The organism is Enhygromyxa salina (assembly GCF_000737335.2).
GTDB classification, from domain to species: domain Bacteria; phylum Myxococcota_A; class Polyangia; order Nannocystales; family Nannocystaceae; genus Plesiocystis; species Plesiocystis salina_C.
In genome coordinates, this window is sequence record NZ_JMCC02000031.1 from 1 (window position 1) to 115343 (window position 115343).

At 67.9% G+C, this 115343-nt stretch carries 87 protein-coding genes and 1 pseudogene (1 of these 88 running past the window's edge); 45 read left to right on the forward strand and 43 right to left on the reverse strand.

The window, feature by feature from the left end:
* Positions 1-15: 15 nt before the first annotated feature.
* Positions 16-351 (reverse strand): helix-turn-helix domain-containing protein, encoded by a 336-nt coding sequence (locus DB30_RS43085; RefSeq protein ID WP_420870664.1) that lies wholly within the window; start codon positions 349-351, stop codon positions 16-18.
* 241 nt (positions 352-592) lie between these two features.
* On the opposite strand from DB30_RS43085, the gene DB30_RS13415 reads away from it, so the two are divergent.
* Positions 593-2032, forward strand: coding sequence for a hypothetical protein (locus tag DB30_RS13415; protein ID WP_165703749.1), 1440 nt, complete (start codon positions 593-595; stop codon positions 2030-2032).
* On the opposite strand, the gene DB30_RS13420 is transcribed toward DB30_RS13415, so the two are convergent.
* Positions 2019-4328: a hypothetical protein gene (locus DB30_RS13420; protein WP_240480225.1), complete on the reverse strand. Its 2310-nt coding sequence runs from the start codon at positions 4326-4328 to the stop codon at positions 2019-2021. The genes DB30_RS13415 and DB30_RS13420 overlap by 14 nt on opposite strands.
* A gap of 273 nt (positions 4329-4601) precedes the next feature.
* A pseudogene (locus DB30_RS43090) lies at positions 4602-5501 on the reverse strand (CHAT domain-containing protein); the annotation flags it as partial.
* Here DB30_RS43090 and DB30_RS13425 point away from each other — a divergent pair.
* Together DB30_RS13425 and DB30_RS13430 are read left to right on the forward strand one after the other, a co-directional pair.
* A complete protein-coding gene (locus tag DB30_RS13425) occupies positions 5440-6903 on the forward strand; it encodes a hypothetical protein (RefSeq protein ID WP_165703747.1) in 1464 nt (487 codons plus the stop codon). The pseudogene DB30_RS43090 and the gene DB30_RS13425 sit on opposite strands and share 62 nt — an antisense overlap.
* Positions 6900-8195 (forward strand): CHAT domain-containing protein, encoded by a 1296-nt coding sequence (locus DB30_RS13430; protein WP_052548823.1) that lies wholly within the window; start codon positions 6900-6902, stop codon positions 8193-8195. The genes DB30_RS13425 and DB30_RS13430 overlap by 4 nt, the downstream gene beginning before the upstream one ends.
* Positions 8196-8256: 61 nt before the next feature.
* On the opposite strand, the gene DB30_RS13435 is transcribed toward DB30_RS13430, so the two are convergent.
* Positions 8257-9150 (reverse strand): hypothetical protein, encoded by an 894-nt coding sequence (locus DB30_RS13435; protein WP_052548824.1) that lies wholly within the window; start codon positions 9148-9150, stop codon positions 8257-8259.
* Positions 9151-9307: 157 nt separating this feature from the next.
* On the opposite strand from DB30_RS13435, the gene DB30_RS41400 reads away from it, so the two are divergent.
* Positions 9308-9937: a hypothetical protein gene (locus DB30_RS41400; RefSeq protein ID WP_205632973.1), complete on the forward strand. Its 630-nt coding sequence runs from the start codon at positions 9308-9310 to the stop codon at positions 9935-9937.
* Between the two features lie 51 nt (positions 9938-9988).
* Entirely contained in the window at positions 9989-10822 is an 834-nt protein-coding gene (locus DB30_RS41405; protein WP_205632974.1) for a hypothetical protein, read from the forward strand.
* 202 nt (positions 10823-11024) lie between these two features.
* Here the strand turns inward: DB30_RS41405 and DB30_RS13445 are convergent, their stop codons facing one another.
* Positions 11025-11279: a hypothetical protein gene (locus DB30_RS13445; protein WP_052548825.1), complete on the reverse strand. Its 255-nt coding sequence runs from the start codon at positions 11277-11279 to the stop codon at positions 11025-11027.
* A 710-nt stretch (positions 11280-11989) separates the two neighbouring features.
* The gene (locus DB30_RS13450; RefSeq protein ID WP_052548826.1) at positions 11990-13402 is read right to left on the reverse strand and encodes a T6SS phospholipase effector Tle1-like catalytic domain-containing protein; all 1413 of its coding nucleotides are present in this window, start codon (positions 13400-13402) and stop codon (positions 11990-11992) included.
* A 115-nt stretch (positions 13403-13517) separates the two neighbouring features.
* On the opposite strand from DB30_RS13450, the gene DB30_RS13455 reads away from it, so the two are divergent.
* On the forward strand, positions 13518-13973 hold the full coding sequence (locus DB30_RS13455) for a DUF4385 domain-containing protein (RefSeq protein WP_052548931.1): 456 nt from the start codon (positions 13518-13520) through the stop codon (positions 13971-13973).
* 26 nt (positions 13974-13999) lie between these two features.
* Here DB30_RS13455 and DB30_RS13460 read toward each other — a convergent pair whose 3' ends face one another.
* Complete coding sequence (locus DB30_RS13460; protein ID WP_052548827.1) at positions 14000-14956, reverse strand: restriction endonuclease; 957 nt, start codon at positions 14954-14956, stop codon at positions 14000-14002.
* 332 nt (positions 14957-15288) lie between these two features.
* On the opposite strand from DB30_RS13460, the gene DB30_RS13465 reads away from it, so the two are divergent.
* The 10 genes from DB30_RS13465 to DB30_RS13510 all read left to right on the forward strand — a co-directional run bounded on the left by DB30_RS13465 (position 15289) and on the right by DB30_RS13510 (position 22883).
* Positions 15289-16314, forward strand: coding sequence for a 2-hydroxyacid dehydrogenase (locus DB30_RS13465; protein WP_052548828.1), 1026 nt, complete (start codon positions 15289-15291; stop codon positions 16312-16314).
* 72 nt (positions 16315-16386) lie between these two features.
* A complete protein-coding gene (gene atpD, locus DB30_RS13470; protein ID WP_205632975.1) occupies positions 16387-17772 on the forward strand; it encodes a F0F1 ATP synthase subunit beta in 1386 nt (461 codons plus the stop codon).
* Positions 17769-18182, forward strand: a complete 414-nt coding sequence (locus tag DB30_RS13475) for a F0F1 ATP synthase subunit delta/epsilon (protein ID WP_052548830.1) — start codon at positions 17769-17771, stop codon at positions 18180-18182. Before atpD ends, DB30_RS13475 begins: the two co-directional genes overlap by 4 nt.
* Positions 18179-18520: an AtpZ/AtpI family protein gene (locus tag DB30_RS13480; protein ID WP_052548831.1), complete on the forward strand. Its 342-nt coding sequence runs from the start codon at positions 18179-18181 to the stop codon at positions 18518-18520. The genes DB30_RS13475 and DB30_RS13480 overlap by 4 nt, the downstream gene beginning before the upstream one ends.
* Positions 18517-18801, forward strand: coding sequence for an N-ATPase subunit AtpR (locus DB30_RS13485; RefSeq protein ID WP_052548832.1), 285 nt, complete (start codon positions 18517-18519; stop codon positions 18799-18801). Before DB30_RS13480 ends, DB30_RS13485 begins: the two co-directional genes overlap by 4 nt.
* On the forward strand, positions 18798-19481 hold the full coding sequence (gene atpB, locus DB30_RS13490; protein WP_052548833.1) for a F0F1 ATP synthase subunit A: 684 nt from the start codon (positions 18798-18800) through the stop codon (positions 19479-19481). The genes DB30_RS13485 and atpB overlap by 4 nt, the downstream gene beginning before the upstream one ends.
* A complete protein-coding gene (locus DB30_RS13495) occupies positions 19478-19732 on the forward strand; it encodes a F0F1 ATP synthase subunit C (RefSeq protein ID WP_052548834.1) in 255 nt (84 codons plus the stop codon). Before atpB ends, DB30_RS13495 begins: the two co-directional genes overlap by 4 nt.
* Before the next feature lie 6 nt (positions 19733-19738).
* Entirely contained in the window at positions 19739-20503 is a 765-nt protein-coding gene (locus DB30_RS13500) for an ATP synthase F0 subunit B (RefSeq protein WP_052548835.1), read from the forward strand.
* Positions 20500-22074, forward strand: coding sequence for a F0F1 ATP synthase subunit alpha (locus DB30_RS13505; protein ID WP_052548836.1), 1575 nt, complete (start codon positions 20500-20502; stop codon positions 22072-22074). The genes DB30_RS13500 and DB30_RS13505 overlap by 4 nt, the downstream gene beginning before the upstream one ends.
* Positions 22071-22883 (forward strand): F0F1 ATP synthase subunit gamma, encoded by an 813-nt coding sequence (locus tag DB30_RS13510; protein ID WP_052548837.1) that lies wholly within the window; start codon positions 22071-22073, stop codon positions 22881-22883. Before DB30_RS13505 ends, DB30_RS13510 begins: the two co-directional genes overlap by 4 nt.
* 43 nt (positions 22884-22926) lie before the next feature.
* On the opposite strand, the gene DB30_RS13515 is transcribed toward DB30_RS13510, so the two are convergent.
* The 5 genes from DB30_RS13515 to DB30_RS13535 form a co-directional block, all read right to left on the reverse strand.
* The gene (locus DB30_RS13515) at positions 22927-24054 is read right to left on the reverse strand and encodes a TolB family protein (RefSeq protein WP_146658723.1); all 1128 of its coding nucleotides are present in this window, start codon (positions 24052-24054) and stop codon (positions 22927-22929) included.
* 54 nt (positions 24055-24108) lie between these two features.
* Positions 24109-24369: a hypothetical protein gene (locus tag DB30_RS13520; protein ID WP_052548838.1), complete on the reverse strand. Its 261-nt coding sequence runs from the start codon at positions 24367-24369 to the stop codon at positions 24109-24111.
* 44 nt (positions 24370-24413) lie between these two features.
* On the reverse strand, positions 24414-26333 hold the full coding sequence (locus DB30_RS13525; protein WP_052548839.1) for a CASTOR/POLLUX-related putative ion channel: 1920 nt from the start codon (positions 26331-26333) through the stop codon (positions 24414-24416).
* Between the two features lie 42 nt (positions 26334-26375).
* Positions 26376-26525: a hypothetical protein gene (locus tag DB30_RS13530; protein ID WP_153258314.1), complete on the reverse strand. Its 150-nt coding sequence runs from the start codon at positions 26523-26525 to the stop codon at positions 26376-26378.
* Positions 26526-27252: 727 nt separating this feature from the next.
* On the reverse strand, positions 27253-30189 hold the full coding sequence (locus tag DB30_RS13535; RefSeq protein WP_052548841.1) for a PEP/pyruvate-binding domain-containing protein: 2937 nt from the start codon (positions 30187-30189) through the stop codon (positions 27253-27255).
* A 58-nt stretch (positions 30190-30247) separates the two neighbouring features.
* On the opposite strand from DB30_RS13535, the gene DB30_RS13540 reads away from it, so the two are divergent.
* The gene (locus DB30_RS13540; protein WP_165703750.1) at positions 30248-32236 is read left to right on the forward strand and encodes a tetratricopeptide repeat protein; all 1989 of its coding nucleotides are present in this window, start codon (positions 30248-30250) and stop codon (positions 32234-32236) included.
* On the opposite strand, the gene DB30_RS13545 is transcribed toward DB30_RS13540, so the two are convergent.
* From DB30_RS13545 to DB30_RS13565, 5 genes are all read right to left on the reverse strand, one after another.
* Complete coding sequence (locus tag DB30_RS13545) at positions 32224-32817, reverse strand: DUF2203 domain-containing protein (protein WP_052548843.1); 594 nt, start codon at positions 32815-32817, stop codon at positions 32224-32226. The genes DB30_RS13540 and DB30_RS13545 overlap by 13 nt on opposite strands.
* Positions 32818-33123: 306 nt before the next feature.
* The gene (locus tag DB30_RS13550) at positions 33124-34674 is read right to left on the reverse strand and encodes a hypothetical protein (RefSeq protein WP_052548844.1); all 1551 of its coding nucleotides are present in this window, start codon (positions 34672-34674) and stop codon (positions 33124-33126) included.
* Positions 34675-34735: 61 nt separating this feature from the next.
* Positions 34736-36280: a hypothetical protein gene (locus tag DB30_RS13555; protein WP_052548845.1), complete on the reverse strand. Its 1545-nt coding sequence runs from the start codon at positions 36278-36280 to the stop codon at positions 34736-34738.
* 102 nt (positions 36281-36382) lie between these two features.
* Complete coding sequence (locus DB30_RS13560; protein ID WP_052548846.1) at positions 36383-37156, reverse strand: carbon-nitrogen family hydrolase; 774 nt, start codon at positions 37154-37156, stop codon at positions 36383-36385.
* Positions 37157-37185: 29 nt separating this feature from the next.
* Positions 37186-38355, reverse strand: a complete 1170-nt coding sequence (locus DB30_RS13565; protein WP_052548847.1) for a pyridoxal phosphate-dependent aminotransferase — start codon at positions 38353-38355, stop codon at positions 37186-37188.
* Between the two features lie 91 nt (positions 38356-38446).
* On the opposite strand from DB30_RS13565, the gene DB30_RS13570 reads away from it, so the two are divergent.
* The 5 genes from DB30_RS13570 (at position 38447) to DB30_RS13590 (ending at position 42899) form a co-directional block, all read left to right on the forward strand.
* The gene (locus DB30_RS13570) at positions 38447-39766 is read left to right on the forward strand and encodes a pyridoxal phosphate-dependent aminotransferase (RefSeq protein WP_052548848.1); all 1320 of its coding nucleotides are present in this window, start codon (positions 38447-38449) and stop codon (positions 39764-39766) included.
* A gap of 41 nt (positions 39767-39807) precedes the next feature.
* Positions 39808-40227, forward strand: a complete 420-nt coding sequence (locus DB30_RS13575) for a hypothetical protein (protein WP_146658740.1) — start codon at positions 39808-39810, stop codon at positions 40225-40227.
* A 9-nt stretch (positions 40228-40236) separates the two neighbouring features.
* A complete protein-coding gene (locus DB30_RS13580) occupies positions 40237-40596 on the forward strand; it encodes a hypothetical protein (RefSeq protein ID WP_146658742.1) in 360 nt (119 codons plus the stop codon).
* Between the two features lie 70 nt (positions 40597-40666).
* Positions 40667-42001 (forward strand): AAA family ATPase, encoded by a 1335-nt coding sequence (locus DB30_RS13585; RefSeq protein ID WP_052548851.1) that lies wholly within the window; start codon positions 40667-40669, stop codon positions 41999-42001.
* Positions 41994-42899, forward strand: a complete 906-nt coding sequence (locus DB30_RS13590; protein WP_052548852.1) for a hypothetical protein — start codon at positions 41994-41996, stop codon at positions 42897-42899. The genes DB30_RS13585 and DB30_RS13590 overlap by 8 nt, the downstream gene beginning before the upstream one ends.
* Before the next feature lie 15 nt (positions 42900-42914).
* On the opposite strand, the gene DB30_RS13595 is transcribed toward DB30_RS13590, so the two are convergent.
* Complete coding sequence (locus DB30_RS13595) at positions 42915-45236, reverse strand: radical SAM protein (protein WP_052548853.1); 2322 nt, start codon at positions 45234-45236, stop codon at positions 42915-42917.
* Positions 45237-45466: 230 nt separating this feature from the next.
* Between DB30_RS13595 and DB30_RS13600 the strand changes: the two genes are divergently transcribed.
* The 3 genes from DB30_RS13600 (at position 45467) to DB30_RS13610 (ending at position 48853) form a co-directional block, all read left to right on the forward strand.
* The gene (locus tag DB30_RS13600) at positions 45467-46138 is read left to right on the forward strand and encodes a 2-hydroxychromene-2-carboxylate isomerase (RefSeq protein ID WP_052548854.1); all 672 of its coding nucleotides are present in this window, start codon (positions 45467-45469) and stop codon (positions 46136-46138) included.
* 6 nt (positions 46139-46144) lie between these two features.
* A complete protein-coding gene (locus tag DB30_RS13605) occupies positions 46145-46906 on the forward strand; it encodes an SDR family NAD(P)-dependent oxidoreductase (protein ID WP_052548855.1) in 762 nt (253 codons plus the stop codon).
* 159 nt (positions 46907-47065) lie between these two features.
* Positions 47066-48853, forward strand: coding sequence for an RCC1 domain-containing protein (locus DB30_RS13610; protein ID WP_052548856.1), 1788 nt, complete (start codon positions 47066-47068; stop codon positions 48851-48853).
* 304 nt (positions 48854-49157) lie between these two features.
* Here the strand turns inward: DB30_RS13610 and DB30_RS13615 are convergent, their stop codons facing one another.
* From DB30_RS13615 to DB30_RS13645, 7 genes are all read right to left on the reverse strand, one after another.
* Positions 49158-50153 carry a hypothetical protein gene (locus DB30_RS13615; protein ID WP_146658748.1) on the reverse strand — a complete coding sequence of 332 codons (996 nt, stop codon included), beginning with the start codon at positions 50151-50153 and terminating at the stop codon, positions 49158-49160.
* Positions 50154-50318: 165 nt separating this feature from the next.
* The gene (locus DB30_RS13620; protein ID WP_052548858.1) at positions 50319-50600 is read right to left on the reverse strand and encodes a hypothetical protein; all 282 of its coding nucleotides are present in this window, start codon (positions 50598-50600) and stop codon (positions 50319-50321) included.
* 37 nt (positions 50601-50637) lie between these two features.
* The gene (locus DB30_RS13625; RefSeq protein WP_052548859.1) at positions 50638-51324 is read right to left on the reverse strand and encodes a DUF4336 domain-containing protein; all 687 of its coding nucleotides are present in this window, start codon (positions 51322-51324) and stop codon (positions 50638-50640) included.
* 26 nt (positions 51325-51350) lie between these two features.
* Positions 51351-52958: a hypothetical protein gene (locus DB30_RS13630; RefSeq protein ID WP_052548860.1), complete on the reverse strand. Its 1608-nt coding sequence runs from the start codon at positions 52956-52958 to the stop codon at positions 51351-51353.
* A gap of 127 nt (positions 52959-53085) precedes the next feature.
* Complete coding sequence (locus DB30_RS13635; protein WP_052548861.1) at positions 53086-53523, reverse strand: hypothetical protein; 438 nt, start codon at positions 53521-53523, stop codon at positions 53086-53088.
* 72 nt (positions 53524-53595) lie between these two features.
* Positions 53596-54126 carry a YceI family protein gene (locus tag DB30_RS13640; protein WP_052548862.1) on the reverse strand — a complete coding sequence of 177 codons (531 nt, stop codon included), beginning with the start codon at positions 54124-54126 and terminating at the stop codon, positions 53596-53598.
* Complete coding sequence (locus DB30_RS13645; RefSeq protein WP_052548863.1) at positions 54123-73400, reverse strand: tetratricopeptide repeat protein; 19278 nt, start codon at positions 73398-73400, stop codon at positions 54123-54125. Before DB30_RS13645 ends, DB30_RS13640 begins: the two co-directional genes overlap by 4 nt.
* A 270-nt stretch (positions 73401-73670) precedes the next feature.
* Between DB30_RS13645 and DB30_RS13650 the strand changes: the two genes are divergently transcribed.
* On the forward strand, positions 73671-73829 hold the full coding sequence (locus DB30_RS13650; RefSeq protein WP_153258317.1) for a hypothetical protein: 159 nt from the start codon (positions 73671-73673) through the stop codon (positions 73827-73829).
* Between the two features lie 199 nt (positions 73830-74028).
* Here the strand turns inward: DB30_RS13650 and DB30_RS13655 are convergent, their stop codons facing one another.
* Both DB30_RS13655 and DB30_RS13660 read right to left on the reverse strand, forming a co-directional pair.
* On the reverse strand, positions 74029-75315 hold the full coding sequence (locus DB30_RS13655) for a CotH kinase family protein (RefSeq protein ID WP_052548865.1): 1287 nt from the start codon (positions 75313-75315) through the stop codon (positions 74029-74031).
* A gap of 373 nt (positions 75316-75688) precedes the next feature.
* Positions 75689-75979, reverse strand: coding sequence for a hypothetical protein (locus DB30_RS13660; RefSeq protein ID WP_146658752.1), 291 nt, complete (start codon positions 75977-75979; stop codon positions 75689-75691).
* Between the two features lie 147 nt (positions 75980-76126).
* On the opposite strand from DB30_RS13660, the gene DB30_RS13665 reads away from it, so the two are divergent.
* Together DB30_RS13665 and DB30_RS13670 are read left to right on the forward strand one after the other, a co-directional pair.
* Positions 76127-77233, forward strand: coding sequence for an NAD-dependent epimerase/dehydratase family protein (locus DB30_RS13665; protein ID WP_052548866.1), 1107 nt, complete (start codon positions 76127-76129; stop codon positions 77231-77233).
* 5 nt (positions 77234-77238) lie between these two features.
* Positions 77239-78357: an aromatic ring-hydroxylating oxygenase subunit alpha gene (locus DB30_RS13670; protein ID WP_052548867.1), complete on the forward strand. Its 1119-nt coding sequence runs from the start codon at positions 77239-77241 to the stop codon at positions 78355-78357.
* Positions 78358-78430: 73 nt separating this feature from the next.
* Here DB30_RS13670 and rimK read toward each other — a convergent pair whose 3' ends face one another.
* The 4 genes from rimK to DB30_RS13690 form a co-directional block, all read right to left on the reverse strand.
* Entirely contained in the window at positions 78431-79339 is a 909-nt protein-coding gene (gene rimK / locus DB30_RS13675; protein WP_052548868.1) for a 30S ribosomal protein S6--L-glutamate ligase, read from the reverse strand.
* A gap of 228 nt (positions 79340-79567) precedes the next feature.
* Positions 79568-79963, reverse strand: a complete 396-nt coding sequence (locus DB30_RS13680) for a hypothetical protein (RefSeq protein WP_146658754.1) — start codon at positions 79961-79963, stop codon at positions 79568-79570.
* A 70-nt stretch (positions 79964-80033) separates the two neighbouring features.
* Positions 80034-80585 (reverse strand): RNA polymerase sigma factor, encoded by a 552-nt coding sequence (locus DB30_RS13685; protein WP_052548870.1) that lies wholly within the window; start codon positions 80583-80585, stop codon positions 80034-80036.
* Between the two features lie 198 nt (positions 80586-80783).
* Entirely contained in the window at positions 80784-82322 is a 1539-nt protein-coding gene (locus DB30_RS13690) for a sigma-54 dependent transcriptional regulator (RefSeq protein ID WP_052548871.1), read from the reverse strand.
* Between the two features lie 61 nt (positions 82323-82383).
* On the opposite strand from DB30_RS13690, the gene DB30_RS13695 reads away from it, so the two are divergent.
* On the forward strand, positions 82384-83031 hold the full coding sequence (locus DB30_RS13695; RefSeq protein WP_146658757.1) for a hypothetical protein: 648 nt from the start codon (positions 82384-82386) through the stop codon (positions 83029-83031).
* Positions 83032-83203: 172 nt separating this feature from the next.
* Here the strand turns inward: DB30_RS13695 and DB30_RS13700 are convergent, their stop codons facing one another.
* Positions 83204-83893: a ChrR family anti-sigma-E factor gene (locus tag DB30_RS13700; protein WP_052548873.1), complete on the reverse strand. Its 690-nt coding sequence runs from the start codon at positions 83891-83893 to the stop codon at positions 83204-83206.
* On the reverse strand, positions 83886-84440 hold the full coding sequence (locus DB30_RS13705; protein WP_052548874.1) for an RNA polymerase sigma factor: 555 nt from the start codon (positions 84438-84440) through the stop codon (positions 83886-83888). Before DB30_RS13705 ends, DB30_RS13700 begins: the two co-directional genes overlap by 8 nt.
* 293 nt (positions 84441-84733) lie before the next feature.
* Here DB30_RS13705 and DB30_RS13710 point away from each other — a divergent pair, with 293 nt between their 5' ends.
* The 4 genes from DB30_RS13710 to DB30_RS13725 all read left to right on the forward strand — a co-directional run bounded on the left by DB30_RS13710 (position 84734) and on the right by DB30_RS13725 (position 88799).
* The gene (locus tag DB30_RS13710; protein ID WP_052548875.1) at positions 84734-85348 is read left to right on the forward strand and encodes a DUF4331 family protein; all 615 of its coding nucleotides are present in this window, start codon (positions 84734-84736) and stop codon (positions 85346-85348) included.
* A 5-nt stretch (positions 85349-85353) separates the two neighbouring features.
* On the forward strand, positions 85354-86043 hold the full coding sequence (locus DB30_RS13715) for a DUF4331 family protein (RefSeq protein WP_165703752.1): 690 nt from the start codon (positions 85354-85356) through the stop codon (positions 86041-86043).
* Between the two features lie 587 nt (positions 86044-86630).
* Positions 86631-87776, forward strand: a complete 1146-nt coding sequence (locus DB30_RS13720; RefSeq protein ID WP_052548877.1) for a tetratricopeptide repeat protein — start codon at positions 86631-86633, stop codon at positions 87774-87776.
* Positions 87777-87932: 156 nt separating this feature from the next.
* Positions 87933-88799: a hypothetical protein gene (locus tag DB30_RS13725; RefSeq protein WP_052548878.1), complete on the forward strand. Its 867-nt coding sequence runs from the start codon at positions 87933-87935 to the stop codon at positions 88797-88799.
* A gap of 88 nt (positions 88800-88887) precedes the next feature.
* On the opposite strand, the gene DB30_RS13730 is transcribed toward DB30_RS13725, so the two are convergent.
* Complete coding sequence (locus DB30_RS13730; RefSeq protein WP_052548879.1) at positions 88888-90015, reverse strand: S-(hydroxymethyl)glutathione dehydrogenase/class III alcohol dehydrogenase; 1128 nt, start codon at positions 90013-90015, stop codon at positions 88888-88890.
* A 438-nt stretch (positions 90016-90453) separates the two neighbouring features.
* Positions 90454-93252, reverse strand: coding sequence for an aconitate hydratase (gene acnA, locus DB30_RS13735; protein WP_052548880.1), 2799 nt, complete (start codon positions 93250-93252; stop codon positions 90454-90456).
* Between the two features lie 261 nt (positions 93253-93513).
* Here acnA and DB30_RS13740 point away from each other — a divergent pair, with 261 nt between their 5' ends.
* The 5 genes from DB30_RS13740 (at position 93514) to DB30_RS13760 (ending at position 97594) form a co-directional block, all read left to right on the forward strand.
* Complete coding sequence (locus tag DB30_RS13740) at positions 93514-93840, forward strand: hypothetical protein (protein WP_146658763.1); 327 nt, start codon at positions 93514-93516, stop codon at positions 93838-93840.
* Positions 93841-93909: 69 nt separating this feature from the next.
* Positions 93910-94278 carry an HPr family phosphocarrier protein gene (locus DB30_RS13745; protein WP_165703753.1) on the forward strand — a complete coding sequence of 123 codons (369 nt, stop codon included), beginning with the start codon at positions 93910-93912 and terminating at the stop codon, positions 94276-94278.
* Complete coding sequence (locus tag DB30_RS13750; RefSeq protein WP_052548883.1) at positions 94275-94589, forward strand: hypothetical protein; 315 nt, start codon at positions 94275-94277, stop codon at positions 94587-94589. The genes DB30_RS13745 and DB30_RS13750 overlap by 4 nt, the downstream gene beginning before the upstream one ends.
* Positions 94590-94595: 6 nt before the next feature.
* On the forward strand, positions 94596-96407 hold the full coding sequence (locus tag DB30_RS13755) for a cation:proton antiporter domain-containing protein (RefSeq protein WP_052548884.1): 1812 nt from the start codon (positions 94596-94598) through the stop codon (positions 96405-96407).
* Between the two features lie 542 nt (positions 96408-96949).
* Positions 96950-97594 carry a DUF4291 domain-containing protein gene (locus DB30_RS13760; RefSeq protein ID WP_052548885.1) on the forward strand — a complete coding sequence of 215 codons (645 nt, stop codon included), beginning with the start codon at positions 96950-96952 and terminating at the stop codon, positions 97592-97594.
* On the opposite strand, the gene DB30_RS13765 is transcribed toward DB30_RS13760, so the two are convergent.
* From DB30_RS13765 to DB30_RS13780, 4 genes are all read right to left on the reverse strand, one after another.
* A complete protein-coding gene (locus DB30_RS13765) occupies positions 97591-98247 on the reverse strand; it encodes a hypothetical protein (protein ID WP_146658768.1) in 657 nt (218 codons plus the stop codon). The genes DB30_RS13760 and DB30_RS13765 overlap by 4 nt on opposite strands.
* A gap of 98 nt (positions 98248-98345) precedes the next feature.
* Complete coding sequence (locus tag DB30_RS13770) at positions 98346-99380, reverse strand: succinylglutamate desuccinylase/aspartoacylase family protein (RefSeq protein WP_146658770.1); 1035 nt, start codon at positions 99378-99380, stop codon at positions 98346-98348.
* A gap of 8 nt (positions 99381-99388) precedes the next feature.
* Positions 99389-100324 carry an ATP-grasp domain-containing protein gene (locus DB30_RS13775; protein ID WP_052548887.1) on the reverse strand — a complete coding sequence of 312 codons (936 nt, stop codon included), beginning with the start codon at positions 100322-100324 and terminating at the stop codon, positions 99389-99391.
* Between the two features lie 242 nt (positions 100325-100566).
* A complete protein-coding gene (locus DB30_RS13780; protein WP_146658772.1) occupies positions 100567-100848 on the reverse strand; it encodes a hypothetical protein in 282 nt (93 codons plus the stop codon).
* 161 nt (positions 100849-101009) lie between these two features.
* Between DB30_RS13780 and DB30_RS41410 the strand changes: the two genes are divergently transcribed.
* From DB30_RS41410 to DB30_RS13810, 6 genes are all read left to right on the forward strand, one after another.
* Positions 101010-102830 carry a DUF11 domain-containing protein gene (locus DB30_RS41410; RefSeq protein ID WP_146658774.1) on the forward strand — a complete coding sequence of 607 codons (1821 nt, stop codon included), beginning with the start codon at positions 101010-101012 and terminating at the stop codon, positions 102828-102830.
* Positions 102827-103870: a hypothetical protein gene (locus DB30_RS13790; RefSeq protein ID WP_052548890.1), complete on the forward strand. Its 1044-nt coding sequence runs from the start codon at positions 102827-102829 to the stop codon at positions 103868-103870. The genes DB30_RS41410 and DB30_RS13790 overlap by 4 nt, the downstream gene beginning before the upstream one ends.
* Positions 103871-103886: 16 nt before the next feature.
* Positions 103887-105050 carry a choice-of-anchor L domain-containing protein gene (locus tag DB30_RS13795; protein ID WP_146658776.1) on the forward strand — a complete coding sequence of 388 codons (1164 nt, stop codon included), beginning with the start codon at positions 103887-103889 and terminating at the stop codon, positions 105048-105050.
* Between the two features lie 243 nt (positions 105051-105293).
* Positions 105294-106970, forward strand: a complete 1677-nt coding sequence (locus DB30_RS13800) for a protein kinase domain-containing protein (RefSeq protein ID WP_052548892.1) — start codon at positions 105294-105296, stop codon at positions 106968-106970.
* Positions 106971-107099: 129 nt separating this feature from the next.
* A complete protein-coding gene (locus DB30_RS13805) occupies positions 107100-108119 on the forward strand; it encodes a hemolysin family protein (protein ID WP_052548937.1) in 1020 nt (339 codons plus the stop codon).
* A 153-nt stretch (positions 108120-108272) separates the two neighbouring features.
* Positions 108273-109631 (forward strand): Vgb family protein, encoded by a 1359-nt coding sequence (locus tag DB30_RS13810; RefSeq protein WP_146658778.1) that lies wholly within the window; start codon positions 108273-108275, stop codon positions 109629-109631.
* A 249-nt stretch (positions 109632-109880) separates the two neighbouring features.
* Here the strand turns inward: DB30_RS13810 and DB30_RS13815 are convergent, their stop codons facing one another.
* Positions 109881-110642, reverse strand: coding sequence for a type 1 glutamine amidotransferase domain-containing protein (locus DB30_RS13815; protein WP_052548895.1), 762 nt, complete (start codon positions 110640-110642; stop codon positions 109881-109883).
* A 158-nt stretch (positions 110643-110800) separates the two neighbouring features.
* Between DB30_RS13815 and DB30_RS13820 the strand changes: the two genes are divergently transcribed.
* Positions 110801-112720, forward strand: coding sequence for a D-arabinono-1,4-lactone oxidase (locus DB30_RS13820; RefSeq protein WP_052548896.1), 1920 nt, complete (start codon positions 110801-110803; stop codon positions 112718-112720).
* Between the two features lie 219 nt (positions 112721-112939).
* On the opposite strand, the gene DB30_RS13825 is transcribed toward DB30_RS13820, so the two are convergent.
* The 3 genes from DB30_RS13825 to DB30_RS13835 form a co-directional block, all read right to left on the reverse strand.
* Entirely contained in the window at positions 112940-113812 is an 873-nt protein-coding gene (locus DB30_RS13825; RefSeq protein ID WP_052548897.1) for an MYG1 family protein, read from the reverse strand.
* 41 nt (positions 113813-113853) lie between these two features.
* Positions 113854-115176 carry an aspartate kinase gene (locus DB30_RS13830; protein ID WP_052548898.1) on the reverse strand — a complete coding sequence of 441 codons (1323 nt, stop codon included), beginning with the start codon at positions 115174-115176 and terminating at the stop codon, positions 113854-113856.
* A 121-nt stretch (positions 115177-115297) separates the two neighbouring features.
* Positions 115298-115343, reverse strand: the end of a protein-coding gene (locus DB30_RS13835; protein ID WP_146658780.1) for a hypothetical protein. Its footprint extends 365 nt past the window's final position; 46 of the gene's 411 nt are visible here — the last part of the coding sequence; the start codon falls outside the window, past its right edge — the gene reads right to left on this strand; the stop codon is at positions 115298-115300.

Consider the following 115343-nt stretch of genomic DNA (forward strand, 5'->3'; position numbering starts at 1 on the left):
CCTGCACCGGCAGTTTTAGTTGTCGTCGACCGGCAAAAATAAATGTCGTCGATCAAGACGGCATCGTATTTCGGTCTTGATCAAATTAGGTCGCCCTGAGCGCTCTCGATCCTCGAGGTTGTCCATGTGGACATCGTCCGCGAACCGTGCCTTCCATTTTCGGACGGTCCGTGAGCTGACACTCAGTCGTCGCGCTATCTCTTCGGTCCCCACGCCCTGGCTGGCCAGCAGCACGATCCTCGCGCGTACGATGATCACGTACGGCGCTCGTTGCCGACGCGCGAGCAACTTGAGGTCTCGGCGAGTCCGGCGCTGGATCGAGAGCTTCCTGACTGTCGGCCCACGGGTCACGCGGATCTAGTTTCCCGACGACGTCGCCGTGGATCAGGTGATGGACGACTCCTCTGCATCCCGCCAGGCGTCTCGCCCGCCCGAGCGGAGGCCCGCTTGGGTCTCAGTGCCGCGCGAAACTCGGATCGGACTTCAGACCTGATGCACTAGCCTGCGCCTAGAGTCGGCATCGCCACCAACGAGTCGCTTACTCGACAGGCGAACAGAGCTACCATGCACGGGGGGAGTCGGCCCGGACATCATGAATTGGCCAGCCAAGCTGAGTATCAACGCGTGGGGAGGCAGGACCGACCCCTGCGAGTCGACGCTCGACGTGGATTGGCGACGCTGGGTACTTGGCGACGGCATCCCGGTTCCCCCGCGTCGGTTCATGGCGCTGTCGAAGCCGCCCGAACGCGGAGATTGGCGGGACCCAGACGTCGGCTGGGGACTAATCCTGCCCTACGGCGAGGACCTCGACGAGGCCGCCGCCGGCCGAGTCGAAGACGCCCCAGAGCCCATCCAACGATTGTTCGAACACCGCAGCCAACCAAACAATGGCCGCGTCCAGACGCCGCCACTGTTTCGTTGGCATCCGAGCTTCACCGGCCGATATCATCGCCTTCGCCGGTACTATCCCGACGGTCGTCATGAGGACCTGTCGATCGTTGGTTCCTCGCGCGGCGTCGGAATTGGTAAAATCCCCGAGTACCTGTTGATCTGTGCCTCGCCGAAGCGGATCCCGTGGTCGCTGCAGTTCGTGCTGAACGGAGCGATGCTTGTGGGCCGCCTCGATTTGAGCAATGCCGGGATTGACAACTATGTGTCAGCGCTGATCGACGACTGGTCCGACGCCAAGGCTCGACCGGACGCTTCGCTGGTGTGGAGCGCGTTCAACGGTTCGACGGATCTTGGCCGACTCGCGCGGGACACGATCGCCGTGCCGGTGGTCGAGGGCCTGCGCACTGGCCCAGAGCTCGGTGCGGGTCTGTGTTTCATGGATGGCCGCGACGACACCGCCGATGTCGCGGCCCTGATGTCCACGCTCGCCATGCTCGCCCCAGGTCTTATCGTGACCACGAGTCACGGGTACACCAACCCAGCAGATAACCATGAGCTCACCGGCGCGAGCCTGGGAACGCTCGTGGATGCCAACAGGGAAAAGCTCGAGACGGCAGCCCTGCTCACCGCTTGGTCGCCCGAAGGCGCGATTTGGTACGCGCATGCGTGTTGCTCGGCTGGCAGCGAAGGCCGCAACCGCTATGCGGGACTGGTCGCAAAAGATCGGCAACTCGATCGGATGCTCGAGGGGATAGCCGCCCTCGGAGACCACTGCGCACCGCTACCGCGAGCGCTGCTCGCCGCCGAACGTCCCCTGCGGGCGTTTGTCGGCCACGTTCAGCCGACCTTCGATTGGAGCTTGCGCGAGCGCGAGACCAGTCAGCCGCTCACAGGTGCATTGACGCACGCCCTGACCGACGAACTCTACCGACTCCGGCCAGTAGCGATGGCCTTCAGGCGCTCCTTTCACGATGCGCTGATTCTGCACACATTGTACGAGCAAACTCTGAGGGACTACAACAACGGAAACGGTGACTTGGGACTCGCGCTTGCGCTGCGCCTGACTGCCATCGATCGATCGAGCATGGTCGTTCTTGGTGATCCGACCGTCACGTTGGCGCCCGAAGTCAGCCCAGAGTGAAAAAGTCCTGGATCTCACGCGCTCGGGCCTCCTGTCGAGCTGCGATTCGATTGAATCCAAGCCGGCGATTGAGCCTGGCGAGCAGCTCGAGCGGCCAAGCGGCCTCGGGCGCCTGCACGTCTTCGCCAAGTTCGACGGCTCGGTTGAGCTGCTTTCGAACACCAGCGAGGGCCGCTTCATCAGCATCCGCGTCGCCCCCGTCGACGGACTCCATCAGCAGGTCGGCGACGAAGCACCGCGTTCGGATCTCATCCCGCACGCGACCGCACTCGTGGAACTGGGCCTGCGCCCACGCGTAGAGCAGCAACGCGTCAGTCCAACGCTTCTCGATACGCGCGATCGCGGCCAAGCCCAGTCCACACAGACCCGCGTTGCCGATGTCACAAAGTTCGATGAAGCTGGCCATGGCGTCGGTCAGACAACGCTGCGCTTGATCGAGAGCCGCGGGGTTCCTCGTCTCGCGCGCGGCCTCGATGAGGCTTCCGCCCAGTTCGCGGTTGATGTTGGCCCGTGTGCGATCGTCGGGGAGGCCCCGCGCGGACGCGAGCATACCAAGCTGCTCGGGGTCTCCGAACCTGAGCCTCATCGACGCCCCCTGAGCCGTCACGACTGCGCGTTGTTCGTGGGATGGACAGTCTCGTGCTGCGCGCTCGGCATGCTCGAGCGCGTCGTCAATCTGGCTGCGCGCTCGGCCGAGAAAACCGAGCGCCTGAGCACGGCTCCCCAACAGGCACGCACGAAGGTCTGCGACCCGCTCATCGTTCGCCTGATCGAGCCGGGCAGCGGTCGCCAAGCCACGCTCGATCACCTCGAGCCCGTCGAGGAAGCGACCGCGGTGACCGAGGGCCATCGACAACAACGCACAAGCGCTCACCAGCAACACGATCGATCGAGGTGCACCGTCGGCTGTGCGCAACTCGAGCGACGACACGAGGCTGCGCAGGTCATCGATGACTTCGGGTTGGCAGCCGTTGTCGGCCCGCCACTCGAGCGCGAGCAGCAGCGCTCCAGCCTCTTCCTCCGCCCACGCCAGAGCAGCGCGATCGCGGATCTGGGCAAAGATAGGCGCACACAGCTCGCTAGCCCACCGTCGCTCTTGCGCGAGGCCATATTCGTACTCGGCGCTGCTGCGTCGAGCATACCTGTCGACGAGAATGTAGAGCGGGCACAACGGAAACTCGAGACCGTAGCGGACGGCGCACCACAGCGCACGACGGGCATTGAGACGCGTGGCCAGTCGCATGTGCTGTCCGACGGTCTCGCGCAGGTGGTTCGAGGTCTCGCCCGGGAGCACCGGATCGTAGAGCACCAGCGCCGCACGTGCGGTCCCGCGGACGTGCGCGCTCGCGGTCTGGAACAACGCTGCCGCCGAGAGCCGACGGCGGGCCAGGAAGGTCAACCCTGGATGAACGCGAACGGGTATCCACAGCGTATTCGGCACGCCCGCCATGGACTCCTCCTCCTGTTCATCTAGATCGACGAGGTTTGGGCCAGTCAACACCCGGAGCAGGCCGGTCAGCTCAAGCACGAAGGCGAGGGAAGCGAGAGACTCCAACGCCTGTTTCGTGGGCCCGAGCGCCGAGCCCCCGAGTAGCTGCAGTGGATGACCGCGGTGCTCGTGCCTGGCCAGCGCGACCAGCAGCCCTCGCCGCCGCAAGATGGGTTCGAGGTAGGTGGCGAAATCTACAGCCATGAGCTTGTCCACGGCAGCTTGCATGGGCGCGCTCAAGCTCCAGCTCGCGCGCAGGACCTCGTCGTGTGGGTCGGCCTGAAGGTCTAGCTGCTCGACGAGCGTCGGGCCGAGGTGAACGAGTGTCGCGGCATGGAACCCCAGCGCCTCGGCGACCAACTCACAGGTCTCGGTCGTCAGGTCGGTCGCACACAATGCGCGGACCAAAGTCACCGCGTCCGCACGTGAGAGCGGATGGATCGGCCAGACTGGGGTCTCGGGGATCGTCGGGGCAAACACCTCCGCCAAATCGGTCCACCAACTCGTGATGATCGCCAAGTGTCCTCGGTCCGCGACCAACAGCCGAGCAAGATCGTTCAGCGCCCGCTTGGCTGGGCTGGCTTCTTCGTCGTCGCCAAAGATCATCGTCGGCTGAAGGTCACCGATCAAGAACAAGATCCGGGACCCCGAGTGCCCCGAGCGATCGTCGACGCGCCGTAATAGCGCAGCCAAGCGCTCGGGCTCGAGGTGCTCGCGCAGGAGCGGTATCACGAAGTCGACGCGCCCAAGCCGGCGAAGCCACAATGCCAACTCGCTAGCGATCGCCTTTTTGCCCTCGCCGATCATGCCCGAGAGCGCGACCAGAGGTGCAAAACCCAGGACTCGCTCGAGGTTCCAGAGATCATGGGCGCGCCCGCAGAACGCAAGGTCCTCAGTCCTGGCGTTCGTCGTCGATGGCCGCGCATGGCCACACAACGCGCGATCTGGCCCTCGTTGGTAGAGGACCGGAAGAAACCAGTCCTTCAATTCGAAAGGCTCGCGCGTCTCGGTTGGATCGTCCACGTACGTAGACGACTCCCGCATCTGTGCGCGTGCGGTTTTGGTCGCGGAGGCAATCGTCTGCTCCGAGAACAGCGCATGATAGAAGCTGTGAAAAAACCGACGGGTCGTTGCGGGCGATGCGGCCCAGGGCATTCCAAGGACGGCGGCGACATCGAGGCCCGATAACTCAGTGGTCGGATCCCCAGTTGGACGCAACGTCGAGCAGGCTTCGAACACGACGAGCATATCTCGGCTCGTCAACAACTGCGCGAGCGCATGTGTGTCGATGCGGTCGGATTTACCGCTGTAGTCCTCGAGCACGATGTGCCCCCGATCCGTATTATCGTCCCACTGCCCGTGACCATCGAAATGCAGGATCTGGACTGGTGGCGCGGCCCCGTCCGCAAGGCGGCGTTTGAGTTCGTCGTAGCTCGGCTCAGCGAGAACCTCTACCGCGAATCCGGTGCCCTCGGCCTGGTCGAGCAGCGTCCGCACGCTCTCGCGGTGGTCGAAGAACTCCATATCGCGTGGGCGAGCAACAACGACGAGCACACACCCTCCCGGCGCGAGATCCGGGCAGCGAGGACGCGAGGCAAGGGCACGAGGGCGGCGGCGCACCATGACGCCAAATTGCTCGGCGAGCTCCCAGGGAAAGCTTCTGATCAGCGGATCGTTGCTCGCTATGGTCAGTACGCCTTCGCCCGGAGCGCCAAGCTCAGCCTGAACCGCGGCGAGCCGCTCCGCCAACCACGTGGACACGTCCTGGAGCCGTGCCTCGAACAGCCTCGCTCGAGCGTTCAGACCGTGGGGACACAACGGATATAGCTCGAAATACCAGCTCAGATCTGTGACCAGCCGGAGGAGCCCACCGTCGATGGGAGGATGGCGATCAAGGACTTCGCCGTCGCGGCCGCGGATGAGCAACAGCGAGCCCCCGTCATCGTCGAGCAGGATCTCTTGGTCAAACACGCCGATCATCTTGCCCGATCTTTACACGTTTGTGCAGCAGAATCTTGCGGGCCGAGTCGGTGGCGGGCTATCCTCGAAGATCTCCAGGGTCGCACCCAAACACGCGGCGATGTCAGAACACGGCGAGCAAACCGAGGCAGCTCCACCACGACTCGAACTCGAACTCGGATACGAGCAAGGCTCCGAGGGGCAAATTCGGTTCGCGCTTCGGCGCGGCCAGCAGCCTCTGTTCGCGCATCTGGCTTCCGAAGCGACGATCACCGCGGGCACAGATCCAGCGACCACCCAGCTCGGGGAACGCTGCATCAGTCACCGCCTGTGGTACGACGAACCGATCTGGCTGTCGTTCTCGAGCGAGACGCTCGCCGCCCACGCTTGGGAAGGGCTGTTCGCCATCAAGGGCCCGGTGCTTCGTAAAGCCAGGGTCGACATCGGTCCGCGGTTTGCCACGCACACACCGACCATCGCATTGTGCGTCAGCGCGCAGCGGGACCAGGGACCTCGCTCTGTCGTCCGCATGGTGAACGATCTACTAGCGATTCTCACCCAGGTCGGCGGGTGCAAGGTCCACGTTTTCGTCAGCTCCGAAGCATTCGAGATGCTCGAGGATTCACGCCCGCGCGCGTCGACGATCGTCGTGCATGATCCTCGATCCATGTCGACAGATGAATCGTCGATGCCCGGGCGGCGAAACATCTGGCTGCGGTGGATGCACGAGCGCCTATCTGGCGAGTTGATCCATCTCGTGCACTTCATCTGCTCGGGGTGGTCACTCTACGATCGAGGCTCGCTCGCGCTCGAACCACTTTCGAGCGATGGGCATGAAGCGGCGTCGCTCGTCGGCGGTGAAGAACTATCGGTATTCTTGCGGGGGCTCGGCTCATTGGGGTTGGGGTTGGGGCGCGTCGGTCCCGATGCCGTCAACGGGTTGAGGCAACTCGCTCACGAAATGAGCCGAATTTGGCCGGGCCCGGTATTTTCCTACGATGCCCCGACACGTCCGCGTTCGCTCGAGGCGGCATTCGAATTCTTGCTCTCGCCGGGACCGGCGGAGGCGCCATCACGCACCGATCTATCGCTCTACTGCAGCCCCGCCCGGGTGCTCGGTTTCGCGGCGCTGCGCACACCGCTGGCATTTGGGGGTGATTTCTCGTACTTGACCGATAGGTCGCTGCATCGGGCAATCACGCGCGCGCCCTCATCGATATTTGACAGGTTCGACACTGCTGGTTCAGCAAGCCAGAGTCAGGTCGTGGGGCAAGCCAATCAGCTCGCCCTCGATCATGCCCGAGTTCGGCTCGCGGACCTTCACGCGCGCGGTGACATCGCGCGAGCCGCAGGAGTGGAGGCCGCGATTGAGTTTGTCGACGGCCTGCTTCGTGACGCGGGACCTGCAGAGGGCGAGCGATGAGGGAGAGCCGACGCATACACATCATCGTTCGTGACTCCTTCGGGGACGAACACCCGCGCTTTTTCTGGCTCGAGGCGCCCAACGCGAGTGGTGGTAATAAGCTCCGCGAGCTCGAACTCGACGAGCAAAAGGCGCCACTCGCCGCGTTCGCACGACTCGAGCAACATGAGTCATCCGAGGCCGGGATCGTTCAGGCCACCGGCGAGTGCCTCTACGGAGCCCTCACCGCTCATGAGACCGTGGCAACGCAGATATCGAATGCGCTCGAACGAATTGAATCCGACTGTTTTCTACATTTGCAGTTCGACAGCGTGACCGCTGACAAGCTCCCCTGGGAGACCATCTGCGCCCCCCACGAGCGATTTTTGGCCCTCGATCCGCGCTGGCAGATCGCACGCGTCCTTCACGGCACGAACGACAAGATCGTCCGCGAGTATGACGGAAGGCTCCGTGTTGCGATCATCCTCGGCGCTGCCAATCGTACCATCGAGCAGCAATGGGCGAAGATTCGAGGCGCCCTCGAGACAACGACGATCCCACTCGATGTGCAGTTGTGGTGTTGCGATCCAGCGCTTGGTATAGTGGCCGAGACCGAGACCTTTCGTCGTGTAGCTGTCACAACCCACGCGATGCCGATGACCGCCGGAGAACTCCTCGCTGGACTTCAACGCCATCAACCGCAGCTTTTGCATGTGTTCGCTCATGGCACACGCCGATTTTTGAGCATCGACAACCGACTTTCGAGCACGAGCGACCGCGCGCCACTTTGCGTCACGACGGAGCAGCTGTATCCCCTGGTCGACACATTGTGGCTGGCATCCTTCAACAGTTGCCACAGCGCGGAAGCAGCCACAGGCGTCGCGGCCATGGCGCAGTCCCTCGTCGTTCGCGGCGTGCCGGCCGTCATCGGGATGCGCGAGGCCGTCGAAGAACGTCACGCCCATGCCTACGCCGGAGGACTATTTTCGGCGGCCCTCGAGATCGTCGCCTCTGGCCTCACCGACAAGGAACTGTGTTTCGAGGCTGTCGCGCGCGGGTCGCGAGAACGCATGCTCGACGCTGTGTCTGGTTCTCACACTGGACGCTGGAAACACTGGACGCTGCCAGTTTTGTACCGACGCGTAGGTCCGACACGTGTGATCAAATCCACAAATCCGCGGACGTTCGCCGAACTCGAAACTCTCCGATCACTTCGAGCTGCTCTGCACGACGGCACCGATACGCGGGTACGTGCGCGACTCGACGCACGCATCAACGAACTCTCGATGCACCGATCTCGCCCGCCAACGTGAACATCGATTCGCCGGGTCGCTCGTGGGTCAGGGCGCACGACGCCTGGCTCAGCTTTGGAAGTCAGCCGCACCCCGTAACCACCATGCCACGAGCAATAGCCCTTCCATGATCCAGCGCATGTGCTGCTTGGGGAGTGGGTTCCGTCTTACAGACGAACGAGCCGGCCAACGCGCCCCCGTCTGCGTCGACATCGTCACCCGGCGGGGCACGCGTCGTCATGGTCACTTCGGCGCGACCGGGCACGGCCGCGCCCGCGTGCACGTTGACGCTACCGACTTCGGCGAGCGCCTCGTTGGGCACGGCCGCGCCCGCGTGCACGTTGACGCCACCGACTTCGGCGAGCGCCTCGTTGGGTTTGGCGAGCCGTCGGACAGGATGCACGAGCTTGCGGGTCTGCTGCCCCGGTGCATCTCCCAACCGCTTCCGGTCGGCGACCGAGGCCCGGTAACATGAGGCCAGGGCCGGCTGCTCCTGCGCGAGCAGCTCGGGCGCATCCTCGCAAGCGAGCTCGTCGAATGAGCGGCCGTGACGTTCGAGCACACGACCGAGTCGCTCGGGGGTCCACTTCGCAACTTCGGTGAGCTGTCGGCTGGTGGGGGCGCCGAGGGAGTGGAAACGCAGTTCGCCCTCGTCGTCCCTCACGTACACGCCATAGAGCACCAGGAAATGAATGTGCACGCTCAGCCGCAGCGAGGAGTCGGCGCGCTGAAGCGCTGGATGAAGGTGATCGCACCGAACAGCGCGTCCTCGACCGAGCACAGGCCAAGTTGCGGCTTCGCTCGGCGACGAAGCGACGCAACGAGAGGAGACGATGAACGCGTCGAGCACGTCAGCGCACAGCTTTCGGTCGTAGCCCATCGCGTAGCGGAGCCACCGCGGCAGCGAGCAGACCCACTGACGAACGGGGACCGCCGGGAACACCTCGTCGCCGAGGTGGGCCGCGACGTCAGCCATGCGCCGGCCCGTGCATGACGGGCAGAATCCGCGTTTTTTGCAAGGGTGTTCGACGTCAATTAAATTTTCCGGTCGCATTGACTCACGAAAATTGTTACCGGGCGGGCCTCCGTTGCCTCACCAAAATTGTTACCGAGCACCAAGTGGAGCACGGACGATGAGCAAACGGATCACCACCGACACCAGGGACGAGCTGCTCGAGAGTCTCGTGACCCGCTACGAAGCGGCGGACCGGGACAAGAAGGGCCGGATCTTGGACGAGTTCGTCCAGTTGACCGGGCATCACCGTAAGCACGCAACGCGTGTCTTGAACCGGTGGCAGCCGAAGACCAACAACCCGAAGCGGGGCCGCCGAGTCTATGACGACGCGGTGCGAGCGGTGCTTCTCGTGCTCTGGGAGGCGTCGGACCGAGTCTGTGGTAGGCGACTCCGCGCGGCGATCCCCGAGCTGCTCACCGCGATGGAGCATCACGGACACATCGATCTCGCCGACGACATCCGCGAACAACTGCTCGGCATGAGCGCAGCGACGATCGACCGTGCCCTCATACCGGCGAGGGCCGGGCGAAAAAAACTTGGCCACCGCAAGCGCGTGTCCTCGGCGGCGTCGGTCAAGGCGAGCGTGCCCGTGCGGACCTTCGCGGACTGGAGCGATCCGCCGCCAGGGTTCTTCGAGATCGATTTCGTCGTGCATGGCGGGGGCTCGGCGGCGGGCCGCTTCATCCACTCGCTCGTCCTGACCGACATCGCTTCAGGCTGGACCGAGGCCGTCCCACTCCTTGCCTGAGATCAGGAGCTGGTCGTCGAGGCCCTCGAGCAGGTCCGCGCTCATCTGCCGATGCCGATGCTGGTGATCGACACCGACAACGACAGCGCGTTCATCAACGACGTCGTGATCCAGTACTGCGCGCGCACGGGGATCGAGTTCACCCGAGGACGGCCTCGCAAGAAGAATGATCAGGCTTGGATCGAGCAGAAGAACGGCGCGGTGGTCAGGCACCTCGTTGGCTACGAGCGTTTCGAGGGTGTCGCCCACGCCAAGATTCTCGCCCGTCTGTACGCGGCTGCCCGGCTCTACGTCAACATCTTCCAGCCGTCGTTCAAGCTGAAGTCGAAGGAGCGCGTCGGCTCGAAGATCAAAAAGGTCTACTACCCGCCTACCTCGCCTGCTCAGCGACTCCGAGCGCATTCACAGATCGATGATCAGGTCACCGCTCGACTCGAACAACTCGTGACCGAGCTCGACCCGGTTCGTCTGCTGATGATCATCCGAGACGCCCAGTCGCAACTCGCCGGCGAGGCGACGACTCGAGCCGCGAGTGACGAGCATGAGCTCGACGTGTTCCTCGGATCGCTTTCTCAACTGTGGAAGCTCGGAGAGATCCGAGCCACTCACAAGCAAGAGCCGCGACCACCACGGACATGGAGGACACGCAAGGATCCGTTCGAACACGTCTGGTCCGAAGTCAAGGCGTGGCTCGAGCTCGAACCGGATCTCACCGCAAAGCTGGCGTTCGAGAGGCTTCGAGCGCAACGCCCGAACGACTTCAAATCGGGGCAGCTGCGAACCCTCCGGCGGCGCGTCCAGAAGTGGCGACGCCAAGTCGCGCGAGAGCTCGTCCTCGTGCCGGCTGAGCAGCTCGCGCTTCACCGCATCAACCTCGCCAGCTGAGTTGGGTGATCGGCTTCGCGGGGTTTGCTCGAGCCACGCCTCGCCGACGTCACTCGAGATCGGCTTCGCTGAAGTCACTCGCTTTTGGTTGGCCGGGGCCTGGTTGCTCACCGCGGCCGTCGGGATGGGTGCGCCGCCCCGCGGCGATGTGGTTCGACGAGCATCTACGCTACGCTGGCTTCCGTCATGGTTTCCATGAAATTCAAGGTTGTGCGTCAATTACCCTCGGGTAACATTTTTGGATGAGGCAACACGACCGGCAAAAATATATGTCGTCGGTCAGGTACGCCTCGAACTCCTCGACGATGAAGTCAGGCAAGCCGCCGGATTGCTCGGCCCGCTCGAGGAAGGTCGGCCAGTGTTCCTCGATGAGGTGGTACAGCAGCGTCTCGTCGGGCCGGCAGCGCTCGTAGTCATCTCGACGCGGAGTCGCCGGGCACGGTGAGGGAGCAGCCACGACCAGCTACTCGGCCGTCGTGGTCTGGCTTTGCAGACCTCATGCGTGAGCCGTGAGTCAGCGAGGCGTCCGGGACCTGGGCCACCTTCTCTTGTGGGATTGCGGGATTGCGGATGGTGGCTGACCTCCCGCTGGCCTCTCGGCCGCATGTGCTGCGAGCGTGCTGTGACCCTGCACGCCGGGGCTCCTCTGACCGGAACGAGACGGGACAGCACGGGATCAACGAAACCCCAATCATTCCGACGGGATGCGGGCCAAAGCCGCGCCATCATTGCGGTTCTCCGCACCCCGTCGGAGCTCCCAGCCCTAGCAGTACGCCCGGTACAGCGTCGTCGCCGCTCCTCGCCCTTGGGCCTCAGCTCCGCACCTAACCCGGAACGAACTTAGGGTGTGCGGCATTAGCGAGGCTCCGCCTCAGACCGTCGAGCATGTAGACCTCGGCATGCACGCAGACCCCTAAAACCACGACCCAATCGGTGTCTCGCTGTGACGAGACACTCGGCTCCCGATTCGTGCGGGACCACGGCTCCTCCACGCCACCAGTCGTCGGCGGACTGACGTTCACGGCCTCTGTCGCTCATCCGAAGCGACCTCAATTGCGGGGAGGGAGAACTATGTTGTTTCGGGTGCGCTCCCTTTGAGCGGGCGGAAACTTGACTCGTTTGTCCACGAAAATCGCCCTCAAGGGCACTAGCGACCAAGCGGGACCGTCAGCACGCGCGGCTGGGCTGATTGTAGTGAATGATGCGTCGCCAATGCGGCGCCGGCTCGTGCGGGTAAATATCGACGTGAAAGTTGGGGATCCGCTGCATGGCCGCGCGCGCGCTGCCGTCTTCGCGCCCGTAGTGGCACGACCAGTGGATGAAGTTCATGCGCAGCATCGCGAGATCCGCCACGTCCAGCTGTGGGCCGGCTTGCAGCCGGCTGTGGATACCTTGCAGGATCGAAGGGATCGCGTAGTCCGAGTTGTTCGGGATGCTCCGAAACGGGACGCCGTGCCCTCGCGCCTGCCTGTGCATGAGCTCGAGGTAGATCTTCTCGAGCCCGGGGTCGATCGAGGATCGGACCCACGCGACCCGGCCAAAGTAGGCGTAGCGGGTGGTGGGGAGGCCGTCCGGGTCCTCGCGCATGTCGTCGTAGCTGAGCGAGAACTCCGGCGGCTGGGTGCCCGCGTAGTGCTCGTGGATCATGCGCTGGGCGAACTCCGAGTAGCGCTGCATCAGCTCCTCGCGACAGGCCAGCGCCCCGGCGCGGGTCGTGAAGTGGCCCGAGGCGGGCTGGACCGGCACCACGGTCTCGCCGCGGGCTCGGTAGCCGCCGCCGATGTCGGAGTGGGCGCCCGGATACACGATCTCGACGCCGCCGCTTGGCAGCGCGCCCGAGCGCGAGCGGATCGAGTTGGACGCGAAGTTCTTGCGGTACTCGTTGCCAGCCACGAAGTGGCAGATCGCCTGGGCCGAGCTGTCGTCGAGGTGGACGTTGACGTCGGCGTTGTCGGCGTCCGAGGTGTCGCCGCCGTCGCGGGGCGTGCCGATCGCGGCGACGGTGTCGAACAAGCCCAGGAACCGAACGGTGGCCTCGGGCAGCTGAACCCGGCCGAGATCGGTTGGCTCGTCGTCGAGCAAGAACCCGGTCTGGACCGGCTCGAACGAGCGCCGATTGACGCAATTGACGAAGTAGCGGGCCGCCGCGGCGCCGCGGCTGAAGCCGAAGGCGTCGACGAGGATCTGCGCATAGTTGCGGCCTCGCGCCTCTTGCTCGAGGCGGCGGCAGGCGGCGTGGACCCGGGCCGAGACGCCGGTGTTGCCGGTCCCGAGCGCCGTGTCGATCATGTCGTCGGAGCCGTTGGTGTTGGTGCCGATGCCCTCGAGGTACACGGCCCGGCGACGTCGCTCGCTGCCGTCGTCGTTGCGGGCCGAGTTGTTCGGGTACAGCCGGGACAGCAGCGCGACGTTGGACATCGCGTTGGCGTAGCTGCCCTCGCGGCTGCCGCCCGCGTTCTCGAGGTTGTTGAGGGTGCCGTCAAAGAAAAACCCGATCTCGAGGGTGCGAGACGAGCTCGAGCTCGACCCGCCAGAGCTCGACCCGCCCGCCTGCGTGACTGCCTCGCCTTGTTCGACCATGCGCGGGACCCAGGGTACCGCGTGCCGGGTGTGTGGGGCTACGCTGCGTGAGGACGCCGAGCCGCTGCGGCCGGGTGCGGGGCCTCGCGCGTGCTATTGCAAGTGCGAGGTCGCGATGCCCAAAAAGCCGTTCGACTATTCGCAGGACTTCGAGCAGACGGACTTTCGGCGGCACCCGGACCGCTATCAGGTTGGAAAGGGTGAACAGGGCGTGTTGCTGGTACAGCCGTATAAGTCGGAGATCCTACCCCATTGGCGGTTCAGGACGCCGGAGATCGCGCGCGAGTCGTCGGAGAAGATCTACGCGATGTTCCTCGATTACAAAGCGGCCGACGACTTCGTGGGGATGGACATGGCGCGCAAATTCCTACAGATGGGCTGGACCCGCGCGCGCCGTTACGCCAACCACAAGAGCGGCGTCAAGTACGACGCGAACGGAGACGTGCTGCCGCGAGAGCAGGACTTGGTGAAGGCGGAGGCGGCGCGAATCTTTTATGAGAAGTACACGGCGGCGCGTGAAGACCCCGAATATGCGCGGCTCAAACAGGCGCACCAGCAGCAATTCGGATAGGCCCAAGCTGTTCGGGTGATCTGTCTTTAGCTTGGGCAGCCAAGTGTCTCGTGATCTGGACCCGCGGGTCGAGCAGCGCGCTGTGTCGATAGGTAGTCGGGTACCACGCCCGCGCGGCCGCGATCGGGATCGAGATCAACCAGCTCACCGTGGCGGCCCAGCCCAACGATCACATCGTGGGCAGCCATCAGCTCGACCAGCTGCGCGCCGTTGACCAGGCGCAGCCGCGGCTCGGCGGCGCCGGCCTCACGCGCGGCCTTGGAGAAGTCCGAGGTGGTGATCAAGATCGCCTGACCCAGGCGCCCGCGCACGAGCACGCCGATCATCTCGTCGACCACGCGGCGGCCCAGCGACCGCGACCAACGCTTGGCCTGAGCCGCGACCGCGAGCTGGTGGCCCCATCGATCGCGGTGCAGCGCGAGCACGTCGACGCCCCCGTCGCCGCTGCCCCCGACCACGCGGACCTCGGTGTAGCCCATCGCGCACAGCAGCTCGGCGCAGATCCCCTCGAAGCGCGCGGGCGTGGCCCGATGCAACCAGTTCAGGGTCCGCTGCTTGGCGACGGCGTTGTGGAGGGCGACCATGCGCTCGAGCTGCTCGCCGAGCTTGGGGATCGATAGCTCGGTCGTCGGCGATGGCGCGGGGCCGATCAGGTAGTCCCGCCAGCGCGCCAATGTTCGCGCGCGCCGCTGCGCGGTCGAGGTTGATAGCTTGGTGAGCGACTGAATCCGTCGCGCCAGCTGGGCGCTCGTCACCGACTCACCGGCGAAGTACCCGGCGAAGGGCGCGAGCGTGGGCGCGCCAGCGATCGCCTGCCGAAACACGCTGCGCTCGTCGAGCGAGCCCTCCGCCGTCTCGAGCAGGCGCTCGCCCAAGGTCGTGACTTGCAGGCCCTGCTCGCGGCGCTCCGCCAACGCGAGCAGCTCGGCGCCGTGCCGGTAATAGTTGAAGTGCCGCGCGTCGACGCCCAAGTATTCCTGCAAGGTCGCGGGGTGACTGACCCCGTCGCGGATCGCAAGCGCGAGACGGCGCAGGTGCGAGAGGCGATCTGCTTGGGGAATGTCGATGTTTTGCGAGGTCGCAGGATTTGGTCGACGACGCTTCGTGACAGTTGTCCGAACTTGCCGAAGACGACCCACGAGTCGCAGCGTGCCACGACCACGGGTTTGGGGCTACCCATTCGGAGCCGCTCGCGCCGATCCCCACCCGCGGGTGGGGCCTCGGCCAGACCGGTGCGTACATACGAGCATTTGCGTCACTCGCTCGATGGACCTTTGGTAAGCTAGTAATCAGTCACCCTCTCTGGATCTACACCGTGCGCGTTGCGATCTTCTCCTCCAGGCGCTACGAGCGGCCGTTCCTCGATGACGCGATCGCGGCTGTCCCCGCGCGGCTTCGCCCCACCGTCACTCACTTCGACACCCGCCTCTCGCTCGCGACGGCCGGCCTCGCCAAGGGCTACCCGGTGGTCAGCATCTTCGTTGGCGACGACGGGTCTGAACCCACGCTGAGCGCTCTTCATGCGGGGGGGACCCGCGCGCTGGCGCTTCGCTGTGCCGGGTTCAACCATGTCGACCTGGCACACGCCGCCGCGCTCGGCCTCACGGTGTTGCGCGTGCCCGCCTATTCCCCCTACGCCGTCGCCGAGCACACGGTGGGGCTGATCCTGACTCTCAACCGCAAGCTGCACCGTGCGTACAATCGGGTGCGCGAGCAGAACTTCGCCCTCGACGGGCTCATGGGCTTCGACATGCACGGGCGCAGCGTGGGCGTCGTGGGAACCGGCAGGATCGGGCAGGTCCTGTGCCGCATCCTCGCCGGGTTTGGCTGCACGGTCCTCGCGGCCGATCCCAACCCCGCGCCCGCGTGCATCGACATGGGGGTGACCTACCTTCCCCTCGACGACCTGCTGCGCCAGAGCGACATCGTTTCTCTACAGTGCCCGCTGACGCCCGCCACCCACCACCTCATCAACGGTCGCACGCTGGCGCTCATGAAGCCCGGCGCCATGCTCATCAACACGAGTCGCGGCGGGGTCATCGACACGCGTGCGCTCATCGTCGCCCTCAAGTCTGGGCACCTGGGCGCGGTCGGGCTCGACGTCTACGAGGAGGAGGCCGACCTGTTCTTCAATGATCTCTCCGATCGCGTGATCCAAGACGACGTGTTCGCTCGCCTGATGACCTTCCCCAACGTGCTGATCACGGCGCACCAAGGGTTCTTCACCCGCCAGGCGATGGAGGCCATCGCCGCGACCACCGCCGCCAACATCACGGGCTTCTCACAGGGCTCGCCCCCGACCGCCAACCTCGTCACCAGCGAGCTCGTCGTCCCGAAGTAGTTGCGGCCTCGTTGGCTCGGCAGGTCTCGCACACGGACCTAAGCTGGGCTCGTGCGTGCGACGGTGGCGGTCGTGAACGGCCCAGTTGTGGAGGTCCGGCTGTGGGCGGACGGTGGTGATCGCTTGCCTGCGATCGGCGATGTGCTCCGGGCCCCCCGCGAGGGCGCGGAGCCCCTGTTGTTGGAGGTCGTCACCCATGTCGCGCTGGATCGGCTGCGTGCGATCGGGCTCGGTGACACGCGGGGGCTGGCGGTCGGTGCTCCGCTCGAGATCACCCACGCGCCGCTGTGTGTGCCCGTTGGCGCCGGTGTGAAGGGCAGGGTGCTCGACATGCTCGGGCGCCCCCTCGATGGCGGCCCACCCGTGGAAGGACCGACGCGCCCGGTGTTGCGACCCACCAAGACCACGCTCGAGCGTCGGCCCGCGACCGAGATCTTCGAGACGGGTCTCAAGGTCATCGACCTGCTCTCGCCGCTGCCGCGCGGTGGCAACGCTGGCTTGTTTGGCGGCGCGGGGGTCGGCAAGACGGTGTTGATGATGGAGCTGATCCACAACACGGTGCAGCACCATGACGGCGTCAGCGTGTTCGCGGGGATCGGCGAGCGCTCGCGCGAGGCCAGGGAGCTGTGGCTCGAGATGCAGCAGTCGGGCGTGCTCGACGACGTGGTCTTGATCCTCGGCCAGATGGGCGAGACCCCCGGCGTCCGGTTCCGAACCGGGCTGTCGGCGATCACCGTGGCCGAGTACTTCCGCGACGACGTCGGCCAGGATGTGCTGCTGTTCATCGACAACGTGTTTCGCTTTGTTCAGGCCGGCAACGAGGTGTCCGGGACCTTGGGTCGGCCGCCGTCGCGGATCGGCTACCAGCCAACCCTCGCGGCCGAGGTCGCGCAGCTCGAAGAGCGGATCTCGTCGACGGACAAGGGCACCCTGACCAGCGTGCAGGCCGTGTACGTGCCGGCGGACGACATCACGGATCCGGCCGTCGCAGAGATCTTCAACCACCTCGACAGCTTCTTGGTCCTGTCGCGCGAGGCCGCGGCCGAGGGCCTGTACCCCGCGGTTGATCCGCTGCGCAGCAGCTCGAGCCTGTTGGTCAGCGAGTTCGTGGGTGAGCGCCATGCCAGCGTCGCCGCGCGCGTGCGGGCGACGCTGGCCAAGTATGAAGAGCTGCGCGACATCATCGCGCTGATGGGCATCGACGAGCTGAGCCCCGACGATCGCCGGGCGGTGGTCCGGGCCCGCAGGCTGCGTCGCTTCCTCACCCAGCCCTTCTTCGTCACCGAGCAGTTCACCGGGACTGCAGGCGTCCACGTGGCGCTGGTCGACACCCTGAGCGGTTGCGAGGCGATCCTGTCGGGCGCTCACGACGACCTGCCCGAACAGGCCTTCTACATGGGCGGACGCCTCGACGATCTGCTCGCGGTCGCCCGGCGCGACACGGAGGCGGCCGCATGAGCGCGCTGCGTCTGCGCGTGATCACGCCAACCCGCGAGCTCGGGCTCGACGAGGTCCTGCACCTGCGCTTCGAAGCGGGCGACGGCGCCCGCGGTGTGATGTTTGGCCACGAGCGCGCGACCGAGCGACTGCGCGCAGGTGCCATCCATGTCCAGACTCGCGCTGGCGTGGGACAGCGCGAGCAGTTTGTGGCGACCGAGGGTGGGATCGCGGTGATCGGACCGCAGGAGGTCGTGCTGGTCAGCTCGTGGGCCGAGCGCGCCGACGACATGTCCGTGCTCGCCGAGCTCGTTCGCGCCCGCGAGACCCAGCGCGAGACGATCGACCGCGCCGCCCGGGCGCTCGGACAGCAGACAGAGACCGCCCTGCGCCGCGCGCTCGTCAGGCTGAAGCGAAAGGTCAGCTGGTGAGCTCGAACGCCGCCGACCCCGGGCCTGAGTCGGCGCCGGGCGCCGATCTGTCGGGGCCGGCACGCCTCGCGCAGCACATCGAGCAGCAGGCCCGGCAGCACCAGCGCAGCGGTGCGCGCGTGGGCAACCTGTGGCAGCAGGTCGCTCGGGTGGGGACCTTGGGTTGGATGATCGTGCTGCCGATCGTCGCCGGAGCCGTGGTCGGACACCTGCTCGATCTCAGGTTCGACAGCGGGGTCCGCTGGGCGCTGGCGCTGATGTTCGTGGGCGTGATCTCGGGCGGCTACGCGCTGTACCGCGCGATGCAAGAGGGCATGAGCGTCGGGGGTGAACGATGACGGCCGAACAGCTCGCGCGGGTCCTCGCGGGGTTCTCGATCGGGGTGGCCGCGGGCGCGGTCTACCTGCTGCTCCTCCGGCGATCAGTCCGCGCGCTGGTTCAGCGGCGCGAGGCGGCCAGCATGCTCCGCAGCGCGCCCGCCCGCGTGGCCGCGCCCGTGCTCGTGCTCGTGCTCATGGCTCGCTGGGATCCGCTGGCGCTGCTCGGGAGCGTCGTCGGCCTGCTGCTCACCCAGATCGCGGCGCAGCTGTCGGCGCGAACCAGGAGCTTCGAACCGTGAACCCGCTGTTCAGCTTCGACCTGCTCGGTCTGACGATCACAGACACGGTCATCGTCAGCTTCGCGCTCACCTTGGTGCTGAGCCTGGTGGCGATCGGCACGTCCCGCGCGCTGCACCCGACCCAATTCGGGGTCTGGCAGATCACCGTAGAAGCCTACGTGGGCTGGATCCGCGAGCTCGTCGGCGGGATCGTCGAAGAGGACCCCGACCCCTACACGCCCCTGATCGGCACGCTGATCTTGTTCGTTGGCGCCTGCAACATGCTCAGCTTGATCCCGGTCGTGCGCCCGCCGACCGCGGACCTCTCGACCACCGTCGCGCTCTCGCTGGTCGTGTTCCTGGCGGTGCCCAGCTACGGCATCTGGCGGCGCGGGGTGTGGGGCTATCTGAGCGGCTACCTGCGCCCGCACCCGCTAATGTTGCCGTTCAATTTGATCAGCGAGCTCACCCGCACGCTGGCGCTGGCCGTGCGCTTGTTCGGCAACGTGATGAGCGCGCAGATGGTCGGCGCGGTCATGCTGGTCGTCGCCGGCGTGCTCGTGCCCATTCCATTGCTGTTGCTCGGGATCATCACCGGGCTGATCCAGGCCTACATCTTTGGCGTCCTGGCTGCGGTGTTCATCGCCGCGGCTGTCCAGATCGAAGACACGAAGTCACCCAATGCCCAGGCAGCCTCATGACGGATCAAACCCTCATCTCTCTCATCTCGATCATCGTCGCCGGGGCCACGGTCGCGATCGGCACGATCGCCCCGGCGATCGCCGAAGGTCGCGCGGTCGTGGCGGCGCTCGACGCGATCGCGCGACAGCCCGAGGTCGCGCCGACCACCACCCGGACCTTGTTCGTTGGCATCGCGATGATCGAGTCAACCGCGATCTACTGCCTCGTCGTCGCCCTGGTCTTGCTGTTCGCCAACCCCTTCGCGGGCTGACCCGCCATGGACCTCGACTGGACCACGGTCATCTTCGAGCTCATCAACTTCGGCGTGCTCGCGCTGCTGTTGACGCGCTTCTTGTTCAAGCCGGTCCGCAAGCTGCTGCTCGAGCGCAAGCGCGAGGTCGCCAGCGCGCAGGCCGAGGCCGAGGCCGCGCGCGCGCACAGTGAGGCCGCCCAGCTGCAGTTCGAGCGTCGCCAACATGAGCTGCAAGCCGAGGCCGCGGCGCTGCGGCTGCAGGCCACGGCCGAGGGCCAGCGGGCCGCCGACGCGCTGATCAAAGACGGACGCGAGGAGCTTCGGCGCAGGCGCGCGTCACTCGAGCTCGAGCTCGAGCGGGCCCGGGTCGACGCGCTGCAGCGTCTGCGGCCCGAGCTGATCGAGCTGACCTTCGAGGCCGGGCGCCGCCTCCTGTTGGACCTGCACGCAGGCGAGCTCGCCCAGGCGTTCGTCAGCCGTGGCGCTCGCAGCTTGCAAGACGCCCTCGCGACGGACGCGTCCGGCCTGGCGCACAAGCGCGTCCACGCGTTCGTGAGTCCGGATGCCGATCTCGATGCGGTGGCGCGCACGCTTCGGGAGACCCTTGGTGATGCCCAAGTGGAGCTCGACGTCGACGCCTCGCTGGTCGGTGGCGTGCGGCTGATCGCGGATGGGGTCGAGGTCGAGGCGAGCGCCGGGGCGTCGCTCCGACAATGGCTGCGCGAGCGCCTGCAGCCGGGGACGCCGGGGCCACCGCCGGCTGAGGCCGGGCTTGGGGCGGCGCCGTGAGCTCGAAGCTCGCCGCGCCCGCCGGCCTGCCTGAGGTCGGTGATCCGGCGCGCCCCGACCTGACTGCGCGCCTCGAGCACGAGGCGCGCAGGGTCCTCGCCGAGCTGCGCGACGACCTCGCCGAGCTGCGCACGCAGCCGACGGTCGCGCGACTTGGACGGGTCGTCGCGGCAGGCGACGGCGTCGCCACGGCGGTCGGGCTCGAGCACCCGGTGGCCGGTGAGCTCCTCGACGTCGACGGGACCCCGGCGCGCGCCGAGATCGTCTCGGAGGATCAGGTCCGCATGATCCTGTTTGGCGGCAGCGAGGCAGTCAGGGCCGGCGCGCCGGTCCGGCGGACGGGCCGGGACCTCGATGTCCCCGCGGGCATCGAGCTGATCGGGCGGGTCGTCGACGCGCTCGGGCGCCCGATCGATCGCCGCGGTCGGCTGGGCACCCGCAGGCGCGTGCCGGTCGAGGGCGAGGCCGCCAAGCTGGCCGATCGCGCGGCCGTCAGCCGTCCGCTGCGCACCGGGCTGTTCGTCGTCGACACCATGATCCCGATCGGTCGCGGGCAGCGGCAGCTGATCGTCGGCGATCACTCGACCGGCAAGTCCGAGCTGTGCCTCAACATCCTCGCCGCGCTCGAGCCCGAGGTCATCGGCCTGTACGTCAGCATCGGGCGGCGCGGGGCCGACACCGCCGCGAACTTGGGGTGGCTCGCCGACCACGGCTTCTTCGGGCGCGGGTTCGCGATGGTCGCCGACGCGGATCAGAGCATCGGCCTGGTTCAGCTGGCGCCCTACGCCGCGATGGCGATGGCCGAGGCGCTCATGCGCGAGGGTCGTGACGTCGTCGTCGTGTTCGACAACCTCACCGTTCACGCCCACGCGCATCGCAGCTTGGCGCTGCTGCTTGGCCGCCCGGTCGGGCGCGAGGCCTACCCTGTCGACGTGTTCTATGCCCACGCCCGCGTGCTCGAGCGGGCCGGGCAGCTCGGTCGCGAGCGCGGGGGTGGGTCGGTGACCGCGCTGCCGATCATCGAGACCCAGGCTGGCGATCTGACCGCGTATATCCCCACCAACTTGGTCTCGATCACCGACGGTCAGATCCGCCTGGACGTCGGGCTCGTGTCCGAGGGGCAGGTGCCCGCCGTCGACGTTGGGCTGTCCGTCTCGCGGGTCGGCAGCAAGGCGCAGCCACGCCTGATCCGATCGCTGGCCGGGCGCTTCAAGCCTCGCTACGCGCAGTTCTTGGAGCTCGAGTCCTTCACGCGCTTCGGCGCCCGCGTCGAGGCCCACGCCCAACGCTCGATCGACTGGGGTCGGCGCGTGCGTCGGGCGTTGCGGCAGGGTCGCGCCGCGCCGCGCACGTGGGCGCAGACCGCCGTTATCTTGTTGGTGCTCGAGGACCCGCGGATCCTTGGCGTCGCCCTGGATGACCTGCGCGCGCTCATCGACTCGACCTGCGCGACCGTGGAATCCCGCCACCCCCAGGTGTGGGCGCGGCTCGAGCTTGGCGACGCGCTCGAGCCCGGCGACCGCGAGCGGGTCCGCGAGGTCGTGGCCCGCGAGCTGGGGGCGCAGCCGTGACGACCGCGCGCGCGCTGGGGCAGCGGCTTGGGGCGTGGCGCAGCTTTCGGGACATCGCGCGAGCGACCCGAACCTTGGCGGCCGTGCAGGGCCAGCGCTGGTCCGCGCACGCGAACCAGGCCGCCCTGCACCTCGCGTGGACGCGCGCGCTGGTCGAGCACTTCGGGACCTCGACGCCCGAACACACAGCGCGGGGTGTGTTGGTGATCGGCACGGACCTTGGCCTGTGCGGTCGCTTGAACGCTGCCTTGGCTGCGCAGCTGAAGGCTTCGCCGGAGCTCGAGGGTCGCGCGCTGATCGCCGTTGGCGCCCGACTGCTCGACGAGCTGCGTGACTTCGAGCCGGTGATCTCGCTGCCGGCTCCGGCCTCGCTCGAGGCGATCGAGCAGCTGACCAGCCGGATTGCGACCGCGCTCGAGACCGCGGCGGACCACGCCGAGATCCAGCTGTCGATCTTGCTGACCGCGACCACGACCCACGACGGCCACCCGATCCTCGAGATCTGGCGAGACGCCCCCGAGCTCCCTGGGCTCGCCCAGGCCCGCCGCTCGCTCGCGCCACCGATCGTGGACCTGTGCGCGCCCAGTCGCGCGCGCGAGGGCGTCGCCGCCTTGCATCTTCGAGCGCGCATCGCCCACGCGCTGTGTGTCGCAGCCGCCAGCGAAGCAGCCGCGCGGCTGTTCACCATGAGCCGCGCGCATGAGGCCAGCGATCGCAGCATTCGTCAGCAGGAGCTCGACCTGCGCAAGCTCGAGCAAGAGGCGATCACCCAGGACATGCTCGAGGTCCGCGGCGGCAGCCGGTCCTGACGGTACGTCAGCGCGAGCCGGTCAGCGGTCGCAAGCGCGCGGGTCAGTCGACCCAGTCGGCGATGAACACGTTGGTGTCGCCGTCTTTGTCGTGGTTCCGATTGCTCGCAAAGATCAGCTGCTTGCCGTCGGCCGTGAACATTGGGAACCCTTCAAACTCGTCGCCAAAGGTCACGCGCTCGGAGGTCTGATCCGCGCCCGCGTCGGCGTTGACGATGTGGAGATCGAAGTTGCGCCCCTTGGGATCCGCGACGTTGCTGGCGAAGATCACCCGGCGTCCGTCGGGGTGCCAGAACGGGCCAAAGTTGGCGGCGCCGTTGCTGGTGATCGCGTGCTGGTTGCTGCCGTCGGCGTTCATCACCATCAGCTCGAGCCGGGTCGGCCGGACCAGGCCCTCGTCGCGCAGCTCGGCGTACTTGGCCAGCTCGTCGGCGCCCTCGGGCCGGTTGGCGCGCCACACGATCTTGGTGCCGTCGGCGCTGAAGAACGCGCCGCCGTCGTAGCCGGGCGCGTGGGTCAGCCGACGCACGTTCGAGCCGTCGATCTTCATTAGATAGAGCTCGGGGTCGCCGTCGCGGGTCGAGGTGAACACGATCTCGTCACCCTTGGGCGAGACCGTGGCCTCGGCGTCGTAGCCGGGCGAAGCCGACAGCACCTGCACGCCCGAGCCGTCGGCGTTGGCAACGTAGATGTCGAACTCGTCGTAGAGCTTCCAGACGTAGCCCTTGCTGCGATCGGGGTTGGCCAGGCAGTCGTCGGCGGCGGCGTGGGTCGAGGCGTAGATCACCTTGTCGTCGCCGGGCAGAAAGTACGCGCAGGTCGTGCGGCCCTTGCCGGAGCTGATCATGCGCGGGTCGCTGCCGTCGATCTGCATGGTGAAGATCTGGTCGCACGAGAGCCCGTCGCGGGTGCTCTGAAAGATCAGCTGGTCGCCCGCGAACGAGAGGTAGGCCTCGGCGTTCTCGCCACCAAAGGTCAGCTGGCGCAGGCTCGCAAAGTGTCGCTCTTCGGGGAGCGGCTCGCGGGCGACCGAGGCGTTGGCCGGCTCGGGCTTGGCAGCCTCGGCGTCAGTGAGTTCGGTCAGCGCGGTCGTGTTTGATTGCGCGTCTGGCTTGGTGTGACAGGCGAGCGAGAGCAGGACCAACGAGAGCAGCAGAGGGCGGCGACGCATGAGCGGCGAACGTAGCGGACCGGCGGGGCTTGGGGAAGTCGGGGCCCCGCTGGCCTACGCGAGCCGGCGTTCGATCTGCAGCTCGACGAGCTCACGGCGCATCAGGCTGACCTGCTCGGCCCACTGGCGGGCGGTCCGGCCCCGCGTCACGGCGAGCGCGGTGCCCAAGCCGCCCCCGATCATTGACAGCAACCACCCGCGCTCGGACGCGCTCGACCACTGACTGACGATCGCCTCGGCGCACGCGATCTCGAACGCCTTGAGCTCGATCGCTCGATCGAGCTGTTGGCGGCGGGCGGCGGCCGAGTCGTCCACCCGCCAACGGTATCTGGCCGCGGCTTGGGCGTCCAGTGATCGTGTCAGGCCGCGAGCACGATCACCCGATCCGCCTGGCTCAGCCGCAGCCGCGTGGACTTGCGTGGATTGATCACCACCCCAAAGTTCTGGTGCTCGTTCTTGGCGTGCCCGGCAAGCCGAACCCCGATCACGACCTCGCCGCGACGTTGACCGATCTCGACCAGCGTGTGCACGTCGAGCTCGTGGCCTGCAACGACGTAGTCCGTGGCCGGGCGCAGATAGATCTGCGCCCCCGAAGGATCAAACAGCTCGGCGAACACGGCCGCGAGGTCGGCGTTCTCGGCGATCTGCGTCAGCAACAGACCAATGAAGTGATCACTCACGATGAAGTCGTCTGCGCGCGCGACCTCGGCCAGGGCCCGGCTGCGGACGTCTCGCATCTCGCTGACGACCGAGAACGGACGGGTCAGCCCTTCGGCGACGTCGCGCAGGTGCAGCAGGGCGACCAACACCTTGGCGTCGGCCTCCGTCGCTTGCTCGATGCGATCATCGGGCAGCACCATCACGTGTTTCCACGTGCGCGGATCGAGATCGTCAATGACCCGACGATCGCTCATGTTGTCGCTGCGGTGGGTGAGCGTGACTTGATTCAGCGACGGCGCGAGGGTTGCGAGCACGGTCTCGGCGTCGGGGTTGGTGCTGACAACGAGCAGCTCGGAGCCGGGCGCCGCGTAGGCGTTGATGCCCGCGACGATCGAGGGCACCCGCGTGCTCCAGCCCAGGATCAACGTTCGCGTTGGCGCTGCGCTCGAGCGGACGGTCGTGGCCTCGGCGGCGTCGACCGTGGTCGCGGCCCCCTCCCACAGCTCGTTCGTCACGTGGATCTGATCATCGTCTGCTGCGATCAACACCAGCGCCTCGCCGGCTGCGATCACGCGATCCATCGCCGGACTCAAGACCACCCGACCCTCGGCGTCGCGCAGCCCGATCAGCACGCAGTTCTCGAATTGATGGAGCGCGCCGCCAAAGCACAGACCCAGCACCGGGGCCGCGTCGATAAAGTAGATCTCGTTGCCGTTGAAGCTCAGCAGCTCCTCGTAGACGACCGACAACCCCGCCTGCAGGCAGGTCTGCACGGCGATCTTGGCGATTAATTCACCGATCTCGAGCACCTCCGTGCGGCGGTCGCCAGTCAGGCGCGCGACCGCGACGTTGTGAGGATCACGGATCTCCGTGACGACGTGCTGGATCCGGCCGCGCTCCGGGTGGGTGCGGCCAACAGCCAAGAGCGCGCGCACGACCGCTGTGTCGTCGCGGGCGTGCTCGGGCGCGAGCACGACGATCGCACGGGCGCGGGCCGTCGCGACCACGTCGAGCGAGGCTGGGTCCGTGGGGTCACCCGCGCGCACGACCACCCGCGTGCGCCCGAGCTTCGGCACCTTCACGCGCAGCTCGTCCTCCATCCAGACCTTGTCGTGGTCGGCATAGATGACGACGCAGCCGCCGCTGCGGCTCTCGTTGGCGCGGACCAGCTCCTTGATGATCGTGAAGATCTGCGACGACCAGCCGACCACCAGGGTGTGATCTTGCTCGAGCACCCGCGAGTGGCCCTGGCGCAGCTTGTCGAATCGATGGGCCACGCTCGCGACCAAGATAGCGACCAAGCTGCCGACCAGCAGGATCCCCAGCATCGTCGCCATCATCATCAGGGCGCGCCAGCCCGCGCTGCCGTCGTTGCCGGTGATCGTGCCCGGATCGATCGCGTGCATCAGCGTCGTCCACAGCAGCGCGCCGAAGCCAAGCCGCTCGCCCTGTTCATCGAGCGGGACCACCCCCAGCGCGACCCCGATCAGCGAGACGACCAAGATCGTCACCAGCGTGATCGACAGGTGCCAAGCCAGGAGCGCCCACGCGCCCTTGGCCATCAACCGGTCGAACGCGTAGCGGAGGTGATCGCCCACCGAGGGCCGCGTGTTGAGCATGACTGGGGGCATGCTACCGCAAGCGGCGGAGCTGGTAGTCGGTCAGTCCAGCCGCAGCCCCACCACGTAAGCATAGGCCGCCGAGTTGTCGGCCGCTCCAGCGTGCTGCGAGTCGCCATACTGCGACAGCCCAAACGCCTGGGTACTGGTGACCTGATGGGCGCACAACAGCAGCAGCGGACGTGAAGGCATGGCGCACAATAGCGCGAATCGCTCGCACACGTTGAGCCGTGTGGGCTGACCGGGTGCGGGGTTCGATGTGCTGATGAGGCAGCGCGCACGACCCGTGAGGGTCGCTCCGGGCACGGAGGGCTCAAGACGCTAATTTGCGTTGTCATGGATCGCTGTCGGCGAGGTCGGGCTGTGGCTTCGGTCGGGCACTCGCAACGCCCTCTTATTGTGCCCGGAGCGACCCTCACGGGTCTTCTGTGCGCTTTTCGTCGTTCGAGACGGCAGCTACGCGCTCGGGATCGGGCAGTTCTTGGTCAACCACCGCTCCACTCGAGCGGGCGGTGGTCCAGGCCTGCTGGCATCCACTGGTTTCGCGGGCGTACCTCGAGCATCGCCTGCGCACGCCCGGCTCCGGGTGTGAGCGCGCTGTCGCTGCACCTGCTCGACCACTCGAAAGCACTCGATCGACCACCGCAAGCTTCGAGTGCAACCAGCATTGTTGGACCTCGAGACGCCCCCCGATCCCGAGCGCGTAGCCGCCGTCTCGAACGACGAGAAGCGCACAGAAGACCCGTGAGGGTCGCTCCGGGCACAATAAGAGGGCGTTGCGAGTGCGTCACCGAAGCCACAGCCCAACCTCGCCGACAGCGATCCATGACAACGCAAATTAGCGTCTTGAGCCCTCCGTGCCCGGAGCGACCCTCACGGGTCGTGCGCGCTGCCCCAATCAACGCCCAATCACCGCCAATCAAGGACCAATCAAGGACCGCAAGAACCCATCCGGCGAGGCATACAAGACCTCGACCCCACAAGCCGCGCCCTCTTCACTCAGCAACCTCCCTTCAAACGACACCCGCAACAACCCATCGCGCGCCTCGAGCCGATCCAACCCAACCCCCTCCATATTCGCCGCCCGCTCATTCAGCACCAATTCCACCCCCCAAGGCCCGCCCAATTCCATGTTGGGATGCACTACCTCCGCAAAGCCAAGGTGGTCCAGATCAAACTCGCGCAGCCCACCCTCGAGCCCCCGCGCCTGCAGCCGAACCCGCGCCAAGAATGGCGTACGCGCATGCCCGAGCGAAGGCGTCGCCATGGGGTCCGTCCACAGCTCCAATAGATCCACGTGGGTATGTGTGCCCCGACAGCTGCGCTTTTCGATCCGATCTGCAAACAACAACAGATCCCGAGGCAGCGGCTGGGTGAGCAGGTGCTCGGCCCCAGCTGGGACCCCAGGATCCAGGCTGCGGACCTGCTTGATGATCATCCGCGACGACGAAGTCACCCCATTGGCGAGCATCGGCCAGCCCGCGCCCAGCTCGCGAAACTCGATGTCCAGCGTCACCCGGCCGCGCGCCCGCGCGACCGGCGAGCTCTGGTTCTCGATCTCGAGCCAGCGCTGGGCGATCTTCAGCGCCTCGTCAAACAGCCCAACGAGCGCCGCGTCATCGAGCACATACGCGTCGTTCGCCGACACCTCGCTGGGCTTGCCGGCCCGCTGCACTCGCTCGATCCGCGCCGCCTGACCCGGCTCTGCCTGCACGAGCCGGTCGACCTCTGGCAGCACGCCAATGTGCTCGGGCGGCGGATTGGTCACGCTCAGCGCCCCGCGCTGCACGTCGACCTCCATGCTCGCGCGGGGCCCCGGCAGCCCCTGCTTTGCACCCTCACGATCCGCGGACAGATCCAGCGTGAAGGTCAACACCCCGTTGCTGCGCTCGAAGTGATCCTCGAAGCGCGCATGCACGAGCACGGCCATGTCGCCAGCGAGGTGGTCGATGCCGGCCAGCTCGCGCTCCTCGAACGCCTCCCAGCTCCAGTACGAGGCCCAGGTCTTCTGCATCGCCCACGCAAAGGTCTTCTTGCGTTCCTTCTCGTCCGCTTGCGCGTTGGCCTGCAAGAACCCGGTGTTCGAGTCGTACAGCCCCGCCCCCGAGAACCCCTCTACGTCTTCAACGGTGCTCGACGAGCGAAACCGCAGGCCCTGGCTGGCCGCAAACCCACCAAAGTGCGCGCGCAGGGCCGCCTCGATCTGTGCGTGCGCTTCGCCGCCAACTGGCTGATCACGGATCGCACGCTTGATCCCGTCGCGGACCAGCAAGTTGGCGATCGCGTCACGCTTGGCCTTGGTGGCCGGGTGCGCGCCAACAAACTCGTTGGCCCACGCTTGATCCGTCGGGCTCGCAAACCGCTCGTTGAACGCCTTGCGGCCCTCGAGCAGCAGATACCGGGCCCGGGCGTCCTGCGTGAAATCAGGGTCGCGCAACACATCGGCGATCAGCGGCCGCAGCGGCTCGAGGTGCTCGGCGTAGGCCCGGGTCGTGATCGCCAAGGGACGATCCGGCATCGTCGCCCCCGCGGCCCGCAAGACCACGAAGCCCGCCGCCTTGCCGCCAATGACCCCGCGCAGCTCGGGTACCCGCGCCGCGTCCTCGCGGTCGAGATCCACCACGTAGGGCAGGGTGCGCGGGTCAACCCGCGACAGGGTGGGCTGGCGGCGACGCGCGAGCCCACGCCAGCGGGCGTAGTCTGCCTCGTCGATCGGCTCGAGGGTGAGCTCGCCATTTTGCTGGGCCAGCAACACCACCGGCGCGTGCACGCGAGACAGCTGATCGAGGTGGGCGTCCTCCATCAGCCCGCCAACGTACGCGTTGGGGATCCCCCGGTTGCGCGCCAGCAGGTTGACGTGGGCGAGCGGGGTCTGGGGCACGGCCGTCAGCAACCCAGCCGCCGCGGGCAGCTCGTCGGGTACCGAGCGCATCATCCAGATCACGCCGGCGTTGCCCTCGGTCAGGACCTTGGCGGCCTGCTCGGGATCGGTGGGGAGCTTGCGCAGCCGGCCCGCGATCAGGCCCGGGTTGTAGACCTCGATCTCCCCGGGGATCGCCAGCTCGGCGTAGCTGGTCAGCTGCTTGGCGAGCGGGTGGGCCCGCGACTGCAGCCGCGCGACCAGCTGCTCTTGCAGCGGAGACCGGGCGATGAAGCGCAGGTTGTCGCCGATCTCGGGCGCCAGCGAGCCGCGCAAGGTCGCGAAGAACAGCTCGAGCGTAGGCTGGTCGACCTTGTCGCTGTACTCGAGCTCGAAGCCCCACAGCTCGTCGCGCGGGTGCTCGCCGGTCCGCGCGGGGGTGTGGACGATCGTGCCGATCCCCAGCACCCGCCGGTCCCGGCGAACCGCGATCTCATAAAAATAGTCGGAGTACAGGCGCCCGTCGATCATGCGCATGCCGAGCGGCGGGACGGTCTTGTCGGTCCGCACCCACTCGACGATCTGTTCTATGCTCGCGAACGAATGGCCCGACACCGGCCGCTCGCGCGAGCCCGGGACCGGCTGGTCATTGAGCAGGCGAAACCAGTACCACTGGTCGTGAAATTCGTAGAAGCGCGCGTCGAGGTAGCGGATCTGCTGGGTCTTGGGCTCGCCAAAGTCGAGGATCACGAACTTGAGCGCCGCCGCCCCGGTCACCCCGGTCGCTGCGTGGGCGGTGAAGTGGGCCCGGTCCTCGATGCGCGCGAAGGTGTGGTCGTTGAAGCCGTCGTGCTCGGGCCACGCGGGGGCGGTCTTCGGGCATCCGCCAAGCACGATCGTGGTGGTGACCAGGCAGGCCAGGGCGAGCAGGCAGCTCAGCCAACGAGCGAGCGCGACCGGGAGCTGCGAGCGGGCGATGGCGCGAGGATCGAGCATCCAGACCCGGCAGTGTACGCCTGACGTCGCCGCTTTGGTTCGGGTAGACTCTGACCGAATGCAACAGATGCGTGGGGCAGCGGCAGGTGCATGGGTGGGGCTGCGATCAGCGTGGCTGTGCTTGGTCTCGCTCGCGTTGCTGGGCTGCCGGCCGAGCGCAGCGTCGAGCTGCGAAGATCCGGTGACCTGCGAGCGCGCATGCTCGTCGCGGGCCCCCGATGCTTGTTTCGCGGCGGGCCGCATGTATGCGGTTGGGCTCGGCTGCAGTCGCCAACCCGAGCGCGCGCTGAGTATGTTCGAGCAAGCCTGCAACGCCGGTCACCCGGGCGGCTGCACCTACCTCGGGGCCAGCTACGAGCTCGGGGTTGGGGTGGGGGTCGATCGTGCTCGCGCCCAGCGTCACTACGAGAGCGCGTGCAACTCTGGCGACGGCCGGGCGTGCGTGGGGCTTGGCGCCCTGCTCGAGTCCGAGCATCCGGCCTTGGCCAAAGAGCTGATCCAGCGCGGGACCAAGCAGCTCACGCAGAGCTGCCGCGCCAACCCGGGCCCCGACTGCGGCGCGCTCGGGCTGATCTACGTGCAGGGTGTCGGCGTCGCCGTTGATGCCGAGCAAGGGCTGCGCCTGTACGTGACGGCCTGCACCGCCGGCGACGCCGAGTCCTGCGGGACCGCGGCCGAGCTGCTGCGTGGCGAAGACCCAGCGGGGAGCGCCAACCTCTACGGGCAGGCATGCGAAGGCGGCTATCTCTATGCTTGCGTGCAGCAGGGCGTGGATCTGCTGCTCGCGACCGGCCCGGGCGCAGACCCAGAGGCTGGCGTGGCGCGCTTGCAAATGGCTTGCGAAGCCGGCGAGCCCCGAGCGTGCGCGACCTTGGGCACCGCGTATGTCTCGGGCATTGGCGTGGCCGTAGACGAGCGCGCGGCGGTAGATCTGTACGAGCAAGGCTGCCGGGCGGGCGACGGCTACGCGTGCGGAAGCCTGGGCTTGCTGTACTCGCTTGGGACCGGTGTTCCGCTCGACCTCGAGCGCGCGGGCGAGCTGTTCGCCAGCGCCTGCGAAGCCCACGACGCGATCGCGTGCGGCAACCTGGGATGGATGCACCTGCGTGGGATCGGCCGGTACCAAGACAAAGACGGCGGCGTCGCGCTGCTCGCCGACGCATGCGAGAGCGGCGATGGTCGCAGCTGCTACCGGTATGGCCTGTACGCCGCCGAGCAGGGCGAGGAGGCGACCGCGCCCCGGTGGTGGCGACGCGGCTGCGAGCTGGGCAGCCCCGACGCGTGCACGGCGTTGTCGGTCTCGTTCATTGACGGTGAGCTCAGCGCGGGGGATCAGCGGGTCGCCGTGGATCTCGCTCGCTACGGCTGCCAAGAGGGCAGCGCGGCCGGGTGCACCTTGGCCGGGCAGATCTTCGCGCTCGGTTGGAACATCGACGAGGATCGCAGCACTGCCGAGGCCTACTTTCGCTACGCGTGCGAGCTAGGTGACGTTGACGGCTGCGAGGTGCTCGCGACCTGGCTTGGCGACAGCGACGAGTCGAGCCAGCTGTGGGCCCGCGGTCGCGAGCTGCGCGAGCGCGCGTGCAAGGCCAACGACAACGAGAGCTGCGTGATCCTTGGCGCCTACTACGTGCGCGGACTCGGGGTCGAAAAGGACACGGTCCGCGCGCTCGAGTTGTACGGTCAGGCGTGCGACGGCGGGTGGATCGTGGCGTGCACGCACCAGGCCCAGATCCTGATGACGGGCACCGGCGTCGAGCCCGACTACGCGGGCGCGGTCGCGTTGTTCGAGCGAGCGTGCGCCGCCCAAGACGAGCTCGCCTGCACCTGGATGGGCCTCGCGTACCACCGCGGCCGCGGGGTCGAAGCCAGCGGCGATCAGGCGGTGGCCCGCTACAAACACGGCTGCGAGCTGGGCTACGCGTTTGGCTGCATCGGCATGGGCAAGCTGCACGAGCAGGGCTTTGGCGTGGGCAAGAGCCAGCGCGCCGCCAAGAAGTTCTTTGCCAAGGCCTGCGAGCTCGGGGCCGACAGCTACTGCCGCTGAGGGCCGGCTACGCGCTCGCGCTCGCCGGTGTCGGCGCTCTGCGAGCGCTTGTCGCCAGGCTCGGTGTCGGGCTCGTTGTTGGTCTCGGGGTCGGTCTGGCGATCGGGCTCGGCGTCGCCCTCGAACTCGGCGCAGAAGCGATGACCGGCGGTTGGGTGGCGCCCGTCAAACCCTTCGTCGAGGCCGTGATAGAACTGGATCTCGGCCTCGCCAAGCTTGAAGCACAGCAGCACCTCGTGGGTGCCGTCGCGCCAGCTGCGGAAGTCCACCAGCCCGTCCATGACGCCCTTGACCTCGGCGCCGAGCGCCTCGATCTGCGCGACGCTCTCGCGCAGCGCCAAGTAGATCATGCGCGCGCGCTCGAGCGCGTCGCTGCCTTCGTCGGACTCGAGCTCATCGTCTGGCGCGGCGAGCTGCTCTTCGCCGCGCAGCAGCGCCCAGTTGATCTCGTGCCCGTCGTCGCTCAGTCGCGCGATTGCCTTGCGCAAGTGCCCGTGCAGCTGCAGCGCTTGACCCATCAAGCTACGAACTCGCGGTAGCAGCGCCTGCGCCTGCTCGAGGGTGAAGTAGCGCGTTGCCACTCGTCCTCACTAGACCGGGGCCCGCCGCGAGTCAACCGTCTAGACCGCGGGCCCACTGAGGCATGGCAGCTCGATTCCCTGCGAGCGAAGCGACCGACCTGCGAAGCGCGAAGCCGTGTGTGAGAGCTCGAGAATCTCTGAATCTAGGAGCCCGTGGTGCAACGCCTCGCGTCGGCTCGCGCCGGGATCTTCGTCGAGATTGAGGAGCCGAAACGCACGCCGTACCGGGCGTACTGAAGTTTCGGCGACGAAGAGCTCGGCGGAAATCCCGGCGCGAGCCGACGTGAGGCGCTGCACCACGGGCTCTTAGTAGCTGAGGACTTGACCTTGGATCTCGGAAAAGTTGTCGACGGTGTTGGCCCACACGACGGCCAGAATATTGGCGGTCGTAGCGAGCCGCACCCAACCAGGATTGTTCATGGCCGCCCACGGTGCTTCGTCCCCGACGTTGGTGACGCGCGGTAAGTCGGGGCCGATGAAGCGCCGGATGCGTATGCGTTTGACCGCGGTGTCGGACCACGCGTACACAAAGTCGCCGCTCTCGAGCGCGGCGACGTCGGCGAGGGTCTGACTTGGCATGGAGCCCTGAAGCAGCCACGGCGAGCCGTCAGGCGCCAGCGCGGCGTTGAACTGGGCAGCCCACGCGTTCTGGTTGTCGTTTGCTGGGCCGCCGCCGCAGACCACGGCGACGCGATTGTCCTCGGCGACCGCAATCTGCGGGTAGGTGTACGCGTGCGGATCGAGACCGACCTGCACTGGCGCATCTTCGAGCCACCCGGAGTCGCTGCTGCGCAGCTCCATGTCACAGTCGGTGGGGTCGTTCACGTCGCAGGCGATCCACGCGACCACGCTCACGCCGTTGCGCTGCGCGACCACGGGCTGCTTGCCCGGTCGCGTCGCGAAGTCGGTGTTGGCACGGATCTCGGGCGCGACGAGAAGGTCGAGCCCGTAGTCGTAGCGCCGCAAGAATATCTCGCCGTCTTGCTCCCAGACGAAGGTTGCGATGTCGCCGTCGAGCGCGATGTCGGCGTAGGAGACGACGGCGGGCCCTTGATAGATCGCCAGGAGCGAGGCCGGCGTGTTGGGGCCGCGGCGGATCGAGAACACGTCCCTGTTGCTGCTCATGGGGTTCTCCCCGTTGAGCACCGCGTAGACGTTGTGGGTGTCGACGTCGTCGGTCGCGACGAGGCCCTGCGAAGCGGCCACGGACTGCATGAGATCGGTGGTCACCATCAGGCTCGGTCCGAGTGGCGTGGCGAACTCGTCGAACCACCGCAGCCGGAACTCCGAGGCCGAGAACGCCAGGTAGCCGAGCGCAAACTCCCGGTCCTCGAACATCGCGACGTTGGGAACGAGCGCGTGGCCGCTGTCGTAGTCGTCGAACTCGTCGACGAAGGGCGAGTGCTCGCAGAACCGGCAGCTGCCGCCGCAGTCGGCCTCGAGCTCGTCGCCATTCTCGACCTCGTCGACGCAGCTTGGGGCCGCGCACACGTCGGCGTCACACACGAAGCTGTCGCAGTCGTCGGCGTCGAGGCAGGCGCCACCTGGCTCGCAGGCGTCGCAGCTGCCGCCGCAGTCGACGTCGGTCTCGTCACCATCGAGCATCCCGTTGGCGCAGCCGTCTGGATCGCCGTCGCCGTCACCTGGATCGCCGTCGCCTGGATCGCCGTCACCTGGATCGCCGTCGCCGTCACCCGGGTCGCCGTCGCCTGGATCACCGTCGCCCGGGATGTCGCTGGTCGCGGACTCGGTCCCGGCCTCGCCCGCGGTGATCAGTGGATTCGGACCGAGGCACGCGACCGAGCCCAAGACCAAGCCCGAGCAGAGTCCTCCCAGCGCAAACGCTCGCAACTGCATGACGACACTCTAGCCGCTGCGCTCGTGTACTCAAGCCTGGGCCCGCGAGGGGGCCAACACGTCAAAAGCTGAGCACTTGGCCTTGGATCTGCGACACCGAGTCCACGGTCCCCGACCAGACCACGACCAGGCGGTTGGGCACGCTCGAGACGCTGACGGTGTCGGGGTTGATCACCCCCGGCCACGGGGCCTCGTCGCCGAGATCGGGCAGCTTGGGTTCGTCGGGGCCAACGTAGCGGCGAAGGTGCACGCGGTCTTGCACGCCGTCGGCCCACGCGTACGCGAAGCTGCCGTCGGACAGCGCGGCCACGTCGGCGCGGGTGGCCACCACCAGCTGGTTTTGCAGCTCCCACTGCTGACCGATCGGGAGGAAGTCTTCGTCGAGCAAGCGCGCCCGGACGCTCATGTTGTCCAGGTCCAGGCGGGTCCAGACCACGCCCGCGCGGCCGTCATCGGCGATCGCCACCTGCGGGTTGAGGTAGTAGTCGGGGTTGGTCGAGACGGTGACCGGCCCAGGCTCAATCCACCCCGCGTCGAATCGACGCACGACCACGTCGCACAGGCTGTCGTTCATGACCTGGCAGCGGACCCAACCCAGCACCACCATCCCGTCGCTGTTGCGATCCAGGACCGGCTGACTGCCCTTGTAGGTGCCGGGCTCGGGCTCCGCTGCGAACGGCGTGATGTCGATCCAGCTGCCGCCTGCGACCTCGTAGTCCCAGCGGCGCACCAGCACCTTGTTGTCTTCGACCCAGGTGATCGTCACGCGGCTGCCGTCGAGGCTGAGGTCGCCCACGCTGACGATCTTGTTGAGCGGGTTGACCCGCGACTTGCTCAGCACCGTGGCGGGGTCGCGGCGAACCAAGAACAGATCGTTCGAGGCGCTCATGGCATCTTGCCCGGACTCGAGCACGTGGATCGGCGCGTCTTGTCCGGCGCCCGCGACCATGCGGATTGGGCTGCCGTCGATGAAGGAGATCATCTCGTGGATCTCCACGTCTTCGCCGGCTGGCACACCGAACTCGTCAAACCACCGGGCCTGCGCGACCGCGGGGCCGTTGTAGGTGAGCGCGAAGCTCCCGTTGGCGAACATCGAGACGTGCGGTTGAGTGGCCGCGCTGCCCTCGAAGTCGTCGAGCTCGCTGCGAAGTGGGCCGTGCTGGCAGAACTTGCACGGACCGCCGCAGTCGACGTCGGTCTCGTCGCCATTGTGGATCCGATCGTCGCAAGCTGGGGTCGCGCAGATCGAGTCGTCGCATACCTGCGAGGCGCAGTCTTGGGGCTCGACGCAGGCCAAGCCGTCTTCGCAGGGTGCACATGGACCGCCGCAATCGACGTCGGACTCGCCGGGATCGAGCGCCGCGTTGTCGCAATTCTCGCTGTCGCCGTCGCCGTCGCCGTCGCCGTCGCCGGTCTCGAGGTCACCGTCGCCGTCGCCGGTCTCGAGGTCACCGTCGCCGTCGCCCGTATCGGTCAGGGTCTCGCTGGCGTCCCCACCCGCGTCGATCAGCGGGTTGGGTCCGAGGCAGCTCGAACTCAGCAGAGCCAGCAGCGCAGCGAGTCGCGCCGACCCCCGCGCTGCGCGGGTGTGAACCATCAAAGCCATGCGCCGCAGCTTAGCATTTGCGGCCACCCAGCTCTTCGCGTTTGGGGATCGCGTACTGCGCGGGATCGCGGGCGAAATCATGCCGGTCGCAGCGGTTGGGTGTCACGACTGTGGGGGTTGGCGATCAGCGAGCACGGGGAACTTGGTCCGTGCTTCGCGAACGCGCTCCACGTCGATGTCAGCGAGCAGCATGGTCTCGTCGCGGCTAGCGGCGACAACGACCTCACCCCACGGATCGACGATCATGCTGTCACCGCTGTAGACCACGCCGCCACCTTCGCCGACACGGTTGAGCCCGACGACCCAGGCCTGATTCTCGATCGCGCGCGCGCGCAAGAGTGTCTTCCAGTGCTCGCGTCGCTTCTCTGGCCAGTTGGCGACGATCAGGTACAGGTCCGTGCGTTCAGCCAGCGCCCAAAAGTCGTCGGCGAAGCGCAGGTCATAGCAAACGAAGGCGCTCGTCCGCACACCCTCGATCGTCCGCGTGAGCGCCTCGCGGCCGGCCTCGTAGTGCTCGTGCTCGTTGGCGAAGGTGAAGGGGTGGCGCTTGCGGTAGCGGTACAGCTCACCCGCGGGCCCGGCCAGGACCAGCGTGTTGGCAGGGCGCTCGGCCCCCGCGTGCGCCCGCTCCGGGACGGATCCGCACATCCACACACCCAGACTCGCGGCCTGCTCGCGCAAGAAGCTCACGCTTGGTCCGTTGGGTGGCTCGGCGATCTGCGCGGTGTTCATCGAGAACCCGCACGCGAACATCTCGGGCAGCACGATCATCCGCGCCCCGGCGGTCGCGGCCTCGCGCAGCTTGGGGAGCAGGCGCTCGAAGTTGGCGGCGGGTTGCTCCCAGATGATCTGTGTCTGCAAGGCGGCGATGCGCATGGCGGTGGCCTTGTATACCTCAGCCGGTCTCAGCTTCGCAGCTTCTTCAGCCGCACCAGCGCCTCGTCGAGGACCGCGTCGGTCTTGCAAAACGCCCACCGCACCAGGTGCTTGCCGGCCTCGCGGTCGCTGTAGAACGCCGAGGTTGGGATCGCCGCGACGCCGATCTGCTTGGGCAGCATGCGACAAAACTCGAAGTCGTCGTCCCAGCCCAGCGGGCGAATGTCGGTCTGCGCGAAGTAGGTCCCGGCGGGGGTCAGGACCTCGAAGCCAACGCTGGCCAGGCCCTCGCACAGCTTGTCGCGCCGGGCCCGGTACTCGGCCTGAAACTGCTCGAAGTACGAGTCTGGCGCTCGGTAGCCGTGGGCCATCGCGTGCTGAAACGGGGTGCCGTTACAAAAAGTGATGAACTGGTGAGCGCTGCGCAGCGCTCGGGTGATCGGGGCGGGCGCGCAGGTGTGGCCGATCTTCCAGCCGGTGAACGAGAAGGTCTTGCCCGCCGACGAGATGACCACGGTCCGCTCGCGCATGCCCGGCAGCGACGCCAGCGGCACGTGCTCGCCGTCGAACACCAGGTGCTCGTAGACCTCGTCGGAGATCGCTAGCACGTCGTGCTCTACACACAGCTGGGCGATCAGCTCGAGCTCGGCGCGCGAGTAGACCTTGCCCGAGGGGTTGTGGGGGGTGTTGACCAAGATCGCCCGGGTCTTGGGCGTGAACGCGGCGCGCAGCTGCTGGGGATCAAACGAAAAGTCGGGCCCGCGCAGGGTCACCAGCTTCTCGTGGGCGCCGGCCATCGCAACGCTGGCCCGGTACGAGTCGTAGTAGGGCTCGAACAAGATGACCTCGTCGCCGACCTCGCACAGCGCGGCGAGGGTCGCGTAGATCGCCTCGGTCGCGCCGGCGTAGACGGTGACCTCGGTGTCGGGGTCGTAGCTGAGCCCCCAAAACCGCTGCTGGTGCTCGGCGATCGCTCGGTTGAGCTCGGGGATTCCGTGGGTTCGGCAGTACTGGTTGTGCCCGGCCGAAATCGCCTCGATCGCCGCGCGCTTGATGAAGTCGGGGCCCTCGAAGTCGGGGAACCCTTGGCCGAGGTTGACGGCGCCATGTTCGATCGCCAGGCCGGTCATCTCCGCGAAGATCGTGGTCCCGAAGCCTTGCAGTCGCGAGCTGAGCCAGGGCAGGCGTGTGCTGGTCATTGCGCGGCAGTGTACCCGCAAAGGGGCGCGCAACACGATTCGCGGCGTACCTACCTGGCGAGCAATGTTGGTTCTCGGCATAGTCCGTCGCATGAGCCAAGACGTGCGGGACTTGAAGGAGTTTGCAGCGGCACCCAGCGAAGCGGCGGGGCGCGTGTCGACGATGGCGAGTGGCCTGGTCGGTAGCGAGATCCTCAAGATCGCGGCGGACATTCGCGAGCTCGTGCGCGGCGGCGTCGAGGTCTGCAACTTGACGGTTGGTGACTTCGATCCGGCCCAATTTCCGATCCCGAAGGCGCTCGAGCAGGGCATCATTCAAGCGCTCGCGTCCGGGCACACCAACTACCCGCCAAGCAACGGGCTGTTGGAGCTGCGCGAGTCCGTGGCGCGCTTTTATGCCCGCGAGCTCGGGCTTGGCTACACCACAGACTCGGTGCTGATCGCCGGTGGCGGGCGCCCGTCGATCTACGCGGCCTACCGCGCGCTGGTCAACGCTGGCGACGTGGTCGCCTACCCAGTGCCAAGCTGGAACAACAACCACTACTGTCACATGCTCGGGGCGACCTCGCTGCCGATCGTGTGCGGGGTCGAGTCGTCGTTCCTGCCAACCCGCGAGGCCGTGCTGGCGGTGCTCCCGAAGGCGCGGCTGCTGTGTCTGAACTCGCCGCTCAACCCGACCGGGACCGCGTTCGAGAAGGACGCGCTGCTGGGCATCTGCGAGGCGATCGTCGAGGAAAACCACCGCCGCGAGCGGGCCGGCGAGCGCCCGCTGTACCTGTTGTTCGATCACATCTACTGGATGCTGACCTTCGACGGCGTCGAGCACCACACCCCGCCGGGGCTGGTGCCCGAGATGGCGCGCTGGACCGTGTTCGTCGACGGCATCTCCAAGGCGTTCGCGGCCACCGGCGTCCGCGTTGGCTGGGCGGTCGGGCCGGTCGACGTGATCACGCGGATGTCGTCGACGCTCGGCCACGTCGGGGCCTGGGCGCCGCGCGCCGAGCAACTCGCAACCGTAGCGATGCTCGATGACGTGGCCGCGATCGCCGACTATCACGCCAACTTCAAGGCCGGGGTCATCGCTCGCCTGCGGCGGCTCTACACCGGGCTGCAAGCCCTGCGCGAGGAGGGCCTGGCGGTCGATGCGATCTCACCAATGGGCGCGATCTACTTGACGGTTCGCGTCCACCCGTTTGGCAAGTCCACCCCGAACGGCAAGCCGCTCGAGAACAACGAGGACGTCCGCAAGTACCTGCTCGACGCCGCGCGCGTGGCGGTAGTGCCGTTTCAGGCGTTTGGCACCGGCGACGCAGGGCAGGGGTGGTTTCGGCTCAGCGTGGGGGCAGTCAGCGAGCAAGAGATCGCCGATGCCCTGCCGCGGGTCGCGGCCGCGCTGCGGGCCTTGAAGTAGCGGTGGCGGCTCGGAGCGCGGGGGGCTGATATCATCCACCCGTGCGCAGTCCTGCCTTGATCCTGTCGTGTTCGCTGGTCTTGCTCGCGGCGTGTGTCGACGGCGCCCCGGACGAGGCAGGGCTCGGGACCGACGCGACCGGCGAGGGCGACGGCGACGGCGACCCCGGAGATGGCGATGGCGATCCTGGCGACGGAGACGGTGACCCCCAGACCGGCGACGGCGACGGCGACACCGGGGACGGTGACGGTGACGGAGACGCAGACTGCAGCTACCCGCTGGGCGCCGTCGAGCCCATGGCGGTCGACGAGGTCATCACGCCCTACTCGTGGCCCGCGGCGATCCACGGCGACGGCACGACCACACCGCTGGCCCTGCTCGACGTCCCCTGTAACACCGACGCGATCATCGACTGGAGCCCCCACGAGCTGCTGGTGTTCATATCCATACCCGCTTGGTGACCGGCTTGTGTGCAGCACGCCAGTTCGGTCGTGCAAGTCGAGCAGCAGATCCTGGACGCGGGCGCGCAGATCATCTGGGTGCTCGAGCAAGACAGCTTCTTGCAGCCGGGGACCCCCGAGGGGTGCCGCAACTTCGTGGACGCACAAGGCAGCAGCCTGGGCTGGTGTGTCGGCGACGCCGAGACCATGCCGGTCCCGGGCACCTTCGACAACTCACCGTTTAGCAAGGCCCGCGGGTTCGACATCGTGGTCGTGCGCGAGACCATGACGATCGTGTACTCGACCAACCACGGGACCACGAGCGGGAACGAGAACATTACTGGCGAGCAGCTGCTCGCGGAGATCCAAGCGATCGCGGCGGGGCTGTAGCGCGGCTGAGCGGAGCGCGGCCGCAACACGAGCGTTCGCCTGGCTGGCACGTCTGGGGTACGATCCGTCCGTGGACGACTTCGCCCGCGCTCGCAGCTCGACGGAGGCCTTTTGGGCCTTCGACCCGTTCGCCGTGGTCGTGCCCGACGATCCGCGCTTTGCGGACATCGAGAAAGATCTGCCGCGCGAGCACTTTGGCGTTGCTGCCCCGGTGCACCGCTACTTCAATGACCCCGCTCGCAAGCGTGGCTCGGTCAAGTTCGCGGTCATTGGTCATCAGGGCATGGGCAAGACCACGCTGCTCCGCAAGGCCATGGCAGACCTGCGGCCGCTGGGGATCATGCCTGTGTACATCGATGCGCTGACGGCCTTCGACCAGGGCGATCTGCTGCTGCCTGATCTGATCCTCGTCGTCGCGCGCGAAGTCATCTCGGTGCTCTCTGATCAGGGGATCGCGCTCGACGCCGCGATCGTCGATGCCACCTATCACTGGTTCGCAGACGAGCTGCTCACGCGCACCTACGCAACGCAGATCGAGGCGAGCATCGGCACGGGCGCTCAGGCTGGTGTCGACCTTCCGCTCCTGGCCAAGTTCTCGGGGCGATTTGCGGCCTCACTCAAGACCGACAACGAATACCGCAAGGTGATCCGGCAGCACGCGGTGCGAGACGTCAACGAGCTGATACGTCGGGTCAACATCCTGCTCGACGGAGCCCACGCGGCCCTGGCGGGTCGCAGCCAGCAGCTGTGCGTCGTGTTTGACAACCTCGAGAAGCTCATCGATCGAGACATGGTCGCCAAGGCGGTCCTCGCCCCCGCGCAAGAGCTTCGCGGGCTGCGGGTTCACATGGTGTTGTTCCTGCATCCCGCCGACGACTACGCGCCTACCCACGTCGCGGCCAGCCAAGCGTACGACGTCGTCAACATCCCCTCGCTACCGGTCCGATTCAAGGGCGACCCCGTCGATCTCGTCCGGCCCGAGGCCGCGCGTGCGATCCGACGCTTGCTCGAGGCTCGCGTCGTGCTCGACGACGTGTTCGCCGAGCCCGATCGCGCGCTCACGCTGCTGGCGGCCACGTCGGGCGGACACATTCGTGATTTGCTGCGACTGGCCCGGCGGGCGACGGAGCTGGCCGAGCCGCGCAAGGTGGAGCTCGAGCACATCGAGGCTGCGGGGCGGTGGTTGAGCGGCCACCGGACCCCGTTGATGACCGCCGAAGACTGGCGTCGGGCGGTGCCGATCCACCGCACCCACGCGATCCAGAACTCGGCTGCCGATGCCCACATGCTCTTGCATTCGTGTGTGTTGTTTTACGACGGCGAGCCGTGGTGGGACCTACATCCGGTGGTGCGCAACGACCCGGGTTTCGCTCGCGCCCAGCTCGAGGTCGATGCCAGTGAGTGAGCTCGACCCAGAGTCCGAGCTTCGCAGACTCCTGCGCTTCATGACCCGGCCCGGTCCGCGGTTTGGGCTCGCGCTCGCGCGCTACGGTGACTTGCGGATCGCAGAGGCGGTCCGTGAGCGACTGATCGTCGAGGCGGCGTCGAGCGGCTGCTATATCGCCACGGTCGAGCTGTCGCGGGCGGACCAACAGGTGGACCTCGTCAGCAAGTTCGCAGCTGCGATCGGCGGCGGGGACCAGCGACTCGACGGCCTGTTTGTCGCCGGGCTCGAGCGGGTGCTACTCGACGCACGCGGCGAATTGAGCAGGGCGCCCTCGCTCTCGAACTTGAACCAGCGCCGTGATCGTCTGCCCGAGCTGCTCGACGCGCGGGTCGTGCTGTGGGTCGCGGAGCCGGCCTATGCCGCGTACGCCGAGCTGCTGCGCGACCTGAGCGAGGTGATGCTGACCAGCGCGAAGTTTCCGAGTCGCCCGACCCTGGTCGAGCAAGGGCGGATCGGTGACTGGCCAGGGTGGATGACCCGCGTCGAGCCCGGCGCGGAGTCGGCTGTGCTCGAACAAGCTCACCGACTCGCGGCGCTCCATGGGCGTACATCCGAGCTGCTCGCCCGTGGTGAGCTCGCGGCCAGCGTCGCTGGGTTGTTCGCTTCGCTGGGCGAGCAGGAGCAGACCCAGGCGTGGCTAGAGCGAGCGAGCAACGAACTCGAGCGGGCGGGGGAGCCCGCCCGCGCTGCCGCCCAAGCCACCCGTCTAGCGATCGCGCTCGAGCATTGGGGCGACGACGAGGGCGCGCTGGCCATGGCGTCGCGCGCGGTTGGGCTCGCGCGCCGGGCCGGTAGTCTGAAAGGCGAGGTCGAGGCGCTGGGTGTCGAGGCCGCGATCTCGAAGCGTCGGCAATGACCCGACATCACCCGTTCACGGCGTGCTGCCAGGGGTGACGCGATCGGGCGACTGGGTCTCGGCCAGGATCCTGCAGATCTTTGCTTGCATCGCTTCGATCGCGCCCCGCAGATCCGGACGAATCCCATCCGCGTGGGGCTCGAGCCGATCCAGCAGCCCACCCCTGGTGAAGCCCGACACGCACCTGCTCAGGCGTTGACGCGCCCGCGTCGGGGCGAACGAGCTCTTGGCTAGGGTCAGCGCCCAGAAGTGGGCGAGCCCAAACGACACGAAGCAGGCGTGAACGTAGGCCCGGACCGTCACGCGCTCCCCGGTCCAGGGGGAGATCAACCCGGGCGAGGTCGAGTCGGGGGCGCTCGCGCTCGCGCTCGCAATCATCCATGGGCGGAGTTGTTCATCCATGTAGAGCAGCCCGTGGATCGCCTCGCGGACCAGGGCCTCGGCCAAGTCCGCCTCATCGACGCCGGCCTGGTGGGGATTGGTGATGCACGAGCGACCAATGTATTGGCCGGACGACCCCGATGAAAATTGCGTGGGAGCAGCGGGGTCCTTTTGACAGATCAGGACCTTGTTGAAGCGGCCGACAAACTCGAACAGCGGGGCGTGGGTGGTGGCGATGCCGTCTAGCGCCGCCGCCAGCGTTGCATAGAGACGCCGGATCTCCGCGTCGTTGAAGCGCTCACGAACCTCGCCCCGGCGCGTGTCTGCGCTGCCAAATTGGACGTTGGCGGTGTGCGGACTGCCCAAGTCGACAGGGAGGCCGCACGGCAGCGCGGCGTAGCCCCACACCTCGCCGCCGGGAAATAGACACATGTCGCCAAGCGCCGTCCAGGTGGGGCGGTCGACCTCGACCTTCGCGCCCGCGCGGCCAGCCTCGGCGATCGCGGCCCGCGAGATGAATCCGGCGACCTCGAGCAGCGCATGGTCCCGGCCACCAAGCAGCCGACGGCTGACCTCTGGGGCCGTCAGGATCCGCTCGACCTCGGGCTCGGTCAGGGCGTCGAGCACGTCGACGAGGCGCGCCGCGGCGAGCTCGTGGACCTGACGGAGCTGCTCGAGCACGCCCTCGAGCGCGGCGAACAGACGATCCCGGTATTGCTGGTGAACGCGCTGCGCCCCGGCGGAGCCGCGCGACCAGGTGAGCTGCTCGACCAGCCCCGAGGCGTCCACGTCGTTGGTTGTACTGCGCAGCGCGGCCCGGCGCAGCATCGTCGCCCGTTGATCAACGCCAAGCTTCGCGCGCATGTGGGCGAACAGGCGCAACAAGTCAGCACACCAGACGCTTGGGTTGTCGACGCCCTTTGCTCTCGAGTAGCGATGGGCCAGATCCCCGCCGCTGCAGGTTGACTGTTCGGGGCACCCGATGCAGCCGGTTGGCAGCGGCAGACCATCGAACACGATCTCGCGGTGTAGATTGCTGACCTCCGCGACCTCGGCAAACTGATGATGTAGCACGTTGAGTGTCGTGCGAGCGATGGCCGGGGCGCGGCTGCGCAATACGTGGAGGACCTCGATCTCGCCGTTGGTGCCGACCGACACCGCGCGCAACGGTTGATTGCCGATCGCGGCGACCTCGCTCTCGCCACCCAGAATCACGCGGGTCATCTGGCCAAGCAGGCCGATCTTGGTCGCCAGCGGGCCCGATTTCCACCATTCGTCGAAGACCGGGATCATATAGTCGGCACACGGCGTCGGGCCGTGCAGCGCTCGAACGGGGCCAATTGTGTCATGGTCGAACTGCGGAAGCAGGTAGTTGATGGTCGTCGCGCCCAGCTTGATGAAGTGGCGATGGGTGGCGATCGGGTCGGCCCCAAACTGAATCACCGAGAGCAGCTGCAGCGGAACGTTTGCCTCACGCAGCAGCTGCAGACCATGCATCACCCGATCGTAGGAGCCGCGGCCGGCCCGATCGACCCGATAGCGGTCGTGGAGCGGCTGCTGGCCGTCTAGGCTCACGCCAACGCTGACGTGGTGACGGGCCAGCAAGCCGACCCATCGCTCGTCGATGAGGGTGCCGTTGGTCTGCAGGCACAGCTCCACGTCAACGATGCCCTCGAGCGCGTCATGGATCTCGGCGCACCAGTGGTTGAACTGCACGGGCCCCGCGAGGCAGGGCTCACCGCCGTCAAAGGTGATCGACACCGAGGCTTGGCCCGACGCCATGCAGTGGGCGCGAATCCGGGCGAGCGCGGCGCGAAACACCTCATTTGTCATCAGCGCAGGCCGAGATTTCCAGGTGTTGTCGCCCTTGTTGTATACATGGCAATAGGAACAGTTGAGGTTGCAGCGCGACGCGACATCGAGCACGAAGTGGAGGCTGGCATCGGTGCTGAGCATGGCAAAACTGACAGCTGTGCGACGCATCGCCCGTGCTTCGGGTCAATGACATGACGTCATGACATTGAAGCTCGGGCGAGTGTGCTATTTGACCGGGTGAGCGTATCGCGCGCCCGTGGGCGTGTCAAACCTGATCGGTGCGTCAGATCGGCTGGATGGACCGGGTTCCCGCGGCAATTCTTGCTGTTTTCACGTGGCGTCGGAAGCCAGATCATGAAACAACCACGTTCGTGAGCGCGCCCGTCGAGTTCTGGTTCGATTTCATCTCGCCTTACGCCTACCTCGCGTGGCAGCGCATTCATGGGATCGTCGAGGCTCGTGGCCGGGCTGTGGTGTACCGGCCGGTGTTGTTCGCCAGCCTGCTCAATCACTGGGGGCAGCTCGGGCCAGCCGAGATCGCACCCAAGCGGATCTACGCGTTCAAGCAGGTCAGTCGGCGGGCGGCCGCGCTTGGTGTGCCCATGACCCCGCCGCCAAGCCACCCCTTCAACCCGCTGCTGGGGCTTCGGCTCGCGGCGCTGGAGCGGCAAGACTTGCCGACGCCGCGTCGGCGCGCGCTGATCGACGCTCTGTTTGCTGCGGTCTGGGGTGGCGGTCCGGGGATCAGCGATCCGCAGGTCGTTGGCCAGCTGCTGCGCGAGGCGGGGTTTGACGCCCAGGCGTTACAGGCCGCCGCGACCACGGCCGCGCACAAGCAGGCGCTCGTCACCCAGACCCAAGCTGGGGTCAAAGCCGGGGTGTTTGGCATTCCCGCGATGATCGTCGACGGCGAGCTGTTTTGGGGCGAGGACAGCCTCGATGATCTCGCGCGCTTCCTCGACGGCGAGGACCCGCTGGATCCCGAGGCGCTGCAGCAATGGGCGGATCTGCCCGCGTCGGCGTCGCGCACCGCCAAGCGCTGAGGTGGCATGGCTGGCAAGCTACGCAAGATCCTGATCATCGGCGCGACCTCGGCGATCGCCAGTGAGGTCGCGCGAATCTACGCGAGCCAAGGCCACGCCCTGTACCTGCTCGCCCGTGACGCCGAGCGCCTGCGTGAGTTGGTCGTGGAACTCGAGGAGCGAGGCGCGGATCTGCGCGGTCACGCGAGCGGGGATCTCGACGAGCTCGAGCGCAACGGCGAGCGGGTCGCTGCGGCGATTCAGGTGCTAGGCTCGATCGACGTCGCCCTGATCGCCCACGGCTATCTTGGCGACCAACAGCGCTCGGAGTCTTCGCTGGACGAGGCCCTGAAGATCCTCTCCACCAACCTGGCCAGTCCGATCTCGCTGCTGATCCCGCTGGCCAACCACTTTGAAGCGCAGGGGGCAGGGCACCTCGCCGCGATCACCTCGGTCGCGGGCGAGCGCGGGCGGCCACGCAACTTCACCTACGGCGCGGCCAAGGGCGGGCTGAGCCGCTACCTCGAGGGCCAGCGCAGTCGCCTGCGGCCGCGCGGCGTGGTTGTCCACAACATCAAGCTTGGCCCGGTCGACACCCCCATGACCGCCAACCACGCAAAGAATGCTCTGTTCGCCGAAAAGCGTGCAGTGGCCCGAACCATCGTCCGCGCGCTCGAGCGGCGCCGTCACGTGACCTACGTACCGAGGTTTTGGTGGCTGATCATGGCGATCGTTCGGGTGGTCCCCGAGTCACTGTTTCAGCGGCTCGGCTTTCTCTCGGGGCGGTGACTGGGTTTTCGCACGTGTCGGGCCCTTAATTTATGCGCAGAGGGGTGAGGTTTTTTGGCGGGCACGAACGTCGCGATTGGCTTGGGCCCCACCTTGGGAGTGGGTCGAGTGTGATGAAACACCCCGCAAACTATCGACAAATCTGTGTATGGTCGCCCGATGCAACGACCCCGAATCACTCTCCTCGCCCTGCTCGCGCTCGGGTCTTTCGCCTGCAAGTCCGATGACCCCGCCGCGGGTGAGTCTGGTGACAAAAAGGAAGGCGGCACGAAAGACGGCGCGGCGACGCCCGACGCCAATACCCCAACCAAGAAGATCGTCTCGATCCAAGCCGGCGCGCTGTCGACTTGCGCGCTGATGGAGGACGGAACCGTGCGCTGCTGGGGCGCCAACATCGAGGGCCAGCTCGGCGTTGGTAAAGAGGCCGACGACTTGCTCGAGAGCTACACGCCCGTCGAAGTGGTGGGCGTGAGCGGGGCCAAGAAGCTGTGGTCGACCGCCTCGTACTCGTGGGGCGGTGGGCACTCCGACGGCTACACCGACACCAGCTGCGCGCAGAAGGAAGACGGCAGCATGATGTGCTGGGGCCACAACGGGCTGGTGTTTGGCGACGGCGAGTACAAGAACCAACCCACGCCAATGGCCAACGCCGCGCTCGCGAACCTGGTCGAGTACGCGGCCGCGAGCGGGCACGCCTGCGGTGTGTTCCCCGACAAGACCGCGAAGTGCTGGGGCTCGAACGCGTTCGGCGTGGGCGGGGTCGGCACGGACGGCTCGGATCTGAAGACCCCGACGCCGGTCAAGGACTTCACCAACGCCGCCGACGTTGGCTGCGGGCAAAACCACTGCTGCGGGATGAAGGCCGACGGCACGGTGTCTTGCTGGGGCTACGCCTCGAGCGGGCAGCTGGGCAACGGCACGTCGACCAACACCAACGCCCCGGTCCCGGTGACGGGCCTCGCCGACGCGACCCAGCTCGCGGTCGCTACCAACACCAACTGCGCCCTGAAGAAAGACGGGACCGTGGTGTGTTGGGGCCAGGACTTTGGCAACACGCCGGGCCCGGTCGAGGGCGCGACCGACATCACCCAGCTCGACGCCCAGGGCTTCGTGTGTGGCGTCAAGACCGACAAGACGGTGGTGTGCTGGGGCCCGAACAGCTACGGCCAGCTTGGCGACGGCACCCAGGACGATCGCAAGAAGAAGGCTGCGCCGGTCAAGGGGCTGACAGGCGCGGTCCAGGTCGCCGTGGGGGTTCACCACGCGTGCGCGCTGCTCGAGGACAACAGCGTCAAGTGTTGGGGCAAGAACGGCCGCGGTCAGCTGGGCGACGGCTCGCTCACCGATCGCTTCGAGCCGGTCGTGGCGCCGCAAGTGGGGGCCGAGAAGCTGACGCCGCAAGCCGACGCCGATCGTCCGACCGCGCTGCCGACCGACGGCAAGGTCGCCGAGCTCGCTGGGGTGCCCGAGGGGTGCCCGAGCAAGGTGGAGCTGACGGCGACCGTGTCCGGTAAGCCGTTCCCGTTTGTGGTGCGCAACATCGAGGCGAAGTGGGCCTGGCAGAACCTTGGGTACGCGCTGGAGTTCTCGAACTTCGATAAGGACGAGAAGAATCAGTGGACGATGCCGCGGGGGGGACAGGCGCGGATTAAGTTTGGGCTCGAGAAGTGGGTGATCGAGGTCGGGGAGGACGGGAAGGAGAAGCCGGTGCAGAAGCCGGCTGACATGGAGGAGCCGTATAAGACTGGGTTGTTGTCGAACTACCGGGCTACGAATGCTGCGGGGATCTACGATAATCATAAGCAGCGGTTCTTTAATCAGGGGGAGATTCGGGTGACGCATCTTGATGAGAATTGGGTTTGTGGGGAGATTGACCTCAGCCATGATAAGGATGGGCATGCGTTGAAGGGGAAGTTCGCTGCGGCGATTCCTCCGAAGCCTGAGTGAGCTGTTGGTGGGGGTTGGGCTACGCCGAGGCCCGGTGGGCCTCGGCGTTGTTGTGGGACGTGGTTCCGGTCGCCATCAAAACCCGCTCGAAATTCCGGACCGGGAGTCTTTGTAGGAACGCCGACGGGCGCGGTGGCCGAGCCGCTCATCGAGCACGGGCGAGTCGCTAATTCACGCCCATTCTCGGCCTTGATGAGTCAATTGTGTGGCCATGCGCCCGCCCGAACAGCAACCCGTAGCCTCGACACAATTAGCGACCCGCGGGATCGCCTCGAGCAACCCCGCCACAACCAATGTCACAGCCTCAAGACAGCGGACGCTGGGCCACGGTGACCCCCGCGAACCTAAACAACCAGTACGTCCCAGCCGGAAACACCGCCGGTTTCCCATCTCGCCACAACGCCCGCGCTTCCGCGTACTCGCGCTCCCAGTCCCTGTTTCGTTGCAGCTGCGCTAGGCGATGCCACTTCGACGACGCGGCGACCTTCGGGGTGACGGTGAAGCGCTCCTCGTAGCTCACCGCGGGTCGGTTCCAGTCTTGCCGAGCGAGCTTTCGCAACCCCATGAACCGGCGCCCTTTGGCACGAAACTCATCCTGAATCGACAGCTCCTTGGCGCGTACCGCCGCGGTGAGCTTCTCGTAGAGCGCGTCGTCGTCCAGCTCGAGAAAGATCGGCGGGCGCGCCAAGGTCAACGACGCCGTCTCGGGCATCTCGCCGTTGGGATCAAATAGCCCCTCGGGCCGTTTGAAGGTCCGCGTCTCCCCGAATCGCCAGTCCGCCGTTGTGAACCCCGGCCACATCCGGCTCCACTTCACGAGCCCAGCGTCGACTGGGTTCGTGATGGTGTAGACCAAGTCCATCAGGGACTCGTCGTCGTTCGGCCGCTGGGTGTCGCAGGGCCCGTCACTGGACCACACCTTGTCGAAGCGACCACGTCGAACGTTGAACCCGCGGGCCGTCAGGCTGTTGAACAGCCGCTTCCACTCCACGAGGTCCGCGCGCGGATCCGTGAGGTCGACGTGGTAGTGATTCGACATCATGACGGCGGCGTGGATCTGAACGCCGTACTTCTCCGCCGTGTACGCGAGACAGTAGCCAATGAAGTTGTTGATCTCCGCCGGATCGCGGCCAGGGGCGAGGAACAAGCGGCGCTCGAGACACCGCCTGGTGACCTTGTAGCGGCCGTTGGGAAGGATCGGGCGCGCGCGAACCCGCGCATGGGGCCGGTTCTCGGCGCGGGCACGGTTGGCGGCACGGCGGTCAGCGCTGGCGTTTTTACGGGCGGAGGAGATGGCCACGCGAGCTTGTCGGCCCGCGTTCGGCTGGCTTGCTGGTTTTTTTGCGTGGCCTGGAGGCAGGCCAGTTGGCCGTGCTGTGATCGAAAGATCAAAATGAAGACTGTCGGTCCTGGTTCCGGTGATCGAAAGATCAAAATGAAGACTGTCGGTCCTGGTTCCGGTGGCTCAGTAGCCAGCGAGCTCCGCCATCAACTCGCTCCACCGAAACAAGTCGTCTTCGCCAGCGCCGCGCACCCGCTCGAGCGCGGGCGGCTGGGTCGCGCGGCCCTCCTGACAAAAATACTCCGCAACCATCAACTCGGCCGGATCACCACCGCCCGCGATCGCCAGGTACCCATCGATCGCCGCCTGGATCGCGGCTCGTTCTTCGCTCGCATCGCCGCGAGCGGACTCCAGCGCGCCAACCAGTGCGTCTGCCAGAACAAGATAAGGGTCATCCTTCGTCATACATCACCCACGAACCAAGGTTGTCCTACATCACCCACTAACCAAGCCAAGCAAACGCCCGCTCGATCTGCGCCCGCGCACCGGTCTGGATGCAGAGCCCATGCGAGATCACCACGCGGTCAAAGTCCCAACTCAACATCCGATCCCTCGCCGCCCGCGCCGTCTCGCGGTCGCGCACCGACAGTCGCCAGTCACGAGGCGCCCCGCCATCGGGCCCGCCGATCCCATTGAGCCGCTTCAAATTCCGCCAGATCCAATTGTCCGCCTCTGGCGCGTGGTTCTGAAAAATATCCGTGAGGATCAACGTTCGCGACTGCCGGTGAAAGAACACCGCCTCGTTGAGGATCCTCGACCCGCCAAAGATCAGCTGGTCAATGTCCTGGCCCCAACACGCCTCGGCTTGGTCACCCAGCTCTTGATCAAACCGAGTCTGAACCCGCTCGATCAGCCCTGGCCCGGCCCACGCGGTTGCGTAGGGAAACGCGTCAATCCACTCGCGCGCGAACAGGTGATGAAACTTGTTGGGCGCGACAATGTGCCGAACCGGCCCAAGCGACTCGACCGCGACGATCAACTCCACGCTGATCGCAACCGGGGAGTGCAGCCAGATCCCGCCGTCGGCCAGGCGAACCACACACATGCGCGTGTCGAAGGGGATCCCCAGCATGTGGATGCGGTCCCCGTTCACGAGCCACAGCTCGTCGGCAAATTGCTGAAGCGTCATTGCTGGAAGCAGTATAGCGGGGACACTCAGGGCATCGCACCCGCGGCGATCCACTCGCGGACCAGCGCCACCGCGTCATCGTTGAGCAGCACCGGCGCGTTGCGGGGCATGTGCGCCACGATGCCGCCGCCGTCACCCTGTGGCTCGCAGCTGGACATCACCTGGTAGAGCCACGAGCTGTCCGGGTCGCCGGGCTCGACCAGGCTCGCGCCCGGGTTGCCCTGCACCTGGTGCCCAAGCAGCTCTGCCAGCAAGTTTGGGCTCTGCAAGTCGAGCCCGGCGGCCTGGCCGGAGCTGCCGTGGCACGCGTTGAACATGCACGAGGGCTGGAACACCGCGGCTTCGACGTTGGCCAGGGTTGGCGCGAGGCTGGGCTGCACGTTGGGGTTGTGGTCGACGCACGCGGGCACCGGCGGGACGCCCTCGTCGCCGCTGGGTGGCACGTTGAACGGTCCGTTGCGCTCGCTCGCGGTGGGCAGCGTCTGCTGAATGTCCTTGGGGATCCCAAAGAAATTACAGGCGGCCTCGTACTCGAGCACGCCGTCGGTCTGGCCGACCGCCATGCTGCCGCCGTTGACGGTGATGTCCATCAAGATCTCGGTCTCGGCGAGCCCAAGCATCACGCACATCTCTTGGTCGCCGATCCCCCAGCCAACGTTGACGTCGCGCCAATTGTCGTAGCCGCAGGTGAACTTCAGGCCCGTCGCGCCAGCCAGATCCAGGGGCGGATCAAAGGTCTTGCCGTTGGCCTCGCCGTTGAATCCGTTCAGCGAGTGCACGCTGGTGCCGTTGAGCGGGCCGCCGAGCACGGTGAGATCGAAGTAGTCGCCCAGATAGTGGTAATGGGGCAGGACGTAGTGCAGCTTGAGATCCAGCGGCCCGCCGGTCAGGGCTTCATAGTCGCTTGCAAAGTCGTCACAGATACCCGTGAAGTGGCTCTTGGCGTTCGCCGGGATGTCGAGGTCGTAGTAGGTCAGCCGAAACGGCGCGAGCACGATGTCGACGTCGCGCGGGTGGATCAGCTCGAAGCTCATGAACAGGTCGGTGCTGATCGCGGCCGGGCCAACGTTGAGCATGTGGGTGCTGCCGATCACCTTGTAGCGGGCCGGCAGCTTGATCACCGCGCCGGGGCCGGTGCGCTGCTCCTCCACGAACGACTGCGTGGACTGGGCAAACACCACGGTGCCGACCGACGCGGCCCCGAGCTCGTCAAAATTGCGATCGCTACACTTGAAGTAGCCGTCGGGCCCGGCGAACAGGCTCTCGGGGACGACAAACCAATTCGAGTGGTGAAAATAGCCAAGGTTGCTGAGCGTGACCGCTTGCAGGTAGATCGGGTCGTCGTTGTCAACGGTCCACTGCACGCAAGGCTGCACCTCTTCGAAGGGGTCGAGGGTATACTCGCCAAAGCGGTGGGTGATCACCGCGGTCTCGAGCTCCTCGCCGCCGGTGTCCGTACCGGTGTCGGTGTCCGCGCTGGTGTTTGTAGCGGTGTCGGTGCCGGTGTCGCTGCCGGTCCCGGCGAGGGTCTCGCCGGGGGAGGGCTCCTCGCCGCAGCCGAGCTGGGCGAGGCTGACGGCCAGCAAGAGGCTGACGACGAGGGGCGCGGTGGTCGACGAACGCGTGGGTGTCATGGCGATGATCCGCGCGGCCGGGCGCGCGGACCTCTGTAGTTTGTCACGCTGACGCCTCGGCGAGCAATGCGGCGGCCGGCGCCGATCGTGCAGATGCACCGACGCTGGCTGCGCGGGGCGGTTGGGCTCAGCTGCGCAAGAGCGTGGTTCGCCCCAGCTCGGCGCGCGCGAGCTGCTGAACGTGGGCCCACGCCCGCACGGCCGGATCGGGGCTGATGATCACGACCTGCCCCGGGCAGCCGTGCCTGCGCTGGATCCCCTCGGGGTACACATCCCAGCCGGGCGGCCGCGCTGGATCGACGCTGACCAAGATCTCTAGCGCCAAGCCGGCGACGGCGACCCGCCGGCCGGCGCGCTTGGTGTACGCCACGAACACGATGTCGGTCCGGTGGGTCAATGAGGGGTCGCTCGGGTCGACGAAGTCCGTGCGTTCGCTGCGGATCTTCAGCTTGGGCCCAATCGTGGGGCCGCCGGCCCGTGCGCATAGCTCGAAGGCGAGCCGCGGGTCATCGTGAAACAGCGAGACGAGCCCGTCGCGGAGGGTGAGTGAGCGGTTGTCGTTCATGCCCGAGTCGTCGGCCCGGGCACGAGGGGTTTGCAGGGTTTTTCCCCGCGACGCGAAGTTTCTAGAGATCGCCTAGAGATCGAGAGCGGCCGCGTCGAGATCGAAGTCGACCCGCACGCGGTCCTGCAGCCGAATCGCCCCCGCCAGCGCCTTGTACGGCCGGATCCCAAACTCACTCGGCACCAGCGTCACGCTCCCGCGCACGCGGTCCCGCTCGTGCACGGCCACCAGCGACAATGGCTTGCGAACCCCGACGAGCTTCAACACGCCGTCCACCCGAATCCGCGCGCCCACGCCCTTGCCCGCGCTCAGCGAGCCCTGAAACACGATCTTCGGGTGCGCCCGGGTGTTTAGGATCTCGCCACGAATCGTCTCGGCGATCTTCGTGCGATCGCGCGGCCCCAGGCCGTTCGCGTCAAACCGCGTCCCGTTCATCACGCCGTCCACGATGATCGACTGGGCCTCGATCTCGGCCACGACCTCGTCACCGGTCCGCGCGATCGTGAACTGCTGGACCTGCAAGCGCAGATCATGGGCGATCCGCGACAGCAGCCCCGCCTTGAAGGTGAACACTCGAATTCGATGGGTGTCGCGCTCGCTCATCCGTTGCCTCCAAAGATCCCCAGCGCCCGCAGCAACCAGGCTGCGTCGGTGGTCTCGAGCACGGCCGGATCCCCCGGCCGGCCGACCTCGGTCAGCAGCCCGCGGTCGCGGGCCATCGCAAACAACGCGCCGTCGACCGTGCCCGACAGCCGCGTGGCGATCAGCAGACACGCGCGATGCTGGACCCGCTCGAGCTTGGCCGGGGCGCCGCGCCAGTGGTCGAGCTCGCGGGCGAGCGAGCGGCGGAGATCCACGTCGAGCTTGGACGCCGTCAACCCGCGCGCGGCCAGGGTGTCGACCAGCCCGCGGGCGGCGTCGGTGGTTGGCTCGTGGCGCGGCTTGACCAGGCTGGTCAGCGCGTCGAGCAGGTCCGGCACGCCGATCGGATCATCGTCGAACACGATCGCCATGCCCGTTGCGAGCGCGGCCGCAGCATAGGCGAGTCGATACTTGCGCTCGGCCTCGGGCACGTCGACGAGCTGCTCGGTCACGACGATCGTCGGCTTGCTCAGGTTGCGCAGCCCGATCCCGGCGGCCGGATTTTGCTCGGTCACCGCGATCGCAAACTCCACACCCAAGGCGGCGCGCCACGGGTTGATGATGCGGTCGGCGTGGCGAACGGCGAGCCGCTCTTTCGCCGTTCGCGGCGCCCGGGTGCCGCCAAGCTTGCCGCGCAGACCGGCCAGCGGCTCGCGCAGGGTCAGCAACACTTCGCGCAGCGCCCCGCGCCATTCGAGGGGGACCCAGCTGTCTTCTTGGGCCGGCGCGCGGGGTAGATCGGCCTGGGGCAGGCGCGTGGTCAGAACCGGGACCGGGCCGCTCGGGGCCATGAACGCGGCGATCTGATACAGGTGCCGGGCCAGCTCCATGCGCCTGAACGCCTCGTTGAGCCGGGCCAGGCCAAGCGCGAGCCCGGCTTGCAAGGGTTGGCCGGCCGCCCACGCGCCGAGCTCGTCGAGCAATTCTTCGGTGCCGCCACACAGCGCGGCGGCGGCCGAGAGCAGGGCGTCGAGCCGCGGGAGCGGTCCCTCGGTGGCGATCTGATCGAGCATCCGGGCGGACACGGGCCACAAGATCCGCTGGCGAACGCCGCGATCGTGGCGGTCGGCGATCGACCGGGCCAAGGTCCGCTTGCCGCGGGCGAAGGCCTCGGTCAGCGCGGCGTAGATCAGCGCCTCGTGCTCGTCACCTTCGATCGCGCGCAGCTCGATCGCCAGCTCCAGCACGCGCTCCCAGTCGCCCTGGTGAAACGCCAAGGGCATGAGCACGGCGCGAGCTTCGGTGCTCTCGATCGAGACCGCCCGCGCGCGCTCGAGCAGCCGGCGCGCGGCGGTCAGCGACTCGCGGCCCTCGGCGCCGTGGTCGAGGTGGACCTGCGCGGCGCGGGTCAGCCAGTGGGCTTGCTCGCGGGTCTCGATCGTGAGGTTGGCGAGCTGCTCGAGCGCGCGGGCGAGCGCGGTCCAGTCTTCGGCCTGCTCGAGCAGCTCGGCGTAGAGCTTGGTCAGCGGCTGATCCGAGGGCTTGTCGAGCAGCGCGGTGCGGCAGGTCGCGCGCGCGTCTTGGAGGTTGCCGATCGCCCGCTGGGCCCGGGCGAGCTCCAGCGCGACGTCTGCGGCGCGATCGGGCCAGTGGCGGCGACACAGCTCGAGCCGCTCTTCGAGCAGCGGGATCCGATCGTGGGTCCGGGCGGCGCTGTCGAGCAGGCCGTCGAGCAAGCTCAGCGCCTGCAAGCGCAGCTCGACCGAGGCCTCGCCCGCGAGCAATTGCCGAAGCACGCTCTGGGCTTGCTCGCGTCGCTCGAGTCGCAGGGCGGCCTCGGCCAGGCGCAGGGTCAACAGCGGCGGGCGCTGGCGTGGGGCCAGCAACGACAGCTCGTCGCAGATCGTCGCGTCGACCTCTCGCTCGTCCGAGGCCCCCGCGATCTCACCCAGCAGCTCGGTCGCGGGCGCGTGGGTGGGCGCGCGATCGAGGGCCCGGCGGACGATCGCCACGGCCAGCTTGGGATCGCGCAGACCCGACCACGCGAACCGGGCGGCCGAGCTCAGCAAGGTCGCGGCCTCGCTCGCGTCGGCGCTGCGGCTGGCCAGATCTTCATAGAGCTGCACGACCTTGGCGTAGTCGCCCGTCTCGGCGAACACGTCGCGCAGGGCCTCGAGCGCGGCCTCGCGGGCCGGACCGCGCTCGCCGTCGAGCAAGGTGTGGGCCAGCTCGAGCTGACCGCGGGTGACCTCTTCGAGATCCGCATGATCCTCCAGGGCCCGGGCCGTCTCGCGCAGGCGCGAGTACACGTGCAGGCGCTCGATCGGGTCGCTGCTGGCGTCGAGCTTGTTGTGCAGCGACTTGCGGCGCTTGCGAAGATCGAACTCGCCTTGATCGATCTGCACGATCTGCTCGAGCGCGCGGTGGACCAGCTTGCGCAGCTCGTCGCTGAGATCCGGGAGCTCGGTCGCGGCCCGGGCTGCCGCCTCGGCCGGCTCGAGGGTGTCGTTGCGCAGGTGCAGCTCGCTGGCGACGATCAACAGGCGGGCCCGGGCGGCGTCGTCGAACACCTCGCCAAGCTCGGGGCGACCGGGGCTGCGCGAGAACTGCTCGAGCCGCGCGGCGGCCTCGCCTGGATCGGGCAGGCGCGCGGCCAGGGTGCTGGCCCGCTTGCTGACCACGACGTCGGTCGGGGCTTGCTGCAGCGCGGCGCCAAGGTTGCGAACCGAGCTCTGCGCGTCGCTCAGGCGATCGAGGTAGGTCTCGGCCAGATCGAGGTGGGTCAGGGCCCGGCGTGGACCCGGGGGCAGCTCGCGGATCGCCAAGAAGTGCATGTGCGCGACGATCGACCACTCACTGCGCGCGCCGGCCAGCTCCAGCAGGATCTGGCGGGCCTGGGCATGCATCGCGTCGGCGCCAACGGCCTCGAGCAGCAGCGCGCGGGCCCGCTCGCCGGCCTCGGACATCGGGTCGTCACGAAACTCGCGGGCGAGCAGCATCGCCTGGCGGTAGCCAACCTCGGCGCGGAGCATGCTGGAAAGCGACAGCCCGGCGAGGCGCTCGAGGACCAGGGCCTCGTCGAGCTTGCGATCAACCCGGTCGTACAGGCGCGCGAGCTCGAGCAGCGCGCGCTGGGACTGCGGCGCCCGCTCGAGCGCGCGCTTGAGGGTGAGCTCGGCCTCGTCGGCGCGGTCTAGCTCGATCAGCGCGCGCGCGGCCGCGGCTGCGTCGTCGGCTGCACGATCATGGGCGATGTCAGCGCTGAGCGCGGCCTGGGTCAGGGGCTCGATCGCCTCTTCCAAGCGACCCTGGCGAGACAACAGCCGGCCAAGCCCCTCGAGCGCGCTGGCCAGGTTGGGGACCATGCCCAGCGCCTCGCGATAGCGCCGCTCGGCCTCGGCCTCGTGATCGTCGTGGGGCGCGAGCAGATCCGCGAGCAGAGCCAGCAGCGCGGGCCGGTACTCCTCGCGCAGCTCGGGCAGCCGCATCAGCAGGCGGTTGCGAACGTTGACGACCGAGTCGGTGCCGCCCAGCAGCACCCGCGCGCGGGCGCCCGCCGTCGGGTTGTCGAAGGGGTTGGCCAGGTACGCGTCCAGGAAGAAGCGAGCGGCCTCATGCGGTCGGCGCAGCGGCCCTTCGAGTAGCTCGCCGATCCGAAAGTCAGCCTCGGCCTTGCGATCCCAGTCGCCGAGCTGCGCGAGCTTGCGCGAGCGAACGGTGAGGATGCGGACCAGGTCGTCGTAGCGCTGCTGGGCGCGGTACCAGCGGGCCAAGGTTGCGAGGCCCTCGTCCGGCAGCGCGTCGAGCTGCTCGAGCCGGACGTAGACGGCGGCCGTGCGCTCGCCGTCGTCAACGTGATCCCGCAGCGCGCGAGCGAGGCGTTGGATCAAAGCCAGCCGCGGGTTGGCGCTGACCGGGGCGTTGGGGAAGCGCTGGCGGGGATCCACGTCGCCCGTCAGCTCGGCGCGCAGCTCTTGCTCGAGGTGGGCGATGAGCTCGGAGAACCGACCTTGCTGCTCCAGGCAGGCGACGATCTGCAGGTGCAGGCGATCGCCGAGCCGCGCCCAGGCCCGACGTGCGACGGCGAGCGTGACCGGGCCGTCCGAGTCGTCGGCCGGCCGCACGGGGGCAGCGGGGTACACGGCGGGCGCGGGATGATCGGGGGCCGAGCTGTGGTTGAGCGCCTCGGGCAGGACGATCCGATCGAAGAGCGCGTCAGCGTCCAGATCACCCTGATCGTCGTACTGATCTTCAACGAGGTCGCCCAGCGCCGCGCGAGCGCTGGCGAAGGTCGTCAGCTCGGCGCGCAGCTCGGGGCTGTCATCGAGCTGCTTGGCGAGGCGATCGACGCCAAGGCCATCGAGGTTCTCCAGCGCGAGCCGCAGGGCCTTCTCTGCCCGCGAGGGATCATCGAGGCGCTCGCGCTGGATCGAGGCGATCCGCTCGAGCGTCAGCACGCGCTCGAGGCCCTGACGCCGGGGGTACTCGCGCTCGAGCAAGGTCACCAAGGGCTGCCAGCGCTGGCGTTGCTCGTAGAGCTCGGCGAGCACGGCGACGGTGCGATGCCGGCCGGGCGCCTCGGTGGTCACGGCTTCGAGGTCACCGATCGCCTCTTCGAGCCGGCCCAGCGAGTCGATCAGCAGCCGCGCCCGCTCTTCCAGAGCTTCGACCCGCGCGCTGCCAGCGGTGCGGTTGGCGATCGCGGCGAGCATGCGGACCTGGTGCTCGGGATCCCCAGCGAGCTGCTCGAGCTCGCGCAGGCGATCGCGGGTCCGGGCGTCGTCGGGCACCCGACCCAGGATCTTGCGAAGCAGCCGCTCGGCGAGGGGGTGCTCGCCGGTCGCGAGCGCAGCGTCGGCGGCCCGGTGGCCCAAGGCCGCGAACGCGACCGCGCCCATCGGCACGTGCTCGAGCACCCGCGCGCTCAGATCGATCGCGCGATCGAGCTGCGGCTGCGCGTAGTAGTGATCGAGCAGCGGCAGCATCAAGTCGGGATCTTCTGGCGCGTGCTCGAGCGCGCGCTCGAGGTGGCCGATCGCGGCGTCGGGATCACCCAGGATGTCTGCGCACAGGTGGGCGAGGTGCTTGAGATCGGCGACCTGGCGGTTGGGATCGTCGTCGCGGGCGACCCGGTACTCGAGCAGCTCGAGCGCGCGGGTCCAGTGGTTGTTGTCTTCGAGCGCGCCGAGCAGCGCCAAGAACAGGTCGTTGTTGCCGACCTCGACCCGCGCGCGATGGCTGAGCAGGGCCGCGCCGTCGCGCCGATCGAACAGCTTGGCGAACCCGACCCACAGCCGCGCGCGCTGACGATCGTCGCCAAGTCGGCCGCCCAAGCGGGTGGCGAGCTCGTCGACGACCGCGTCGGCCCGGGCCAAGCGGGTCTGGCGATCGAGGGCCGAGAGCTCGTCCTCGAGCGGCCCGAGCACCAGCGCGTGAAGCTCGGCGCTGTCGGGGTGGCGGATCAGCGCGAGGTCGCGCAGCTGCTCGACGCGGGGGCCGAGCTCGCCCGCGCCCTGATCCACGGCCCGCTGGCCCAGCTCGATCAACATCGCGAGGAGCCCGGGATCGTCGCGCTCGAGCGCGAGCTTCTCGATCGCGGGCCAGTGGGTCGTGACGGCGGGTGGCGGGGGCGCGGCCTGACGCTGCTGCGCATCCAGCCCCGGATCCAGCTCGGTTGGGCGCGGGCCGTCGTCGAGCATCGACTCCAGGGTCCCAAGCAGCACGTCGAAGTAGCTGGGCGTCGCGCTGCGGGCCAGCTCCAAGGTCGCGCTGCGCAGCCGCATCGCAACCGCCGGCTCGGCCCGCGACGCGAGCATGATCAGGCGTCGGCCGGTGTCGTCGTGATCTTGGTCGAGCATCCGCAGCAGTCGCTCGACGAGCACCAAGGTCAGCTCGTCCGAGCTGCTGTCGAGCAGCTCCTCGTCGATCTCGGTCAGCTCGTCCTCGACGCGGCCGAGCTTGCGGATCGCCCACTCGCGCAGATCCAGGAGCTCGGGCGAGCTCGCGCGATCGGGGGACATGCGGTCGAGCTGGGTCAGCAGGCGGGTCGCGTCCTCGAGCTCGACGGCCGTGAACGCGAGCTCGGTAGCGAGGCGATCGCGGGTCTCGTCGGCGCGCGGGCTGTCGGGCGACTGCGGAGCGCCTGGGCTCGTGGGGTGCTCCGAGACCTCGGAGATCGCCGCGATCGCAGCGTCGAGCGCGTCGGCGTAGCGGGCCTGGGCACCCGTAGCGAGGCACAGATCCTTGAGGGCCGAGAGCAACAAATTATCGTCGGGGTCGGCGAGTAGCGCGGTCTCGACCAGGCTCAGACCCTCGTCGGTGCGCCCCAGTCCAAGCGCGAGCAAGCTGGCTTCGGTCCGCAGATCCCCGGCCGCCAGCGTGTCGCCGTGCGCGGCCCGGAGCTCGGCGCGGGCTTGGGCCTCGCGCTCGCGGGCCTGGGTCAGGGCCTCGCGTTGCTGCGGGGAGTAGCGCTGCGCCTCGCTGCTGCGATCGGTGCCGATCAGCTCTGCCGAGTCGGTTGCGACCATCGCCAGCCACGCCCCCGCGACGTCGCGGTGCAGCGCCGAGCCTGGCTCCACCGCTGCGGCGGCGCGCTCGAACGCGCTGATCGCCGCGGCGAGCGACTCGGGCTCGAGCCCCTCGTCGGTGCCGCGCCGGGCCGCCAGCAGCCCGTGGGCACGCGCGAGCTCGAGCTCGAGCGCGGCCCGCTGACCCACGCGATCCGGCTGCTCAATCAGAGACTCGAGCGCGCGTACGTGCAGCGTGGGGTCGTCGCTCGCGAGCGCGAGGTCGCGGAGCAGCTCGAGCGCGTGGTGATCTCCAAGCCGGGTCGCGAGGGCCCGGTCGAGCAGCGCGCGGGCCCGCTCGAACTCGCCGGCCTCGATCGCGAGGCTCGCAAGCCGGATCGCCGGCGTGAAGAAGCGATCGTCCTCGGCCGGCAGCAGCTGACCGACGCGCCGCCACAGCTCGCTGGCCTCGTCGCTGCGACCCGCACGATCGTGGGCGGCGGCGAGCTCGAGCATCGCGTCGAGATCGTCGGGCACGAAGGTCAACAGCTCGGTCCACAGTGGGGCCAGCGCGTCGGGATCCTCGAGGGTCGCCCGGCGCAGCTCGATCAGCTTGCGCAGGGCCTCGGCGCCGCGGACCCGGGCCTGCGCGCGCATGCTGGGGTTGGCGTGCTGGCTGGCCAGGGCGATCCGGGTCTGCTCGATCCGGGTCCGCAGCAACGCCTCGAGCCGCTCGTCGGCGCCGAACGCCTCGAGCGCTCGCTCGAGCCGGCTCGCGAGCTCGTCGCTTGGCCGCAGCGCGTGGGCGTCGGCGAGCGCCTCGATCTTGCGGCGCTCGTCGCCGTGCTCGGCCAGGCGCAGCAGCCACGCCACGCGGCGCTCGGGGTGCTCGCGGGACTCGGCGGCGACGGTCGCGGCCAGCTCGGCGGCGAGGTCTCGCTCGCCCAGCGCGACGACCAGCTCGAAGCGCTGCTCGGCGATCTCGATCCGGCGCGGATCTTCGGCGCGGCTCGACTCGAACGCGCGCCGATACAGCTCCGCGGCCCGGGTCCGCGAGTCGACGCTGACCAGCAGCTCGGCGCAGCGTCGGGCCAGCGCGACCTCGTCCAGGCGTTGGTTCCACGCGCGCTGATCCACGCCAAGGTGCTCGGCGATCACCTGCATCAAGGCGTCGAGCTGCGGGCGGTTGACCAGGGGCAAGAGCTGCTCGAGCGCGGCGTCGGCCCGGCCTGCGCGGGCCAGCATCTCGCCGTAGCGATACTGCAGCACGTCGCGCAGCCAGCCTTCGCCGGCGACCTCGAGCGCGTCGGCGAAGGCCTCGGCGGCGGCCTGAAACTCGCGCAGGTTGGCTCGGCGCACGCCGATCTCGATCCGTGCGCGTCGGCGCGTGACGTCGTCACCGGCGGCGCCGGCTTCGTCGGCGAGCTCCGCGAGCTCGTTCAGGTCCACGTTGTGGTGGCGCTCGTCAGCCCACAGCAATAGATCGACGACGTCGGCCCAGCACGCGCGCGCGCGCAGCAACCCCAGCAGCGCGGCGTAGGTGGTGGGCGCGTCGACGTGGGCCTCGATGCGCTCGCGCAGCGCGATCGCGATGAAGGTTGGCAGCATCGGGGTCTGCTCGCTGGCGAGCTCGACCTCGATCAGGGTCATGGCGCTCGACCACAGCTCGGCCAGCGCGGCGCCGCCTAGCTCGAGGTCGCGGGCGAGCGCGTCGAGGCTGGCGAACTCGCGCTCGAGGATGAGCTCGAGCTCGTCGCTGCTTGGCGCCGCGAGGGTGGGATCCGGTCGCAGCCCGTGGAGCTCGAGCGCCGCCGCGTCGTCACCCGCGACCAGCCCCAGCGCCGCCAACCATGCCCGGCGCAGCAGCTGCGCGTGCAGCTCCGGATCGCCGGGGGCGATCCGAGCGGCGGCCGCCGCCAGACGATCGGCGCGGTTGCCATAGGCCACGCCGCCGTCGCGCTCGGCCGAGATCGCGATGCGCAAGAGCTCGAGGATCGACTCGAGATCCCGGGTCTCGAGCGCGAGGGTCTCGACGCCGGCCCACCACGCGGCCACGGCCTTGACCGAGTCGCGCTCGAGCGTCGCGTGCAGGGCCCGGAGCGCGACGCCGAGCTGCTCGGGGGCGTACTCGCGAGCCACGCGAAGGGCCGTGCGTGCCAGCGAGCGCGACAGCTCGGGCTCGGCCTCGGGGCGCGAACCCAGCGCGAGCAAGCGCGTCGCGGTTGGCTCGCCCGCGTCGCCGTGCAGGCGCAGGACCCGGGTCACGATCGCCTGGAGTCGCTCCGACGGGGCGCCGATCGGCATCGCCAAGATCCGTTGATCGAGGCGCGCGAGCTCGTCATCGACGTTGCCGAGCCCCCGCACGGCCCAGTCGCGCAGCTCGAGCAGCTCGGGTCGCTCCGAGACCTCGTCGGGCAACGACTCGAGCGCGGCGATGCAGGCGTGCGGGTCGTCGATCGCTCGGGCCGCGCGGGCGAGCTTCTCGCCAAGCCGCACGCGGGTCGGCTCGTCGTCTTGGGCGACGCCCTCGAGCAGCTCGGCGAGCGAGCGGACGAACCGGGCCTGCTCGCCCGCGACCGCACACAGCTCTTCGAACGTCGCGAGCAAGTCAGCGTCTCCGGGGTGATGGCGCAGGCCCAGGCGGAGCAGCTCGATCGCCTCGCCGCGCAGCTCGAGCCGCTCGGCGAGCAGCTCGGCCTCGGCCGAGTAGGCGCGCGCGGGCAAGCGATCACCCAGCGCGAGGCGCAGCTGCGCGCGGGCTTCGGCCTCACCCCGCGCCTGGATCTTGGCCTCGTCTTCGCGCAGCAGCACCCGCGTCGCGTCGCGGGTCGCGAGGCGCAGCCACTGCCGCGCGGCCTCGATGTGATCTTCTGAGCCAGGCTCGGACGCCTCGGCCGCGGCGCGGATCTGGGCCAGCGCGCGCTCGGGTTGTTTGAGCCGCTCGTAGGCGCGGGCGCGCTCGCGCAGCAGGGCGGCGCGGCTGTGCACGAGGTCGGGCTCGCCGGTTGGATCGGCGGGCGTCGGGGCGCCCAGCTCGGGGCCCAGCGCAGGGTCGAGCTCGAGCAGGGTCTCGCTGGTCGAGAGCACCAGCTCGGGCAAGTCGAGACCGCGGCCGACCTCGAGCAACAGCGCGAGCCCGTGGGGATGCTTGGGCTCGATCACCAGCGCGCGCTGCAGCCATCCGCGGGCCTGATCGAGCTCGCCCGCGTCGATTGCGATTCGGGCGAGCGCGCGGGCGGGCGCGAGGAACCGACGATCTTCAGCCGGCAGGCGCTGGGCGAGGGCGCGCCAGTGGACGGCGGCGGCCTCGCGATCTCCCTCGAGGATCCGCAGCTCCGCCAGCTCGAGCCGAGCCTCCAACCGATCGGGGGCGAGTCGCAGCAGCTGCTCGAGCAGCTCGGCCCGCTCGCGCAGCTGCTCGCGGCCATCGCTGCTGGGGTGGGCCGTCGCGTGCTCGCGCAGCAGCACCAACAGGCGCTCGAGCTGCGCGACCGTCTTGGCCCGATCGCCGCTGCGCAGACCGCTGGCGATCCGGCGGCGCATGAGCTGCTCGAGGGCTTCGAGCCGCTGCTCGCCGGCGTCCGTCAGCGCGCGCAGGCTGACTTCGTAGAGATCCGCGAGTCGAGCGTCGTCGGGCGCGAGGCTGTGCGCGTGGGCGTACAAGCGGGCGCGCTCGGCTTCGGTGGCGGCCAGGCGGGCGGCCCGCTCGAGCCAGGGCAGCGGATCCAGGTTGGGTTTTTGCGGGCTGGGTTCACCGGCTTTGTCCGCGTCAGCGGGGCCGGTGCCCGACTCGGTCTTGGCGTCGGGCGACGCGCTCGCGGCCAGCTCCGCCTCGATCGAGTCGGCGACCTCGCGGGCCAGCGTCGCCGCTTGCGAGGTCCACTGCGGGTCACCGTCTTCGCCGCCGCCCAGCACCAACAGCAGCTCGAACAGGCGCTCGGCCACGCCCACGCGCGCGCGGATCTTGGTCAGCGAGTCGTAGGCAAGACGCAGCAGCTCGGTGGCTTGCTCGTGGGCCTCGAGCTCGATCGCCAGCAGCGCGCAGCGACGGGCCAGCGGTCCAAGCTCGACCCCGGCGCGGTCGTGTTGCTCGCGCTCGACCAGCCCAAACAGCTGCGCGAACGCGGCCTGGGTGTGTCCGGCTCGCTCGAGCGCGCGGCCGTAGTGGTACTGGGTCGCGGGGTCGTCACCATCGAGGGCGAGCGCGCGGCCAAGCTGCACGCACGCGCGCTCGAGCGCGGTGTCCTCGGCCAGGCCGCTGCCCTCGCGCTCGCCGGCCAGCACCCGACCAAACAGCGCCATCCCGGCCCGGCGTCGGGCGGCGGCCTCGGCCATTGGATCTTCGCCAGCGCCCGCGTCCTCGGCCAGCTCCAGCCATTGCTCGGCGTCGGCGTCGACGCTGGCCAGCAGCGCGAGCAGCTCGGTGAACGCCCCGAGCTTGCGCAGCGCCTCGCGCAGCGGCGCGTAGATCGCTGACTCGCCCGCGTGGTAACCGGCCAAGTCCCGCAAGAATTTACGCCGCGGCGTGCGGGGCGAGCCGCCAAAGCCGATCTCTTGGTACACGCCCGAGTCGCCCGCGCCTAGATCGTTGGGGTCGTCCGAGAGCGTGGCCGCGAGCCCCAGGTACAGGCGCGCGCGTCCGCGGGGATCCATGCGGTGTCCATCGGCGAGTCGCTCGACCCGCTCGAGCGCGACCCCGGGATCGCCACCGCTGCGATCGCGGGCGAGCACGTGCAGCGCGGCGTGATCGGGGAAGTCGACGGTCGCGCGATCGAGCAGGGTCTCGCCGAGCTCGGCGAAGCCCGGCATCGCTGCCTCGGCGGCGGCGTCGGCCACATGAATCAGCTGAATCAGCTGCTCGAGGATCCGCCGATCCCGGCCGGCGTGAGCCAGGCCCGCCGCTGCCAACTGCTGCCAGCCGCGGCGGACCGCGCCGATCCGGGCGCGCGCCGACTGTTCGTCGGGGACCAGCTCGACGAGCAGCTGCGGATCTTTGATGAGCTCGATCAGCGGGCCGATCGCTCGCACGCCCAACCCCACCCGATCCGGGGCGTGCTCGAGCAGCAATTCCAGGGCCGACTCGAGCAGCCACACCCGCGTGCGTGGGCCCGGCTGCGCGTCGCCGGCAGCGTTGGCGAGCTCGAGTAGCCGCGTCGCGCAAGCCTCGGCGTCGTGCTCGAGCACCCGCATGAGCCGCTCGAGCACGACCGGGTCTCCGGGGCCCTCGTCGCCCGCGGTGCGCAGCTTCGCGTCGAGCTCGGCGAGCTCGTCTTCAACCCGATCGAGCTTGCGCAGCGCCCAGACCCGGAGGTCCAGCAGCTGCGGCTCGGCGGCCGCCTGACCCGAGAGTCGCTCGAGCGCGTCGAGGGTCGTGCGCGCGGCCTCGGCTGCGCGCCCAGCCAGCGCGAGCTCGCGGCCCAGCTCGTCGCGCGAGGGGCCCGGCTCGATGCTGTCGACCACGCGCCGGAGGCTGCGAAGCCCTCGCTCGCCAAGGTTGGTTCGCGGCGCAGGCGGCTCGCGCCGAACGGGGGTGTCGGCGTCGCCGGCCAGCGGCGGCGCGGTGAACTCGAGCGGCCGTGAGCTTGGATCGAGATCGAGCTCGAGCAGGCGGGCGCGCAGCTGCGGTTGGGCGGGCGCGGCGATCAGCAGGCGCTCGAGCAGGTCTGCGCCAGCCTCGAGCTCGCCGACCGCGAGCAGCAAGTCCAGCTCGCGCAGCGATTGTTCGAGCTCGAGCTCGGCGCCCAGGGCCCGGCGCAGCTCCGCTCGCGCCGCCAGCTCGCGCCGGGCTTTGGCCAGGGCCGTGGCGTCATCGTCTTGCCGATCGTCGTTGGTATCGTTGGTGTCGAGGCCCGGGTGCTCGAGCAGCGCGAGCCAGCGGTCCACCAGCTCCCGATGCAGCTCGCTGCGCACCTCGACCAACGCGACCGCGTGTTCGATCGCGTCGATCGCAGCCGCGGGCGCGTGAAGTAGCGCCTGCGCCCGAGCGACGTCGGCGTGGAGCTCGGCCTGGCGTTGACGCGGGAGCTTGCGGCCCTCGGGACCCAGCAGCGCGCGGGCGGCTGCCAACACCAGCGCGGGCGCATCGAGGGCGCAGGCGACTTCATGGCGGCGCTCGAGGGTGTCGAGATCGTCGGGTCGCAGGGCCAGGGCGCGCTCGAGCAAGCGGTGGGCGTCGTCGAATTCTCGCGTGGCGACGCGCTGCTCGGCGAGGTGTCGCGCGACCTCGAACAGGCGCGGATCATCGTCGGCCAGGAGCGGCTCGGCGCGGGCCCACAGCGCGAGCGCGTCGGGGCTGGCCGGGTTGGACGCCCGGTTGCGGTGGTGCTCGGCCGCGACGGTCATCAGCGCGGTTACGTGGGTGGGATCGAGGATCAGCAGCTCCTCGTAGAGCGCAATGATCTCGCCGTGGCGACGCGGGGTCGTCGGGACGATCGTGCGCTCGCTGTCGTCGAACTCCGCGCTGGGATCCAGCTCTTCGTGAGGCTCGGTCTTCAGCAGCTCGAGCAACGCCGTGATCGCGCCGATCCACGCGGCCCGCAGCTCCGGGTCGAGCGCGGCCTGATCCAGTCCAGGGCCGCCGTCCGCGAGCGGGCCAGAGCCCTCGCCCGAGCCAAGGCCACTGGCGGCCATGTAGCGACCCAGCCGCTCGCGCAGCAGCAGCTCGAGCGCGCCGTGATCCCCGATCGCCCGCAGCTCGACCTCGAGCGCGTCGACGAGGGCGTCGTCGTGGCGGGCGAGCTCGCGGGCGCGGGTCAACAGCTCGACCTTGCGGCCGCCGTCGGCCAAGCTCGCCGCGCGCCGCAGCCAGCGAACGCTGGACTGCCGATCTTCGAGCTCCGAGGCGCGCGCGCTGGCCAGGGCCACCGCGGCGTCGCGGTCGTTGGTCGCAAGCAGCACGGTGTAGAGCGACTCGGTCGCGTACTCGCGCCACTCGTCGCTGGCGCGGGTGTGGGCGACGTTGAGCAGCTCGACCGCGCGCGCATACTCCCCGAGATCGCTGGCCAGCTCGCCGCAGCGCAGGGCGAGCTCGGCAAGCTCGACGCCGGTCGCCGACCACTGCTCGCGCTCCCACAGGACCACCAGACTGTCGAACGCCGCGCGGGTCTGGCCCAGGCGGGTCAGCGCCAGCCCAAGCCGCCAGCGCAGGCTTGCGTGGTCGGGCTCGAGCTCCAACGCCCGACGCAGCTGGGTGACCGAACGCTCGGCCAGCACAGGGTCGATCTCGGTCAGCCCGACCGCCGGCCCATCCGCCGGGCCATCCGACGGGCCATCGAGCAGCTTGGCCGCCCGCCCCAGCAGCTCGCCCGCGCGCTCGCGGGCGCGGACTTCGCTGTGGACGTCGGCGTCGTCGGCCGCGGCGTCGGCCAGCGCCAGCCAGGCTTGGGGATCTTCGCCGGGCGGCTGCCCGAGCTCGGCGGCCTTCGACAGCAGGCCAAGCAGCTCGGGCCAGCGGCGGCGGGACTCGAGCTTGCGCAGCAGCGCCGTGAACCGATCGTGATCGCCGATCTGGGCCTCGGCCCGCTCGCGCAACATCGTGGCCGCGGCCTGCTCGTCTAGCTCGGTCACGACCAGCGTAGCGAGGCCGTCGAGCAGCGTCGCGGCGACCTCGGCGTCGAGCTCTCGCCGGGTGATCAGCAGCTCGAGCCACTCGGCGCACAGCGTGACGATCGTCGCCCGCCCGCGCTCGCCCTCGCGCAGCAGCACCTCGCCCGAGGTCCGGGCCCAGACGCCGCGCAGCAGCCGGGTGTCGTCGGGGTGGTTCGGCAGCTGCTCGGCCAGCAGCGCGTCCGCGAGCGCGCCGAGCTTGGGGTGGTTGGTGTCGGTTGCGAGCTCGACCAGACTGGCGAGCGGTCGCAGCCCGGCGCCAAGCTCCACGCCTTCGCGCACGGCCAGCTCGACCAGCGGCCAGCGCTCGACGACCCGCTCGGCGCCGCCGTGCCGGGCCAGGCCACGCAGCGCTTCGATCCCAAGCTCGAGCAGCGCACGATCTCCGCGCGCGTCTTGATCTTGCAGCCGCGGCTCGAGCAGCGTGACCGCGGCGTCAGCCAGGGCCGCCGCGACGTCGCGCTCGGCTTGCTCGCCCAGCTCGAGCAAGCGCGCGGCCGTCCGCTCGAGCTCGGCGTCGAACAGCCCCAGCAGCCGCTCGACCAGCGCCCCGCGGCGCTCGGCCGTGAGCCCGCCGCTGGCGAGCCGGGACTCGACGCTGCCGATCTCTTCTTGGACGCGGCCGAGCTTGCGGATCGCCCACTCGCGCAGGCGCGCGAGCTCACCTTGCTCGACACGCTCGGGCTCGAGCTGATCGAGGGCGAACGCGACGCTGGCTGGATCATTGAGGTGGGTGCCAACCTCGACGAGCAGCTCGGCCGCGCGGGTGCGGCCCGGGCCGTGGTGCAGCTCCTTGAGCAACCCTCGCAAGATCCGTTGGCCACGCTGGGCCAGCTCGAAGTCGTGCTCGCGCGCGCTGAGCAGGGCGGCGAGCCGCGCGAGCAGCTCGGGCGCAGCCTCGCGGCGGCTCAGCGCCCACTCCAGCCGCTCGAGCGCGGCGAGCGGTCGATCGAGGTGTTGATCGAGCAGCTCGATCTCTTCGATCAGCTCGGCGGTGGCCAGGTCATCGCCGAGCGTCTCGCGCAGCACGGCGCGGGCGTGTGCCTGTTGTTCGTGGTCGGCGAGCGCGAGCGCCAGCGCCAACCACCGGCGCGTGGCCGAGCTGCGATCTTGCTGGCGCTCGCGGCTGGGCTGCAGCAGCTCGGCGGCGGCGTAGTGCTGGATCGCCTGGGCCGCAGATGTTGGATCGCCGTCGCGCTCGAACAGCCGGTCGAGCGCGGCGGCCCGCGCGAGCTCGAGCTCGGCCCGCGCTTGATCGTCGAGCGCGGCCGGGGTGTCGCCACCGTGATCCGTGTCTGGATCTCGATCTAAGTCCCTGACCCGATCTGCAATCGCCAAGCGCTCGCCAAGCGCCTCGGCTGCCAGGCTTGGATCATCGAGCACGCCAGCGATCTCACCGAGCAACACCAGCGCCTCGGGATCGTTGGGCCGCAGCGCGCGGGCGCGTTCGGCCAGCGCGCGGGCTTGGCGTGGCTCGCCGGTGTCGAGGGCGTCGCGGGCCAGCTCGAGCGCGGGCCGATGAAAGCGCGGGTCCCCAGGCTCGAGCAGCGCGTCGGCGACCGCCCACAGCTGCCGGGCCTCGGCCAGATCGCCCCCGGCAAAGCGCAGGCGCCCAAGCGTGAGCATCGCGTGGGTGTGTTGCGGACGCAGCGTCAGCAGATCTTCGAGCAGCTCGGGCAGGTCCCGGGCGTCGTCGCCGGCCGCGGACTCGAGCGTCGTGATCAGCCGCTCGAGCAGCGCCGCGCGCAGATCGGGATCGGTGTTGCGCTCGAGCTGGCGACGCAGGTGCAGCGCGACGGCGTGGTGATCCTCGAGCTCGCGCAGCACCTGCTCGAGCACCTCGGCCAGCTCGTGATCGTCTGGGCGCAGCTCGACCGCGGCCTCGAGCAAGCCCACCCGCGAGCGGGGCAGCGCCTCGGGCAACTCGAGCTCGGCCTGGAGATCCACCTCGTACTCGAGTTGCTCGAGCTGCTCGACCCCCGCCTCATCCAGCACCCGCGCCGCGCGGGCCAACCATGCGCCAAGTCGCCGGGCCGCCCCCGGCTGTGCGGTCGCGGCCTCGCTGGCTTCGGGCCACAACAACGCCACTTGCTCGAGCGCGACCGTCAGCGCCCGGTGGTCTCGCGCGAGCTCGCGCAGGGCCGCGAACGACTGGTCCGCGACGGCCTCGCGCAGCTGCTCCAAGACCAGCTCCGGGTTGGCGCGGCTGAGCTCGCGCTCGCACGCGGCGAGCAGCTCGGCCGCGGTCTCCGGCTGTTCGATCGCGCGCAGCAGCTCGGCCAGGCGCAAGGTCAAGCGCGCGCGCTCATTCGGGCTGGCGTCACGATCGCTGCGGAGCACGTCGTGCAGGAGTGGGATCGCGTCCTCGAGCTGCCCGCTGGCCTCGTAGGCGTTGGCGAGCGCGAGCCGAAGCGGCAGGCGATCGGGGGCCAGCTCGATCGCGCGCTCGAGCTGCCGGGCCGCGTTGTCAGCGTCGCCCGCGTCGAGCAGCGAGCGGCCCAGGCGGGCGCGGGCGTGCAGCTCGGTGGTTCGCTCGCGCTCATGGGCCGCGAGCTTGGCCAAGCGGGCGAGGCCCTCGTGGTCGCGATCGTCGAGCAGCTGCTCGATCTGCGCGAGCACCTTCTGCGGCTGGTCGAGCTCGTCGGTCGCGGCCCACAGATCAGGCAGGCGATCGTCGACGCGCAGGGCCTGGGCCGCGCGCTCGACCAGGGCCTCGCCGCGGCGCTGGCCCTGGGCGTGGGTGATCAGCAGATCCAGGATCCGCGGGCGATCGGTCGGCGGCGCCAGCTCCAGCGCCAGCTCCAACACGTCCAGCACCCAGCGCCGCGCGACCGGATCTTCCGCGACCGACTCAGGCTGCTCGGGGATCAGCCCCAGCGCCGGGCGCAGGCTGTCCCATGCCGCGTCGACCTGCCCCGCGCGACGCAGCAGCCGGGCCCGATCCAACACCAACACGTCGCGGTCGTCGAGCTCGACCTCGCCGTGCTCGTCGAGCTCGAGCAACCGCGCCAGAAAATCGGCGGCCGCCCGCGCGTCGCCAAGCTTGCGCTCGAGCGTGGCCGCGCGACGCAGCAGCGCCGCGTTGTCGGGCTCTTGCTCGAGCGCCAGACCCAGCTGTTGGCGGGCGAGCTCCTGGTGCTCGGGATCGTCGAGCTCGGCCGCGACCGCGATCAATCGCTTGCGCAGGCTGGGGCGCTCGTGAGACGCGGCCGCGGCCAGCCGCGCGCGGAGCAAGGTCGCCGCGGTCCCGCGGGCGTCGGTGCGCAGGGCCAGCTCGATCGCGCGATCGAGCAACAGCTGATCTTCGGGGTCGTCCTCGATCGCCGCTTCGATCAGCGCGAGCGCCTGCAGATCACCGCGGCGGTCATCGCCGTGCTCGGCGCCATAGCGGGAGAAGCTCGCGGCCACGCGGGCGCGCAGATCAGCCCGGCGCCGTGGGTTGGGCGTTGCTTGCAGGGCCTCTTCGAGGGCCTCGATCACGTGGGGGACCGTGGCCAGCGAGCGACCCTCGCGGGCGACCTCGGCGACGCGGGCCCGCGCGAGCACGACCAGGGCCTCGGGCAAGATCGTCTCGAGCTCGGCGACGATCTCACTGGCGGCTCGCGGCTCGGGTGGCTCGGCCCGGCGGCTGCTGCGTCGACGGTCGCGGGCGCCTTCGATCTGTTCGCGCAGCCGCTGGGTCAGCGGCCCGGCCAAGGCCAGCGCGCTGCGGGGATCATCGAGGTGGTCGATCAGCAAGCTCGCGACCGCGAGCTCGAGCCGCGCTTGGGTCAGCGGCGGGTGTGGCTGACGGCACTCGGCGGCCAGCAGCCGCGCCAGCTCCTGGGCCTTGCCTTCGGCGGCCAGCAGCACGCCGACCAGCTGCCGGGGCTCGGCCGCGCTCGGCTGCAGGTCCAGCCACTCGTGCACGGCCTCGAGGCACGCGCCGCGATCCAAGAAGCGTGACAGCGCGACGCGCCAGCGAACCAGCGCGACCCGGGCCGCAGGAAATTCATGCAGCTCGCGACTGAGCGCGGCGAGCTGCGCGAGCGCGGGGCCAATGTCGTCGCTCTCGATCCGGCTGGCCCGCAGCAGCGCGCGGGCGTGATCGAGGCCGCGACCGATCCGCTCGTCGAGCAGCCCAGGCTCACCCGCGAGCGGGGCCACGGCTTGCTCGGCGGCCGCGCTCGCGGGCGGCTCGATCGGCGGACCGCTCGGGGCATCTTCGTTGCCGTCGTCCCTGTCGTCCCTGTCAGCGTCGGCGTCGGCGTTGGCCTCGGCCTGGGGAGGTTCGCCCGCCTCGGTCTGGGTCAGCGGCCCGCGCAGCTCGATCGTGATCCCCCGGCGGCTCAGCGCCAGCTCCTCGACCGCGCAGCCCTCCAGGTTTGGCGCCTTCCAGCCAACGCTGGCGAACGGCCGCGTCAGGGCCACGCGCGCGGCGTCGATCGTCAGCGCCCCGTCTTCGCTGACGAGCACCCCAGTGTGGACCCCAGCGATTGTCCCTGCCGCCAACCGGGTGGCGATCGCTCGCCACAGTCGGCGCGCCGACGCGTCCCGGCCCTCTCGATCGATCGACGCGTCCGCACCTGCCACCGCCCCCGCCCCCGCCACCGCCCCCGTGGAGCTGCGCCCGTCGAGCTGGCGCTCTGGCAGCTGGCCAACCAGCCACAGCCGACACGTTCGCAGCACCAACAAGCGGTGGAGCGGCTCGATGTCAAACCCAACCAGCAGCCAGATCTCACCGCCGTCGCTGGCCTTGCCACGCAGCATCAGGCACGGCCGCGGACGCTCGGCCTCGGGCAGCTCGCGGCGCAGATCGAGCTCCACTTCCTGGATCTCGACGCCGAGCAGCACCTGGCCCACCAAGCGCTCGCGCAGCCACGGACGCAGCGCCCGATCTTCGACGGCGAGCGTGGCCCCGACCATGCGGGGGCGACGGTTGCGGAAGGTCGTCGCGTTGAGCGGGCCCCGCAGCGGAAACCGAACGCCGGGGATCACCGCCTCGTACTCGCGCAGGCGCACGCCGGCCGCGAGGCTGCGGCGGTTGAGCGCGAGCAGGGCGCGGCGTTCGCGAAACAGCAGCGAAAACCCAAGCACGTTGCCGACCCCTGGGCCGACCTCCATGCTGGCGACGTCGGAGCCACGACCGGCGTCGTCGCGGTCGCGCTCGTCCGGCTCGTTCGCGGGCGGATCGTCGCTGGTCATCGGGGGAGGGCGCGAACTCGGGTCGCGCGACCGCGGCGACGCCGAGGTCTCGAGTGCGGCCGAGGGTGCAGAGAGCAGGGCTCGCCCGGGGTCGTTTCGGGCGCGGAAGTATAGCGGGAAATGCTCCGCGCTGCTCGCCTGAGACCACCGTCGGGGCGCTCACGGACGCGGTCTCTCGAGTGGCCCCGGCAGGGCCCAAATCTGGTCGCTCACGGCATGCGCGTCGCGCGGGGCTCGGCGGCGAGTGGACTGGCTTGTCAGCCGAGGCGCGTGTCGCCGTGCCTCGGCCGGCCCGTTGGCCCACTCGCCCAGCTGCGACGCGCGCGGTGGCACGACGCCCAGCTCCACGACGGCCAGCTCCACCACGGCCAGCTCCACGACGCCAAGCTCGAGGACGCGGACAAGGGCCCTCCGCTGGGCGCCGCGTGAGGCTCTGCGTCGGCCTTGGTGCTGGCGGGCGAGCAGCCGGCGTCTCGTTTGACCGGCCGCCGCCCCGCTGAGCTGCGAGTCCGCGCGGCGGCGACCCAGGGGACGCGGAGCAGGGGGCTTCGACCTTGGCGAGCTGGCGCAGGCAGATCCCGTGGGTCTCGCTCGAAGCGCGAGCGCGGGTCGTCGCTCCTGGCCGCGCTCAGTCGTCTTCCTTGCAATATCCCTTCTTGTCGGGCTGGCCGCCCTCTTCCCAGCATTGCAGCCACTCCTCCAGCCACTCGTGGCGCGCTTCCACGAACTTCTCGAGGTCCTCGACCTCCTCCAGATACTTCTTGTTGCTGAATGGCTTGTGGGTATCTGCGAGCACCGACGCCTCAATCTGGTCCGTCCAGGTCGCGATCTTCTCGTGGAGGACCTCCACGCCGTACGCAGCGTCGAATTGAACCCTGATCGTCTCGATGTACTTCCAGAACCAATCTTCGTCTTCGAGCGCCAGCTCGTACCATATACGACCGTGGTACCGCTCTTTTTTGTGCCACACCACCGGATCGGGGTTGTCTGGGTACATGCCTTTCGGCCCATCGTTGAAGCGGTCGAAGACGCTGTCTAGATCCCAGGGGATCAGCTTGAAGACACCGCTCATCGGGTCATCGTAGAAGAAGAAATTCATGCCACCGGCCCACCCCCCGTCGGAGTCGGGCAGGATCGCCTCGGCCGCGTACACCGTCAACGCCTGCTCGACATCGAGGAGCGCCTCGAGATCCTCGAGCTTCTTGACGTCTGCCAGCGCCTCGATGCGATCGTCGTTCGCGGTCTTCTTGTTGGTCTTCAGCTCCCAATTGTGTCGATCCCACAGATCGCCGGTCGGATCCTCGAACACGCGGTCGAGGTATATCTCGTTGATCTTCTCGAGGTTGGTGTAAATGCCGTAGTACTCGCCGTTGATCTCGATCCGGGCGTGGTTGGCGCAGACCGCGATGACGCCCATGTTGCGCATGATCGACAGCGCGAGGCGGTCACGCAACATGTTGCGATTTGCGGGCGCCGCATCGAACGCGAGCGACTCTAGACCGAGGAAGTGCCCATTCTTCTTGTCGACCCGGTCGAAGGCAATGTGGAGCTGGAGCTTGTCGGGGCTGCCATCCCAGCTCTTGGGGTTGCCGCGCAGGCGGATCTCGGCGTCGTTGATGACGATGTCACCGTAGCGGAACTCGGTGAGCGGATGATATGGATCGGGGTCGAGTCCCTTGTCTTTTTGCTTCTCGCCGTGCTCCCACTCCCACTCCAGATCGTCCCAGACGTCATCGTCAATGGTCAGCTCGAAGGTTGGCAATAGATCCTGCGCGAAGATCGCGTGGCAGCCCTCCTCGTCGGGTGGGGGGATCTGTTCATTGGGGTCTGCGGATTCAGTGCCCAGATTCTGGGGTGGAACATTCGCCTCGACATCGCCCGTACGCAGCGCGTTGACGTTGCCCGCCGGTTCCACGCATGCCAACATGGCGCTCGACGAGAACCCCAGAAGTTGGATGAAGCGTGTGGCTGAGTACGCGGTTGTCTTCATCGTGAAACACCGGCTGTAGGGAAGCATGTCAGGAATTCCCGATATTGAAACGAGCCCATGACGAGGCTCGGACGACCAAGCTATATATCATGATAGCGTGGTGCCGCGGGTCGGATGGGCAAGCGATTGTCGATGCGCAAGATATGCAGAACTGCGCCGATGCCGAAGACCAGCTTCCAATCATCGCTGATAATACGCGGTGGGCGCCGAGTCCGAGCGGCCGCTGGCCAAGGTTCGCAGGTTCGAGCGCTCGCCGCATTGACGTGCTCGAGCTTGGCGATGTCAAACGAGGTCATCTTCAGCGCCGGTTGAACACCAGCTTGCGCCGCACGGTGGGCAGGATCTGGGCAGGCGCGCCGCAGTTGGCTCGAGCCTGCTCGGCCCGCGCGCGAACGCTCGCCCGCTGCTCCGCGACACGTCCGCCAGCGTCGTCGCCGGTCGCCGTCAGATCGGACCCGCGCGCGCGAGACTGGAGCTCCCATGCGGCCTTCCCGTTTGGACGTTGGTGCGGGGCGGTCGCTCGTGTCGCCCTGACTGGGCACGGGCCACCGGGTGGAGACCTGCGCAGGCGCCGAGGCGGGCCAGCCAAGGCGCGCCAGCGTGAAGCAGGCGGCGCTCCAGCCAGCAGCCAGAGCCACGTCGCGGGCTGCGTACCCGCTCGCCGCCTGGGTGTGCTGCGCCGCACGCAGCTACCTCCCACGCCTATGATAGCCAGGCGACGACGCGCGAGGTGCTCATGAGTGAAGCCGAACCCACAGATCAGCCCATCAACTCGCCCGCGGGTATCGCCGCCGGCAAGGTCCTCGTGACCGGCGCGACCGGTCACCTCGGATCCAACGTGGTCCGGCGGCTGCTCGCCGATGGCCACGACGTGCGCGCGCTGGTCCAGGCCCGGGCCGACAACCGCAGCATCGACGGCCTGCCGATCGAGCGGGTCGAGGGCGATCTGCGTGACGCCGAGTCGCTGCGCCGCGCGGTCGCGGGCGTCGACCGGGTGTTCCACATCGCGGCCAAGATCTCGACCGCGACCGCGACCCCGGCCGAGCAGCGCGCGCTCTATCAGATCAACGTGATCGGGACCCGCGACATCCTGCGCGCGTGCCTTGACGCGGGGGTCGGCCGGGTGGTGATGACCGGGTCATTCTCGGCGACCGGCTTCGACCTCGATGATCCAAGCAAGCCCAGCGACGAGACCCTGCCATTCTATCCGTTTGGGCACACCATGCCCTACGCACACACCAAGGCGCTGGCCGAGCACGAGGTGCTCAAGGCCGCGGCCGAGGGCCTCGACGCCGTGATCGCGACATCGTGTGGCTGCATTGGCGCCTGGGACTACCTGCCTTCGCGGATGGGCGGGACCTTGTGTGATCTCGCCAATGGCAAGCTGCGCGCGTACGTTGAAGGTGGCTTCACGTGGGTGCGCGGGGTCGACATCGCCGATGGCCACATGCGCGCGATGGAGTACGGCCGCAAGGGCCAAAAGTACCTGTTCGCCACTGAATTCATGACGATCAGCCAGCTATTTGGCACCTTCCGCGAGGTCGCCGGGGTCAAGCGCGAGCTGACCGAGATCCCGATCGATCTCGTTGGGGCCGTCGCCGCGGTCTACTCGGGCACGCTCGCGCGCTTCTTTCCGAAGGCGTCGCAGCGGCTCACGCCCGGCTCGATCGCGGTGCTCAAGGCCCGCCGCCACGTCGACACCAGCAAGGCCCGGCGCGAGCTCGGGTTTCGCCCAACCAGCATGCGCGAGGCCATGACCGACGCATACGAGTTCTTTGTGCGCGAGGGCATGATCAAGCGTGACGCCCGCGTGACCGTGCCCGCGACCGAAGCCGCCGAGTAATCGCCATGTCTACCAAAGTTCGCATCCCCAGCTTCGCCGACGCCAAGAACCGCCGCCAGAAGGTTCGCGCGGCCGGCATGAACCCCAATTTTTGGTACCCGGTCGAATACGTTGGCGCCGTCAAGCCTGGCAAGATCATCGAGGTCACCTTTTGGGGCAAAGAGTTTGCCCTGTTTCGCGGCCAGGATGGACAGCTGCGGGCGATCGAGAACCGCTGCGCCCACCGCCAGCTCAAGCTGACCGGCGGCGAGGTCCGCGGCTGCCAGGTCGTGTGCCCGTATCACGGGTGGTCGTTTGACGGCGACGGGCGCCTGGTCGACATCCCCCACGAGCTGTTCGACAAGAACATGCCCAACATTCGCCTGCCCGACTTCGAGGTCCGCGAGCGCTATGGCTTGATCTGGCTGTTCCCAGGCGACCGCGAGCGGGCCGCGAGCGTGCCCATGCCCGAGATCCCCGAGATCGAAGGCCCCAACGCGTGGGCGTGCGTGCCGGTTGACTTTACGTGGAACGCCCACCACTCGATGATCATCGACAATGTGTCGGACTTCACCCACGAGTACCTGCACCGCAAGTACGAGCCGTTCAAGAACCCGCGGCTGACCCACCTCGAGGTCGAGGGTGACAAGGTGTTCGTTGAATACGACACCGAGGTCGCCGCCGGAAAGCTGTATAGCAGCTTCATCCCGCGCGCGTCCGCGGACACCAGCCACATGAAGCTCTGCTATGAATACCCGCATCAGTGGTCGAATACTGATGATTGGATCAAGCATTGGTGCTGTGTGCTGCCGATCGACGAGCGGACCACGCGGGCGTTCTTCTTGTTTTATTACAAGCAGCTCAAGATCCCGTTCTTGCCGGTTGGGATCCCGCGACGGCTGATGGTCCCGATCCTCGAGATCGCCAACCGCGTGCTGATGCGGCCGCTGCTCGAAGAGGACGGCGCGGCCGTCGAGGCCGAGCAGGCCGGGTACGAACGTCACTACGACGCGCCGGTCGCCGAGCTCAGCCCGGCCGTCCACGAGTTTCAGAAGCTGACGATCCGCAAGTGGGAGGAGTACCTGGCCGAGCGGGGCTCGCAGCAGACCCAGCGGCGCTTGCCGGTCATGCCCAGCGGGTCGTGACGGGTCCGTGACCTCCGTGGAGCTTCGCAGCTCGCCACCTGCATGGGTGGCTCGCGCAGCGCTTGGTTCGGCACTAGTGCGCGGTCGAGCGGTCGCCGCGGTGCCCCTTCGGTGCGTGCTTTTCAATGTAGCGAATGATCTCCCCCGCCACATCGATACCCGTAGCCGTCTCGATCCCCTCGAGCCCCGGCGACGAATTGACTTCCATGATCAACGGCCCGCGGTTTGATTGCAGCATATCGACGCCAGCGACCCGCAGCCCCATCGCCTTGGCCGCCGCGATCGCGGTCTTGCGCTCGACGGGCGAGAGCTCGGCGCCCGCGGCGTGGCCACCACGATGCAGGTTAGACCGGAATTCACCCGGGGCGCCCTGTCGGCGCATGGCTGCAATGACCTTGTCACCCACGACAAAGCAGCGCAGATCCGAGCCCGCCGCCTCGGCGATGAATTCTTGAACCAAAATGTTGGCCGACAACCCGTGGAACGCCTCTACGACCGAGCGGGCTGCCAAGAATGTATCAACCTTGATCACGCCGAGACCCTGGGTGCCCTCGACCAGCTTGATGACATAGGGCGGCTCGCCAACGGCCTTGAGCAGGCGGTCGACGTCGTCGGGGTGGGCGGCGGCGGCGGTCCGTGGCAAGCCCAGGCCCTTGCGCGTCAGGATCTGCAGCGCGCGCAGCTTGTCGCGCGAGCGGGCGATCGCCTGCGATCCGTTGACGCACAAGATGTCCTGCATCTCGAACTGCCGCACGATCGCGGCCCCGTACATGCTGGACGTCGCGCCGATCCGCCCGATCACGGCGTCGATGCCGGTGAGCACGTGATCGCCAAGCAATACGCGGGGGTTCTCTGGCTCGAGGCTGGCGCAGCAGCGCCGGAAGTCGACGAGCTCGATCTCGTGGCCTTGCGCCTGCGCGGCCTCCAGCATGCGGTTGGTGGAGTACAGGCGCGGATTCTGGGAGAGCAGGATGAACTTCATGAAGATTCTCGGGGGCTGCCGCCGAACTGACGCTCGATCCGGCTGGCGACCCAATGACTCGAAGACTTTGGTGCGGACAGTGAACCAGCCTCCGAATGCGTCCGCAAGCGGGGGAGACGCTCTCACCCGAGCTGAGGCTAGCTCGCTGCCGACGGTGAACCAGTCCAGGGAACGCGTCCGCAAGCGGGCGAGGAGCCCTCGCCCGAGCTGACACCGACGCAGCCCGACTCACGCGAGCGCGCGCGGAAGCCAGCGAGCGAGCGCCCGGAGGGTTGTCTCCGCAAACCGTAACATGTCTTTGTCGTCGGCGGCCGCGTCGGCGAGATCGCCGTCTTCAAACGCCTCGAGACGATCGACCAGCCAGCCGGCGGATACGGCGCCTCGCGTGAACCTAGACCCTGGCCCCGGCGAGACGGACTCGACCCCGTACTCCTCGAAGTGCTCGAACAACATGTCCATGAGCTCGTCGAGCTGACGGCGCTTGCGAGCGAGGAGGTTTCGACCGTGGTGCTCCGCGAAGCGACCAAGCAACGAGCGAAGCTCCTCTTGCCGATCGTGTCCCACCGAAGCGGGTCCGCCACCGAGTGACCGTTCTGCGACTGGGGTGATGTTGTCTTGTGGCATGGTGAAACCTCTCTGGGGATCCGAGCCCCCGCGCGTCTGAAAGGGAGCACATCCAAGCGAGGGATCAGAGTCAACGCAATTCGACAACCCTGGGGTCATCGTCCAAATTTGCGCGTAGGCTGCGACGCGCGCGATGCAGGCGAGACTTGACCGCTGGCACCGAGAGCTCCAACGCGCTAGCGACCTCCGGGGCGGTCATGCCCTCGAGCTCGCGCAGCACAAACACCTCGCGGTCGAGGTCGGCGAGGTCGGCGAGCGCAGCGAGCAGCGAGGTGCGCAGCGAGTCGGCGCAGACCTGCAGCTCCGGCTCGCGTTCGCTACGGCCGAGGAGCGTCGGATAGCTGCGCGAGGCGGTGTCGATCGCGTCGTCGCGCAGCGCGTGACGGCGGTGCCTTCGGCGGTGGCGGTTGAGCTGGCTGCGGGCGACGGCGGTCGCCCAGGTCATGAACGAAGAGTCGCCGCGAAACCCAGCGAGGTGCCGGACGATCTCGACGTAGGTGTCTTGCAACACGTCGTCGGGGTCGTCCTCGGGCCCACACATGCGTCGACAGATCGCCCGGAGCCGGGGCTGGTGGCTGCGAAGCAGCTCCGGGAGCGAACCCGGTGAGGCGGCGGTGTGCATCTTTGCGAACGCAGTGCATGGCCCGTGCCGAGCACGACTGAAGTCAGCTTGGGTAAGGCTTCTCGCCCGGTTGGAGGGCGCGTCGGCGGACTGGAGCGTTGGACTGCGGCGAACATCTCTCGCGCAGCGGCAAAAAATCGGAGCTGGGAGATCCGAAGCTGATGCGACGAAGATCCGATCGGATTCTCGAGCTCCGATTTAGTCCTCAGTTGGATCCGCGGGCGCGTCGCCGTGGTCCTCGGTGCCGCTGCGAAAGTCTTCTTTGCGCAGGCCGTGGCGCCGCATCTTCTCGAACAAGGACCGCTCCGCGAGCCCAGCGTGTTGCGCTGTCAGGCCGATCCGCCCGCGCGTTCGCGTGAGCAGATGGGTCAGATAGATGCGCTCACCGTCGCGCAGGAGCGCGTCGCGGACTTCTCGCCAGGGCAGCTCCAGCCACGCCTCGGGCAGCTCGAGCTGCGCGAGCTGCCCCAGCTGTTGTTGGTCGGGCGGGGTCGATGGGAGCAGCGGCGGATGGGCAGGGCCTGGCTTTGGATCCTGCGAGCGCGCGACGGACCGGGGCAGGTCCTCGAGGCTGATCTCGTCGCCAAGACACAAGAGCACGGCCCGCTCGATCACGTTGATCAGCTCGCGGATGTTGCCCGGCCAGGCGTAGCCCTCGAGCGCCCGCCGAGCGGGCGGCGTGAACCCGCGGAGCTTGCGGCCCAGCGCGAGGTTGAACCGGGCCAGCTCGCGATCGAGCAGGCAGCTCAGATCCTCGATTCGCTCGCGCAGGGGCGGGAGCTCGAGCTCGATCACGCCCAGGCGGTAATAGAGATCGGAGCGAAACCGGCCAGCGTCGATCTCGACTTCTAGATCGCGGTTGGTCGCGGCGATCAACCGGACGTCGATGGGGATCAGCTTGTCCGAGCCAAGCGGCCGCAGCTGCCGATCCTCGATCACCCGCAGCAATTTGGCCTGCGCGGCGACGGGGAGCTCGGCGACCTCGTCCAGGAACAAGGTGCCGCCGTGGGCGCGCTCGAAGTGACCGCGCCGGGCCTGGTGGGCGCCCGTGAACGCGCCGCGCTCATGGCCAAACAGCTCGCTCTCGACCAGCTCCGCGGGGATCGCCGCGCAGTTGATCGCAATGAAGGGCGCGCTGGCTCGCGGGCTCTGGGCGTGGACGAGCTGGGCGATTCGCTCTTTTCCCACGCCGGTCTCGCCAAGCAGCAGCACGGTGCTCTCGGCGATCGCAGCACGCTTGGCGACCTCGATCGCTCGCCGCATGGCCGGGCTGGCCGCGACCAAATCCGCGACCAGGTCATCGGCGAGGTCATCGGCCGATTCTGTTCCCAGGCGGTTGCTCTGCGCGAGCTCGCTCGCCGCCTCACGCAGCGTGCGGGCCCGCTCGATCAGCGTCTCGAACGCGGTCCGCAGCTCGTCGTCACCAAAGTCGGTGGTGAGCACGCCCAGTCCGCCCGCCGCGAGGATGGCCGCGCTGCTCTGCACATCGTGGCTCTCGGTGACGATCACGACTTCTGGCGGGGTGCTCGAGCCCCGCAGCGCGCCAACCAGCGCGGCGACGCCCGAGAACGAGCGGCAGCCCAGCACCACCGCGTCGTAGCGGTTCTTGCGCACGAATTCGACGATGCCTTTGTCGAGCTCGACCGCGCGGACCAGCACGTCCTGCATGCCAACGAGCGCGCTCAGGCGCTTGGCGAGCGGGCGACGGTCCGTGGCGACGAGCAGACGGAACAGCATTCGGGCGGATGATAGCGCGCTGAACCCTTCAGCTGTCTGCGTGGCTCAAAGCCAAGACTCGATGCACCACGTCGGCGAAAACTCGCGGCGGAGCGAGGGCCCTAGCGCCGCCCTAGCCCGCGCTCGGATCGGGCCAGGCTCGAGCTGCCACGCGTTCGCGGATGACGAGCTGCGACTCTATGCGCTGGCCGAAGGCCACGGCCAAGGCCCGGCCGCCGAGGCTGCGGCCGCCGCGACGCTGCGGGCCGTCGTGCGCGCCCGGTCGAGCGCGGCGAGCTGGCGCAACGACGCCGCGGGGATCCAAGAGCTGTTCGACGCCGCGGCGCTCGAGCTGCACAGCTTGCGGTCGCAGCAGCGCGCGTATCGGGGCATGTCGAGCAGCTTGGCCGTGCTGGCGCTGGGGTATCGCCGGGCGGTGGTCGGGATCGTTGGGGACTGTGTTGGATTCCTCGCCCACGCTGGCGAGGGGCCGCGCGCGCTGGCCTGCGGCCAGGCGTTGCTCTTGGGCCCGGCGCTGGAGGTCAACCCGACGATCGTGACATTCGAGCGGCGCGGGGGGGATCGCTTGTTGTTGGCGCTTGGTGGGGTGCTGGAATTCATCGTGCAATACGGCGAGCAGGCCCGCTGGATGTCGGCCGAGGCCCTGGTCGAAGCGGGCTCGAGCCGCGCGCCCCAGCGCAACGCTGGGCTCGTGAGCGTTGAACTCTAGCTAGATTTTTCCGCACGTCGTGCGTCCCATGGACCCCGGAAATACGTTGAGAGCCCCCTTCTAGGGGGCCACACATGCGGATGCGAACAAACGGCTCCGAGGAGCGAAGCGACCAGACGCGCTAGCGGCTGCAGTCGGCGAAGTCCAAGGTCGCTGTGGGGGTCAATAATACCTAGGACCAGCCGAGGTAGCGATAGACCAAGCGCGAGTACAGCCCGTCCGGGACGAACGGACCTTCGTTGACCGTCAACAGCAGACACGGCTCACCGGGGAGCACCTCGAGCGTGTGGGTGACGTCTGCGTCCGCGCGCTGGATGTCGCCGCGCTCGAATTCGCCGCCACGCGTGAGATCCTCGAGCCCGCCCGCGAGCACGAGATCCAATTCGAGACCTGTGTGCCCGTGGCCGACAACCTTCATGCCCGGGCCAGCCTCGATCATGCGGATCACAGTGCGCGCGCCGGAGATGGCGACGTCGAAGGTGCGAAGCCCCGGCAAGCGGCGGCGCCACGCCAAGCGCTTGAACGGACCTATGATCTGCTGCAAGGGCCACGGGAACACGGCGTCATGTGGTGACGCGGGCGGGTCCGTGGATGGGAGCTCGACGGTCTCGGTCTCGCTGGGCAAGGTTGGGTCGACGCCTGCCATGATGCGGGCGACGAGCGTGTCTTCGTTGGCGGTGGGTGTGGAGATCGCCGTGCTCACCCCCGTGAGCGCGGCCCCGAGCGCCTCGTAGCTGGCGACCGTCTGGCGACAGGTTGGGCACAAGGTCAAGTGACACGCGACGATCAGCGCGTGGCCTGGGTCCGCAGCGCCGGCCGCATACTCGAGCAACACTTCGTCCGGCAAATGATGCTCAACCATGAGAGTGCTCCAAAGACAGGTGAGTGCGAACGCTGGCGAGCGCGAGGCGAATGCGGGACTTGGCGGTGCCCAGGGGGATCTGCAGGGCCTTCGCCGCCTCGGCGATCGTGGTCCCCTGAATATAGACCAGGGCCAGCAGCTCTCGCTGGTCGTTTGGAAGCTCGTCCATCGCGCGCTCGATCGCCGCGAGCTGGCGGCTTTGCTCCGCGGCTTTGTCCGGGGCCGGCGTGCTCGTTGTGGCCTGCGTCGTGACGAACGCAGGGTCGCGGGGATCGGGCGTGGGACGTTGGCGCTTGCGCAGCAGATCCGTCGAGCGGTTGCGCGTGATCGTGAAGATCCATGTTGCTGGTGCGGCGCGGGTTGGATCAAAGGTGCCCGCGCGCCGCCAGATCGTGAGCATCACGTCCTGGACCACGGACTCTGCGTCGTCGAGACCACGGCCCCGCACAAAGCTGCACAGGCGGCCGGTGTAGCGGCGGCAAAGCTCGGCGAACGCGTCGGTGTCGCGGGCTTGCGCGATAGCCTCGAGCAACGCGGTGTCGTCCATGGGCGTGGGGCGGCACGCTAGCACGGGCACGACACGGGCTGCTAGCAGTCGAGATCCTCGCGCGACGGTGGTCGCCCGCTGGTGGTCGGGCAGCGAATCGTGTGTGGCCCGACGCACAGCACCACTACGTCGCAACGCCGCGGTTGGATCACGCGGCCCACAACTCACAGCCTGCAAGCAGGTTGTGGGCGGGGGCGTCGGCAAAAAAATATTGCTCATCCGTGATCCAGCCAGCGGGGCGCTTCGTAGACCTGGGACCGCGGACCGCGGGAACCCTGACCATGAGCCGAACCATGAAACGAACCATCAAGCCTTTACTGGGTGTTGCGCTGCTCGCATTCGCTCTGACCCCTGGCGCCGCCAACGGTGCCGACCACGCTGACTCGCCCCTCGCAGGCGCAGACCCAGCCGCAGACATCTCGGATCTGTACGCCTGGCACACCGAGGACGATCGCCTGGTGATGATCGTCAACTTTGCTGGCCTCGGCGGCGCCGGCAGCCCAGGTACCTACGACGCAGACGTGCTCTACGGCGTCCGAATCGACCGCGACGGCGACGGCATCTCGGATCACGACATCTGGGTTCGCTTCGGCCAAAACGGCGCGGGCGCGTGGGGTGTGCAGGTCGCGGGTCTGCCCGGTGAGGAGCCGGTTGAAGGTCCCGTCAACGAGACCCTGACCAGCGATGGCGGCGCGCTCGTGTTCGCGGGTCCGCGCGAAGATCCCTTCTTCTTCGACCTCGACGGCTTCCTCGCCACCCTGGACACGGGGACGCTCAGCTTCGACGCCAGCAACGACACCTTCGCTGGCACCAACGTGACCTCGATCGTGATCGAGGCCGACATCGCTGGAATCGCCGATGGCGCCACCAATCTGAGCATCTGGGCCACTGCCGCCCGCAAAGGATGAACGTCATGACCATCGCATTGAATCACAACAACATCCTTTCGCTGTCTTGCGCGGCCGCGCTGAGCCTGAGCTTGTTCGCGAGCGGCTGCAACGATGACGGCGCCGGAACCTCTACCGAGACCGGGGAGACGGCCGGCGACGGCGACGGGGACGGCGACGGCGACGGGGACGGGGACGGAGACGGCGATCCCACGGGCGACGGGGACGGAGACGGAGACGGGGACGCCTTCGTGTTCGACGGGTCTCCGGCTGCCGACTACACCAACCAGATCGATCGCATGGGCATGCCCGCGATCAACACGGCGGTCATCTCCTCGAAGGACGCCTACAACGCGGACAACCCGGAAGGGGACATCGCGGGGACCTACGTGTCGGAGATCGTCGCGAGCCTCGAGGTCCTTCACGGCGCGCTCGACGACGACCTCATGGGCCTGAACCTCACGCCCTGTGCCGTCGACGACTGCGTCGCACAAGGCGGGCCGCTGGTGATCCCCGACACGCTCAAGCTCGAACTGGCGAGCCCGGCTGGGTTCCCGAATGGTCGCCGGCTCGCCGATCCAGTCATGGACGTGACCTTGGCGGTCGTGCTCCTGGATCTCGCGGTCCACGAGGCCACCGCGCTCGTCGGCGTCAACCCAATGGCCAACGACGTCCCGTTCCTGGGGTCCTTCCCCTACGTCGCCGAACCGAACTAGTTATGACCCCCACATACGCCTTCGCACTTCGCCGACTGCAGCCGCTTCGCGTCTGGTCGCTTCGCTCCTCGGGGGCGTTTGTGCGCGGGCGTATGTGTGGCCCCCTGAAAGGGGCTCCTTATGACCCCCACATACGCCTTCGCACTTCGCCGACTGCAGCCGCTTCGCGTCTGGTCGCTTCGCTCCTCGGGGGCGTTTGTGCGCGGGCGTATGTGTGGCCCCCTCGAAGGGGGCTCGGGTGGCTTCGGCGGACGTCTTTCGGCACTTCGCCGACTGCAGTCGCTTCGCTCCTCGGGGGCGTTTGTGCGCGGGGGTATGTGTGGCCCCCTGGAAGGGGCTCCTTATGACCCCCACATACGCCTTCGCACTTCGCCGACTGTAGCCGCTTCGTTTCTCGACCTCGTTGGAGATCTGTCATGCCGATGTTACCTCGCGCCCTATCAGCGACCTTGTTGGTCACCCTGAGTCTTTCGACCTTCGCCTGCCTCGACGATGGGGCGGGGGAGGTCGGTGCTTCGCAATCTCTGGCGCCTGCTGCCTACAGCCTTCCGGTTGGGCAGGCGATTCATGCGGAGGTCCTTGCTGACTTGGACGCCTCGATTCTCAATCTTCACGATCAGATCCAGGCTAAGCCCAAGAGCTGGATCACGATCGAGATCCTCGCTAGCGCCCAGGCCACGCGGGGTCGGCTGACGGGGGGGCTGGCGGACTACGCCAACGCCGACGCGTCTGTGGCCTCGGCCTTTGCGTTGGCTCCGCTTGGCTCTGGGCCGTGGCTGACGCGGGCCCACATCGACTTTTCGCTGCATCGCTTCGCGCTCGCGCTCGATGCCCTCGACGCCGCCGAGCAGCGGGTGATCATCGACGATCCCATGCGGGCGTCAATCCATGGCCTCCGGGGTGAGCTGAGCTTGCAAGCAGGGGATCTCGACCTTGCGAGCGAGCTCGCGGACATGGCCGAGGCGCTCGACCCCACACCGACGACGGCGGCACGCAGCGCGCAGATCCGCTGGCGCCGAGGTGACTACGCTGGCGCTGAAGCCCTCTACCTCGAGGGGCTGTCTCGCTACCACGGGCTCGACCCCAGCGTCCGAGCGTGGTTTCACCTGCAGCTCGGGATCATGGAGCTCGAGCGGGCCGACCACGACGCGGCGCTGGTCCACTTCATGGACGCCAACGCCGAGCTGTCGGGCTACTACCTGGTCGAGGAACACATCGCAGAGGTCTGGGCGCTGCAGGGGCGGCACGCCGAGTCGCTCGGGCTGTACCTCGACATCATTGACCGCACGGGCAACCCCGAGTTCATGGACGCCGTGGCCGGGCTGCACATCGCGGCAGGTGATCCGGCGGAGGCCAACCCGTGGATCGAGGCGGCGACGCAGGCCTACGAAGCCCAGCTCGCTGCGCATCCCGAGCTCGCCTACGGCCACGCGCTGGGTCACTACATTGAGTTTGGCCCCTCAGCGCGGGCGGTCGAGATCGCCCAGGCGAACCTCGCGCTGCGACCCAACGGCGACGCGCGTGCCGAGCTGATCCGCGCCTACCTTGCCGATCATCGCAACGCGGACGCGCTCGCCGAGGCGCAGACGCTGGACACCGACGCGTGGCGAACCGCCAACACGCTCAGCGCGATCCATGAGGCCTACGCGGCCAGCGATCAACTCGACGCCCCGGTCGCGGTGGCTGCCCGTGAACAGCTCTGCGCAATGGCGCCGTTGCAGTGTCCCGAGTGAGGTGACGGACGCGTCCAACGATCGCTGACCAGCCGCCGGAATAGCGCTCAGAGCTGCGTAGTCGTGCGCGGCATGCCCGGAGCCGCACTCGCCGCTGGACAAGCTATCGCAAGACTCGGACGTGGAATGGCAGCTGGTGGTCGCGCGCATGGAAAAATGCCGATCTCGAGCCGCTCATTCACGGACTCGGCCAGCTTCGACTGCCACTGGCAGTGCACGGAGTGTGGCTTTCAGGTCGCCACCTGGGTGACCGAGACCGGCCGGGACAGCTACCGAACACAGCCGGACGAACGTCCATTGGACCGCCGACCTGCGCCGGCCTGTGAGGGCTGCGGAGCGACAGGCACCTGGGCCAACCTCCGCGAGGGCGGCGTCGTCGAGGCCCTCATCGTGCAGGATGAGTCCCGGCAATCTACCCGAGGCGCTCGTCGCAGCGGGTTGGTCAAGCTGGTGAGCTTGGCGGTCTGGGTCGGGGTCGGAGCGCTCACTTTCGACAATATTGCCGCCTGGATGATGTTGCCTTTGATGGGGGGCACGGCCGCGGTGATGCTGCACTCGGCCTACGCGGAGTTTGTGTCGGGCCGCCGGGCTCGGTTCGCCAACTCGTGGTCTCACGAGCCGGTCCCGCGCGGTCGCGTCAGGGCGCGACTCGAGGGGCGCGTGGGCGCCGACGAGCGTCTTCGGGCGCCGCTGTCAGGGCGTGTGTGCGTTGGGTACGAAATTGGTGTTCGCCACGACATTGACACCGACGCCGACCCGTGGAGCTGGACGCTGCTCGAGCAACGCAGCGCCGCGGGGCTCTCGATCGATGGCGTTGCGGTGTCGGGGCGGCCGTATCTGCGACTCGAGCGCAAGATCTACGCTCAGGAGCTGAGCGCTGGGGCGCTCGATGAGCTGCGCAAGCGGGGGCTGGACCCGTCGCGTCCGGGGTACTCGCTGTTCGAGACGATCGTCGAGGCTGGCGAGCTCGTGACGGTGGAGCGGCGTCGCACGGGGATCGCGTTGTGTACCGGGACACACTGACAGCACCAACGCTCGGCGCGTGGAATGTACGAGGCGAGCAAGACCGTCACGCCCGCCTGCTCGCCTCGCCCAGCACCTGAGCATTGGGCTACTGATCGTAGTGGATGACGGAGCGGATGCTCTTCCCCTCGTGCATCAGGTCAAACGCCTTGTTGATGTCGTTGAGCCCCATCGTGTGCGTGATGAAGTGGTCCAGCTTGAACTCGCCCTTTAGGTAGCGCTCAACATAGGTCGGCAGCTCAGTCCGGCCCCTGACGCCACCGAAGGCGGACCCGCGCCAGACTCGCCCCGTGACGAGCTGAAACGGCCGAGTTGAAATTTCTTGCCCCGCACCGGCCACACCGATAATGACGGACTCCCCCCAACCTTTGTGACAGCACTCGAGCGCGGAGCGCATGACGTTGACGTTGCCGATGCACTCGAAGGAGTAGTCGACGCCCCCATCGGTCATCTCGACGATCACGTCTTGAATCGGCTTGTCGTACTTCGAGGGGTTGATGAAGTCCGTCGCACCCAGCTTGCGGGCCAGGTCGAACTTGCTCTCATTGAGGTCGATGGCAATGATCCGCTTGGCTTTGGCCATCGTGGCGCCGATAACGGCCGACAGACCGATGCCCCCCATGCCGAAGATCGCGACGGTGGCGCCCGCTTCCACCTTGGCGGTGTTGATCACCGCACCAATACCCGTGGTCACCCCACAGCCCAGCAGGCAGACCTCTTTGAGCGACGCTTCGGGGTTGACCTTGGCAAGCGAGATCTCTGGCAGCACCGTGTACTCCGAGAACGTCGAGCAGCCCATGTAGTGGAAGATCGGCTTGCCGTCATGGGAGAAGCGGGTGGTCCCGTCGGGCATCAGGCCCTTGCCTTGGGTCGCACGAATTTTCTGGCAGAGGTTGGTCTTTCCAGAAAGACAGAACTTGCATTCACGACACTCAGGCGTGTAGAGCGGAATCACGTGATCACCGACGGCGACGCTGGTGACGCCGGCGCCAATGGACTCGACGATCGCGCCACCTTCGTGGCCCAGAACCGCGGGGAAGATGCCCTCGGGGTCGTCACCGGAGAGCGTGAACGCATCCGTGTGGCACACACCGGTCGCGACGACACGCACGCGGACCTCGCCTTGTTGCGGAGCCATCACGTCAATCTCCTCCACGGTCAGAGGTTTGCCTGGCGCCCAGGCTATCGCGGCTTTGGATTTGATCGTCTCGGTCATTGATTCGTTCTCCTGGTGAAGCGCGCTGGCGTGCGCGAGGACTCGCCTGCCTGGAGGCTGACGACGCGTGGAAGACTACGCCATGTTGCGCTCGAGGTGGCCGATGCTCCGAATTGCCGCCGCGCGTGTGCGTACTAGCTGGCTTGGCGAGCTTCGTCACCCGGTGTGCATGAGAGCACAGTCAGCGCGGGGCCCACGTCCCCGGACTACAGGTGGACACTAGTGCCCCACACCCTGAGTTCGATCCGGGTTATGCACGGCACTGAGGCCCAATGGCAGTGTCGCAGCTCCTAGCAGTACGCCCGGTACAGCGTCGTCGCCGCTCCTCGCCCTTGGGCCTCAGCTCCGCACCTAACCCGGAACGAACTCAGGGTGTGGGGCACTAGTCCCCTTGCACCGAGCGGCGCGCAAGCTTCACCCGTGATCCCGACGCGGGGCTCACGAGGTGAGCAGCTGCCTCAGGACGTACTGCAGGATGCCGCCGTGCTGGTAGTAGGCGGCCTCCGCCGGGGTGTCGATGCGGACGGCTACCTCGAACTCGCGGGTCGTTGCGCCCGAGGTGACACACACGGTGACCCGCTCCGGTGTCCGTGACTGCCCCTCGAGTCCGCGGATCGAGTAGGTCTCTTCACCGCTGAGCCCAAGCCTGGCGGCCGTGTCGCCGGGCAGGAACTGCAGCGGCAGCACGCCCATGCCGATGAGGTTGGACCGGTGGATGCGCTCGAAGCTCGTCGCCAGCACGGCCTTCACACCGAGCAGCAGCGTGCCCTTCGCCGCCCAGTCACGCGAGGAGCCCGAGCCGTACTCGGCGCCAGCGATGATCAGCAGCGGCACGCCATCTGCCTGGTATTGCTGGCTCGCGGCGAAGATGCTCATGCGCTCTCCGCCCGGCAGATGACGCGTCTCGCCGCCCTCTACACCGGGGACAAGTTGGTTGCGCAGGCGGATGTTCGCGAAGGTTCCGCGGATCATCACCTCGTGATTGCCACGTCGTGCGCCGTAGGAGTTGAAGTTCCCTGGCTCGACCCCGTGGCTCTCGAGCCACTCTCCGGCCGGCGAGTCGCGCTTGATGCTCCCTGCGGGTGAGATGTGGTCGGTGGTGACCGAGTCGCCGAGCAGGGCGAGCACCCGCGCGTCGCTGATGTCTTCGAGCGGTTGGGGGTCGCGGGGCATGCCAGCGAAGAACGGCGGCTGGCGCACGTAGGTGGATGTGTTGTCCCACGCGAACATGTTGGCGTCTGGAATCTCGAGCGACTGCCAGTTGCGGTCCCCGGCGAACACGTCTGCGTAGCCATTGGTGAACATGTTCGACTGCACGACCTCGCTCACGAGCGCCAGCACCTCTTCCCTCGACGGCCAGATATCGCGCAGGTAGACCTGCTGCCCATCCGACCCCTCGCCGAGCGAGTCGGTGAGCAGGTCGATGTTCATGGTGCCCGCGAGCGCGTACGCGACCACGAGGGGCGGCGACGCGAGGAAGTTCATCTGCGTCTGCGGGTGGATGCGCCCCTCGAAGTTTCGGTTGCCGGACAGCACCGCCGAGACGTTGAGCTGACTGTCGCTGACCGCCCGCGCGACCTCTGGAATGAGCGGGCCAGAGTTGCCGATGCAGGTCGTGCAGCCGTAGCCCACCAGGTTGAAGCCGAGCGCGTCGAGGAAGGGGGTGAGCCCCGCCTTCTCGTAGTAGTCGGTGACGACGCGGGAACCAGGAGCGAGCGTGGTCTTGACCCACGGCTTGGTGCTGAGCCCCAGCTCGACCGCCCGCTTGGCCATGAGCCCCGCGCCGATCATGACCTCTGGGTTTGAGGTGTTCGTGCACGAAGTGATCGCCGCAATTACGACGTGGCCATTGTCGATGTCTGCTGTCGAGCCGTCGCCGAAGGTCACCGCTACCGGGTTGGATCGCCACGGTGTTTCCTTTTGTGCGACGGTGCGATCGATTGGTTCTGGTTCGGTGTCTTTGTCGTTGTCGAGGGGGGTGAGCGCGAGCGGATCGCTGGCCGGGAACGTCTCGTCGCACGCCTCATCGAGTCCCGTCAGGACTTCTGGCGTGCGCGAACCTTCGGTGAGGATGGCGCTGACAACCTTGCGAGCCTTGCGTAGGGGGATGCGGTCCTGTGGGCGCTTGGGGCCCGCGATCGATGGCTCCACCGTTGCTAGATCGAGCTCGATCTCGAGCGAGTAGTCCGCCGCGTGGTTGGGATCGTGCCAGAGCCCCTGCGCCTTCGCGTAGGCTTTGACGAGCCGCACCTGATCCTCCGCGCGCCCGGTGAGCCGCAGGTAGGTGAGGGTCTCGGCGTCGATCGGGAAGATCGCACATGTCGAGCCGTACTCGGGGCTCATGTTGCCGAGCGTCGCTCGTGTGGCGAGCGGGATCGAGGTGACCCCGGGGCCAAAGAATTCCACGAACTTGCCAACCACGCCGGTCTGGCGCAGCACGTTCGCCACGGTGAGCACGAGGTCGGTGGCGGTGGCTGCGTCGGGGAGCTTGCCCGTGAGCTTCACGCCGACGACGGGGGGCACCAGCATGCTCATGGGTTGGCCAAGCATCGCGGCTTCCGCTTCGATGCCGCCGACGCCCCACCCGAGCACGCCGAGGCCGTTGACCATCGGCGTGTGCGAGTCGGTTCCCACCAGCGTGTCGCAGTACGCCTGCGTGACGCCGCCACGCTCGCGGGTGAACACGACGCGGGACAGGTACTCGAGGTTCACCTGGTGGCAGATGCCGGTGTCCGGGGGCACGACGAGGAAGTCGTCGAACGCTTGCTGGCCCCAGCGCAGCAGCTGGTAGCGCTCCTTGTTGCGCGAGAATTCGAGGTTGGCGTTAATCTGGAACGCGCGTGCCGTGCCGAACGCGTCGGCGATCACGGAGTGGTCGATGACCAGCTCGGAGGGGATGAGGGGGTTGATCTTCTGCGGGTCGCCACCAAACGCGGCCATGGCGTCCCGCATGGCGACGAGATCCACCACGCAGGGCACACCCGTGAAGTCCTGCAGCAGCACGCGCGCCGGCGTGTACTGGATCTCGGCGCCGTGCTCGGCCAACGGATCCCAGCTGGCGACCGCCTGCACCTGCTGCTTGGTGACGAGCGCCCCGTCCTCGTTGCGAAGCAGGTTCTCCAGCAGCACCTTGAGGCTGTAGGGGAGCCGTTGGTAGCCCGGGATCACATCCAGGCGGTAGATCTCGTAGGTCTTGCCGCCGACATCGAGGTTTGCACGTGCGTCGAAACTGTTCATACCTCACTGACCACCGTCGGTGGTCCCTCTCTCCACCGTCCAGTGTTCCTCCAGGAGCGTCAAACGCAACATCCACGCTTGGCGGATGCTCCTCCCAAGAAGTGGAGCGAGGTGGCTTGCCTGGCCGCGCTGCTCTTCACTCGTTGGAAGTGGGGAGCGAGCCGTCGAGACCCGCTGGCCACCGTGCACGCGGAGCGTGGGGCGCGGCGGCTCGACGCGGTGACATTGCCCGCCATGGGGGACGGTGTTACAGTGCCGCCAATGCCCTCGGGCTGGCGTATCTGGGCGGCTCTGCTCGTGGTCCTCTGGACCTCGGGCTGTATGCCAGTGGGCCCAGATGAGACTGGCGAAGACCGGGTGGGGCAGATCGAGCACGTCGGGGCGGTGTTGGCCCGACGCGCGATCGAGACCCTCGTCGCAACGGATCTAGCGGATGACGGTCACGATCCTGTGGTGTTTCCGCCGGCCCTCGAGACCAGCGATTTTGATGTTGGTCGCAAGCATCCGCAATCGGACCGCCCATATATTGCCTCGTTAGACCCTGGCGCCTCAAACACCGCCGCCCGGGGCCCACCCACGTTGATCTGAGCCTGCGTGTAGCCGATCGAGCGTTCAGCTCTGAGCGCGCGCGATCGTGCTGCAGGCGAGAGTGTCTTCGTGGGTGACGTCGGACGACGGTCACCGGAGATTGAGGTGCCCGGCGTCCGAGGCAGTATCGTGATATCAATAATAAAAAAACAGCGACAACCTATAGAGCGAGAGCTAGTTCAACACATTCTGGTCGGCGTCGAGCCTGGCATCGACTCGGCCGTCGCCCGCGAGCTGAGCCGGCGGATGCGGCAGTATGCCTGCAAGCTGACGATCGAGTGCGACAGCCACGCGATCGCCAACGCCCGAGTGCTCTTTGATCTGCTCATTTTGGGCGTGCGGGCCGGCGAGCGGGTCACGCTGCGCTGCGTCGGGCCCGACGCGCACGCCGCGATCGAAGACGTGGCGCGGGTGTTGCGAGGCCGCGGGGCACAATGACGAAGCTACCCGGCTGGTTGGCGACGATGTGCGCCTGGGTGATCGCCTTGGAGCACGAGCGGCTCGGCTACACCTGGGCGGCCGGGCTGGTGGTGATGGCTGGGCTCTGCGCGTGGATGTGTCATGTCAAGAGCGGCGCTCCTCGGTTGCCGGCATACTTTTGGCTGGGCTATACCTCGGCGGTGGCCAGCGCGACAGCATGGTACGTTGCCGCCCGCGGCACGCTCCTCACGGTCGAGTTGTTGTTACCAACGTTGGCGATCCTCCTCATAGCCGTGCCGGTCCGGCACGTGCTCGAGGAGCGCCCATGACCTCTCATGAACGCATCCAGCTGTCTGTTTCTGTTGGCGAGTGGCGCTGGCACGCCTCCGATTGTCACGAGCATCGCCGTCGCGTTCGTCGCCGCAGCTGCGTTGGCGTTGCTGTGCGAGCGACTTCGCCTGCCTAGTATCGCGGGCTTCATCTTCGCCGGCCTCGTGATCGGCCCGATCGGCCTCGCGTTCATCAACGATCCCGAGCAGATCGAGACGATTGCCGGGCTCGGCCTCGTCTTGTTGCTGTTCCTGATCGGACTCGAGCTCGACCTCCGGGCGCTGTTGGCCAGCGGCCGCACGTTGATCGTGACCGGGATGCTGCAGGTGCCGTTGAGTGCAGCGGTGGGGTTTGGCGTGTTCATGGGCGCCGCCGCGCTCGGGTTCGGATCAACGGCTGTCTACCCGGCGCTGTACCTCGGCCTGGCCTGCGGGTTCTCTTCGACCTTGCTCGTGGTCAAGGTCCTGCACGACCGACTTCAGATTGACACGGTCGACGGCCGGCTCTGCATCGGCTTGCTCATTTTTCAAGATATTTGGGCGATTGTCGTGCTCGCCCTGCAACCCAACCTCGAGTCGTTCAACGTGGCTCCGCTGATCGGCACGTTCTTGGGGGTCGGCGTGGTCATCGCTGTCGCGTGGTTCGGCACGCGCTTCTTGCTCCCGAGCGCGTTTCGACTGGTCGCCAAGTCCCCCGAGCTCGTCGTGACGCTGGCGCTGGGTTGGTGTTTCGGGCTCGGGATGCTCGCCAACCTGCTCGGGCCGCTGGCCGACGCGCTTGGTCTCCCCGTCCATCCCTCGGTCTCGATGGAGCTCGGAGCGCTCGTCGCCGGGACCAGCATCGCGACCTTTCCGTACGCGCATGAGGTCGTCGCCAAGGTCGGCAACCTCCGCGACTTCTTCATCACGCTGTTCTTCGTCGCGCTAGGCATGAGCATCCCGGTACCGAGCGGCGCGGGGGTGCTGCTGGCCGCGCTCGCGCTCGCGCTCGTGATGTTTCTGATCCGCTACGTCGTGTTCTTGCCGCTGCTCTATGTCACCGGCCTCGACCGGCGTCACGCCACCACGACCTCGACCAAGCTCGCGCAGGTGTCGGAGTTCGCCCTCGTCATCGCGTATCTCGGGCTCTCGCTCGGCCACATCGATGGCGAGCTCGTCAGCATCGTGATCTTCGCGTTCGTGCTCACGGCGATCCTGACACCGATGCTGTTCAAGCTAGCCGATCCGTTGTTCAGCTTTTTAGCGACCCCGCTGGGGTGGCTGGGGATCCGCGACGATCGCGAGGCGAAGCAGGCCAAGGTCGAGCGAGCACCGCGGCTGGTCTTCCTCGGGTTTCATCGCCTGGCGTCCTCGCTGCTTCAGGATCTCCAGACGACGCACCCCGAGATCATCCCAGACACCCTGGTGGTCGACTTCAACGTCGCCATCCATGATCGCATCCGCGCTCGCGGTCCACGCGTCATCTACGGCGACATCGCCAACCCGGCGTCGCTGCACGGTTCAGGGGTCAGCGGCGCGGACGTGATCATATGTACGATCTCGGACGATATCCTCAAAGGGATCACGAACCTGGAGCTGACCCGGCAGCTCCGCAAGATCGCGCCAAACGCCAAGATCCTGGTGAACGCCGTCCGCCTGCGCGACATGGCGGGCATCTATGCCGCGGGCGCGGACTATGTGTTCTCGTGGCGAACCGAGACCGCCGTGGGGGTGGTCCCGGCCCTGTGCGCGGCGCTCAACGGCAGCATCGATGGATTCCTCGAGGCTCGTCAGCGTGAATTCGGGGATCCCGTCGCGCGGGATGAAGTGCTCGATTAGTCGGCGAAATACATCGTGGGCGCATGCGTCGATCCGAGCCTTGTCCTGGTCGAGCTGCCGCATCAGCCTAAGCAGGTCAGGCTCGCCGGTCCGATCACGATCGTGATGTGCTGACCTCGAGGTGATCGCTCAGCCGCTGCTGAGCCACAGCGTAACCCAGGGCCCTTCACAAGCCAGCGACAGCTCTTCGCCGAAGCACTCGGCAGGTGCGGCGATCATGGCGGCTCCCAAGATATCGCCCCAGGTCGCGTGGGGCTCGGGTACCAGCACATGCGCGTGGCCCCTCGGTTCCGTCGAACGCTCGGTCGTTCGAAGCACGGCTTCACCGTGGCGCAAGAACACCACCGTGCTCGTCCCATCATCGGGGAAGGGGAGCGGACAGTCCGGCTGATTCTGGCACTCCCAGCGTGTCCACTGAACTCGCAATGGGATCCAGAATGTGAGGCGACGGTCGAGCTCGATAGCGCGGAGCCCTCTGATCGATGCCTGAATGATGCGGCTGTTGTTGCACCCCAGTCAGGTATAGTGTACAGACGACACGAATGAGACCCCGCCTCGCTCCCTACCTCCAGCAGCGCGCCCAGTGGCCGCCCGAGGGGCGCCACATCCTCGCGGATTACGACGATGACTCCGTCGTCGTCTACCAGGCCTATCGCCCCAGCATCGGGCGCTACGCTGTCGAGCATCAGCGCTTCGGCGGCGAGTGGTCCTTCAGTCGCATGAGCTGGATCAAACCCAATTTCCTGTGGATGATGTATCGATGCGGATGGGCGCAAAAGCCCGGCCAGGAGGTCGTGCTGGCGATCCGCATGACCCGCTCGGGCTTCGATCAGATCCTCGCGCAGGCCGTGCACTCGAGCTACGTGGCCGAGCTCTACGGCAGCCCCGCGGCGTGGAAGCAGCGCCTGTCAGCCTCGGAGGTGTGTCTGCAGTGGGATCCAGACCACGACCCCCACGGCAACAAGGTCGCGCGGCGGGCCATCCAGCTGGGTCTGCGCGGCGGCGTATTGCGGGACTACGCGACCGACTGGTGCCTTGGCATCGACGACGTCAGCGCTATGGTCGCGCAGCAACATGGCAACCTGCGCGATGGGCTCGAGCGGCTCGAGACCCCGCTCGAGCGCGTCTACCCGGTAGAGGATCCCGAGGTCATCGCCCACCTCGGCCTCAGCGACTACACCGGTTAGCCGACGACACGTCGGGTGTGGGGGCGAGCGCTGGCGCAAGACTCGTTCGCCCGGTCATGGGTGGCGCGCGCTTGGGTGCGGCCACGGTGATCGCGTGGGCGCCCGAGCGTGCCACCCGAACCCGACCCGGCCGTCACCTCGTCGAGGCCATCCATATATTGGCCGTAGTCGTTGCCGTTGTGCTCGAGCGACGCCACCCACGCGAACCACCGGTCGAGCGCGCCGCCGCAGCCGTCGGCTTCGGCGCATCCTTCGAACGCCGAGAACGCGAGCTCGGGCATGATCGACGCGACGTCTGCGTGCATCGCCTCGAGATACGCGCGCGAATCATGCTCGTGCTCGGCGTAGTCCGACAATCGGATGACCCGGGCCCGGGGGCAGTACGGGACGATATCGAGCAAGCTGTGAATCGCGTGGCGGTCGATCGCTTGGTTCAGCTCCGTTGCGCTCGCCGTGTCGACGATCCCGCGCTCGCGCAGCTGATCCGCAAACGCTCGGTACCGGGCCCGCTCGGCTCGTCTAGCCTGCGGCAGCGGCACCGTGACGGGTGTGGCCGTGGGCGTGGGGTCGGCTCGGCTGGCGGGGGCGGGCGCTCGTCCGCACGCCGGCGCGGCGACGAGCAAGCACAGCAGGAGAGTTCCGCGGCGAGTCACTATTGTGGAGCATAGCCCTCTGACCCTCACGGACGGCACGGGCTCGGCAGTAAAACTGCGGAGCCGTGCACGATCCGCGACTCCGCCGCGAAGGCCTGCTAGTCCTCGTCGGAGCCCGACTCGGTTGAACCAACCGCCTCACGCTGATGAAAGCGCGGATCCCCGTCGACCGCCGGCACCCCAACATGAAGAATCCGCGCCCCAGTCTCGGCGACCGGGTTCACGCTATGCCCGACCACCACCCCCGCCTCGGGCACGGCATACTCCGCGATCAGATCCCCAAACGGCGTCGTCAAGCGCGCGACCGTCTGCCCCGCCTCTACGTGCTCGGTGACCTCGGGCGAGACCTCGAGCAGGCCGCCGTGATCGGTGTAGGTCCAGTACGAGCGCTCGCACAGCACGGGCGGTGGACCCAGCTTGACCGCGCGGGTGCGGATCATGTGTTGATCCGCCAGCACCGCGCGCAACCCCGTGAGCGTGCGCTTGATGTAGTCGCTATGAAACCGCTGCGGATTACCAATCTCAACGGTCACGGCTGGGATCCCGAGCTCGGCCGCGGCCCCGCGCAGGGTCATGTCCGAGGGGGGATTGTGCACGATGATCTGCGGCCGCTGTAGGTACGCGATGCGGGCCGCCTCGGGGTTGGTCATGTCGGCGCGAACGTAGAGCGAGTTGACCCGGCCCACGCTTGCCGTGTGCAGATCCACGAGCAGGTTGAGCCGGCGGACCAGACGATCGACGAGCCGGCTGACGTAGACCGACGCCGCGTTGCCCCGAGGGTTGCCCGGGAACATATGGTTGAGGTCCCACTGGCCATAGCCACGCTCATGGTTGAGGTAGCCAGGCACGTTGACCACGATCACGCCAACCACGGTGCCGCGCAGGGTCTTGGGATCCAGGCGCTCGAACAGCCGCCGGATCACCGGGATCCCGTTGAGCTCGTTGCCATGCAGCGCCGCGGTCAGCCCTAGGATTGGGCCCGGCTTGGCCCCGCGGGCGACCAACACCGGCAGCTCGATCGGCCGTGAGAGCCCGTCGTGGGCCAGCTGCAAGAGTAGCCGGCTGATCTGGCCAGCGGGCCATTCTTCGGGCTCGAAGCGCTCGACGACGGTGGCCGGCGCGGACGGGGACATGGACATGCTCAGCTTCGCTTGGCCACGAAGGAATCCATGATCGGTCCGGTAAAGTCAACGCCATAGAATTGATTGGCGTCGCTCAGTCCGCCGGGGGCGAACACGTTGATCTCGATGATCTTGTCGCCGATCACGTCGAGCCCGCACAGCGGCAGGCCGTCGCTCATCAGCAAGGGACCCACGGTCTGCACGATCTCGCGCAGTCGCGGGGTGAATTCGGTCGCGGCCGGTACGCCGCCAATGTGGACATTGCTGCGGAAGTCGGCCCCGCTTGGCTTGCGACGGACAACGGCGACAGCCGAGCCAACACGCAGCGGCTCACCATCGAGCACGATCACGCGCACGTCGCCCTGGGTCGCTTCTGGCAGGTACTCCTGAGCGATCGCCATGCCGCCGCGGGTCAGCACGTCGATGATCTGTCCGAGGTTTGGATCATTGGGCTGAACCTTGAACACGTCGGTCCCGCGCGTGCCCGATAAGGGCTTGAGCACGCTGGGCGTGGCGCTGGTCTTCACGAACTCGCGCAACACTTTCGGGTCGCGGCTGACCAGCGCGCGGGGCCGGAACGCGGGCGGGATCCGAGTGCTGTAGAGCTTGCTGCTCGCGCGGCGCAGACCCGCGGGCTCATTGAGGACCACGACGCCCTGGTGCTGGGCGAGCGCCAACAGATCCAAGCCGGCCTGGTGAACGCCGACGCGCGTGTCCCGGCCGGGGTTCGTGCGGATGACGACCAAGTCCCCCGGGGCCAGCACCAGGTCGTGCTCGCTTCGGTCCGGATGGCGAATCGCTCGGGCCCGAACGGCGTCGTCAACGCCAACCCCGAGCTTGGCGATGTCGCCAACGAACACACCAAAGCCGCGGGTGGAAGCGGTCTGAATCAACATCGCCGTGGTGGTGGACGGATCGATGTCGGCGACATCGTTGACGAGGAACACGCACTTCATGGGGACCGCCGGTAGTGGGCCAGAGCCCCGCGGGGTCTGGATGGGTGCACGGCTTCACCGCACCTTGGTAGATAAAACCCATCGCCCATGCCTCGAGCGTTGGCTGCGATCAGGTCGAAGGGCAGCCAGCTCTCGCCCGTGAAACGCTGTCCTGGTTCGTGGTCGTCGAGGGGGCCCTCGCACACCAAGCTATCGTCGAGTCCAAGCCCGCGTCCGCAGGCCTGGTAGACGTCGAGGCCGTCTTAATTGGGCAGCGCAAAATCGTCGCGCTCGACGAGCCACTTCACGACGCCAGTCTCGTCGCACGCTTCGCGCGGATCGACGACTCCGTCACCACACCCGCCGCCGGAGTCGGAGTCGGTGTAGGTGGTGTCGGTCTCGGTCGTGTCGGTGCTCGCCCCACCAGTCAGGTCGCCCGACCGATCCGTGGCGGCCGTGGTGTCACGCCCAACCTCTGCGCCAGCGTCTTTGGTGCACGCGAGCGGGACAAGGGCGAGCAACAAAAGACGGCGAGCGGCGATCATGGCTTCGAGTGACACCCAAGATTGCCGCGGTGTGGAATCGAGCGCAGAGGCTTCGTTCACTCTGTCCTGGAATTACGCGGGCTGCGATGGTCCAATCATGAATGATGGCGATGGTCTCAAAAACGAGCGCAATTGGTTGGGTCGCGGCGGGGAGCCTCATGATGTTGCCACTCGATGCCAATGCTGGTGGTGATCCAGAAAAGGATCAGTTCGAGGTGGGGACGCTGATCATTCCCATGGACATGGACTACCAGGACATGGGCATGCTGCGCGCGTACGGGCTGGTGTATGATCTGCTCAGCAACGGGGTCCCGGTCCGCTGGGCGATCAACCCCGCCAAGCTGCAAGACGGCGCAGACTTCAGCGCCTCGGCTACGGATCTCGCCAGCGGGGATCCAATCCCGATCCATGACTACCGCGGCGGCCCGTGGGTCATCGACTCGAGCGACGCCGCGGAGGCGCTGCCGATCATCATGGCCTGGCAGCAGGCCAACCCCAACGTCGCCGTGCACGAGGCCTCGGCGGCGTTCGAGGCCGACGTGGGCCACTACTTGGTGGTGGCGCCCACCATCGCAATGATCGCGGACGGCAACCAAAAGATCGCGCGGGGCTACATGGCGGCCGCGGGGATCCCCGACTCGACCGGCGATCTCGCGTGGCCCGACAACAGCCCCGACATGCTCGACGTCGCGGAGCTCAGCGGCCCAACCGAAGACAACCACCGCGACGGGCTGTTGTTCGACGAGGACGGCGATCCGGTCTACTGCCAGCTGATGTCGATGCACTGGGGCGTTGGCGCGGCCGAGGACGACCCAGAGGTCGTCGCCGAGGTTCGCGAGTACCTCAATAACCCCGTGCACTTCTTCGCGGAGTGCCAAGCCGTCAACGCGTTCGAGAACCTGGATCCCCACGGGTTTTTCTTGACGCCAAATGGATTCGACATCGGCGATCGGCCCGACGGCGTCGAGCACTTCAATTTTGGCTCGCCCTACGCGCAGCTCGACGGGCCCTTCGCGACGATCGGCGGCAGCGAGCCCTCGTACACGCTGCCGCCCGGCGACGAATATCTCGCCGGCGGAATCACGATGCTCACCGGCGAGGGCACGCCAGTCGGGGTCGAAGACGTGTGGATGACCGGCTACCTCGACGGAACCTGTCCGCCCAGCGAGCCCGAGTGCGGCTCGCTCGGCAAGATCAGCTATCTCGGCGGGCACGAATACAGCACCGACCTCCCGATCTCGGACAACCCCGACACCCAGGGGACGCGGCTGTTTCTCAATTCGTTGTTCGAGGCCCCGTGCGCGACCGTGGACGGGCTACCCAGCCTGAACCTGGCCACCGCGGCGCCAGCGTTCACGATGGTCCCGGACGTGGAGGTTGACGTCACGTATGTCAACGCGAGCGCGGCCACGGCCCTCGACGCGGTGCTGCGCGCCCAGCTGCCGCCGAACACGAGCTTCGTCTCGGCAACCGAGGGCGGCATGTTGGTCGGCGACGAGGTCGTCTGGCAGCTCGGCAACCTTGGCGCCGACGAGGGGGGTGATCGCAGCTTCGTGATCGACCTGCCCGAGCACGGGCTGTACGACAGCAGCGCGGCGCTCGACTACCGGGTGGGGCTCAACAACTTCACGCTGCCATCGAATGTGGCCCAGACGCTGTACGGCGACGAGCCCCCGGGTGACGGTGACGGTGACGGTGACGGCGGCTCGGGTGACGGCGACGGCGATCCTGCGGGTGATGGCGACGGCGGCAGCTCGGCCGGGGAGACGGGCGACGACGGCGGCGACCAAGGGGGAACCGCCGAAGACACGGGCGGCGACTCGGGCACGGGCAGCGACCGCGGGGCAGCCGACGCGGGGGCGGAAGGGTGCAGCTGCACCACCGGCCAGCCCGGCGATCCATCCACGCCGGCTCCGCTCGGGTGGTTGCTTGGCGCGGGCCTTGGCCTGGGTCTGCTGCGCCGCCGCGGAGGTGTCGCGTGAATCGCTCGATCGCGTATTTGTTGGGACTGCCGCTGGGTCTGGCGCTCGCGCTCACAGCCGGCTGCGGCGGCAGCTCGGGCGGCACCAGCGACGGTGCAGAAGGCGTCAGCACCGAAGAGGACACGGGGGTCGGCGTTGACACCGACAACCCCACGACGGGGGCCAAGCTCGACCTTCAGGGCGAGATGGACCTGCCCGAGGGTGAGCCGATCGGCTGCGAGAAGATCGACTTCTTGTTCGTCATCGATTCTTCGGGCTCGATGGCCGACAACCAAGCCAACTTGATTGCGAGCTTTCCGGGGCTGGTCGCGGCGATGATGGACAACGTCGCGGCCGACGACTGGCACGTGATGGTCGTCGACAGCGACGGGCAGTGGGGCGGGACCGACTGCGCCAACGCGTGCATGACCTTGAACGCGTGCCCCGGCGCCCCAGAGTTCGACTGCGACACGCCGCCGCCAACCCTGTGCGACATCAGCTTGGGTGGCGGCGTGATCGCGCCAATGGGCCAGGCCGCCAGCAACCAAGACTGCGCGCTGGCCAGCGACAGCCGCTACGTCCAGGCCGGCGAGCCGGACCTGCTCTCGGCGTTCTCGTGCGTGGCCAAGGTCGGCGTTGACGGCAGCGACACGGAGCGGCCGATGGGCGCGATGGTCCGCGCGCTCGGGCCCGAGCTTGGCGAGCCGGGCGGCTGCAACCAGGGCTTTGTGCGGGACGACGCGATCTTGGTGGTCACGATCATCACCGACGAGCCCGACGAGCACTCGGTCGGTGAGCCTGGCGATTGGTTCGACGCCGTCGTCGCTGCCAAGGGCGGGCAACCCGAGGCCGTCGTCGTGCTCGGGCTGCTGCCAGACGGCGATCTGGCCATGCCGCTGTGCGGGGTCGAGTCCGTCCCCGCGCCGCGGATGAGCGCGTTCTTGCAGCTGTTCGAGAACAACAGCCGCGCGTCGATCTGCGAGCCCGACTACAGCCCATTCTTTCTCGAGTCGGTGTCGGTGATCAGCGAGGCCTGCGACAATTTTGTGCCGATCGGGTAGGCTCGCGCCAATTCCCATGGCTTGGTGTCGCTGCGTCCATCCACCCGTCCTTGGCCCTGCGTTGGCTGCCCTCTCGTGCCTGCTGAGCGCAGGTGGCTGTGGCGGCGGCGCGGGCCAGGATACGTCGCCCTTCGCGACGGGCACGTCCACTGGAACGCTCACGCAGACGGGCGCCAGCGACACGACCGGCGGTGACGGTGATGGTGACGGTGACTCGGGCGACGGCGACGGCGATCCGGGTGATGGCGACGGCGACGAGACGCTCTTCGATGTGGCCGAGGGCGGCGGCGACGGCGACGGCGACGGCGACTGCACGCTCCCGCACGTGCCGTGTGATGCCGCGACCACGGACCCGTTCAACGCGCTTGGCCTTGGCTGCCCCGGCGAGCTGCAGATCAACCCCTCAATTGACGCTCACCAAGACGGCATGGGCGTTCGCTCGAGCTTTGGCGCGACCGCGACCTACGATCCGCAGGAGGGCTCCTCGTACTTCGTGCTCTCGACCGGTCACGTCGCGGAGCTCGACGACGAGCCCGTCAACCCAGGCGACCAGATCTACCATTGCAACAAGTGGTTCTCGCCCGGCGACGGCATGGACACCACCAACTTTCCGGCGCCAATCAAGAAGAACAACGTCAACGGTGATTGCCTGAGCAATCCGGCGTTGGTTGGTACCGGCGACTGCTCCAACACGATCCAAGCCCAGTTTCAGCAGAGCGGCTGGAAGTACGACTATCAGGAGATCCGCTTTAGCGTAACTGTGCCCGAGGACGCGCACGCGCTGGCGTTTGACGTGGCCTACTTCACGACGGAGTGGCCAGTGTTCGCGGGCCAGTCCTACAACGACATGTTCATCGCCTGGCTCGAGGCGCCAAACTGGACCGGCAACATCTCGTTCGATGACGGCGGCCACGCGCTCTCACTCAACGCCGCGTTCTTCGACTACGAGGACCAAGACGGCCTGCTCCCCGAGTTCGCGGGCACCTGCATGCGCTACGGTGCCGGCACTCCGTGGCTGACGACGACCGCCGAGGTCGTGCCCGGCGATCAGATCGAGCTGGTGTTTGCGATCTTCGATCTCGACGACGTCAACCTCGACAGCTTCGTGTTTCTCGACAACTTCAGGTGGCTGTGCGAGGGCGGCGGCGGGCCGTCGACCATGCCAGTGCCAGTCCCCTGAGCCGCGCGGAAGCCAGAGCGATTCCTGCGCGCTCGCCGAGCGTCGGCGTGCCAATCATTCGCGGGCCCAGTGCTGCGCGCGCAGGCGGCTGTCAGCGCCCGAACATCGCCACCCGTTGCGCGCAATTTTTTTGCTCATGATGTGATCGCGGCTGCTCGGATATGGAGGCAGCTTTTGCCCGCTGGGGCGCTGCCCTTGGCTGCAGTCCGCCGAGGAGGAGGCTCGCCCGAGCTGAAGTGAGTCATGTCCATCACTCTTCCCCGACTTGGTCAGGTCGTCCTGGGTTCGTTTCGGCTCGAGCGCCGGCTTGGCGCTGGTGCGTTCGCGGTCGCCTATCTCGCCCATCAGCTCGGCACGGACCGGCGCGCGGTGGTCAAGCTGCCGCATCCCTACCTGCTCGAGGGTCCCCAAGCCGCGGAGATCCGTCGTCGGTTTGGGGTCGAGGCCCGGGCCGCCAGCCGCGTGTCGCATCCCAACGTCGTGACCATCTACATGGTCGGTGAGACCGCGGACGGGATCCCGGCGATCGCGATGGAGTTCGTCGAGGGGGAGGCCCTGTGTACACGCCTGAAGCTCGCGGCGCCGCTGCCACTCGCCGAGCTGGGCGCGCTGGGAAAGCAGCTCGGCGAGGCGCTGCGGGCTCTGCACGAGGTCGGCATCGTTCATCGTGATCTGGCTCCGAGCAATGTCATCGTGTGCACGCGCAGCCGCGAGCTGTCCGTGACGCTGCTCGACTTCGGCGTGGCCAAGCTGCTCGACGCGCCAAACAAGACGCTGGGACCGATGGGCACGCCGGGCTACCTCGCGCCCGAGCAGCTGCAAGGACAGGTCACCCCGCGCACCGATGTGTACAGTCTTGGCGCGATCTTGTGGTGGGCGCTGACCGGGTACGAGCGACCCGACGACTACAGCGACGGGACCCTGCTGCGCCGGCTGGGCTCTCCGCTGGGTCCAGATCCGCTGCAGGTGCGGCCGGATGCGCCGCGACGTCTGGCCGAGGTCGTCTCGCGGATGTTGATTCCAGCGTACGAGCGCCGCCTCTCCGTCGAGGGATTCTTGGATGAGTGGCGAGCGGCGCTCGACGCCACGCTGGCCGAGCAAAGTGAGCCTGGGTTCGCCGCCCGCACGCGCAGGCAGTCGCGCACGAGCTCGGTCGGCGTCGAGGCTGTGACGGCACCCGCGGCCTCGCAGTCGCGCACGGTCGCGGTCGTCGTTGGAAACTCCGTGCTGCGGGCGCTGACGACCAGCTATCTGCAGCGCGAGGGCGACATCGCGGTCGTCGCCTGTGACGTGCGCGAGCTGACCCGGTCCAACCCTGGCGCCTATGCGGCGGCGGTCCTCGACGCCGATCTTCCGGGCGTCGATGTTGGCGAGCTCGTCCAGATGCTCGCCGAGTGCTACGAGGAGCTCGCCGTCGTCGTGATCGGGAGCGCGGAGCAGGGCGGGGCTCACTGGATGCGCGCGGGCGCCAGCGCGTTCGTGCAGCTGCCGGAGCAGCTCGATGAGCTGCGCGCCGAGGTGGCGCGGGCGTTGGGGCGCAGGCAGACGACGGGGACGTCGAGCTCGGGTCGGCTGTCGACGCCCATGATCGAGCGGCTGTACGACGCAGGTCAGCTGCACGCCGCGCTCGACGGGTTCATCGGCGAGGTGCCGCAGTGGCTCGCGGATGTGAATCTGTCCCTGACCAACGGCGAGCTGGCGCGCGCGTCGGGGATCTGCCAGCGACTGGTGTTGAGCGCCGACTCGCTGGGGCTGACCGATCTCGCTCGGCTCGCCCGGGCCACCTGCGCGTTCATCATGGACGCGGATCTGGATGGCGCGTCCGGGTTGACCGCGGCGCTCGAGGACGAGTACGAAAAGGTGTTCCCCGAGGTGTACGCGCTGATGCAGTGCAGCCGGCCGGCGGGGGTTCGGCCATGATTCGTTGGGCCGGTTAGGCCGGTTAGGCCGGTTGGGCCGGTTGGGCCGGTTGGGCCGGTTGGGCCGGTTGGGCCTGCTGAAGATCGACCGCGGCCTGAGCGGGCCGCGTGGTCGGGTATGGTCTCCCCCATGCTCGGCCTCGTCCTCGCGGTCCTCAGCGTGCTCGTGGCCTCGGCGCTCTGCTCGGGGGCCGAGGCCGCGCTGTTCTCCGTCTCGCTCGTCAAGGCCCAGGCCCTTGCAGCAGAGGGCAGCGCAAAGGGGCGCGCGCTCCTCGAGATCCGCGCCGCGATGGAGCGGCCGATCGCCGCGATCGTCATCCTCAACAATATCGCGAACATCGTCGGCAGCATCATCGTGGGTAGCCTCGCCGCCGGGATTCTGGGTGAGACCTGGCTGGGCGTGTTCTCGGGCGTGCTCACGTTCATGGTCATCGTGTTCTCCGAGATCATCCCCAAGACCATCGGAGAGCGAAACGCGGACGCCCTCGCCCCGGCGATCGCCCGAACGGTCTTGACCGTCACCAAGCTGCTCACGCCGTTGATCTGGTTCATCGAGCTGGTGACCCGGCCGATCGTTGGCGAGAGCAAGGCTGGGCTGACCGTCAACGAGGCGCAGATTCGGATGCTCGCTGGGATCGCGGCGAAGCAGGGATCGATCGGCACCAACGAGTCGGAGCTGATCCGCCGGGCCTTCACCCTCGACGATCGGCGGGCCCGAGAGATCATGACGCCGCGGGTGAGCATGAGCTCGCTGCGCGGCGACGCGACCCTCGAGGACTGCCGCGCGGCGATCGTCAGCTCGCAGCACACGCGCCTGGTCGTCGTCGGGAACTCGCGCGACGACGTGATCGGGGTCGTGCTGCGCAGCGAGCTGCTCGTCGAGCTGCTCGAAGGCCGCGGGGGCGCCCGGCTGCGCGACATCGCCGAGGAGGTTCCGACCACGACCGAGGACGTCCGAGCCGACGCGCTGTTGCGCGAATTTCAGACCAGCCGCCGCCACCTCGCCGTGGTCCTCGACGAGTTTGGCGGGGTCGCTGGGGTCGTGACGCTCGAGGATGTGCTGGAGATCCTGACGGGCGAGATCGTCGACGAGACCGACCAGGTGGTCGATCTGCGCGCGGGCGTCAACTCACCCCAGCCACGGGGGTAGGGTATAGGGTAGGGGAGGGTAGGCTGAGCGCCGACTGGGCGGCGCCCGAGCGAAGCCGTTGGCGGCGAGATGTAGCGCCTGCTCACGCATTGGACGTCTTCACTTCTTGCGACGCCATGCCCAATGGGGATAGGATGACTCGGGGTTCGTCTCATGAAGAAATCGGCGATTATTTGTACTTTGGGCTTGGCGCTTGGCTGTTCAAGCAGCGACGGCGGAGCTGACACTGATTCCAGCGGCATCAGTGCCAGCGGCGAAACTGGGAACAGCTCCAGCGCTGACACCAACACCAACACAAACAGCAACGGTGATGGCGACGCTGGCGATGGTGACTCCGGCGACGGTGACTCCGGTGACGGCGACGGTGACCCCGGCGATGGTGACGGTGATTCCGGCGATGGCGGCACTGGCAGCAACCAGAAGTTCGACACCTTGACGGTCCCCGATGCTGCCTTCAACTGCGGCAGCGGTGGCAACGACGATCCCGAGTTCTCGTATCTTTGGGCGGCCAACAGCTCGCAGGGCACGATCACCAAGATCGACACCAAGACGGTCACGGAGGTCGGGCGCTACCAGGTCCGCCCCGACGGCGCAGGCTCACCGTCTCGCACCTCGGTCAGCCTCTCGGGCGACGTCGCGGTCGCCAGTCGCAGCGGCGGCGTGACCAAGATCTACGCGAACGAAGAGTCGTGCCAGGAGTCCAACGGGATGCCCGGCATCCAGACCTCCAACAGCAACCAGGCGCTGCCGTGGGGCACGGAAGAGTGCGTCGCCTGGCACAAGCCAATGCAGTACGCGTCGCAGCGCCCGGTCGCCTGGGGTGCGGGTGAGTTCAACGAAGGCACCTGCTACTGGGAAGACGAAGAGCTGTGGACCGCCGCGACCCAGGGCCAGACCATCGACGTCTACGTGCTCGATGGTGAGGACGGCTCAACCAAAGAGATGATCACCCTCCAGGGCGTCGCCGCCAGCTACTACGGCATCTACGGCGGCGCCGTCGATGGCAACGGCGACTTTTGGGGCTCGCAGCTCGGCGCCGGCAAGCTGGTCCGGGTCAACCGCGCGGACATGACCTACGACATCTGGCAGATGCCGGTGAGTGGGTACGGCATGACCGTCGACTCCGAGGGCTACGTGTGGACCTGCAGCAGCAGCGTCGCGCGCTTCGACCCCATGACAGAGACCTGGCAGACCGCGGCAGTCGGCGGCTACACCGGCTGCATGGCCGACGCAGGCGAAGACGGGCTGCTGTGGGTGTCGCAAGGCGGCAACGGGGTCATGGGCATCAACCGCGACACCCTGATGGTCGAGAAGCAGTGGGCCGCTGGCGGCTCGTACGGCATCAGCATCGACTTCGAGGGCTACGTGTGGGCGGTGGCCAACGGCAGCACCGCCAGCAAGATCGACCCCGAGACCGGGCAGTTCTGGACCTACAACGGGCTGGTTGGCGCGTACACGTACTCGGACATGACCGGCTACGCGCTGACCAACGTCGGCTCGCCCAGCGGCTGATCTTGATCCTGGATGAACGCGTCGACGGCTAGCCATTGCTTGGCTAGCCACGCGCGGAACTCGGGGGGTTGCCGCGGGACTTCGTTAGCGGGCACTCGCCACACGCGTGCCCGCAGCGTCGCCCAGGTCAGCCCGCCAAGCACCAGCTCGCCCAACGTCCCAGCCAACTCGAGGCCGGCATGAACCGGTCGACGAATACCGCCTGCGAGCGGGCGAGGCGTCCTGCCCGAGCTGAATGACAGCTCGCTCTCAACCGCCAGCGTACTCGGCGAGCAGGGCCACGAACTCGTCCGCGAACTTGTAGCTGTCGGTGAAGTAGCGGGCCGACAGGTAGTTTCGATCGCGCAGGGTGAACCCGTAGTCGCGTCGCTCTGGCCCCTCGCGGCGCAGCAAGAACGGACCGGTCTCGAAGTCGGCCGCGGCGGCCAAGGCCTGCGTGACCTCGTCCTGCACGGTCTGCGCGTAGGTGCGGTAGTAGGAGCCCAGCCACAGCCCCGTCATTGCCCAGGCCATGCGTTCTTGCGCGTTGGTCAGGGCGGTCGTCCTGCGCCCGTGCAGGACCGAGCGGCCGGTCTTGGGATCGCGGGCACGCGCGACCACCAGCACGCCATGACACAGCGCGCCGACGGGCTTGTTGTCGAGCATGTACTTGGCGACCAGCGCCTGGACCTGCTCGGACTCGAGGTAGGGCTTCATGCTGGGCGCGTGGCCGCCGGTCAGGACCACGGCGTCGAACGCTTCGGGATCGAGCTGGTCGAACGACAGCGGGTGCTGAAACGCGTCGCTGTCGGCCATCTGTGCGTAGAGGTCGCGAGCGTGGGTGACGGCGCGTAGCCACTGCCGCCAGATCGCAAACCCGCGGCCGCTGACGATCCGGCGATCCGCGGCGGCTGGCTGGCCATCGGGGGTGGCGAACACGACCTCGTGGCCGGCGTCGATCAGCGCGCGCCAGGGCACTGACGACTCGGTCGGGTCGAAGTCGCGGGAGGGGAGGGGGAACAGGATCTTCATCGGCTCGGACTGGCTTCAGCTCGTGCACGCATGCGCGGACTGGAGGCCCCTTATACCTCCGCAGGCGGACGCAGGCAGGTACGGCTCTAAGGGTTGGCCGGGTGGCTGGGGCGCGTCTTAGCGCTGGCACTGAGCTGCGATAGCATCGCCGCAGGATCATGAAGCGCGACCAACTGCGGCAACATCCGGCCTACGCGGCCTTGACCCCCGAGGAGCAGGCCGCGATCGATGAGCGGCTCGAGGGCTGGCACCTCGACGCGCTGGCGGTGGCGGCGGCGACAGGCGGGGTCGCGGAGCTCGACCCCAGCGATCTACGGTTTTGGCTGGCATCCACGGCGCGACGTCCGTGGGCGATGATCAGCCTGTGCGACCAGCCCGAGCAGGCCAACGCGCTGTTCGAGGGGTTGCTCGCGGCGGTGCCCGAGCTCGCCGAGCACGAGCAGCGTCCCAAGCTCGTCGCGCTCGCGCGCGACATGAGCCGCGCGCTGATCGTGGCCGACAACGCGCGCCGCGAGCAGGGCTTTGTCCGGGATGAGCAGCTCGCTGCGCTCTGTGATCAGATCGACAAGCTCGAGCGCGCGGATCCGCGGTGGAACGACGCGAGCGTGGTGGCGATCTTGCGCGTGGCCAAGCTCGAGGAGCTCGCCAACGCGCTGGTTGACCACACCCGCTCGACCCGCGGCGTCCAAGGCTTCCTGTCTCGCGTGGGTGAGCGGCTCTCGACCAAGCTGTTCGACCTGGTCCACGGCGGGCTGTATTTGGCGACAGGCAACGCCGAGCACGAGGGCCACTACGAGGATGGCGAGTGGACCAACTGGACCGCCAGCTACCGGGCCCGCCCGGCCGCGTACCTGTGCCCAAGCAGCGAGGACGAGCTGTGCAGCGCGATCTCGAAGGCCAGCGAGCTGCGGGTGGTCGGTGGCGGGCACAGCTTCAACGATGGCCCCCTGTGTTCGGCGCACATGATCTCGCTCGACGCGTACGGGCGGATCCTAAACCTCGACCCCGAGCGCAAGACCGCGCGGGTCCAGGCGGGCATTCGTCTGCGGGATCTGAACAAGGCGCTGTGGGAGGCGAGCTTGGGCCTGCCGGTGTTGGGCTCGACCGACAGCCAGAGCATTGGCGGGCTCGTGGCCACGGATCTCCACGGCACCGGTCGCGACGCTGGGTTCTTGTCGGAGCAGATCTTGTCGCTGCGGGTGATCGCCGCTGACGGCGTGGCCCAGACCGTGCGTCCCGGCGATCCGCTGTTTCACGCGGCGATCGGCGGGATCGGGACCTGCGGGGTCGTGAGCGAGGTCGAGCTGCAGCTCGTTGATTCGTTCCACGTCGAGAAGGTCACGCAGATGGTCGATCGCGCCCACGCGGAGTCCAGCCTCGATGGCCTGCTGCGCGCCAACGATCACATCAGCTTCTATTACATTGGTGGTGCCCGCGAGGCGGAGGCCGTGCGCGTGCACCAGTGGAATCGCAGCAGCGCGCCGCTGACCCCCAAGTGGGAGAAGCTCGAGACCCGCAACGAGCTGTCCGACTTTGCCGTCAGCGCGTTCGTACCTGGGCTCGCCCGGCGGATCGCCGACATCGACGAGGACGCGTGGCTCTCGGACTTGGTCGCCCCGGATCACACCGTTGTCATGCCCGGCAGCCGCGGGTTTGGACGCAAGCTGTTCTACCGCCACGACGAGATCGAATTTGGCGTGCCCTTCGAGCGCTACCAGGTCTGCCTGAATCAGATCTTGGCGCTGTTGAGCGCCGAGGACTTCTTCTCGATCGTCGAGTGTAGGTTCACGCCTGATCGCTCGCAGTCGCTGATCGGCCCGGGCGCCGGGCGGCGCAGCGCGTATATCGAGCTGGCCACGCCGTTGTCTCGGGATCACGAGCGGGTGTTTGCGAAGGCCGAAGAGATCCTGCGCGAGCACGATGGGCAGCCGCACTTGGGCAAGAAGACCAACGTGAGCGCGCAGGACATGCTCGAGATCCACGGGGATCGCTTCGTTCGCTTTCAAGCGGTCCGGGCCGCGCAGGATCCCAACGGTAAGTTCCTCAACGCGTTCACGCAGCGGGTGCTTGGGGGGTAGGGCTAAGGCGGCGAAACCAAGCCACGAGGTCGTTCGCCCAGGGCGAAGACGAAGACAGAAAGCCGGAGTCGTCAGTCCCGGCGAAGTCCGTGTCGTCCGCGTTGTCGACTCCGTCGTCCCGCTTGCCGCCAGCGTCACACGTGGGCAGCGACGGCGCAGGGTAGGGGGAGCGCCGTTCAATTGCGCGCCGAGGTGGGCACGCCGGGTTCAATCGTGCAGCTACTCGATCCAGGCCGCGACGATCAGCTCGCGCAGCCGCGCGGGATCGGTGGCGGAGGTCTTGCACATGAACCCGCTCTTGTGGGCGAAGTGCACGTCCGGCTGGCCCTCGACCCGAGAGAAGTCGAGCTTGGGATGATCTTCGTAGCGGCCGATCCCGTAGCCGTCGCCGCGCCGATCTGGATAGACGATCGCCGCGATCGTGTGCTCGAGCCCAGCTGCGCGAACGTAGTTTCCGACGGCGATGCTGGGCTCGTCGGACGCGGGGTCGGTGCGTGGGAGGAACACCGCCTCGATCGAGTCACCCAGCTCGGGACCGCGCGCGACCGACCAGCGCTGCGCGTGCTTGGCCGCGAAGTCGATCCGCTCGCGGGCGACGCGTAGGTACTCGAGCAAGTCTTCGCCCACGAAGCGCATGAATTCGTAGAGCGGATCACCCGCGGCGAGCTGGCTCTTCTTCGCGAAGCGGCGCAGCAGCGTGATGTCGATCGGCGAGTTGAGCTGCGAGATCGCCTTGCGCGGGACCCCGAGCCACTTCGCGGTCTTGGTGGGCCCGCGCGAGTCAAACCATTCCGCCGGCTCGAGCCAGTCGCAAAAGCGCAGGGCGTCCGCGTAGATCCCCAGGTGATCCAAGACCAAGCTCAGCGCGCAGGTTGGGGCGTGCTCGCGCGGGAAGTGGTGGTGGTCGAAGTCCATCCGGGCCGGATCATGGACGCCGCCGACGTCGATGATCGCGACCTTGGGATCGTCGAGCTCGGCCTGGGTTGGATCGCGGCGGACGACCGGCGCGCCGTACTTGGCGATGAGCACGCAGACCGCCAGGAGGTCGTCTTTGTGGGCGCCGCCTGGATGCGTGAGGATCGTGTGGACCATGCCCGCGCCACATACCACGAGATGCGGGCGCGAGCCGCCCGTCAGGCTGTGGTGAACAGCATCTCGTGGAGCACCTTCACGGCCTGGCCGATGTCGGCGTCGTCGATCAGCATCGTGAAGTTAATGCTGCCCATGCCGTAGCTGATCATCTCTACGTTGACGCCGGCCCCGGCGACGGCCGCGAGCACCTGGGCGCCGATCCCGGGGCGCGCGGGCAGGTGCTGGCCAACGACCGCGAGGATGGTCTTGCCGTGGTGCAGCTCGACCTTGCCGATGGTCTCGAGCTCTTGCTGGGCGGCCTCGAGCGCGCGGCGGTTGGCGGAGGTCAGCGAGATGCTGACCTCGGAGGTCGAGATCATGTCGACGTCGACCTCGCGGCGGCCAAGGATCTCGAACACCCGGGCCAAGAACCCGGCCTGGCCAAACATGCGAGTGGTCCACAGGACCAGCACGGACTGCCGCTCCTTGTAGGCGATGCTGGTCGCGGCGTTGGGGCTGGGCGCGGCGACCTTCTGGATCACCGTGCCCGGGTGCTCGGGGCGGTTGGTGTTGAGCACCCGAACCGGGATGTCGCTGCTCATCGCGGGCAGCAGCGTGGACGGGTGCAGGACCCGGCTGCCGAAGTAGGCCAGCTCGGCGGCCTCGTCGAAGCGCATCTGCGGGATGTTGCGGGCGCCCTCGACCACGCTGGGATCGGCGGTCATGACCCCGTCGGTGTCGGTCCAGATCTGGACCTCGTCGGCCGCGAGCGCGCCGCCGAGCAAGCTCGCGGTCAGGTCGCTGCCGTTGCGGCCAACCGTCGTGATCTCGCCAGCGCCGTTCTTGCCGACGAAGCCAGTCACGATCGCGATCTCGTCCGCGGGCAGGTTGGCGAACGCCGCCCGACAGTTGGCCTCCCAGCCGGCGAGCGGGCGGGCGCGACCGAACGCGTCGTCGGTCACGAACCCGAGCTCCCACACGTCGTGGGCCCGGGCGGGCAGGCCGTTGCGGGTGAAGAAGTCGGCGATCACCCGCACCGACATGCGCTCGCCAAAGCTGGACACGTAGTCGAGGCTGCGCGGGCTCAACTCCTTGACCAGCGAGATGCCGCGCAGCAGATCGCCGAGCTCGCCAAAGAATTCTTCTAGCAGGTCGGCCGGGCACTCGAGCTGGGCGAGCAGGCCACGCTGGAGGTCGATCGGCGCCGTGCCGAGCTCACCCGCGGCGGCGGCCTTGGCTGCGTTGACCAGCGCGTCGGTGATGCCCTTGTGGGCCGAGCTGACGACGACAGGGGCGCGTTCGCGGGCGCTGCGGACGATGCTCAGGACCTTCTCGATCTGGCTGCGGTTGGCGACTGAGCTGCCGCCGAATTTCATCACGATCATGGGGCGTTGTCTTTCTGTGGGGTCGCGGGCGCCGACCATAGGCGAGCCGGCGCGCGGCCGCTAGCTCGACGCCGCGTCAATGCCCATCGCAGCCAGTGGCCCGCTCAGCTCGAGACCGCCGTCAGGGGACTTGCTCGCAACAACAGCGCGCCCCGGTGTTGACCTGC

Bases quoted from the DNA above. Each gene is read 5' to 3' on its own strand.
- DB30_RS13415 (WP_165703749.1), top strand. From the start codon at position 593: ATGAATTGGCCAGCCAAGCTGAGTATCAACGCGTGGGGAGGCAGGACC.
- DB30_RS13420 (WP_240480225.1), bottom strand. From the start codon at position 4,328: ATGATCGGCGAGGGCAAAAAGGCGATCGCTAGCGAGTTGGCATTGTGG.
- DB30_RS13425 (WP_165703747.1), top strand. From the start codon at position 5,440: ATGAGCAACAGCGAGCCCCCGTCATCGTCGAGCAGGATCTCTTGGTCA.
- DB30_RS13430 (WP_052548823.1), top strand. From the start codon at position 6,900: ATGAGGGAGAGCCGACGCATACACATCATCGTTCGTGACTCCTTCGGG.
- DB30_RS13435 (WP_052548824.1), bottom strand. From the start codon at position 9,150: ATGGCTGACGTCGCGGCCCACCTCGGCGACGAGGTGTTCCCGGCGGTC.
- DB30_RS41400 (WP_205632973.1), top strand. From the start codon at position 9,308: ATGAGCAAACGGATCACCACCGACACCAGGGACGAGCTGCTCGAGAGT.
- DB30_RS41405 (WP_205632974.1), top strand. From the start codon at position 9,989: ATGCCGATGCTGGTGATCGACACCGACAACGACAGCGCGTTCATCAAC.
- DB30_RS13450 (WP_052548826.1), bottom strand. From the start codon at position 13,402: ATGGTCGAACAAGGCGAGGCAGTCACGCAGGCGGGCGGGTCGAGCTCT.
- DB30_RS13455 (WP_052548931.1), top strand. From the start codon at position 13,518: ATGCCCAAAAAGCCGTTCGACTATTCGCAGGACTTCGAGCAGACGGAC.
- DB30_RS13475 (WP_052548830.1), top strand. From the start codon at position 17,769: ATGAGCGCGCTGCGTCTGCGCGTGATCACGCCAACCCGCGAGCTCGGG.
- DB30_RS13485 (WP_052548832.1), top strand. From the start codon at position 18,517: ATGACGGCCGAACAGCTCGCGCGGGTCCTCGCGGGGTTCTCGATCGGG.
- DB30_RS13495 (WP_052548834.1), top strand. From the start codon at position 19,478: ATGACGGATCAAACCCTCATCTCTCTCATCTCGATCATCGTCGCCGGG.
- DB30_RS13500 (WP_052548835.1), top strand. From the start codon at position 19,739: ATGGACCTCGACTGGACCACGGTCATCTTCGAGCTCATCAACTTCGGC.
- DB30_RS13515 (WP_146658723.1), bottom strand. From the start codon at position 24,054: ATGCGTCGCCGCCCTCTGCTGCTCTCGTTGGTCCTGCTCTCGCTCGCC.
- DB30_RS13525 (WP_052548839.1), bottom strand. From the start codon at position 26,333: ATGCTCAACACGCGGCCCTCGGTGGGCGATCACCTCCGCTACGCGTTC.
- DB30_RS13530 (WP_153258314.1), bottom strand. From the start codon at position 26,525: ATGCCTTCACGTCCGCTGCTGCTGTTGTGCGCCCATCAGGTCACCAGT.
- DB30_RS13535 (WP_052548841.1), bottom strand. From the start codon at position 30,189: ATGCTCGATCCTCGCGCCATCGCCCGCTCGCAGCTCCCGGTCGCGCTC.
- DB30_RS13540 (WP_165703750.1), top strand. From the start codon at position 30,248: ATGCAACAGATGCGTGGGGCAGCGGCAGGTGCATGGGTGGGGCTGCGA.
- DB30_RS13550 (WP_052548844.1), bottom strand. From the start codon at position 34,674: ATGCAGTTGCGAGCGTTTGCGCTGGGAGGACTCTGCTCGGGCTTGGTC.
- DB30_RS13555 (WP_052548845.1), bottom strand. From the start codon at position 36,280: ATGGCTTTGATGGTTCACACCCGCGCAGCGCGGGGGTCGGCGCGACTC.
- DB30_RS13560 (WP_052548846.1), bottom strand. From the start codon at position 37,156: ATGCGCATCGCCGCCTTGCAGACACAGATCATCTGGGAGCAACCCGCC.
- DB30_RS13565 (WP_052548847.1), bottom strand. From the start codon at position 38,355: ATGACCAGCACACGCCTGCCCTGGCTCAGCTCGCGACTGCAAGGCTTC.
- DB30_RS13570 (WP_052548848.1), top strand. From the start codon at position 38,447: ATGAGCCAAGACGTGCGGGACTTGAAGGAGTTTGCAGCGGCACCCAGC.
- DB30_RS13595 (WP_052548853.1), bottom strand. From the start codon at position 45,236: ATGCTCAGCACCGATGCCAGCCTCCACTTCGTGCTCGATGTCGCGTCG.
- DB30_RS13605 (WP_052548855.1), top strand. From the start codon at position 46,145: ATGGCTGGCAAGCTACGCAAGATCCTGATCATCGGCGCGACCTCGGCG.
- DB30_RS13610 (WP_052548856.1), top strand. From the start codon at position 47,066: ATGCAACGACCCCGAATCACTCTCCTCGCCCTGCTCGCGCTCGGGTCT.
- DB30_RS13620 (WP_052548858.1), bottom strand. From the start codon at position 50,600: ATGACGAAGGATGACCCTTATCTTGTTCTGGCAGACGCACTGGTTGGC.
- DB30_RS13625 (WP_052548859.1), bottom strand. From the start codon at position 51,324: ATGACGCTTCAGCAATTTGCCGACGAGCTGTGGCTCGTGAACGGGGAC.
- DB30_RS13630 (WP_052548860.1), bottom strand. From the start codon at position 52,958: ATGACACCCACGCGTTCGTCGACCACCGCGCCCCTCGTCGTCAGCCTC.
- DB30_RS13635 (WP_052548861.1), bottom strand. From the start codon at position 53,523: ATGAACGACAACCGCTCACTCACCCTCCGCGACGGGCTCGTCTCGCTG.
- DB30_RS13640 (WP_052548862.1), bottom strand. From the start codon at position 54,126: ATGAGCGAGCGCGACACCCATCGAATTCGAGTGTTCACCTTCAAGGCG.
- DB30_RS13645 (WP_052548863.1), bottom strand. From the start codon at position 73,400: ATGACCAGCGACGATCCGCCCGCGAACGAGCCGGACGAGCGCGACCGC.
- DB30_RS13665 (WP_052548866.1), top strand. From the start codon at position 76,127: ATGAGTGAAGCCGAACCCACAGATCAGCCCATCAACTCGCCCGCGGGT.
- DB30_RS13670 (WP_052548867.1), top strand. From the start codon at position 77,239: ATGTCTACCAAAGTTCGCATCCCCAGCTTCGCCGACGCCAAGAACCGC.
- rimK (WP_052548868.1), bottom strand. From the start codon at position 79,339: ATGAAGTTCATCCTGCTCTCCCAGAATCCGCGCCTGTACTCCACCAAC.
- DB30_RS13680 (WP_146658754.1), bottom strand. From the start codon at position 79,963: ATGCCACAAGACAACATCACCCCAGTCGCAGAACGGTCACTCGGTGGC.
- DB30_RS13685 (WP_052548870.1), bottom strand. From the start codon at position 80,585: ATGCACACCGCCGCCTCACCGGGTTCGCTCCCGGAGCTGCTTCGCAGC.
- DB30_RS13690 (WP_052548871.1), bottom strand. From the start codon at position 82,322: ATGCTGTTCCGTCTGCTCGTCGCCACGGACCGTCGCCCGCTCGCCAAG.
- DB30_RS13695 (WP_146658757.1), top strand. From the start codon at position 82,384: ATGCACCACGTCGGCGAAAACTCGCGGCGGAGCGAGGGCCCTAGCGCC.
- DB30_RS13700 (WP_052548873.1), bottom strand. From the start codon at position 83,893: ATGGTTGAGCATCATTTGCCGGACGAAGTGTTGCTCGAGTATGCGGCC.
- DB30_RS13705 (WP_052548874.1), bottom strand. From the start codon at position 84,440: ATGGACGACACCGCGTTGCTCGAGGCTATCGCGCAAGCCCGCGACACC.
- DB30_RS13710 (WP_052548875.1), top strand. From the start codon at position 84,734: ATGAAACGAACCATCAAGCCTTTACTGGGTGTTGCGCTGCTCGCATTC.
- DB30_RS13715 (WP_165703752.1), top strand. From the start codon at position 85,354: ATGACCATCGCATTGAATCACAACAACATCCTTTCGCTGTCTTGCGCG.
- DB30_RS13725 (WP_052548878.1), top strand. From the start codon at position 87,933: ATGCCGATCTCGAGCCGCTCATTCACGGACTCGGCCAGCTTCGACTGC.
- DB30_RS13730 (WP_052548879.1), bottom strand. From the start codon at position 90,015: ATGACCGAGACGATCAAATCCAAAGCCGCGATAGCCTGGGCGCCAGGC.
- acnA (WP_052548880.1), bottom strand. From the start codon at position 93,252: ATGAACAGTTTCGACGCACGTGCAAACCTCGATGTCGGCGGCAAGACC.
- DB30_RS13740 (WP_146658763.1), top strand. From the start codon at position 93,514: ATGCCCTCGGGCTGGCGTATCTGGGCGGCTCTGCTCGTGGTCCTCTGG.
- DB30_RS13750 (WP_052548883.1), top strand. From the start codon at position 94,275: ATGACGAAGCTACCCGGCTGGTTGGCGACGATGTGCGCCTGGGTGATC.
- DB30_RS13755 (WP_052548884.1), top strand. From the start codon at position 94,596: ATGAACGCATCCAGCTGTCTGTTTCTGTTGGCGAGTGGCGCTGGCACG.
- DB30_RS13760 (WP_052548885.1), top strand. From the start codon at position 96,950: ATGAGACCCCGCCTCGCTCCCTACCTCCAGCAGCGCGCCCAGTGGCCG.
- DB30_RS13770 (WP_146658770.1), bottom strand. From the start codon at position 99,380: ATGTCCCCGTCCGCGCCGGCCACCGTCGTCGAGCGCTTCGAGCCCGAA.
- DB30_RS13775 (WP_052548887.1), bottom strand. From the start codon at position 100,324: ATGAAGTGCGTGTTCCTCGTCAACGATGTCGCCGACATCGATCCGTCC.
- DB30_RS13780 (WP_146658772.1), bottom strand. From the start codon at position 100,848: ATGATCGCCGCTCGCCGTCTTTTGTTGCTCGCCCTTGTCCCGCTCGCG.
- DB30_RS41410 (WP_146658774.1), top strand. From the start codon at position 101,010: ATGTTGCCACTCGATGCCAATGCTGGTGGTGATCCAGAAAAGGATCAG.
- DB30_RS13795 (WP_146658776.1), top strand. From the start codon at position 103,887: ATGGCTTGGTGTCGCTGCGTCCATCCACCCGTCCTTGGCCCTGCGTTG.
- DB30_RS13800 (WP_052548892.1), top strand. From the start codon at position 105,294: ATGTCCATCACTCTTCCCCGACTTGGTCAGGTCGTCCTGGGTTCGTTT.
- DB30_RS13805 (WP_052548937.1), top strand. From the start codon at position 107,100: ATGCTCGGCCTCGTCCTCGCGGTCCTCAGCGTGCTCGTGGCCTCGGCG.
- DB30_RS13810 (WP_146658778.1), top strand. From the start codon at position 108,273: ATGAAGAAATCGGCGATTATTTGTACTTTGGGCTTGGCGCTTGGCTGT.
- DB30_RS13815 (WP_052548895.1), bottom strand. From the start codon at position 110,642: ATGAAGATCCTGTTCCCCCTCCCCTCCCGCGACTTCGACCCGACCGAG.
- DB30_RS13820 (WP_052548896.1), top strand. From the start codon at position 110,801: ATGAAGCGCGACCAACTGCGGCAACATCCGGCCTACGCGGCCTTGACC.
- DB30_RS13825 (WP_052548897.1), bottom strand. From the start codon at position 113,812: ATGGTCCACACGATCCTCACGCATCCAGGCGGCGCCCACAAAGACGAC.
- DB30_RS13830 (WP_052548898.1), bottom strand. From the start codon at position 115,176: ATGATCGTGATGAAATTCGGCGGCAGCTCAGTCGCCAACCGCAGCCAG.